Source organism: Flavobacterium sp. 40-81, from assembly GCF_001898245.1.
Classification (GTDB): domain Bacteria; phylum Bacteroidota; class Bacteroidia; order Flavobacteriales; family Flavobacteriaceae; genus Flavobacterium; species Flavobacterium inviolabile.
On the sequence record NZ_MKTM01000041.1, the window covers coordinates 57,672 to 173,014 of the forward strand.

111 protein-coding genes (1 of these 111 only partly in view) are annotated in these 115,343 nt (G+C 39.9%); 53 read left to right on the forward strand and 58 right to left on the reverse strand.

The window, feature by feature from the left end:
* The 4 genes from BGO42_RS15915 to BGO42_RS15930 form a co-directional block, all read left to right on the forward strand.
* Window positions 1-578, forward strand: the 3' portion of a protein-coding gene (locus BGO42_RS15915) for an anti-sigma factor (RefSeq protein ID WP_273243601.1). Its footprint begins 211 nt before the window's first position; the window shows 578 of its 789 coding nt (coding positions 212-789); its start codon lies beyond the left edge, outside the window; it ends in the stop codon at window positions 576-578.
* Complete coding sequence (locus tag BGO42_RS15920) at window positions 579-1,280, forward strand: SIR2 family NAD-dependent protein deacylase (protein ID WP_177735478.1); 702 nt, start codon at window positions 579-581, stop codon at window positions 1,278-1,280. It begins immediately after the preceding gene.
* A 67-nt stretch (window positions 1,281-1,347) separates the two neighbouring features.
* Entirely contained in the window at window positions 1,348-2,691 is a 1,344-nt protein-coding gene (purB, locus tag BGO42_RS15925) for an adenylosuccinate lyase (protein ID WP_177735480.1), read from the forward strand.
* A 189-nt stretch (window positions 2,692-2,880) separates the two neighbouring features.
* Complete coding sequence (locus BGO42_RS15930) at window positions 2,881-5,121, forward strand: cation:proton antiporter domain-containing protein (protein WP_273243604.1); 2,241 nt, start codon at window positions 2,881-2,883, stop codon at window positions 5,119-5,121.
* Between the two features lie 58 nt (window positions 5,122-5,179).
* On the opposite strand, the gene guaB is transcribed toward BGO42_RS15930, so the two are convergent.
* The 3 genes from guaB to BGO42_RS15945 form a co-directional block, all read right to left on the reverse strand.
* Entirely contained in the window at window positions 5,180-6,652 is a 1,473-nt protein-coding gene (gene guaB, locus BGO42_RS15935; protein ID WP_273243606.1) for an IMP dehydrogenase, read from the reverse strand.
* A 122-nt stretch (window positions 6,653-6,774) separates the two neighbouring features.
* On the reverse strand, window positions 6,775-7,638 hold the full coding sequence (locus tag BGO42_RS15940) for a hydroxymethylglutaryl-CoA lyase (protein ID WP_177735486.1): 864 nt from the start codon (window positions 7,636-7,638) through the stop codon (window positions 6,775-6,777).
* Window positions 7,639-7,826: 188 nt separating this feature from the next.
* Window positions 7,827-8,846, reverse strand: coding sequence for a quinone-dependent dihydroorotate dehydrogenase (locus tag BGO42_RS15945; protein WP_273243608.1), 1,020 nt, complete (start codon window positions 8,844-8,846; stop codon window positions 7,827-7,829).
* A gap of 131 nt (window positions 8,847-8,977) precedes the next feature.
* Here BGO42_RS15945 and BGO42_RS15950 point away from each other — a divergent pair, with 131 nt between their 5' ends.
* The 7 genes from BGO42_RS15950 (at window position 8,978) to BGO42_RS15985 (ending at window position 16,719) form a co-directional block, all read left to right on the forward strand.
* A complete protein-coding gene (locus BGO42_RS15950) occupies window positions 8,978-9,793 on the forward strand; it encodes a 2,3,4,5-tetrahydropyridine-2,6-dicarboxylate N-succinyltransferase (protein WP_273243610.1) in 816 nt (271 codons plus the stop codon).
* Window positions 9,794-9,797: 4 nt separating this feature from the next.
* Window positions 9,798-11,693 (forward strand): glycosyltransferase, encoded by a 1,896-nt coding sequence (locus BGO42_RS17940; protein WP_337955174.1) that lies wholly within the window; start codon window positions 9,798-9,800, stop codon window positions 11,691-11,693.
* 59 nt (window positions 11,694-11,752) lie between these two features.
* Entirely contained in the window at window positions 11,753-12,640 is an 888-nt protein-coding gene (locus BGO42_RS15965) for a glycosyltransferase family protein (RefSeq protein ID WP_177735493.1), read from the forward strand.
* Between the two features lie 11 nt (window positions 12,641-12,651).
* Window positions 12,652-13,425 carry a glycosyltransferase family 2 protein gene (locus BGO42_RS15970; RefSeq protein WP_273243613.1) on the forward strand — a complete coding sequence of 258 codons (774 nt, stop codon included), beginning with the start codon at window positions 12,652-12,654 and terminating at the stop codon, window positions 13,423-13,425.
* A gap of 62 nt (window positions 13,426-13,487) precedes the next feature.
* On the forward strand, window positions 13,488-14,480 hold the full coding sequence (locus BGO42_RS15975) for a WaaS/CpsH family glycosyltransferase (RefSeq protein ID WP_177735497.1): 993 nt from the start codon (window positions 13,488-13,490) through the stop codon (window positions 14,478-14,480).
* Window positions 14,481-14,489: 9 nt separating this feature from the next.
* Window positions 14,490-15,677 (forward strand): glycosyltransferase family 4 protein, encoded by a 1,188-nt coding sequence (locus BGO42_RS15980; RefSeq protein ID WP_273243615.1) that lies wholly within the window; start codon window positions 14,490-14,492, stop codon window positions 15,675-15,677.
* A 31-nt stretch (window positions 15,678-15,708) separates the two neighbouring features.
* On the forward strand, window positions 15,709-16,719 hold the full coding sequence (locus BGO42_RS15985) for a glycosyltransferase family 2 protein (protein WP_273243617.1): 1,011 nt from the start codon (window positions 15,709-15,711) through the stop codon (window positions 16,717-16,719).
* A gap of 3 nt (window positions 16,720-16,722) precedes the next feature.
* Here BGO42_RS15985 and BGO42_RS15990 read toward each other — a convergent pair whose 3' ends face one another.
* From BGO42_RS15990 to pseB, 7 genes are read right to left on the reverse strand one after another with little or no spacing between them, the layout of a single operon-like run.
* Window positions 16,723-18,204 carry a capsular polysaccharide export protein, LipB/KpsS family gene (locus tag BGO42_RS15990; protein WP_273243618.1) on the reverse strand — a complete coding sequence of 494 codons (1,482 nt, stop codon included), beginning with the start codon at window positions 18,202-18,204 and terminating at the stop codon, window positions 16,723-16,725.
* A gap of 24 nt (window positions 18,205-18,228) precedes the next feature.
* On the reverse strand, window positions 18,229-19,287 hold the full coding sequence (pseI, locus tag BGO42_RS15995) for a pseudaminic acid synthase (RefSeq protein WP_177735505.1): 1,059 nt from the start codon (window positions 19,285-19,287) through the stop codon (window positions 18,229-18,231).
* A 2-nt stretch (window positions 19,288-19,289) separates the two neighbouring features.
* On the reverse strand, window positions 19,290-20,723 hold the full coding sequence (gene pseG, locus BGO42_RS16000; protein WP_273243621.1) for a UDP-2,4-diacetamido-2,4,6-trideoxy-beta-L-altropyranose hydrolase: 1,434 nt from the start codon (window positions 20,721-20,723) through the stop codon (window positions 19,290-19,292).
* Between the two features lie 2 nt (window positions 20,724-20,725).
* Window positions 20,726-22,816, reverse strand: a complete 2,091-nt coding sequence (locus BGO42_RS16005) for a glutamate-1-semialdehyde 2,1-aminomutase (RefSeq protein ID WP_273243622.1) — start codon at window positions 22,814-22,816, stop codon at window positions 20,726-20,728.
* The gene (locus BGO42_RS16010; RefSeq protein ID WP_273243624.1) at window positions 22,813-23,661 is read right to left on the reverse strand and encodes an aldo/keto reductase; all 849 of its coding nucleotides are present in this window, start codon (window positions 23,659-23,661) and stop codon (window positions 22,813-22,815) included. The genes BGO42_RS16005 and BGO42_RS16010 overlap by 4 nt, the downstream gene beginning before the upstream one ends.
* A 2-nt stretch (window positions 23,662-23,663) precedes the next feature.
* Window positions 23,664-24,854: a UDP-4-amino-4,6-dideoxy-N-acetyl-beta-L-altrosamine transaminase gene (gene pseC / locus BGO42_RS16015; protein WP_177735513.1), complete on the reverse strand. Its 1,191-nt coding sequence runs from the start codon at window positions 24,852-24,854 to the stop codon at window positions 23,664-23,666.
* A gap of 2 nt (window positions 24,855-24,856) precedes the next feature.
* Window positions 24,857-25,867, reverse strand: a complete 1,011-nt coding sequence (gene pseB / locus BGO42_RS16020; RefSeq protein WP_177735523.1) for a UDP-N-acetylglucosamine 4,6-dehydratase (inverting) — start codon at window positions 25,865-25,867, stop codon at window positions 24,857-24,859.
* Window positions 25,868-26,451: 584 nt separating this feature from the next.
* Here pseB and BGO42_RS16025 point away from each other — a divergent pair.
* From BGO42_RS16025 to BGO42_RS16035, 3 genes are all read left to right on the forward strand, one after another.
* Window positions 26,452-27,012 carry an L-threonylcarbamoyladenylate synthase gene (locus BGO42_RS16025; RefSeq protein ID WP_177736438.1) on the forward strand — a complete coding sequence of 187 codons (561 nt, stop codon included), beginning with the start codon at window positions 26,452-26,454 and terminating at the stop codon, window positions 27,010-27,012.
* Between the two features lie 37 nt (window positions 27,013-27,049).
* Entirely contained in the window at window positions 27,050-28,483 is a 1,434-nt protein-coding gene (locus tag BGO42_RS16030; protein WP_273243628.1) for a CCA tRNA nucleotidyltransferase, read from the forward strand.
* A gap of 81 nt (window positions 28,484-28,564) precedes the next feature.
* Entirely contained in the window at window positions 28,565-29,581 is a 1,017-nt protein-coding gene (locus BGO42_RS16035) for a COX15/CtaA family protein (protein ID WP_273243630.1), read from the forward strand.
* Between the two features lie 5 nt (window positions 29,582-29,586).
* On the opposite strand, the gene BGO42_RS16040 is transcribed toward BGO42_RS16035, so the two are convergent.
* The 7 genes from BGO42_RS16040 to BGO42_RS16070 all read right to left on the reverse strand — a co-directional run bounded on the left by BGO42_RS16040 (window position 29,587) and on the right by BGO42_RS16070 (window position 35,775).
* Window positions 29,587-30,342 (reverse strand): LytR/AlgR family response regulator transcription factor, encoded by a 756-nt coding sequence (locus BGO42_RS16040; RefSeq protein ID WP_177735529.1) that lies wholly within the window; start codon window positions 30,340-30,342, stop codon window positions 29,587-29,589.
* A gap of 44 nt (window positions 30,343-30,386) precedes the next feature.
* Window positions 30,387-30,722 (reverse strand): 2TM domain-containing protein, encoded by a 336-nt coding sequence (locus BGO42_RS16045; protein ID WP_273243632.1) that lies wholly within the window; start codon window positions 30,720-30,722, stop codon window positions 30,387-30,389.
* A gap of 12 nt (window positions 30,723-30,734) precedes the next feature.
* Complete coding sequence (locus BGO42_RS16050) at window positions 30,735-31,040, reverse strand: 2TM domain-containing protein (protein WP_273243634.1); 306 nt, start codon at window positions 31,038-31,040, stop codon at window positions 30,735-30,737.
* A 27-nt stretch (window positions 31,041-31,067) separates the two neighbouring features.
* Window positions 31,068-32,408 carry a 2TM domain-containing protein gene (locus BGO42_RS16055; protein WP_273243636.1) on the reverse strand — a complete coding sequence of 447 codons (1,341 nt, stop codon included), beginning with the start codon at window positions 32,406-32,408 and terminating at the stop codon, window positions 31,068-31,070.
* A 3-nt stretch (window positions 32,409-32,411) separates the two neighbouring features.
* A complete protein-coding gene (locus BGO42_RS16060; protein ID WP_273243638.1) occupies window positions 32,412-32,858 on the reverse strand; it encodes a GNAT family N-acetyltransferase in 447 nt (148 codons plus the stop codon).
* 1 nt (window position 32,859) lies between these two features.
* Window positions 32,860-33,489 carry a tetratricopeptide repeat protein gene (locus tag BGO42_RS16065; RefSeq protein WP_273243640.1) on the reverse strand — a complete coding sequence of 210 codons (630 nt, stop codon included), beginning with the start codon at window positions 33,487-33,489 and terminating at the stop codon, window positions 32,860-32,862.
* A gap of 135 nt (window positions 33,490-33,624) precedes the next feature.
* Window positions 33,625-35,775 carry a TonB-dependent receptor gene (locus tag BGO42_RS16070; protein ID WP_273243642.1) on the reverse strand — a complete coding sequence of 717 codons (2,151 nt, stop codon included), beginning with the start codon at window positions 35,773-35,775 and terminating at the stop codon, window positions 33,625-33,627.
* Between the two features lie 166 nt (window positions 35,776-35,941).
* On the opposite strand from BGO42_RS16070, the gene BGO42_RS16075 reads away from it, so the two are divergent.
* The 14 genes from BGO42_RS16075 (at window position 35,942) to BGO42_RS16140 (ending at window position 49,724) form a co-directional block, all read left to right on the forward strand.
* Entirely contained in the window at window positions 35,942-36,286 is a 345-nt protein-coding gene (locus BGO42_RS16075) for an MmcQ/YjbR family DNA-binding protein (protein WP_273243644.1), read from the forward strand.
* A gap of 17 nt (window positions 36,287-36,303) precedes the next feature.
* Window positions 36,304-36,675: a VOC family protein gene (locus BGO42_RS16080; protein WP_273243646.1), complete on the forward strand. Its 372-nt coding sequence runs from the start codon at window positions 36,304-36,306 to the stop codon at window positions 36,673-36,675.
* 87 nt (window positions 36,676-36,762) lie between these two features.
* Window positions 36,763-38,025 carry a chloride channel protein gene (locus tag BGO42_RS16085; protein WP_317168397.1) on the forward strand — a complete coding sequence of 421 codons (1,263 nt, stop codon included), beginning with the start codon at window positions 36,763-36,765 and terminating at the stop codon, window positions 38,023-38,025.
* A 1-nt stretch (window position 38,026) separates the two neighbouring features.
* Window positions 38,027-38,626 carry an HPP family protein gene (locus BGO42_RS16090; RefSeq protein WP_177735550.1) on the forward strand — a complete coding sequence of 200 codons (600 nt, stop codon included), beginning with the start codon at window positions 38,027-38,029 and terminating at the stop codon, window positions 38,624-38,626.
* A gap of 317 nt (window positions 38,627-38,943) precedes the next feature.
* A complete protein-coding gene (locus tag BGO42_RS16095) occupies window positions 38,944-39,255 on the forward strand; it encodes a hypothetical protein (protein WP_177735552.1) in 312 nt (103 codons plus the stop codon).
* 51 nt (window positions 39,256-39,306) lie between these two features.
* On the forward strand, window positions 39,307-39,696 hold the full coding sequence (gene gloA2 / locus BGO42_RS16100; protein WP_177735554.1) for an SMU1112c/YaeR family gloxylase I-like metalloprotein: 390 nt from the start codon (window positions 39,307-39,309) through the stop codon (window positions 39,694-39,696).
* A 76-nt stretch (window positions 39,697-39,772) separates the two neighbouring features.
* A complete protein-coding gene (locus BGO42_RS16105; protein WP_273243650.1) occupies window positions 39,773-41,002 on the forward strand; it encodes a T9SS type A sorting domain-containing protein in 1,230 nt (409 codons plus the stop codon).
* Between the two features lie 153 nt (window positions 41,003-41,155).
* The gene (locus BGO42_RS16110; protein WP_177735558.1) at window positions 41,156-41,701 is read left to right on the forward strand and encodes an IS1096 element passenger TnpR family protein; all 546 of its coding nucleotides are present in this window, start codon (window positions 41,156-41,158) and stop codon (window positions 41,699-41,701) included.
* Between the two features lie 214 nt (window positions 41,702-41,915).
* Window positions 41,916-42,974, forward strand: a complete 1,059-nt coding sequence (locus BGO42_RS16115; protein WP_177735560.1) for a nucleoid-associated protein — start codon at window positions 41,916-41,918, stop codon at window positions 42,972-42,974.
* Between the two features lie 108 nt (window positions 42,975-43,082).
* Entirely contained in the window at window positions 43,083-44,939 is a 1,857-nt protein-coding gene (locus BGO42_RS16120; protein WP_273243653.1) for a BamA/TamA family outer membrane protein, read from the forward strand.
* A gap of 71 nt (window positions 44,940-45,010) precedes the next feature.
* Window positions 45,011-45,907 carry an ABC transporter ATP-binding protein gene (locus tag BGO42_RS16125; RefSeq protein WP_273243655.1) on the forward strand — a complete coding sequence of 299 codons (897 nt, stop codon included), beginning with the start codon at window positions 45,011-45,013 and terminating at the stop codon, window positions 45,905-45,907.
* 23 nt (window positions 45,908-45,930) lie between these two features.
* A complete protein-coding gene (locus tag BGO42_RS16130) occupies window positions 45,931-46,770 on the forward strand; it encodes an ABC transporter permease (RefSeq protein WP_177735566.1) in 840 nt (279 codons plus the stop codon).
* Window positions 46,771-46,786: 16 nt separating this feature from the next.
* Complete coding sequence (locus BGO42_RS16135; RefSeq protein WP_273243657.1) at window positions 46,787-49,111, forward strand: T9SS type B sorting domain-containing protein; 2,325 nt, start codon at window positions 46,787-46,789, stop codon at window positions 49,109-49,111.
* A 61-nt stretch (window positions 49,112-49,172) separates the two neighbouring features.
* On the forward strand, window positions 49,173-49,724 hold the full coding sequence (locus BGO42_RS16140) for a GNAT family N-acetyltransferase (RefSeq protein ID WP_273243659.1): 552 nt from the start codon (window positions 49,173-49,175) through the stop codon (window positions 49,722-49,724).
* A 54-nt stretch (window positions 49,725-49,778) separates the two neighbouring features.
* Here BGO42_RS16140 and BGO42_RS16145 read toward each other — a convergent pair whose 3' ends face one another.
* Window positions 49,779-51,299 (reverse strand): S8 family peptidase, encoded by a 1,521-nt coding sequence (locus BGO42_RS16145; RefSeq protein ID WP_177735572.1) that lies wholly within the window; start codon window positions 51,297-51,299, stop codon window positions 49,779-49,781.
* Window positions 51,300-51,478: 179 nt separating this feature from the next.
* Here BGO42_RS16145 and BGO42_RS16150 point away from each other — a divergent pair, with 179 nt between their 5' ends.
* The gene (locus BGO42_RS16150; RefSeq protein WP_273243661.1) at window positions 51,479-51,637 is read left to right on the forward strand and encodes a hypothetical protein; all 159 of its coding nucleotides are present in this window, start codon (window positions 51,479-51,481) and stop codon (window positions 51,635-51,637) included.
* Window positions 51,638-51,655: 18 nt separating this feature from the next.
* Window positions 51,656-51,961, forward strand: a complete 306-nt coding sequence (locus BGO42_RS16155) for a phosphoglycerate mutase family protein (protein WP_273244129.1) — start codon at window positions 51,656-51,658, stop codon at window positions 51,959-51,961.
* 63 nt (window positions 51,962-52,024) lie between these two features.
* Here BGO42_RS16155 and BGO42_RS16160 read toward each other — a convergent pair whose 3' ends face one another.
* Window positions 52,025-52,714, reverse strand: a complete 690-nt coding sequence (locus BGO42_RS16160) for an OmpW/AlkL family protein (RefSeq protein ID WP_273243663.1) — start codon at window positions 52,712-52,714, stop codon at window positions 52,025-52,027.
* A 150-nt stretch (window positions 52,715-52,864) separates the two neighbouring features.
* Between BGO42_RS16160 and smpB the strand changes: the two genes are divergently transcribed.
* Both smpB and BGO42_RS16170 read left to right on the forward strand, forming a co-directional pair.
* Entirely contained in the window at window positions 52,865-53,317 is a 453-nt protein-coding gene (gene smpB / locus BGO42_RS16165) for an SsrA-binding protein SmpB (RefSeq protein ID WP_177735578.1), read from the forward strand.
* Between the two features lie 67 nt (window positions 53,318-53,384).
* Entirely contained in the window at window positions 53,385-54,437 is a 1,053-nt protein-coding gene (locus tag BGO42_RS16170; RefSeq protein ID WP_273243666.1) for a Fic family protein, read from the forward strand.
* Window positions 54,438-54,471: 34 nt separating this feature from the next.
* Here BGO42_RS16170 and BGO42_RS16175 read toward each other — a convergent pair whose 3' ends face one another.
* The gene (locus tag BGO42_RS16175; RefSeq protein WP_177735582.1) at window positions 54,472-55,113 is read right to left on the reverse strand and encodes a protein-L-isoaspartate(D-aspartate) O-methyltransferase; all 642 of its coding nucleotides are present in this window, start codon (window positions 55,111-55,113) and stop codon (window positions 54,472-54,474) included.
* Between the two features lie 168 nt (window positions 55,114-55,281).
* Here BGO42_RS16175 and BGO42_RS16180 point away from each other — a divergent pair, with 168 nt between their 5' ends.
* From BGO42_RS16180 to BGO42_RS16220, 9 genes are all read left to right on the forward strand, one after another.
* On the forward strand, window positions 55,282-56,247 hold the full coding sequence (locus BGO42_RS16180; protein ID WP_177735584.1) for a Gfo/Idh/MocA family protein: 966 nt from the start codon (window positions 55,282-55,284) through the stop codon (window positions 56,245-56,247).
* An 11-nt stretch (window positions 56,248-56,258) separates the two neighbouring features.
* Window positions 56,259-56,771 (forward strand): mechanosensitive ion channel family protein, encoded by a 513-nt coding sequence (locus BGO42_RS16185; RefSeq protein ID WP_177735586.1) that lies wholly within the window; start codon window positions 56,259-56,261, stop codon window positions 56,769-56,771.
* A 1-nt stretch (window position 56,772) separates the two neighbouring features.
* Window positions 56,773-57,660, forward strand: a complete 888-nt coding sequence (locus BGO42_RS16190) for a 3-hydroxyacyl-CoA dehydrogenase family protein (RefSeq protein ID WP_273243670.1) — start codon at window positions 56,773-56,775, stop codon at window positions 57,658-57,660.
* Window positions 57,661-57,731: 71 nt separating this feature from the next.
* Window positions 57,732-58,952: a DUF1015 domain-containing protein gene (locus BGO42_RS16195; RefSeq protein ID WP_273243672.1), complete on the forward strand. Its 1,221-nt coding sequence runs from the start codon at window positions 57,732-57,734 to the stop codon at window positions 58,950-58,952.
* Window positions 58,953-58,983: 31 nt separating this feature from the next.
* Window positions 58,984-59,643 carry a YggS family pyridoxal phosphate-dependent enzyme gene (locus tag BGO42_RS16200; protein ID WP_273243674.1) on the forward strand — a complete coding sequence of 220 codons (660 nt, stop codon included), beginning with the start codon at window positions 58,984-58,986 and terminating at the stop codon, window positions 59,641-59,643.
* Window positions 59,644-59,672: 29 nt separating this feature from the next.
* Window positions 59,673-61,034, forward strand: a complete 1,362-nt coding sequence (locus BGO42_RS16205) for an exonuclease domain-containing protein (protein WP_273243676.1) — start codon at window positions 59,673-59,675, stop codon at window positions 61,032-61,034.
* Between the two features lie 13 nt (window positions 61,035-61,047).
* Window positions 61,048-61,887 carry an ion transporter gene (locus BGO42_RS16210; protein ID WP_177735596.1) on the forward strand — a complete coding sequence of 280 codons (840 nt, stop codon included), beginning with the start codon at window positions 61,048-61,050 and terminating at the stop codon, window positions 61,885-61,887.
* A complete protein-coding gene (gene miaA / locus BGO42_RS16215) occupies window positions 61,880-62,809 on the forward strand; it encodes a tRNA (adenosine(37)-N6)-dimethylallyltransferase MiaA (RefSeq protein WP_273243679.1) in 930 nt (309 codons plus the stop codon). Before BGO42_RS16210 ends, miaA begins: the two co-directional genes overlap by 8 nt.
* A 2-nt stretch (window positions 62,810-62,811) precedes the next feature.
* Window positions 62,812-63,558 carry an acyl-[acyl-carrier-protein] thioesterase gene (locus tag BGO42_RS16220; protein WP_177735600.1) on the forward strand — a complete coding sequence of 249 codons (747 nt, stop codon included), beginning with the start codon at window positions 62,812-62,814 and terminating at the stop codon, window positions 63,556-63,558.
* A gap of 53 nt (window positions 63,559-63,611) precedes the next feature.
* On the opposite strand, the gene BGO42_RS16225 is transcribed toward BGO42_RS16220, so the two are convergent.
* The 14 genes from BGO42_RS16225 to BGO42_RS16290 all read right to left on the reverse strand — a co-directional run bounded on the left by BGO42_RS16225 (window position 63,612) and on the right by BGO42_RS16290 (window position 76,117).
* Window positions 63,612-64,328 carry a response regulator transcription factor gene (locus tag BGO42_RS16225; RefSeq protein ID WP_177735602.1) on the reverse strand — a complete coding sequence of 239 codons (717 nt, stop codon included), beginning with the start codon at window positions 64,326-64,328 and terminating at the stop codon, window positions 63,612-63,614.
* 4 nt (window positions 64,329-64,332) lie between these two features.
* Window positions 64,333-65,916, reverse strand: a complete 1,584-nt coding sequence (locus BGO42_RS16230) for a sensor histidine kinase (RefSeq protein ID WP_177735604.1) — start codon at window positions 65,914-65,916, stop codon at window positions 64,333-64,335.
* A 71-nt stretch (window positions 65,917-65,987) separates the two neighbouring features.
* On the reverse strand, window positions 65,988-66,572 hold the full coding sequence (coaE, locus tag BGO42_RS16235; protein ID WP_273243683.1) for a dephospho-CoA kinase: 585 nt from the start codon (window positions 66,570-66,572) through the stop codon (window positions 65,988-65,990).
* A 3-nt stretch (window positions 66,573-66,575) separates the two neighbouring features.
* Window positions 66,576-67,574 (reverse strand): glycosyltransferase family 2 protein, encoded by a 999-nt coding sequence (locus BGO42_RS16240; RefSeq protein WP_177735608.1) that lies wholly within the window; start codon window positions 67,572-67,574, stop codon window positions 66,576-66,578.
* Between the two features lie 131 nt (window positions 67,575-67,705).
* A complete protein-coding gene (locus BGO42_RS16245) occupies window positions 67,706-68,533 on the reverse strand; it encodes an enoyl-ACP reductase FabI (RefSeq protein WP_177735610.1) in 828 nt (275 codons plus the stop codon).
* 10 nt (window positions 68,534-68,543) lie between these two features.
* Window positions 68,544-69,068, reverse strand: coding sequence for a tetratricopeptide repeat protein (locus BGO42_RS16250; protein WP_177735613.1), 525 nt, complete (start codon window positions 69,066-69,068; stop codon window positions 68,544-68,546).
* 11 nt (window positions 69,069-69,079) lie between these two features.
* Window positions 69,080-70,735 (reverse strand): DNA repair protein RecN, encoded by a 1,656-nt coding sequence (gene recN / locus BGO42_RS16255; RefSeq protein WP_273243687.1) that lies wholly within the window; start codon window positions 70,733-70,735, stop codon window positions 69,080-69,082.
* Between the two features lie 31 nt (window positions 70,736-70,766).
* Window positions 70,767-71,654 carry a type IX secretion system protein PorD gene (gene porD, locus BGO42_RS16260; protein WP_177735617.1) on the reverse strand — a complete coding sequence of 296 codons (888 nt, stop codon included), beginning with the start codon at window positions 71,652-71,654 and terminating at the stop codon, window positions 70,767-70,769.
* Window positions 71,647-72,858, reverse strand: a complete 1,212-nt coding sequence (gene coaBC, locus BGO42_RS16265; RefSeq protein ID WP_273243689.1) for a bifunctional phosphopantothenoylcysteine decarboxylase/phosphopantothenate--cysteine ligase CoaBC — start codon at window positions 72,856-72,858, stop codon at window positions 71,647-71,649. Before coaBC ends, porD begins: the two co-directional genes overlap by 8 nt.
* An 8-nt stretch (window positions 72,859-72,866) precedes the next feature.
* Window positions 72,867-73,184 (reverse strand): DNA-directed RNA polymerase subunit omega, encoded by a 318-nt coding sequence (locus BGO42_RS16270; protein WP_177735621.1) that lies wholly within the window; start codon window positions 73,182-73,184, stop codon window positions 72,867-72,869.
* Between the two features lie 7 nt (window positions 73,185-73,191).
* Entirely contained in the window at window positions 73,192-74,001 is an 810-nt protein-coding gene (locus BGO42_RS16275) for an outer membrane protein assembly factor BamD (RefSeq protein ID WP_177735623.1), read from the reverse strand.
* Window positions 74,002-74,167: 166 nt separating this feature from the next.
* A complete protein-coding gene (locus BGO42_RS16280) occupies window positions 74,168-74,680 on the reverse strand; it encodes a ferritin (RefSeq protein WP_177735625.1) in 513 nt (170 codons plus the stop codon).
* Between the two features lie 25 nt (window positions 74,681-74,705).
* Complete coding sequence (gene dapA, locus BGO42_RS16285) at window positions 74,706-75,587, reverse strand: 4-hydroxy-tetrahydrodipicolinate synthase (RefSeq protein ID WP_177735627.1); 882 nt, start codon at window positions 75,585-75,587, stop codon at window positions 74,706-74,708.
* An 11-nt stretch (window positions 75,588-75,598) separates the two neighbouring features.
* Window positions 75,599-76,117 (reverse strand): DUF6913 domain-containing protein, encoded by a 519-nt coding sequence (locus BGO42_RS16290; protein ID WP_273243693.1) that lies wholly within the window; start codon window positions 76,115-76,117, stop codon window positions 75,599-75,601.
* Window positions 76,118-76,165: 48 nt separating this feature from the next.
* Between BGO42_RS16290 and BGO42_RS16295 the strand changes: the two genes are divergently transcribed.
* Both BGO42_RS16295 and BGO42_RS16300 read left to right on the forward strand, forming a co-directional pair.
* The gene (locus tag BGO42_RS16295; protein ID WP_273243695.1) at window positions 76,166-76,948 is read left to right on the forward strand and encodes a 5'-nucleotidase C-terminal domain-containing protein; all 783 of its coding nucleotides are present in this window, start codon (window positions 76,166-76,168) and stop codon (window positions 76,946-76,948) included.
* A gap of 12 nt (window positions 76,949-76,960) precedes the next feature.
* Complete coding sequence (locus BGO42_RS16300; RefSeq protein ID WP_273243697.1) at window positions 76,961-77,878, forward strand: metallophosphoesterase; 918 nt, start codon at window positions 76,961-76,963, stop codon at window positions 77,876-77,878.
* Here BGO42_RS16300 and BGO42_RS16305 read toward each other — a convergent pair.
* The 6 genes from BGO42_RS16305 to rpsF form a co-directional block, all read right to left on the reverse strand.
* Window positions 77,868-78,503 carry a lysoplasmalogenase family protein gene (locus BGO42_RS16305; RefSeq protein ID WP_177735635.1) on the reverse strand — a complete coding sequence of 212 codons (636 nt, stop codon included), beginning with the start codon at window positions 78,501-78,503 and terminating at the stop codon, window positions 77,868-77,870. The genes BGO42_RS16300 and BGO42_RS16305 overlap by 11 nt on opposite strands.
* A 224-nt stretch (window positions 78,504-78,727) precedes the next feature.
* The gene (ligA, locus tag BGO42_RS16310) at window positions 78,728-80,728 is read right to left on the reverse strand and encodes an NAD-dependent DNA ligase LigA (protein ID WP_273243699.1); all 2,001 of its coding nucleotides are present in this window, start codon (window positions 80,726-80,728) and stop codon (window positions 78,728-78,730) included.
* An 83-nt stretch (window positions 80,729-80,811) separates the two neighbouring features.
* The gene (locus BGO42_RS16315) at window positions 80,812-81,285 is read right to left on the reverse strand and encodes a DUF6495 family protein (protein WP_177735638.1); all 474 of its coding nucleotides are present in this window, start codon (window positions 81,283-81,285) and stop codon (window positions 80,812-80,814) included.
* 114 nt (window positions 81,286-81,399) lie between these two features.
* Window positions 81,400-81,843, reverse strand: a complete 444-nt coding sequence (gene rplI / locus BGO42_RS16320) for a 50S ribosomal protein L9 (RefSeq protein ID WP_177735640.1) — start codon at window positions 81,841-81,843, stop codon at window positions 81,400-81,402.
* A gap of 15 nt (window positions 81,844-81,858) precedes the next feature.
* On the reverse strand, window positions 81,859-82,155 hold the full coding sequence (gene rpsR / locus BGO42_RS16325) for a 30S ribosomal protein S18 (protein WP_035132889.1): 297 nt from the start codon (window positions 82,153-82,155) through the stop codon (window positions 81,859-81,861).
* Window positions 82,156-82,159: 4 nt separating this feature from the next.
* Window positions 82,160-82,501, reverse strand: a complete 342-nt coding sequence (gene rpsF / locus BGO42_RS16330; protein WP_177735642.1) for a 30S ribosomal protein S6 — start codon at window positions 82,499-82,501, stop codon at window positions 82,160-82,162.
* A 176-nt stretch (window positions 82,502-82,677) separates the two neighbouring features.
* Here rpsF and BGO42_RS16335 point away from each other — a divergent pair, with 176 nt between their 5' ends.
* Window positions 82,678-83,373, forward strand: coding sequence for a LytR/AlgR family response regulator transcription factor (locus tag BGO42_RS16335; RefSeq protein WP_177735645.1), 696 nt, complete (start codon window positions 82,678-82,680; stop codon window positions 83,371-83,373).
* Here the strand turns inward: BGO42_RS16335 and priA are convergent.
* From priA to nadC, 4 genes are all read right to left on the reverse strand, one after another.
* Entirely contained in the window at window positions 83,370-85,820 is a 2,451-nt protein-coding gene (gene priA, locus BGO42_RS16340) for a replication restart helicase PriA (protein ID WP_273243705.1), read from the reverse strand. The genes BGO42_RS16335 and priA overlap by 4 nt on opposite strands.
* Window positions 85,821-85,909: 89 nt before the next feature.
* A complete protein-coding gene (locus BGO42_RS16345) occupies window positions 85,910-86,341 on the reverse strand; it encodes a DUF2147 domain-containing protein (RefSeq protein ID WP_177735649.1) in 432 nt (143 codons plus the stop codon).
* 22 nt (window positions 86,342-86,363) lie between these two features.
* Entirely contained in the window at window positions 86,364-87,287 is a 924-nt protein-coding gene (locus tag BGO42_RS16350) for a YihY/virulence factor BrkB family protein (RefSeq protein ID WP_177735651.1), read from the reverse strand.
* Window positions 87,288-87,337: 50 nt separating this feature from the next.
* On the reverse strand, window positions 87,338-88,195 hold the full coding sequence (gene nadC / locus BGO42_RS16355) for a carboxylating nicotinate-nucleotide diphosphorylase (RefSeq protein WP_273243707.1): 858 nt from the start codon (window positions 88,193-88,195) through the stop codon (window positions 87,338-87,340).
* Between the two features lie 88 nt (window positions 88,196-88,283).
* On the opposite strand from nadC, the gene BGO42_RS16360 reads away from it, so the two are divergent.
* The 3 genes from BGO42_RS16360 (at window position 88,284) to BGO42_RS16370 (ending at window position 90,089) form a co-directional block, all read left to right on the forward strand.
* The gene (locus tag BGO42_RS16360) at window positions 88,284-88,577 is read left to right on the forward strand and encodes a DUF3861 domain-containing protein (RefSeq protein ID WP_273243709.1); all 294 of its coding nucleotides are present in this window, start codon (window positions 88,284-88,286) and stop codon (window positions 88,575-88,577) included.
* A 374-nt stretch (window positions 88,578-88,951) separates the two neighbouring features.
* Entirely contained in the window at window positions 88,952-89,620 is a 669-nt protein-coding gene (locus BGO42_RS16365) for an ATP-binding cassette domain-containing protein (RefSeq protein WP_273243711.1), read from the forward strand.
* Between the two features lie 19 nt (window positions 89,621-89,639).
* Entirely contained in the window at window positions 89,640-90,089 is a 450-nt protein-coding gene (locus tag BGO42_RS16370) for a GNAT family N-acetyltransferase (RefSeq protein ID WP_273243713.1), read from the forward strand.
* A 53-nt stretch (window positions 90,090-90,142) separates the two neighbouring features.
* Here BGO42_RS16370 and BGO42_RS16375 read toward each other — a convergent pair whose 3' ends face one another.
* From BGO42_RS16375 to BGO42_RS16390, 4 genes are all read right to left on the reverse strand, one after another.
* On the reverse strand, window positions 90,143-90,784 hold the full coding sequence (locus BGO42_RS16375) for a porin family protein (protein ID WP_273243715.1): 642 nt from the start codon (window positions 90,782-90,784) through the stop codon (window positions 90,143-90,145).
* A 78-nt stretch (window positions 90,785-90,862) separates the two neighbouring features.
* Complete coding sequence (locus BGO42_RS16380; protein ID WP_273243717.1) at window positions 90,863-91,987, reverse strand: cysteine desulfurase family protein; 1,125 nt, start codon at window positions 91,985-91,987, stop codon at window positions 90,863-90,865.
* 2 nt (window positions 91,988-91,989) lie between these two features.
* Window positions 91,990-92,892, reverse strand: a complete 903-nt coding sequence (locus BGO42_RS16385; RefSeq protein WP_273243718.1) for an EamA family transporter — start codon at window positions 92,890-92,892, stop codon at window positions 91,990-91,992.
* Between the two features lie 75 nt (window positions 92,893-92,967).
* Window positions 92,968-94,728: an MFS transporter gene (locus BGO42_RS16390; protein ID WP_273243720.1), complete on the reverse strand. Its 1,761-nt coding sequence runs from the start codon at window positions 94,726-94,728 to the stop codon at window positions 92,968-92,970.
* 123 nt (window positions 94,729-94,851) lie between these two features.
* Here BGO42_RS16390 and BGO42_RS16395 point away from each other — a divergent pair, with 123 nt between their 5' ends.
* Complete coding sequence (locus BGO42_RS16395; RefSeq protein WP_273243721.1) at window positions 94,852-95,811, forward strand: hypothetical protein; 960 nt, start codon at window positions 94,852-94,854, stop codon at window positions 95,809-95,811.
* Window positions 95,812-95,871: 60 nt separating this feature from the next.
* Here BGO42_RS16395 and BGO42_RS16400 read toward each other — a convergent pair whose 3' ends face one another.
* The 5 genes from BGO42_RS16400 to BGO42_RS16420 all read right to left on the reverse strand — a co-directional run bounded on the left by BGO42_RS16400 (window position 95,872) and on the right by BGO42_RS16420 (window position 99,780).
* Window positions 95,872-96,426, reverse strand: a complete 555-nt coding sequence (locus BGO42_RS16400; protein ID WP_273243722.1) for a DUF8465 domain-containing protein — start codon at window positions 96,424-96,426, stop codon at window positions 95,872-95,874.
* On the reverse strand, window positions 96,419-96,601 hold the full coding sequence (locus BGO42_RS16405; protein ID WP_177735673.1) for a hypothetical protein: 183 nt from the start codon (window positions 96,599-96,601) through the stop codon (window positions 96,419-96,421). Before BGO42_RS16405 ends, BGO42_RS16400 begins: the two co-directional genes overlap by 8 nt.
* Window positions 96,602-96,790: 189 nt before the next feature.
* Window positions 96,791-98,035 carry an ornithine--oxo-acid transaminase gene (gene rocD / locus BGO42_RS16410; RefSeq protein ID WP_273243724.1) on the reverse strand — a complete coding sequence of 415 codons (1,245 nt, stop codon included), beginning with the start codon at window positions 98,033-98,035 and terminating at the stop codon, window positions 96,791-96,793.
* A 219-nt stretch (window positions 98,036-98,254) separates the two neighbouring features.
* Entirely contained in the window at window positions 98,255-98,752 is a 498-nt protein-coding gene (locus tag BGO42_RS16415; protein ID WP_273243726.1) for a DinB family protein, read from the reverse strand.
* An 80-nt stretch (window positions 98,753-98,832) separates the two neighbouring features.
* Complete coding sequence (locus BGO42_RS16420; protein WP_273243728.1) at window positions 98,833-99,780, reverse strand: helix-turn-helix transcriptional regulator; 948 nt, start codon at window positions 99,778-99,780, stop codon at window positions 98,833-98,835.
* Window positions 99,781-100,008: 228 nt separating this feature from the next.
* Here BGO42_RS16420 and BGO42_RS16425 point away from each other — a divergent pair, with 228 nt between their 5' ends.
* Entirely contained in the window at window positions 100,009-101,463 is a 1,455-nt protein-coding gene (locus tag BGO42_RS16425) for an alkaline phosphatase PhoX (protein ID WP_273243730.1), read from the forward strand.
* Between the two features lie 73 nt (window positions 101,464-101,536).
* Window positions 101,537-103,321, forward strand: a complete 1,785-nt coding sequence (locus BGO42_RS16430) for a cytochrome c peroxidase (protein WP_273243732.1) — start codon at window positions 101,537-101,539, stop codon at window positions 103,319-103,321.
* Here the strand turns inward: BGO42_RS16430 and BGO42_RS16435 are convergent.
* On the reverse strand, window positions 103,318-103,869 hold the full coding sequence (locus tag BGO42_RS16435; RefSeq protein WP_273243734.1) for a DUF1697 domain-containing protein: 552 nt from the start codon (window positions 103,867-103,869) through the stop codon (window positions 103,318-103,320). The two genes, BGO42_RS16430 and BGO42_RS16435, sit on opposite strands and share 4 nt — an antisense overlap.
* Entirely contained in the window at window positions 103,862-104,872 is a 1,011-nt protein-coding gene (locus BGO42_RS16440) for a sensor histidine kinase (RefSeq protein ID WP_273243736.1), read from the reverse strand. Before BGO42_RS16440 ends, BGO42_RS16435 begins: the two co-directional genes overlap by 8 nt.
* Window positions 104,873-105,054: 182 nt before the next feature.
* Here BGO42_RS16440 and rlmD point away from each other — a divergent pair, with 182 nt between their 5' ends.
* From rlmD to BGO42_RS16455, 3 genes are read left to right on the forward strand one after another with little or no spacing between them, the layout of a single operon-like run.
* Entirely contained in the window at window positions 105,055-106,467 is a 1,413-nt protein-coding gene (gene rlmD / locus BGO42_RS16445) for a 23S rRNA (uracil(1939)-C(5))-methyltransferase RlmD (protein ID WP_273243738.1), read from the forward strand.
* Window positions 106,468-106,477: 10 nt separating this feature from the next.
* Complete coding sequence (locus BGO42_RS16450; RefSeq protein WP_273243740.1) at window positions 106,478-107,008, forward strand: DUF6452 family protein; 531 nt, start codon at window positions 106,478-106,480, stop codon at window positions 107,006-107,008.
* Window positions 106,980-107,693: a DUF6048 family protein gene (locus BGO42_RS16455; RefSeq protein WP_273243742.1), complete on the forward strand. Its 714-nt coding sequence runs from the start codon at window positions 106,980-106,982 to the stop codon at window positions 107,691-107,693. The genes BGO42_RS16450 and BGO42_RS16455 overlap by 29 nt, the downstream gene beginning before the upstream one ends.
* 114 nt (window positions 107,694-107,807) lie before the next feature.
* Here BGO42_RS16455 and BGO42_RS16460 read toward each other — a convergent pair whose 3' ends face one another.
* Genes BGO42_RS16460 through BGO42_RS16470 form a run of 3 tightly spaced genes read right to left on the reverse strand, consistent with a single transcriptional unit; the run spans window position 107,808 to window position 115,312 of the window.
* Window positions 107,808-108,359, reverse strand: a complete 552-nt coding sequence (locus BGO42_RS16460) for a hypothetical protein (protein ID WP_246297007.1) — start codon at window positions 108,357-108,359, stop codon at window positions 107,808-107,810.
* Entirely contained in the window at window positions 108,353-114,865 is a 6,513-nt protein-coding gene (locus BGO42_RS16465) for a polymorphic toxin type 23 domain-containing protein (RefSeq protein ID WP_273243744.1), read from the reverse strand. The genes BGO42_RS16460 and BGO42_RS16465 overlap by 7 nt, the downstream gene beginning before the upstream one ends.
* A 3-nt stretch (window positions 114,866-114,868) precedes the next feature.
* Window positions 114,869-115,312 (reverse strand): T9SS type A sorting domain-containing protein, encoded by a 444-nt coding sequence (locus BGO42_RS16470; protein WP_273243745.1) that lies wholly within the window; start codon window positions 115,310-115,312, stop codon window positions 114,869-114,871.
* Window positions 115,313-115,343 lie beyond the last annotated feature (31 nt).

The window sequence follows — 115,343 nt, forward strand, 5'->3', positions numbered from 1 at the left end:
AGCTTTTAGAAAGAGAAGCCGCTGTTGTGACCATGAAACCAAAATCGGCCTGGACACAATATCTGGGCTGGGCTGCTTCCATCGTATTACTGTTAGGAGCCGGATTTTTATACTTTGAAATGAATCAAAGGGATATTTTACTGAAAGACAGCAAAAAGGAGAATCAGTCGTTACAGAAATCAGTCGTTACCCTGGAAGAAAAGAATAAAGCTACCGAAACCGTTTTAAACCTTATCCGGGACGATAAAAACACCGTAGTGGCACTTGCCGGTCAAACAGTAGCACCGGAAGCCAAAGCAAAAGTGTACTGGAACAAAGAAAATCAGGCCGTATATGTAGACGCTGCCGGTTTACCGGAACCGCCTAAAGGAATGGTTTACCAGGTTTGGGCATTAAAACTGAATCCTTTAACACCAACCAGCATCGGATTATTAGAGCAAACCGGAATTGTAGGGAACTCAAAAATATACAAAGTTGACAATGCAGCCGAAGCCGAAGCTTTTGGTATCACGTTAGAACCAGCCGGCGGTAGTGCTTCGCCAACATTAGAACAATTGTACACCTTAGGAAAAGTATAAATGAAAAAGAAACTGGTGGTTCTTTCCGGTGCCGGAATCAGCGCAGAAAGCGGAATTAAAACCTTTCGCGATGCCGACGGTCTATGGGAAGGACACGACATCATGGAAGTGGCGTCCCCTATTGGCTGGGCAAAAAACAAAACACTTGTTTTAGATTTCTACAACAAACGCAGGGCACAGCTTTTAGCGGTGCAGCCCAATACAGCCCACCAGATTCTTGCGGCATTAGAACAGGAATTTGAAGTACACATTATTACTCAAAACGTAGACGACCTTCACGAACGTGCCGGCAGTACAAACGTATTGCATCTTCATGGCGAACTGTTCAAAGTGAGCAGTACCCGGAATCCCGATTACATCCTGGACTGGAAAACCGATTTGAATATCGGTGATACCGATCCGGAAGGCAATCAGCTGCGACCGCATATCGTGTGGTTCGGAGAAGAAGTACCGGCCATCGAAACCGCCGTTCCAATCGTTGAACAGGCCGATTACTTACTGGTTATCGGGACTTCATTACAGGTTTATCCAGCCGCAGGGCTGATGCATTACACCCGGAATACCACTCCCGTTTATTATATCGACCCGAAACCGGCTTCGATCGGCAGCCTCAGTAATCCGCTGAAAGTAATTCCGCTATCCGGTTCCGAAGGGATGAAAGTGCTTCAGGACGAGCTTTTAAGTGCACTCAAAAAGATTTAAAAATGTTTTTCCAGAAGTTTTTGTAAAAGCTTATCTTTGCGGTTATTAGAAAATAACACAACAACAAATGCATTTAACCGAACTTAGTGCTATATCGCCAATAGATGGACGTTATAGAAACAAAACCGTTTCCTTATCTCATTATTTTTCTGAAGAAGCTTTAATCAAATACCGCGTATTGGTAGAAGTGGAATATTTTATTGCACTTTGTGAGTTGCCTTTACCGCAGCTGGCTAACGTGGATAAAAACCTGTTTGGCGACCTGCGTAAAATCTATGAGGATTTTTCTACTGAAGAGGCACTTTGGATTAAAGAAACCGAAAAAACCACCAATCACGATGTAAAAGCTGTAGAATACTTTATAAAAGCAGCTTTTGACAAACTGGGATTGCAGCAATACAAAGAATTCATCCACTTCGGACTGACTTCACAGGATATCAACAACACCGCTATTCCTTTATCGACTAAAGAAGCGTTCGAAAAGGTATATGTACCGTCACTGATTAGTGTTGTTTCCCGATTAAAAGAATTAAGCATCGAGTGGAAAGACGTTCCAATGCTGGCACGTACACACGGGCAACCGGCTTCTCCAACCCGTTTGGGCAAAGAAATCGGTGTTTTTGTAGAGCGTCTGGAAGAGCAGATGCGTTTGTTGTTCAACGTTCCTTTTGCGGCTAAATTTGGAGGCGCAACCGGAAACTATAATGCACATGTTGTGGCTTACCCGGCTATCGACTGGCGAAAATTCGGGAATAATTTTGTAGAAGAAGCCCTGGGATTACACCATTCCTTCCCTACTACCCAGATTGAGCATTACGACCACTTTGCAGCATTCTTTGACGCTTTAAAACGTATCAATACAATCCTTATTGATCTGGACAGAGATATCTGGACTTATGTTTCAATGGATTATTTCAAACAAAAAATCAAAGCCGGAGAAATTGGTTCTTCTGCTATGCCACATAAAGTAAACCCGATTGATTTTGAAAACTCGGAAGGAAATTTAGGAATTGCCAATGCTATTTTCGAGCACCTTTCTGCAAAACTTCCGTTATCAAGATTACAGCGTGATTTAACCGACAGTACCGTTTTGAGAAATGTTGGTGTACCGATCGGACATACCATCATCGGATTTGAAGCAACCTTAAAAGGATTGAACAAATTGCTTTTAAATGCAGATAAATTCGAAGAAGATTTGGAGAAAAACTGGGCTGTTGTTGCCGAAGCAATACAGACAATCTTAAGACGTGAAGCCTATCCGAATCCTTATGAAGCTTTAAAAGATTTAACGCGAACCAATACCGTGATCAACAAAGAAGCGATTCATAATTTCATCGGTACGCTGAATGTTTCTGATACTATTAAAGCAGAGCTTTTAAAAATCACACCAAGCAATTACCTGGGAATTTAATCCCGGATCCGGTAACTTTTAAAAAGTACTCCAAAATCCCGTCAGTGGAAAATTATTTTCTGCTGACGGGATTTCTGCTTTTATATTATAAATTTATCTTAAAATGACAGTATATTAACTCTGGTTACTTTCATAAATACGCATTATTTTATAACTTACACAAATCGTAAAATCCCTATAAAAAAGCCTATGCTAACAGCCGAAACAGTAACTAATGCCTCACACCATTTATATCCTTTAATCAGTGATTTGGGATTAATCTTAATGACAGCCGGAGTATCGGTTTTATTATTTAAAAAGATCAGACAGCCCCTTGTTTTAGGATATTTAGTTGCAGGTTTTTTAGCCGGAAATAACTTTGACTTCTTCCCTTCCATAACCGACATCAAAAGCGTTGAAGTCTGGGCAGAAATCGGGGTAATCTTCCTGCTGTTCAGTCTTGGTCTTGAATTTAGCTTTAAAAAACTGATGAAAGTGGGCGGCACCGCCTCGATAACCGCCATAGTCCAGATCATCTCGATGATTTTTGTGGGTTACCTGTCCGGACAATGGATGGGATGGTCCCAAATGGACAGTATCTTTTTGGGAGCCATATTATCCATGTCATCCACCACCATTATCCTCAGGGCTTTTGACGAACTGAATGTCAAAGGAAAAAAATATGCCGGAATTGTATTTGGTGCTTTAATTGTAGAAGACATCGTTGCCATCTTGCTGATGGTTCTATTATCGACCATTGCGGTAAGCCAGCAATTTTCCGGAGGAGAGTTGTTTGAGTCCGTTTTAAAGCTCTTATTCTTCTTAATCTTATGGTTTGTAGGCGGAATCTTCTTTATTCCTACTTTATTAAAAAAAGCAAAGAATTTACTAAACGAAGAAACCCTGTTAATCATCTCGTTAGCCTTGTGTTTAATGATGGTTATTTTAGCAACAAATGCCGGATTTTCTCCTGCTTTGGGTGCTTTTATCATGGGTTCCATCATTGCCGAAACCACTCAGGCCGAAAGAATCGAACACCTTATCAAACCGGTAAAAGACCTGTTTGGTGCCGTGTTCTTCGTATCGGTAGGAATGTTAATCAATCCGGATACACTTGTGGAATATGCCTTACCGGTATTCCTGATAACCTTAATTACAATTTTCGGAAAAACCATCAGTACCGCTGCCGGAGCCTTAATTTCCGGGCAACCGTTAAAACAATCAGTACAGGCCGGTATGAGCTTGGCGCAAATCGGGGAGTTCTCCTTTATTATCGCTACACTGGGTATGACCTTAAAAGTAACCAGCGATTTCCTTTATCCTATAGTGGTAGCGGTTTCTGCCGTAACCACATTTACCACCCCATTCATGATTAAAATGTCGCTTCCCGTTTATGAAAAACTGGAAAAGATACTGCCTCAAAAGTGGGTTACAGCCATTGATACGTACAGTACAAACTCCCAGTCGATTAAAGCGACCAGCAACTGGCAGATTGTATTAAAAGCAAAACTGACACAGATTGTTATCAACTCGGTAATCATTATTGCGATTATACTCTTATCGGACAGGTATATTTCACCGCTGGTAGCCGATTCCAAATTTGGTAATGCCGTTGCCGCGCTGATTACCTTAGTGATCATAGCCCCTTTCCTATGGGCGCTTTCACTGAGAAGAGTTGCCGAAAAAGCAATGGACGAACTGCGAAAAGAACGCAAATACCGTGGCCCGCTAATCATGCTGATCTTAACCCGTATGGGACTTGCTTTGTTCTTTATCGGTTTTTTACTAAACAACTTCTTCTCACCCATAGTAGCCTTTTTAGCCTTAATTATCGCAACGGCATCGTATTTTATTTTCCCTAAAAAGCTGCATGCCCAATATGAAAAAATAGAAAATCACTTCCTTAAGAATTTCAACGACCGGGAAATTGCCAGAGCGCAAAAAACAAGAGACGATTTAACTCCCTGGGACGGTCACATGGCAAATTTTGAAATTGCCAAAGAATCCAACCTTGCCGGTAAGAAATTACAGGACTTGAAAGTACGTGAAAAATTAGGCGTTAATATCGCCTTTATTAAGCGTGGGGAAATCATGATCAATATACCAACCCGGACGGAACGTTTATTCCCCGGAGATGAGATCTGTGTGATCGGAACGGACGATCAGGTGCAGAACTTTAAAGCCTATCTGGACCAGAACGAAATTGAAGTACCGGAAACGGTAGCCGATGCCCAAATTGTTTTACAGCAATATGAGCTTAATAACGAAGATTTTATCGGGAAAAGCATCCGCGAATCGCAATTGCGGGAAAAAACCGGCGGTCTGGTTGTGGGTATCGAACGCAACGGCGAACGTATCTTAAATCCGGAATCGCATTTAGTGCTGGAAAAGAATGATATTTTATGGTTAGTGGGCGATAAAAAACTATTATCCTCTTTCTTTAAAAACTAATACCAAAAAAAAAGACCGTTTCAAAATTGAAACGGTCTTTTTTTATGTCCTGTAAATATTATCTGGAATAGTTAGGAGCTTCTTTTGTAATGGTTACATTATGCGGATGGCTTTCCCCGATTCCGCTGGCTGTAATTCTCACAAATCTTCCGGTTTCCTGCAGCGTTGCAATGTCTTTAGCACCACAGTATCCCATACCGGCACGAAGTCCACCTACAAACTGAAGCATGCTTTCGTTCAACTCTCCTTTGTATGGTACACGTCCAACGATTCCTTCCGGTACTAATTTCTTAACATCGTCTTCCACATCCTGGAAATAACGGTCTTTAGAACCTTCCTTCATCGCTTCAACCGATCCCATTCCTCTATATGACTTGAATTTTCTTCCTTCAAAAATAATGGTTTCACCCGGTGATTCTTTTGTTCCTGCTAAAAGCGATCCCAGCATTACACAGTCGGCACCGGCAGCAATTGCTTTAGGAATATCACCTGTATAACGGATACCGCCATCGGCAATAACCGGAACACCGGTTCCTTTTAAAGCAGCAGCCACTTCTAAAACCGCCGAAAACTGAGGGAATCCAACACCTGCAACCACACGGGTAGTACAGATAGAACCCGGTCCGATACCTACTTTTACAGCATCGGCACCATTTTGGGCTAAATATGAAGCCGCTTCCGGTGTTGCAATATTACCTACAACAACATCCAGTTCCGGGAATTTTTGTTTTACTAATTTTAAAACATCAACCACTCCTTTTGTATGCCCGTGTGCTGTATCGATAATCACCGCATCCACACCGGCATTAACCAAAGCCGTAGCTCTGTCCACCGCATCTGCCGTAACACCTAAAGCAGCCGCAACTCTTAATCGCCCGAACTTGTCTTTATTTGCATTAGGTTTTTGCGTTAATTTTGTAATATCTCTGAAAGTAATTAAACCGACTAATTTATTGTCTTTGTTAACTACCGGTAGTTTTTCGATTTTATTGGCCTGTAAAATTTCTTCTGCAGTTGCTAACGTTGTTCCTTCACCAGCCGTTACCAGATTCTGAGAAGTCATTACCTCAATAATGGAACGGGCATTGTCTTTTTCAAAACGCAAATCACGATTGGTAACAATTCCTTTTAAAATCTGATTGTCATCTACAACCGGAATTCCGCCGATACTGAATTCACGCATTGCCAGTTTAGCATCACCTACAGTCGCATTAAGTGGTAAAGTAACCGGATCGATAATCATTCCTGATTCGGCACGTTTTACTTTACGAACTTCACCAGCCTGCTGCTCAATGGTCATATTTTTATGCAAAACACCAATACCGCCTTCCTGTGCCATAGCAATAGCCATTGCACTTTCGGTAACCGTATCCATCGCTGCGGAAACAACAGGAACGTTTAAAGTGATGTTTTTTGAAAATCTCGTTTTGATACTTACTTCTCTGGGAAGTATTTCTGAATAATTTGGAACTAGTAGAACATCATCGTAGGTTAGACCTTCCCCGATAATTTTAGCTGTGTGTGCTTTCATTTGCAATTTGTAGTTGAATTGCATGCAAATATAACACATTTATCCTTTTTGATAAAATGGTTTTAACGAAATATTAAAAAAACAAGCTGTTTTTCTAAAAAAAATGTATACGCTTAAAAGAATTAATGATAAACGGTGAAAATTTTCAAAGCTTCATTATAAGCACTCTCAAAACTCATCGGACTTAGTCCTGTATCTGCTTTTTGAGAAGTGAAATAGGAAAGCATCTTTTCTGTAGGCATGTTTCCGGTTAAATCGTCTTTTGCCATCGGGCAGCCGCCGAATCCCTGGATGGCACCATCAAATCTTCTGCAGCCGGCTTTGTAAGCCGCATCTACTTTTTCAAACCATTTATCGGGAGTGGTATGCAGGTGTGCACCAAATTCGATATGCGGGTATTTTGGGATCAGGTTGGAAAACAAATAAGAAATCACATCCGGTGTGGAAGAACCTACCGTATCCGAAAGCGAAAGGATTTTCACGCCCATATCCGATAATTTTTCCGTCCATTCTCCAACGATTTCCACATTCCACGGATCACCGTAAGGATTGCCGAATCCCATTGATAAATAGGCCACTACTTCTTTATTGGTAGCTTTGGCAATATCCAGAATCTCCTGCAGGGTCACTAACGATTCTGCTATGGTTTTATGGGTATTCCGCATCTGGAAGTTTTCCGATATGGAAAAAGGGAATCCCAGATATTTGATTTCCGGAAATTGGGAGGCATTTACCGCTCCCTGTGTATTTGCTATTATGGCCAGTAATTTACTTTTTGTCTGCGACAAGTCCAGTTTTGCTAAAACTTCGGCAGTATCCTGCATTTGCGGAATTGCCTTAGCCGAAACAAAACTTCCAAAATCGATGGTATCAAAACCCACACGCAACAGGGATTGTATGTACTGTACCTTCTTTTCTGTAGGAATAAACTCTTTAATGCCCTGCATGGCATCTCGCGGACATTCTATGATTTTAACGTGTTCCATAATGTTTCAAAGATAGTGGAAAGTTGACAATTTTCAAATAAGACCATGCTTCCGGAATGGTTTGCGGCTGCTTTTGTTAAGCATCCGCACCCAAAACAATCACGTTCAGCCGGTTAGCCGCTTTGAATTTTTACAGCACCACAAAGTTTAACATATCAAGGTTTGCCCTTAAATATTTCAATCCAGGATTATTGCTGATTTAGTATTTTTTTGTTTATCGCTTTTATCAGCGCCGGGCCTTCATAGATAAATCCGGTATACAATTGCACCAGACTGGCTCCTGCATTCAGTTTTTCCAGGGCATCTTCGGCAGAATGGATTCCTCCTACTCCGATAATCGGGAAGGCTTTTCCGCTTTTTTCCGAAAGAAAACGAATCACTTCGGTCGCTCGTTGCGTTAACGGCTTACCGGAAAGTCCGCCGGTTTCGGTTTTGTTTTCAGAAACCAGGCCGTCACGCGATATGGTCGTATTGGTCGCGATAACGCCGGCAATCTGTGTTACCTTAACAATATCAATAATATCCAGTAACTGATCGTTTGTTAAATCCGGTGCTATTTTCAGCAAAACAGGCTTCGGTTTTGCTTTCGTCAGGTTTTTGTTTTGCAGTGTCTGCAACAAATTGGTCAGCGGTTCTTTATCCTGCAGCGCTCTCAGATTGGGTGTATTGGGAGAACTCACATTAACCACAAAGTAATCAACATAATCGAATAAGGCATCAAAGCAGATTTCATAATCGCTTGTCGCTTCTTCATTAGGCGTGATTTTATTTTTTCCGATGTTTCCGCCTATCAGTACCCCGTTGTTTTTTTTCAGTCTTTCAACCGCTTCCAGAACACCGCCGTTATTAAATCCCATTCTGTTAATCAGCGCACTGTCGCCCTGCAAACGGAACAATCGTTTTTTCGGATTTCCGTCCTGTGCTTTAGGTGTTAACGTACCGATTTCGATAAAACCGAATCCTAAACCGGAAAGTTCTTTATACAACCGGGCATCTTTATCAAATCCTGCTGCCAGCCCTACCGGGTTTTTGAATTTTAAGCCGAATACTTCCCGTTCAAGCCGCGGGTCATTTACCCCGTAAAGGGATTTCATTATGAACGGAAAGCCAGGGATTTTATTAGCAAAACGTATTGCCGAAAAGGTAAAATGATGGATCTTTTCCGGATCGAAACAGAAAAGAACAGGTCTGATAATTGATTTGTACATAAGTGTTGTGTTGTTGTGCAAAAATAGAAAATATTTGCGATGCACAAGAAATTAAACGACGGCTTCAAAAACTATGGCTTTCTATTTTATTTTAAAAAGAATGGGACTATATTTGCTAAAAATCGAATTTTATGAATGCCTTACAGTCTATAATTGAGCAAGCATGGGAAAACCGTGCGTTATTACAGGAAGAAAAAACCACCAACGCTATCCGGGAAGTTATCGAATTACTGGATTCCGGAAAACTACGAGTTGCCGAGCCTGTAACGGAGGGATGGCAGGTAAACGAGTGGGTAAAAAAAGCTGTAGTAATGTACTTCCCGATCCAGAAAATGGAGACTTTGGAGGCAGGAATATTTGAATATCACGACAAAATGCCTTTAAAAAGAGGGTATGCCGAAAAAGGAATCCGTGTGGTTCCGAATGCCGTAGCCAGACACGGTGCCTATATTTCCAGTGGTGTTATTTTAATGCCGAGTTATGTTAATATTGGTGCTTATGTAGATGAAGGAACGATGGTAGATACCTGGGCAACCGTTGGAAGCTGTGCCCAAATCGGGAAACACGTCCACCTGAGCGGCGGTGTTGGTATTGGCGGTGTATTAGAACCGTTACAGGCAGCTCCGGTAATCATTGAAGACGGTGCTTTTATCGGCTCCAGATGTATTGTTGTAGAAGGCGTTCGCGTGGAAAAAGAAGCGGTATTAGGCGCTAACGTATGCCTGACAGCATCTACCAAAATTATCGATGTTACCGGTGAAACACCCGTAGAAATGAAAGGTGTGGTTCCGGCGCGTTCGGTTGTGATTCCGGGTAGTTATACCAAAAAATTTGCAGCCGGCGAATACCAGGTTCCCTGCGCTTTAATCATCGGAACAAGAAAACCTTCAACAGATTTAAAAACATCATTGAACAACGCCCTTAGAGAGTACGACGTTGCTATATAATGAAATGAATGTTAACCCAAAAATATCGGCGTTAGCCATAATTTTAAATGAAGAAGACAATATTCGGGATTACCTCCACAATATGTCTTTTGCAGATGAAATAATTGTAGTTGACTCCTACAGCAGCGATAAAACCTTAAGCATAATTGCCGAAGATTTTCCGCATGTTAAGGTCGTACAGCGCGAATTCGATGATTTTTCAAGTCAGCGTAATTTTGCTATTGGCTTAGCTTCAAACGACTGGATTACCTTTTTTGATGCCGATGAACGCGTTACCGAAAACGGAATCCGGGAAATTAAAGCTATCGTTGCTTCCGGTACGGAAGAAGTTGCCTTTTGGGTAAAAAGAACGTTTTATTATTCTGAAAAGCCCATGTTTTACGGCGGTCAGAATCAGGATAAAGCCATTCGTTTATTTAAAAAATCAAAGTGTAAATATTCCGATAAATTAGTGCACGAGCAACTGATTTCAAACGGAAAAACCGGTATTTTAAAAGAGATCATCCATCATTATTCTTTTAAAAATAAAGAAAACTTTTTAGGAAAGCGGCTGCAATACTCCAGGCTGAGAGCGCAGGAGCTTTTCCTGAGAGATAAAAAACCGAATGCTTTCCATTTTTATATCAAACCGGCTTTTCGTTTTTTTAAACATTATATAATCGAGTTTGGTTTTTTAAATGGAGCCCAGGGAATATCTTTGGCAAAAATAATGTCACAGCACGTTTATATGCGCTATGTTTATTTACAGCAACTGCACGAAAAACTGTCGGCTCGGTCCGGCGGAAAGCTTGCTATCGGATATGAAGCCAAACGTGTTTTTCACAACCGGACAGGTTTAGGCAACTACAGCCGGGATTTGGTGCGTATTCTGAGTCATTTTTACCCGGAAAACAGCTATTTCCTTTACAACCCGAAACCCGCCGGAAAAAAGCTTTTCACTACAGAAGCCGAGAATATTTCCGAAAAATTGCCGACAGGCTGGTTCAACCGCAAATTTTATAATATCTGGCGGCAGTTTACCATTGTTTCCGATCTGAAAAAAGACGGGATCAGAATATTTCACGGACTGTCCGGTGAATTACCATCCGGCCTCAAAAAAGCGGGTATTAAAAGTACGGTAACCATTCATGATTTAATTTTCATGCGTTATCCGGAGTTTTACTCCTACTTTGACCGGAAAATACATTTTTATAAGTTCAAAAAGGCGGCTAAAAATGCCGACAGGGTAATTGCCATCAGTGAGCAGACAAAGGAGGATATTATCCGTTTCCTGTCTGTCCCGGCGTCCAAAATAGACGTTATCTATCAGGGCTGCCAGGATGTCTTTAAAGAAAGCTTTACCGAAACGGAAAAACAGGCAGTAGCGGAGAAATTCCATTTACCCAAACAGTTTGTGCTGAATGTCGGTACGGTGGAAGCCCGGAAAAATGTCCTTATCGCTGTAAAAGCCATTAAAAATATCGATACGCATCTGGTTATTATCGGCGGCGAAACGGCCTATACCAAAGAAGTCAAAAAATATATCGAAACACATCAGCTCCAGGAAAAAGTTATTTTCCTGAAAGGGTTAAGCAGCAAAGAATTAGCCATTACTTACCAGCTGGCTACCATTTTTATTTACCCGTCCCTATTTGAAGGCTTCGGAATCCCGATTGTAGAGGCTTTATATTCCAGAACACCTGTTATTACTACTAATTCCGGTGTTTTCCCGGAAGCAGGTGGCCCTGACAGTATTTATGCTGATCCGACAAATAGTGCCGAAATAGCCTCAAAAATAGAATTACTTTTAAATGATGCCGAATTAAGAAAAGAGATAACGGAAAAAGGTTATATGTTTGTACAGAAATTTAACGATTCCGTGATTGCTGATAAAATAATAACGTTGTATAATTCTCTTTAAAAAAAAATCAATAGTTTCGTTTTACAGAACGAATCATAAACAGAAAAAAATCCCCCCACATGAAAGTCGCCGGTTTTACTTTTATCCGCAATGCGGTCCAAAACGATTACTCCATTGTAGAGGCCATCACGTCTATATTGCCAATTTGTGATGAATTCGTTGTAGCACATGGAAATTCCACTGATACTACACTAGATCTGATTAAAAGTATCAACTCCCCTAAAATCAGAATCATCCAGACTGTTTGGGATGATACGGTTCGTGAAGGCGGAAAAACGTTTGCTCTGGAAACCGATAAGGCTTTTCACGCAATTAGTCCGGATATGGACTGGGCATTTTATATTCAGGGTGACGAATGTGTACATGAAAAATACCTGGATACCATTAAAAAAGAGATGGAGATCTGCCTGAATGACGATCAGGTGCAAGGATTATTATTCAATTACACCCATTTTTACGGTTCTTACGATTATTATGCCCACTCCAGAAGATGGTACCGCAGAGAGATCAGGGTGATCCGGAATTTACCCGGAATGCAGTCTTATAAAGACGCACAGGGATTCCGCTATAAAGGAGAAAAATTAAAAGTAAAGCATATTGACGCATCCATTTATCACTATGGCTGGGTAAAACCGCCAAGCGGCCTGAAAACCAAAGTAAAAAATACCGGTCGTTTTTATAACAGCGATGATGAATGGATTGACAAAACCTATAATGAAAATTATCAATTTGACTATGGAAATGCCGAAAGGTTATTAAACTTTAAAGGCACCCATCCAAAAGTTTTTCAGGACAGGGTTTCCCGCAGCAACTGGAAATTTTCATTTGATCCGACAAAATTAAGCAGCAATTTAAACTTCAGAAGAAAATTTTTAGCTAAAATTGAAGATTTAACCGGTATGCGTTTGTTTGAATACAAAAACTATATCATCGTAAAAAGAAGTTAAATAACATTGTAATGTCACAAAACAATAACGTCAAGATCAGTGGTTTGATAATCACCTTCAACGAAGAGAAAAACATTCGGGAAGTTATCGAATGTCTGGATTTCGTAGAGGAAATTATTGTACTGGATTCTTTCAGCAGTGACCGTACTGTTGAAATTGCTGCCTCTTATCCAAAAGTAAAAGTCATTCAGAACAAATTTTTAGACTATACTTCGCAGCGGAATCTGGCTCTTAAAAATGCTTCCAACAACTGGGTCTTATTTTTAGATGCCGATGAAAGAATTACTCCGGAATTAAAAGAAGAAATCCTGAATGAGGTAAACAAACCGGAAACCAGGGATGCTTATTTTTTCCTGAGAAAATTCTATTTTAACCAAAAACCGATACATTTTTCCGGTACTCAAACCGATAAAAATTACAGACTCTTTAAAAAGGAAAAAGCCCATTATATCCCTGAAAGGCTGGTACATGAAACCTTAAAAGTGGACGGAACAGTAGGCATATTGAAAAACAAACTACTGCATTATTCCTACGACAACTATGAGGTTTATAAAAAGAAAATGATTAATTACGGTGTATTAAAAGGGAAAGAGCTTTTCCTGAAAGGAAAAAAATACAGCATTTTCACGCATTACCTGAAAACCGTTTTTAAATTCATAAGAGCATATCTGCTCCGTCTGGGAATTTTAGACGGGAAAAGCGGGTTTATTCTTTCCTATTTACAGGCTTTAAGTGTACACCACACCTATAAATCGTTAAAAATAACCCAAAAACAAAATATATAACTGATTCTCACGATATAAGTCATAGATAATAAAACTTTTATTTTTTTAATTAACATACCCTGATGAACAAAAAAATTTGTTTGATAAGCTTCGATAACTGGCAGTATGACAAATACATTATCAAGTCATTACAGCATAAAAATATTGATGCCTATCATATCAATCTAGGAAGTTATAAACATGCCAATTTATTATCTAGGGTCATTAACTCATTCTCTAAAATATTCCTGAGAATAAACTTAAAGACAAAGAAAAAACAGGAACATATCCTTGCCGAACTTCAGAAAAACGGCATGCATGATATTATCCTGGTTATCAATCCCGATGTTATTGAACTGGCTTATCACCAACAAATTAAACAGCATACCAAAAAATATATCGCTTATTTATACGACAGCCTGCACCGGTGTCCTGTAGATCATTTGCTGAAAGCCGATTTATTTGATGAGATTTATTCTTTTGATGAAGAAGATGCGAAAGCCAACAACTTCACCAAAATGAATAACTACATCTATTTTGACAAGCAGGAAATTCCTGCCGAAAAACCAAAATACAAAGCGATAACCGTTTCTTCTTTCGATAAACGCTTCCCGGTATACAATGCTATTGCGAACCAGCTGGAAAAAATGCAGTATCCGTTCAATTTCATTTTTGTGAGCCATAATATGCGGTTTAAAAAGCTGAAATTCAATTCTAAAGCAGCAGCAGATCTGAAAACCAACAAGCTTTTAAAATTCCAGTCTAAAAAAATCAGACTGAAACAGCTGTTAAAACTATATGCCGAAGCCGAAGTTATTTTTGACATTGTCCAAAACAGGCAAACCGGACTGAGTTTCAGGGTTTTTGAAGCCATGGGAATGCAGAAAAAACTGATTACGGATAATAAATCCATCACCAAATATCCGTTTTACAATCCGCAGAACATCCTGATTGTGGACAGAGATAATCCGGTTATTGAAAAAGATTTTTTAGAAACGCCCTATCAGCCTATACCCGATGAGATCTACAATCAATACACTATAGATACCTGGGTTAATAAAATTTTTAAACTGTAATTCAACTATATGAACATCCTGATCCTCACAAGAGAATACAAGCACCCTTTATTGCCACCCTGCGGCGGAACCGGTAATTTCAATGCATTACTGGCCAAAGAACTGGTTAAAAGAGGGCACAAGGTTCAGGTATTCGGTGTGTTGAAGACCAATATCGATTTTGAAGACGAAGGGGTTCAGGTACATTATATCAAAAGCCTGTTTAAAAGGAATGTTTTTTTAAATTTCCTGAGATCCATTACCCAGAAAATTCCTTTTCTGATGCCGTATCACTTTCAGTTACATGAAAGAGAGAAAAAGGACATCAGCAAAAAGCTCTATTCTTTTATAAAGAAACAGCAGCTCTCCGTTGATATCATTGAAAATCATGACTTTGAAGGACTTTCGTTATTTCTGGACAGCTCCATTCCCTATGTTGTAAGATGCCACGGTTCTTTTTCGGTACTGGAAAAATATTTCCATTACAAGGTGGAAGCCGGGCGGAAACATTGCGAAAGAGAGGCCTTTAAAAAGGCTAAAAACGTAATTGCCGTTTCAAAATTCTCGGAGCAGGTCAACCGGGAACTATTTGGTGTTCCGGATTTCAAACTGATTTACAACGGGATCAATGTTCAGGAATTTCAACGGGATACGACTGTAAATACAATCCCCTATTCCCTGTTTTATATGGGAAACTGTTCGGTCGAAAAAGGAGCCGATACGGCTTTTAAAGTGTTTCAGATTCTGGCAAAGCAGTTTCCGGAAGCCACTTTACATTATGTTGGCAGAGCGACACCTTATCAGGAAGAACTGCAGCAGGATATTAAAGCGGCCGCTTTAACCGAAAAAGTTATTTTCCACGGCTATCAGCCCAAAGAAAGCATTATCAGACTGCTCAGCAGTGCCAACGTGATTATCTGTCCTTCCAAAGGGGAGAATTTCAGTCTGGCATTACTGGAAGCTCTGGCGCTGTCCAAACCGGTCGTTACTTCGGGTATCGATTCTTTTAAAGAAGTAATTGTTTCGGGGAATAACGGTTTTATCTGTGAAACCGAAAACGATTATGTAACACATATCAGCGATTTGTTCAAAAATCCGGCGCTGGCTGGCGAAATAGCAGAAAATGCCCGAAAAACAGTAGTGGAAAACTTCAGTATCGAAAAGATGATGACCGAAACGGAAGACTACTATACAGCTGTAATTCAAAAACATTCTTAACTTTCCAAAACGAACCTTTCTTTTACCTACCATGACAAAGCCAACACTATCCGTAATTATGCCGGTTTTCAATGCCGAAAAATACCTGCAGGAAGCCATTGACAGTATCCTGAATCAGACATTTTCCGATTTTGAACTCCTGATCCTGAACGATAAATCGACCGACAACAGTAAAGCGATTATTGAAAAGAATGCGGCCAAAGACCCGCGTATTGTTTTTATTGATAAGGTTGTAAATGTTGGCCCTGCCAATTTAAGAAATGAAGGTTTTGAAACGGCACAAGGTACATTTGTTGCGTTAATGGATGCCGACGATATTTCCAAACCGGATCGTTTTGCCAAACAGATAGACGCTTTAACCCAAAATCCTGAAATTGGGGTTTGCGCAACTTTTTATACGCTTTTCAGAGAAAACGGAAAACGCCAGTTAATCAGTGTGCCAACGCAGCATGCCGACATTAAAAGGGCTTTCCTTTTCTACAATCCTATTGGAAATCCAACAATTATGCTTCGAAAAGAGGCGTTAAAAGATTTCCGTTTTGACAATGATTTCGTTCCTATCGAAGACTATGAGCTTTGGAACCGACTGCTTGATGAAACCACATACATAAACCTGCCGGAATCTCTGTTGGATTACCGCTGGCATGACACGAATATCAGTCAGACCAAAATTGACAATGTTAATCGTGCCTTACAGAAAATCCGCCTGGCACAGCTGGAAAAGAATTTTGGCATTGCCGCTACCCATCCCAACATTAACGGTTTTTTGAATGCCCTTGATTTTAAAAGAGGTTTAGCGCCTGAAGCGATCATCGGTACCATTGAAGCTGCCAAAGCCTTGTTTGCCATTAACAACAGGGAGCATCTTTACAACGAAAAAGCATTTGAGAAGCAGATTACCCAAATTGTAGTGCGAACTATCCGGAAATCTAAAGAATACAACAAATCGTTCCTGAACTATCTGAAAACCGACGGTAAGGTTTTCTATCAGAAAGTAAAATGGATCGACAGAATAGTGATTATGTTGAAATCGTTACGTTAGCTTTTATTGTCCGGAGAATTTTTTGACATAATATCTTGCTTTTCTCCAGATTCGGCTTGCCCGTATCCGTTTTCCTCTGTAAGTACCTCCCGCAATATTAATCGGCTCATAGTATTTATAATCGAATCCAAAGCTCTCATTCCAATAACCATATTTTAAAGTCGCTTCTTTATCAATCATCGGAAAAACAAAATTATCATCGTTGATAGCGGAAATTACTTCTTCATGGTTTTTAGGAATAAAAACACAATTTAGCTTTTCATAGGCTGCATGCCCTAATAATATCACATTTTTACCGGCAAATGCAGCTTCTGCTCCTACAGTAGAACCAAATACGATTATGATATCACTTTTATTAATCAGTGCATAAGTATCAATACTGTCTTCTGCTTTTATAATTTCTATTGAAGGGTATTTTTTCTCAATCTCGTTTTCTATAAATCGATTTTGACTATTATCCAGGCCTTTTAAATTAGGATGTACACGCAAATATAACTTTACCTTATCATTGTCCTTCAGGCTTTCACATATCCTTTTTATACCTTCATTATCATTGGGGTAAAAATAGGGTCCGAAACCTTCAAGGCCTTCATATTCATCTAATGACGAGTTAAAAATCGTTACAATTTTCCTGTCGGTATTAATACTCGCGGGCAGATTCCCTTCCTGTTGTTCCTTTGTAAAGGAATACCAGGCATCTTCTACTCTTTTTATTCTATTCAAATAGAACATTTTACCAATTTCGACTTTATCATCGATGGCGTTCTCCCACAAGTATTCCATTTCCTCAGAAACGGTTTGTATGGAATGCGGTATGGAATTGACTCTAAATAGAAATCTATTTATTTTCCCTCCTCTTTCATGAGTTGCATAGTCCAGTTTTCTTTCCTGGCATACTCTCAGAAGCGGCCTGTTTTCTATAAATCTTCCATTAAAGAAGATGACCAGATCCGGTTTAATCTTATCAATAACTAATTGAAATGTTTCATATAAATAGGCTCCGGTTAAAAGGCCTCTAAAAATAAAATCCTTATGTTCTTTTATATCCGGTTCATGGTTTCTTGTATATGAAACCAAAGACGAAGCAGTAGCCATTCCGGAATCGTATGTTTTGAATGTGAATTTTTTTAATGACTGAATATCTTCAAAAGTATCAGGTGCATGGAATTGTTTCGTTTTAAACGCTTCCATATTTAAAAAATCTTTATAGTGAAGAACATGTAGATTTTCTCCTTTCTGATTTATCTTCTGTATAAATTTAGAGCTGTTTAAAACTCTGGAATAGCAAACTTTACAATCAACACCAATATGTTTGGGGTTTTCAAAACATACTTTAAAATCGCTTTTACAGATAAGCCAATATATCGTATTTCCTTGTTCTAAAAGCCGTTCTACGATTTCCATCTCCGTTTCTAAATGCGGCGTAGGATGATAGGTAGTCTGTACAAGGATTGTTTTATTGAAAATAGAATCTATATTGGTCATTCGAAAAGATATTGAAATGTAATTTTATTTATTGTCTGCAAAATTTAATTGCATAGGTGTTCCTTTAGCTAAATCAACCAAAGCTTTTGTTCCGATTAATTCATTATAATATTTTGGATGTACTCCAAAACCCGGACGAACGGAACGCAGGTTTTTAGCCGTAAAAACGTCTCCGGCTTTTATATCTTCTGCAATATATAAAGAACGGCTGAACTCTCTTCCTTTAACTTGTTTTTCGGTTAATTCATAATCTACCGTACCGGAAGCTTTTTCAGCTTCCCTAACCGCTTTTACCATTGCGGTAAACTCTTCTTCATTCATTGAGAACGAAGCATCCGGTCCTCCGATGGCACGATCAATTATAAAGTGTTTCTCTATGATTTTTGCGCCAAAAACCGTTGCTACAATAGGAACCGTACTTCCCATGGTGTGATCCGAAAGACCGCTGATCACGCCGTATCTTTCGCTTAAATCCTTAACCATACACATGTTTGCCTCTTCTATTGGAGCTGGATAACTGGAAGTACATTTCAATAAGGCAACCTGTGTATTTCCTTTTCTTTTACAGGCATCCAAAGCTAACTCAATGTCTTCCTGTACAGCAATTCCCGTTGAAATTATAACGGGTTTTCCCTTTGATGCTACATACTCAATTAATGGAATGTCTGTAATTTCAAAAGAAGCAATTTTATAAGCCGGTGTATTCAGTTCTTCCAGTAAATCTACCGAACTGAAATCGAAAGGAGATGAAAAACAAATCAAGCCTTCTTTTTTAGCTGCTTCAAATATTTCCTTATGCCATTCCCAGGGTGTGTAAGCTTCCTTGTATAGATCATAAAGGTATTTTCCATCCCAGATAGTTCCTTGTTTTAAACGAAAATCATCCGTTTTAACATCTAAAGTTATTGTATCGGCTGTATAAGTCTGTAATTTGATGGCATCCGCACCCGCTCTTTTGGCTGCTTTTACTGTTGCCAATGCGTTATCCAGGCTGCCATTATGGTTTGCAGACAACTCTGCAATAATAAAAACCGGGCTTTTTTCATCAATGTGAAAAGTGTCTATATGGAATGACTTTGTCATGATTATTCAATTGAAATTTCAAATTTACTATTTTCTTTGTCTTCAGTTTCTAAAAAACCTAATGCCCTGAAGGCTTTTAAAGACGGAATATTATCCTTGATAACAAAACCAATAATTGTATTACCCGATAATCCTGTTTCTGAAACAAGCTGTTTCAGATAATCTACTCCTTTTTTAAGGATTTCTTTACCCAATCCATATCCGTGATAATCCGTTCCCAATAAATAGCTTATAACAAAATTTCCCGCTACACGATCAAACCGTATCGATCCTACGGGTTTATTTGCTATTTCTGCTATCAGATATATACATTCCGGATTATTAACCTTCGATTGGAACCACGCGACATGTTCTTCCCGCAAAATTTCATTTTTATTAAATGAAAACCGACGTATTTCCGGATCTTTTGCCCATAAAAAAGTAGTTTCAGCGTCTTCAATCGTTGCCAGGCGCAAATTCATTCCCTTATGCATCTTTATCCTTTTAAAGATCTTTAAAAGCCTTTCACCAGATAATCCATCTATAACATTTTTATTCAAAGGTACCCTGTTTACTGCCTTTTGAACAGCTTCGTTTAATTCCTTTGGTTCAAAATCATGGGCATCATAAAAACAATTTTCATTTTTATATGCACTATAGATAAATTTCTGATTTTCAACATAAGTCCCGGAAATCACATTGCAGCCTACCGAAAGCACTTCATTTAAAATTCCACTTGAAGGTACAACTGCCAAATCTGATGCCACCATAAGCTCCATTATCTTTCTCTCATCAATACCGTGAAAATGTTCAATTCTTTTATCAGAATCAATAACGGTTTTCAGCTTGTTTATCTGTTCAAATGCAACTCCGGTAACAACAATAATCCGTTTAAAAACAGGAAATGCCGTTATTGTAGCGACTGTCTTTTCCGTAAGATTTTTAAAGTCTGAACCTCCGAAACAGATAAAAACGGTTTCCAGGTTTGCAACCGCTTTCTTATTTCTTGCCTGCTCTAAAAACAACGGTCTTAATAGGGCATATTCCGGTCCTAATGCAAATTGAGTCGTTACAAGTGCATTATAGTTACCCGGGTTAACATTAGGCGCATGATTAATGATAAGGTCTGCAACATACTCTTTATCAAACAGATCATCAATGCAAACTAATGTTGCCGCTGTATTTTTTATACTTTCCTGATATGCTAAATCAAAATGATAACCATCCAGAACAACAATGTCATTCTTTGTTGGTAAACTCAAAAAAACGGCTTCATTTTCAATTTCCAGCAATTGAAAACGCGCCTCTTCCAGATCCTTTTTTATTTTATCCGGAATACATCTACACACAAAAGTGATTGAAAAATCGGATTGAAGCATTTGTGCCAATGCAAAACACCGTATTAAGTGCCCCAATCCTATTTGCGAATTTCCATCAACTCTTATATAGATATTCATATTTATAATGTTTTTCTGAAAACAGCTTTTGCAGGATTACCAATCAAAAATTGTTCGTATCCTTCTTTTAATGCCTGTTTGTATATTTCCAATGATTCTCCAAAGGCTTTAGCAAAGTAATACACATCGTCTTCTGTATGAGAAAAGCAGGGTACGAATGCCCCCTGGAACAATACTCCTCTTTTTATCATTTCCTGCATAAAAAGTGTTCTATATCCCTGGCTGAATACTTTGTTATTATCTTTAAAAACAAAAAATGGCATCCAATCTGCTGCTACAACTTCTACATAATCCGTTAATTCATTTTCGATCACCAATTGTTTGCATAAATCGGATAGTTTCTTTCCAATTTGATGGTTGTGTGCAATTACATCTTTTTCCCGGTATTCTTTTATTGTGGCTATTGCAGCGGCCAAACCATGTGTTTCGCCACCATGCGTAGTCGATATTAAAAATACTTTTTCTTCTCCTTCGCGTGTAATGCCTCCTAATTCCATAACCTCTTTGGTTCCGGTCAAGGCACAAAATGAAAATCCATTTGCGATCCCTTTCCCCCAGGTAGCCATATCGGGTACAAGGTTGAATTTTGTAATTGTTCCCGGAAAATCGGTTTTAAAACCGGTTACCATCTCATCGGCAATAAATAATGCTCCATTGGCATGACAAAGTTCAATGGCTTCTTTTAAAAAGGTTTCTACTTTAAAATCCGGATTATTCAAATGTGGATAGTTTCCTTTTTCCGGTTCGGTAATAACACAGGCAATTTGATTCGGGTATTGCTCAAACAGCCTTTTTAAGGATTCTATATTAAACGATTCAAACGTTACAGACAGTTTAGAAATATCTTCCGGTATTCCTTTGTTGCAAGCTGTAGAACCAATAAACCAATCATCATAACTATAAAACGGGTGATCACCGGGAAACGCTATTAGGTTCCGTCCTGTTTTTGCTCTTGCAAGTTTAACTGCTGCAGTCGTAACAATAGATCCGTTTTTTGAAAACTTAATCATGTCATGCCCGGGAACCAATTCTAAAAAGGTTTCGGCCATTTCTTTTTCTAAAGCAGAAGGACGTTGAAAATTGACTCCGTTTTCCAATTCTTCCTTAACGGCATCAAGTACCGGGCTATAGGCATGACCTAAGCTAACACTGGTTAATCCCATTGAGCAATCTAAAAACTCATTTCCGTCTACATCCCATATATGCGAGCCTTTGCCTCTTGCAATGGCTGCTGGCGATAAAATCGGGAACTGATCGTCTCCTTTCGAATAAGTATGACTTCCTCCGGGAATCAGCTTGTGAATTGCTTTTCTATATTCATCTGAAGCTTTGAAATTTGTAATATTTCTTAGCGCTATTTCGTTAAATTTACTTTTCATATAACCTTCGTTTCTAAAAATAGAATGATTAATATTCTGAATTGTTTTATGTTGTACTAAATAATCCGCATAGGTCTGCCATGGCAAATCGGATCCTAAAGTTTCTATTAAATGTCTGACCACCTCAAAATCGGATGGCTCATCAACAGTGATTCGCAATGAAGCATACGCTTTATCGATATTTTCATTGGCAATTTTAGTTTGTGTATTTCTTCTGATGTATGGCGTTACATGTTCTCTGTCTGCAATAGCAGTAGCTAACTCCCAGGCTTCTTCCAGTGCTTTAAAACTAAAAACCTCAACGTCCAGTCCGTCCGGATAAGCTTCCTGAGATTGATTTGAATGATAATCCAGTTTGTTTTCCAAACAAAACCGGATGGTTTCATCTATTAGAACCGGATCAATCAACGGACAATCGGAAGTGATCCGAACGACATAATCAGGTTTTTCATCTTTTACAGCGCTATAAAACCTGTCCAGAACATCGTTTAAACTTCCTTTATAGCTTTCAATATTCAGATTTGCCGCAATATTACAAATCGCATCTGATCCCTCTTCATTTGTTGTCGCGACCAACCATTTGTTGACCAATACTGATTTTCCAGCACGTGTTAAATGATAGGCTAATAAGGGTATATCGTTTATGGTCAGTAATACTTTTCCAGGCAAACGCGAAGAGCCGATTCTTGCTTGTGTTACTCCGATTATTTTCACCAGTTAACAGGATTTAGTAATGTTTTATTTTTAATCGCAATCGTTTCTATCCTTGCAAACAGGTCGTTTTCCGGACGCCAATCTGAAACTGCCCGGATATTTTCTTTTAATTGAGCAGTGGTATCAACGCCAATAACAACCTGGTCTATAAACGGGTTTGCAACAGCATAATTCAAAGCTACATCGCTAACGGTTACATTATTTTCTTTACAGATATTATGTAATTCCAGTAATGCCGGTTTTAAATCGCTCAGTTTTTCCGGCAATCCTTCCGGATCCATAAAGTATAATCCCTGTAAAAAAACGGAACGAACATGAATTTCTGTCCCAAATCCTTTTAATACCTGAAATTTATTCGCAAACTTTCTATCCAGAATGCTATACGGCAGCTGTACGATATCCGGAATACAATTTAGTGCTATAAGGCGCTCCAACTGCTCCGGACTGTAAAGTGAAAATCCTATTTTATTAATTTTCTTTTCCGCTTTTGCCTTTAATAACGTTTCCCATAAAAAAGGATTTTCGATTAATGTATCAGCGTTATGAGCCAGATAACCATAAACGGCTGAACAGTTTAACTTATCTAAAGACAGCGAAAGAACATTCTGCAATTCATCATTTGTTTTTACAGCCGGGAATTTTGTGATGATATTAAACCTGTTTTCTGAAAATAGCCCAAGACGTTCCTCTGCATTACCATAAGCATGCGCAGTATCCAAATAGTTGATATCATGTTCCTTTGCTATTGCAAGAATACTTTTCAGTTCTTCATCTGCCGGTACACCATGTGTATTTGCAATACCATAATTGATACCGAATTGAACCGTTCCGAGTGTTATTTTCAAAATTATTTTGTAAAATATGTTGCTATTTTATCAATCACAAAAGATTGCTCCTCATCTGTTAATGTGGGATACATCGGCAGACTTATACACTGCTTATAATACTGTTCTGCCAAAGGCATGTCCTGCTCTTTCCATCCCAAAGCTCTGTAATATGGCATTAAATGGCATGGTATATAATGAATCTGAGCAAAAATATTATGCGTTCTTAAGTAATTATACAAACCTAAACGATCTTCAACTTCAATAACATACAAATGATAGGCATGTCCGTCTATAGTATCTGATTGTCCTTTAATATAACTTTTACCCTCAAAAGCTTCTTTATATCTTTTTGCAATCGCTCTTCTTCTTTCAAGTCCCTCGTCTGCTCTGGACAACTGACTGATTCCTAAAGCCGCCTGAAAATCTGTAAAACGATAATTATATCCCAGATGCTGCATTTCCATATACCAGCCCGGATAACTCTCCCCTTCCGGAACTGGCTGACCGGCTGCAAACGCTACTGAATTCTCAAAGCTCGCCGCCTCTCTTGTGATACCGTGTGTACGAAGCGCTACTATTTTTTTATACAGCTTTTCATCATTTGTTGTAATCATCCCGCCTTCTCCTGTAGCAATATGTTTTACCGGATGAAACGAAAAAATGGCTAAATCGGCATAATTTCCGTTTCCACAATTTTGTTTTGTACCCTTGCTGTCAATAAAATACCCACCGGGAGCATGGCATGCATCTTCAATAATCCACAAACCATATTCATCGGCTAATTTTCTAAAAGCTTCCAGATTAACGGCTCTTCCGGCAAAATCTACCGGAATAATTCCCTGATAAGTTCCTTTAGGAGACGCTTGCAGCAATTTTTCAACTTTCTCAATATCCAGCAAATAGCTTTCTTCGTCTATATCGGAAAAAACCACTTCACCACCGCAATATCTCACACAATTTGCGGAAGCAGCAAAAGTAATTGGTGCTGTTATTACCTTTTGTCCCTGCGCTACATTAAGTGCTAATGCCGATAAATGTAATGCGGCTGTTCCATTTGAAACAGCAACAGCATATTGACAACCAATGTATGCTGCAAAAGCTTTCTCAAATTCTAATATTTTAGGTCCCTGTGTAAGGAAATCTCCTTTTAAAGCCTCACTTACAACCTTAATATCTTCTTCTGTTATATTTTGTTTTCCGTATGGTATCATCGTTATACTTTAAAATCAGGGTATAAGTGTTCTTTTATCAATTCTCTCAGACTCTCTACTGTTTCCCATTCTTCATTATCACCCGAGGTATAATTAAATCCTAAAGGAACCTGCTTTGCATTAAACGCTGTTTTATACTCATCCAGATCCCAATTGGTTACCTGAGGAAGGATCACATAGTATTTCCCCAAATCATAAGTGGTAAAAGAATCGGAAGCGGTAATCATTTCTTCGTGAATTTTTTCACCCGGACGTATTCCGCAAATCTTATGTTCACATTCCGGACCGATTGCCTGTGCAACATCTAAAATTCTGTATGACGGTATTTTAGGCACAAATAATTCTCCGCCCCAGGCTGTATCTAAAGCGTGAAGAACCATTGCAACTCCATCCTGAAGCGAAATATTAAAACGGGTCATATTGACATCCGTGATAGGCAAAATTCCTTCTTTTCTTTTATTCATAAAAAATGGAATCACAGACCCGTTAGATCCCATTACATTACCATATCGCACAACAGAGAATTTAATATCCTGCTGTCCTTTTATATTATTAGCCGCTATAAAAAGTTTATCGGAAGTAAGTTTCGTTGCTCCATATAAATTAATTGGCGCGCAGGCTTTATCTGTAGATAGGGCAACTACTTTAGTTACATTAGACGACAAACATGCTTTTATTACATTTTCGGCTCCGCCAATATTTGTTTTGACACATTCATCCGGATTATATTCTGCGATGTGCACATGCTTCATTGCTGCTGCATGAATTACATAATCAATCCCGTTAAAAGCTCTCTTCAATCGTTCTAAATCTCTAACATCACCAATGAAGTATCTGATTGCAGGATATTCTGATTCCGGAAATTCTTGTGCCATCTGAAATTGTTTTTGCTCGTCTCTTGAGTAAATAACAAGTCTCTTAACATCTGGCCATTTTTGTAAGATTGTTTTCGTAAGCTCCTTCCCTAAAGATCCTGTACCTCCGGTGATTAATATTGATTTATTATTCAGCATTTGTTTTTCTTTTTATGAATGCAAATATAATAATTAAACGATAGTTAAAATACCGTTTTTATCTCACAACTTTTAAGCCCTTAATAAACATTTTTAAAAGTATCGCTTTCTGTTTTTTTCATTGCCTATATGTATGTTATTCTCATTTTTAAAAAAAATGAGCAATGCAATCCGTCAGGTATTTAAAACCCTCCCAAACAGTTGATTCAAATCGTCTCTTAACAAAAAACAGCTTATGCATTACGCCCGCTGCCTGTTAATCCTTTTTTATCCCGGTTATCAGACAACTGCAATAATACCGTCGCTAACAATATTTTCTTTAATAATAGCCGGTTTAAAAAAAATCAGATCAAATAACCTATAGTATTTACGTAATGCATGGAATAATGTTATATATAATTTTTAATTTTGCGACCGGAATAGAAAACATTCCGACACATACCTTACAATGAATATTGGGCTGTAATTGCATCAACAATTTTTCCTTTGATCTTGATATGCCAATCGGGCTGTCTTTTCATCGAAATGCCTTTTATGATAATGAGTAAAAAAACAGAGTAGTCAAAATAAAATCAGTGTACATGATGCAGGAAGAAATACATAAAGCATACGAAATCATCAAAAACGGGGGCATCATCTTATACCCTACCGATACCGTTTGGGGTATTGGCTGCGATGCGACCAATCCCGAAGCCGTAAAAAAAATATACGAACTGAAACAACGGGAAGAAAGCAAAAGCATGATCGTTTTGATGAATGGCGATAAAATGATGTACAATGTATTTAAGGATATTCCTGAAGTGGCCTGGCAAATTCTGGATTTATCGGAAAAACCGACTACGCTGATACTTGACAATCCGAGAAATGTAGCCAAAAACATTATCGCTCCCGACAATACGTTAGGCGTTCGCATCGTGAAAGAGCCGTTTTGTTTTAAACTGATTGAACGCATGAAAGTGCCGTTGGTTTCCACGTCGGCTAATATCAGCGGAGAACCCACTCCAAAATCATTTAAAGAAATAAGCCCGGCAATTTTGCAAGGCGTTGACTATGTTGTAAATTTGCAGCACGATAAAGTTGCAGGAAAACCCTCCACTATTATCAAACTGTCGTCAGACAGTCAGGTAAAAATCATACGAAAATAATACAGGCCACCTACCTGCGAATGGTAGATTCAAATTAATGAAAAAGCAAGATTCCTATAAAGAGGCATTACAATCCAAGATATTTGAAATTATTTCAGATGCTGCAAAAGAACTGAATGTTGAATCTTATGTTATCGGAGGTTTTGTCAGAGACCTTATACTTGAGCGTAATCACAAAAAAGACATTGATATTGTTGCAGTAGGTAGCGGAATCGAATTAGCCTTAAAGGTATCCGAACGTATTCCGCACAACCCGAAAGTCCAGGTTTTTAAAAACTATGGTACCGCGATGCTGCGTTATGAGGACATGGACATCGAATTTGTGGGTGCCCGTAAAGAATCTTATCATTTTGAAAGCCGGAACCCGGTAGTCGAAAACGGAACGTTGGAAGACGACCAGAACCGTCGGGACTTTACCATAAATGCTTTGGCACTTTCGTTGAATCAAGCCAATTTCGGAGCCTTAGTCGATCCGTTTAACGGATTATCCGATCTGGAAAACAAATGCATTAAAACCCCTTTAAATCCCGATATCACCTATTCTGACGATCCTTTACGCATGATGCGTGCGATCCGTTTTGCCGCACAGCTCAACTTCACGATCGAAAAAGAATCGCTGGAGGCTATCGAACGGAATAAAGACCGTATCAATATTATCTCCGGAGAACGTATCGTCGATGAGCTGAATAAGATCCTGCTTGCCGACAAACCGTCAACAGGCTTCTTATTGCTGTACCAAACCGGTCTTCTGGATATTATTCTGCCGGAACTGACCGCGCTGAACCAGGTAGAGGAAATTGAAGGACACACGCATAAAAACAATTTTTACCATACGCTGGAGGTTGTCGACAATATCTGCCCGAATACAGATGATGTATGGTTGCGCTGGTCGGCATTACTGCACGACATCGGGAAAGCCCCTACCAAGCGTTTTAATAAAAAACAGGGATGGACCTTTCACGGACATGAATTTTTGGGTGGAAAAATGGTCAAAAAAATATTTGAACGCCTGCACATGCCGTTAAACCACAAAATGAAATTTGTGCAAAAAATGGTCATGATGAGTTCCCGTCCCATCGTATTGGCTCAGGATCTGGTTACCGATTCGGCTGTTCGCCGCCTGGTTTTTGATGCCGGCGAAGATGTTGAAAACCTGATGACCTTGTGTGAAGCCGATATTACCACCAAAAACCCGAATAAGTTTAAGAAATACCATCATAATTTTAAAATTGTCCGCCAGAAGATCGTTGAAGTGGAAGAACGCGACCACGTCCGTAATTTCCAGCCGCCAATTACCGGAGAAGAGATCATGGAAATTTTCAACCTGAAACCTTCCCGTGAAATCGGTCTTTTAAAAGAAGCCATTAAGGAAGCCATACTGGAAGGAGAAATCCCTAATGAATACCAGCCGGCTTATGACTTTATGATGCAAAAAGCGGAAAAACTGGGACTGAAAAAAGTAACTGAATAATGTTTACGGAATGTTTCGGCATACTGTAACGAAATAATACAAAGACAATACGGTTGTCTTTAAAATTTGAATTCCAATATCATGAAAAAACATTTTACTTCCATCGCAAAAACGGCTCTTATTTTAGTTTATCTTGTAATTGTTGCCGGTGCACTGGTGCGTATGACCGGTTCCGGAATGGGTTGCCCCGACTGGCCGAAATGTTTTGGATATTATATTCCTCCAACGGATGTTAAAGAACTGACGTGGAGTGAAAACAGGGAATTTAAAAAAGGACAGGTAATCATTAAAGACCAAAGTCTTTTGGTTGCCAAAGATAATTTTACCACCGGAAGCACATTTGAAGCTTCCCATTGGGAAAAATACACCAAACACGATTATGCGATTTTTAATCCGACGCATACCTGGACAGAATATATTAACCGTTTAACCGGTGCTTTGGCAGGATTGGCCTGTTTTGTTATGGCTATTGCTTCTTTCTCGCTCTGGAAACAAAGTAAAAAGATCACACTGCTGTCCTGGCTGGTAGTCTTTATGATGGGATTCCAGGCGTGGCTGGGTGCTACCGTGGTCTATTCGGTACTGAATCCGGTAAAAATTACCGTTCACATGGTAATGGCTTTGGTTATTGTTGCCGTGATACTCTATATCATCCGACTGGCAAAACCGGTTAGTTCCGATAAAATATTCAATCCGATGTTCCGTACCGTATTGTGGGTTTCTTTAGGACTTACGCTGGTACAGGTGGTTTTGGGCACACAGGTGCGCCAGTTTGTAGACGAACAGGTAAAATCCGGAATTGGCAACGAAACCCTGTGGCTGAGCAACCCGGAAATCAGCTTCTATTTCCACCGGACATTCTCTTTCCTTGTTTTGTTTGCCAACCTGTTTTTATATTTAAGAAACAAACGTCTTAAATTAGGTTTTGACAAAATTAACTGGGTAATGCTGCTTTTACTGGCAGAAATAGCTTCCGGAATTGCCATGTACTACCTTCATTTCCCGTTTGGCAGCCAAACCATACACTTAGTACTGGCTTCCATCCTGTTCGGAATACAGTTTTATATGATTTTAGAAGCCCGAAAAAATAGGCTGTAGTAATCCTAACCGATCCAGTCTTTAAAATCACTGACTCTTTCCCGGCTTACAATAACTTCCTCTTCTTTAAATGTGGGTAAGATCACTTTTAAACGGGAATTGCTGTACAGGATGATTTCTTTTACCGCTTTCATCGGGATGATAAATTTACGGCTCACCCGGTAGAAATCCTTCGGGTCGAGTTCCGTTTCCAGCTGTTCTAATGTAATATCCAGCAAATAGTTACGGTTGTCAAGCGTGTGCAGATAGGTACCTTTATTCTCGCTGAAAAAGCATTCTACCTCATCAATGGGAATTACTTTTAGCTGCTGCCCGATTTTAACGGTAAACCGTTTTTTATACTGTTTATCAACAGGGTTAACCAGCATTCGTTTAATGGTTTCAAAATCGAGTGACAAATCCTGGGGTTTTGGCTGTCTTTCTTTAAATTTCCGGAGTGCTGTTTCCAGATCGTCTTCATCGATTGGTTTCAGCAGGTAATCAATACTGTTTAGTTTAAATGCTTTTAAAGCATACTCATCATAGGCCGTTGTAAAAATCACGGCACTTTTAATTTCAATCTGTTCAAAAATCTCAAATGATAAACCGTCGGAAAGCTGGATGTCCAAAAAGATCAGCTCCGGATGCGGGTTGTTGTGAAACCATTCCAATGCTTCTTCTACAGAGTGGAGCATGGTTCCTACCTTTAATCCCAGTTTTTCAACTTTTCGCTGCAGCAGTCGGGCAGCCGGTTTTTCGTCTTCAATGATAATGATATTCATTTTGTGTGCTTATAATGCTAAATTAAACAAGATTCCTTTCAGGATTATTCCCAGCGTTCTCTTTTTTCCTTTTCCATAAACGCTTTGATCTTGCGTTCTTCCCAGTTACGGCCAAAGAAAAAATCATAGCCAAAAACCCTTAACCCGTGTGCCAGAAGACCAATTCCCCAGCAAAATGCGGTAAAAAAGTTTTTAAACTGAAAATAGCTTTCGCCTTCTTTAAGATCCTGGATATTCAGAAAAACAATAAAGAGGTTAACAATAATATAAACGATTAAGTGTGAGTAAAATCCTTTGATTCTTTTTACTCTTCTCGCAGCATCCGCATAACGGTCGTCTGCGCTATAATCCTTATCCCAGGAGTCAAATCTTTTTCGCATTGGTCTTGATTTTTATTTCCAGTTTTTTTTACGTGCTTCTTCTTTTTCAATAAATTCCTGCATTTTGCGCTCCTCCCAGTCCTTACCTAAAAACGGCATATAATTAAAAACTTTCATACCGTGAATGGCTACGCCAACACCCCAGCCCAGCATCGGGTAAAAAAACCACAAATGTTCCGGTGAGGTTAACAGGTTCATTGCCATTAAAGCAAGGTTCACAGCTATATAAGCCGTCAGGTTCCCGTAAAATCCTTTTATTTCTTCTACTCTTTTTTTCGCTAACCGGTAGCGTTCTTCTTCATTATAATTACGTTCCATAACATTATTTTTTAGTTGCCTTTCGCTTTACTTCCAGTTTTTTCTGCTGTCGTTATCCTGCTTGTCCATTAATTCCCTGATTTTGCGTTCTTCCCAGCTGGCTCCATATCCGAAAACACTGAAACCGTGAATGAACAATCCCATTCCCCAGCCCAGCATCGGGAACCAGAACCACTGGAATTGTGAAGAAAAGGTCAGGTTAATAAAAACCAGTGTAGGAATCACCAGGCAGTAGGAAATCATATTCCCGTAAAACCCTTTGATGGCTTCCACTTTCTTTTTGGCTCTGTAATAAGCCGAATCATCGTGATGTTGATAGGTTTCCATAATTCCAACTTGTTTTGTTAACATTGGTAACCGCACAATAAAATCTTTATCGGTCTGCTCAATTTTCACTTTTCTGTCGGTAAGTATCGCATAACGGTTGATGATATTCTGCAATCCCACACCCTGCCTGTCCTTTAAAACTTCTTTTTTCTGAAAGTCATTCTGTACAACCAGGCAGTTGTCCTGTTCGTAAATGCGGATGTGAAGCGGCTTTTTCTCACTCACCACATTATGTTTGATCGTGTTTTCCAGTAATAACTGTAACGAAAGCGGAACCACTTTGCCGTCCGGATTTTCCAGCTGCTCCGGATGCTCATAAAAGAGGCTGTTTTCAAAACGCATTTTCAGAAGATTCATATAGGTTTTCGCAAAAGCCAGTTCTTCATCTATACTAACAAGCTCTTTGTCCCGCTGTTCCAGCACATACCGGTATATTTTCGATAAAGAGGCCGTAAACCGCTGGGCATTATCCGGATTTTCCTCTATCAGCGAACTCAGTACATTCAGGCTGTTAAACAAAAAATGCGGATCAATCTGATTTTTTAAGCTTTCAAATTTTGCCGAAGCCGTTCCGGCTATTATTTTTTGCTGCTTGACCCTGTTTTCCTGGTAAGAACGGTAAAAATAAATGGCATGTATGATGATCGTTACAATAAATGTAATCACAATTGCCACCAGGTAATTCCCTGCTTTTTCCCTTTCCAGAAACGCGTCCAGCGTGAGCTTGTTTAAAACAACTTCCTCAAAGATCCTTAGCAGGAAAATAGTTCCCAACGAAACGGCAAAAGAGCCAAAGAAACCTATAAAAATCCTTTTCGGCGAGAACCGGTCTTTTACAAAAATCCGGTCTAAGCCAATAAACACTGCCATATTTGCCATATATAAAGCAACAGAATACAACACTGTACATTCAAAAACAAGCAGCAGCTTATCATCAAAGGCTATTTTTACGCCTATAATCAATTGGATGAAAAACATCACCAGAAAGATGATCACTCCTATTATCAGTGAACGAAAAAAATGTTTCAGATATTTATTCATGCTTTAGCTTTCTTGCTTTGATTGATAATTCTCAAAGGTCATTTCAAATTTCACTTCACCGTTTGTATAGATTCCAACCGCATTCCATCCTTGTTTTGTATAGAACACTTCGGCTCTGGTGTTTGGCGCCGTGCCCAGATAAACCGTTTTCCGGGTCTGCTCAAAGTACCAGGCTAACATTAACCGGTGCAATTCTTTCCCGATTCCTTTTTCGGCATAATCAGGATGAACAAACAGTGCCCAGATATTATTTTCCTGTAAATCCACTATCGAGAAGCCAACAATTTTTTCCTCTGCGATACAAACCCAGCCTTTGCCTTTTTCGGTGATATAAAAAAGGACGTCTTTATCCGGAACAATATTGGGATTGCTCAGCCGGTTCTCTTTTACGGCATTCCGGACGATCTGAATTTGTGCGATATCATCGCTGTGGGCTTCTCGGTATAGCATCTTATTTCGGGCAGTTTTTTAATACTTCCTGCGCTCTTTCCAATCCCCAGTTTGGGTGAAAAGGCGATTCTGGTTTAAAAGTAGCAAAAAGTTCTATTGCTTTTTCAATCTGTGCACACATTGGCTTGGTATCTTTTCCAAAATATTTAGCCCCACCAATTTCAAATTCCGCTTTTGAGAAAACCACCCGTGGATTATTTGGCGCGATAGCCAGTGCCTTATAATATTGTTCCATCGTTTTACCGGACAGAGTCATCCCGTTTACCTGAGGGTCATAAACAATCCAGGCGGTATAAATCAACGCTTGTGTAACCATCAATTCCGGGTTATTCGGACTTAAAGCTGTAGCCTCGTTCTGGGCTTTTTGGGCTTTCTCCAAAAGAGCCGGAAGATTTCCCCTGTTTTTTTCAATGGCTGCAAAAGCTTCTGTAGTGTTTATCAGCGCGATATAATAGTCCGGCAGCCAGTTGTCTTTTTCTACCAGGGCAATTCTTTCAAACATAGCCGATGCTTCTGCCGGTTTTCCTTCTCCCCAAAGCCCTAACGCTTTGCCCATTCCTTTTTCATACTGCGTCTGAGCAAATGTCATACTACAAACGAATAATGCTAATGCGGTGATAATTTTTGTCATTTTTAGATTTTTTTAGTTATTGGTTACTATTTAGATTGATGATTAAAACTTCTTTATTTACAGTTCAAAAGTAGCCCTGTTTTAACACCCGGAAAACTTATCGTTACCCAACTGTTGTTTTTCGGGGATGAATTGTTACAGGTTATCCAATTGGTTTGATTTCTTGTCCTGGCTGATCGTCCAGAAGAAGCCCACAAAGAAAAAACGGTCTGCCGGCTGCGTAATCGCCTGACGCTGGAACTGCCCGCTCATATCCGGTGAATTGGCATATTGGTAACCAAAAACATTGTCATTCCCCAATACGTTGGAAACAGAAAAGAACAAAATCTTTTGCTGTGACAACAAATAGGCCCAGCTCACACTCAGGCTATTATAGCTTTTGGTTTTGCCATTCATAAAAAGTGTTTCATTAGGATTATTGTATGGTCTTCCGGTTGCAAAACTGTTGGTTACACTCAGCTGGGAACGCAAATCGTCAATCCAGTATTTCCCAACCACCGAAAGTGTATGCTTTGCCACAAAACCCGGTGTAACCGAAGCGGTATAGTTTTTATAATCCCTTTTGCTATCAATATAGGAATAGGAAACCCAGTAATCCAGGCTTTTAATCGATTTACTGTCTCTCCAGAAAATATCCAGTCCTTTGGCAAAACCGCTACCGTTGTTATTGTAAACACTGTTGTATTGCGGTAAGTCGGTATTGTATTTTACCAGATTTTCGTAATCTTTATAAAAAAGCTCCGCTCTTAGGGTTTGCCCGTTCGCCGCATAGTTATAATTCAGCAGATAATGTGCTGTTTTTTCCGGTTCGAAACCCGACGTATATTTCAGATAATCCTGTTTTGGCAGCTGATGAAAATCTCCGTAAGCAACAGAAAGCTGTCCGTTTTTACTGGTCTTGTAAGCAAATGAGATCCGGGGATCGATCGTGCTTTTTTCCAATAAATCACTGTACATCCCGCGTACCCCAACTTTAGCGACAAAGTCTTTAGACAATACAATATCCGATTCGGCATACAAGGCACCAATACTACTGGTGTAGCCGCTTTGAAAGGCATTCACATCCTGGAAAAAATGCTCTTTAAAATCGGTCAGGAAATAATCCCCGCCAAAAGTGAAACGCACTTTATTTGAAAACTTCTTGGACAATTTTAATTTCAGGTGCGCTGCATTTTCCCTGTTTTTTAGAAAATCGGCATTCAGATCCGTTTTATTCTGACTGTATCCTAATCCCACTCCGGTCTGGATGGTCCAGTTTGCTCCAAAATTGCCTTTATAGGACGAGTTCAGGTAAAAATTACTGTTCTTCATGTCTACCCGAACCGGATCGGCATAGTTCACATCTTTTTGGTTCAGGTCAAAACTTGCATGGTCAAAAGCCGCATAAAACTTAAACAGCCCGTTTTCAAAATGACGGCGGTACACCATTTCTCCCGACATGGACTGGTACGGCTTGTTCCAGTCTACATTTTGTTTGATCAGCTTCTGATACGGTTCCAGGTTAATATAGTTCACGTTAAAACTCAGCGAGCTTTTTTCCCATTTTTGGGTATTTCCCACGCCCAGACCAACGGTCATAAAAGCAACATCTGTTTTTTCCTGATCGGGATCGTTAATGGTACTCAAAAGCAATACACTCGATAAGGCATCGCCATATTCGGCAGAATAACCACCGGTAGAAAAAGAGATTCCGCTAAATAAAAAAGGTGAAAAACGCCCTCTGGTAGGCAAGTTGTTTGCCGATGCGCCATAAGGCTGTGCCACACGAATACCGTCAATATAGGTTTGCGTTTCATCCGATTCTCCGCCTCTCACGAATAAACGTCCGCTTTCGCCAACAATCTGTGCACCCGGTAAGGTTTGCAGCGCTCCGATGATGTTCCCGGCAGAACCCGCTGTGGTAACGATATCCAACGGTTTTAGCACTGCTGCCTTTGCATTGCTGCCCGCCTGGAAAGTTCCTGCCGAAATAACCACAGCATCCAGCGCATTCACGCTTTCTTTCAGCTTAAACGATCTTGGCTGGTAGCTTTCCACTACAATCGCTTCTTTTGTGGTTTCAAAAGTCAGAAAACTAATTAAAAGTGTCTGGTTTCCTTTCGCATCCGTTTCAAAGGTAAAAGCGCCGCTAGCATCAGAGGAAGCCCCGTCATAGGTTCCTTCAATAAACACGTTCGCCCCTTCAAGCGGTTTCCCTTTCTGATCGACCACCTTACCGGAAATTTTGGTTTGTGACTGGATAGCCAGACAACTTAAAAAGCAAAAAATAGTAATTATTGTTTTCATTATTTCTGTATTTTGATAGGACAAATTTGCAGCACCTGACTGCCGTATCATAAAAAAGAATACTGAATTGTAAAATATAGCGGACGAACTGTAAATTAAAATAAGACATACTGCTTTTAAAACTGCAAAATGACGTAACTTAGCCTGAACACCTAAAAAAAACAGTATGGATATTACTGAATTACAAATACTTTGCACTTCTTTTCCGGGTGTCACAGAAGACATCAAATGGGGAGATGATTTGTGTTTTCATATCGGAAACAAAATGTTTTGTGTAATTGCCCTCAATACGGTTCCGGTTACCGCATCGTTTAAAGTAACAGCCGAAGAATTTTCAGAACTCATTCATAGAAAAGGAATCAAGCCGGCGCCTTATGTCGCCCGTTACAAATGGGTTTTGGTTGAAGATATTGCGCTGTTATCGTCAAAAGAATGGCAGCATTATATACAGCAGTCGTATCACTTGGTCAAAGACAAATTACCGGCGAAAGTCAAAAAGGAATTGCAATAACTCAAAATCAGGTCATCATGAAAATCCCAGATCAGTATCTTCCGGTTATGCCCTATATCATTATTGAAGAAGCCGAAGCTTTTTTAAGCTTTACCAAAAAAGTACTGGATGCACAGGAACAGCTTATCATTCCCGGTGAAGGCAGCAGAACCATCATGCATGGCGAAATCAGGATTTTTGACGCCGTGATTATGTTTACCCAGAAACCCGACGGTTTTGATGTGCGGCCCTGCGGAATGTTTATCTATATTGACAATGTGGACCTTGTTTATAAAAAGGCTATCGAAAACAAAGCCGTTTCCTTAATGCCGCCTGTACAGCAGGATTATGGTTATACTGCTGGTTTTGAAGATCCTTTCGGCAACCAGTGGTGGATTGTAAATGCCTAATTTTAACTTTTTCAATACTATTTTTAGTATCGCAATAACTACTTTTGTAAATCTAAATCAGTTTGCGAACTTCTCCCAATGAAAAAAATGTCCTTAATCAAGAAGAATCATCGCTGGATTATTCTTCAGAAATTGATTATCACCTCAGCCATAATAGGCTTTTTAAGTGCCTTATTAGGGAACACTTTAAAAAAAATAACGGAACATTATGAAGAAATTTTCTTCGCTCTGGCAAAAAACAACTGGATGTTGTACCTGCTGTTTCCGATCCTGAGTTTTTCAATCATTTATTTTTTAAGGCAAACGTTATTCAAGAAAAAGGAGAACAAGGGTATCAAGGAGATTTATGAAAGTACCGATTCCAAAACCAAAAACCTCCCGGCCTATAAAGTTTCCTCTCATTTCCTTAACGGATTAATTACCGTTATTTTTGGCGGTTCTACCGGGATTGAGGTTTCTACCGTTGTCGCTTCAGCAGCAATCGGTTCGGTGGTACAGCAAAAGGAAAATGTTTTCAAACGTTATAAAACACAGCTCATCTGCGCCGGAATTGCCTCCGGAATCACCGCTTTATTCGGCAGTCCGATAGCCGGGCTGATTTTTGCCTATGAAGTGATTTCCGGAAAGTTTTCCAGATCTTTTTTACTGACCAACGGAATTGCCGTAGCTGTTGCTTTCACCTTCACTCATTTTGTAGACAGCCAGCCCATGTTTAACATCGCGGTTTTACCCTGGCACCTGCACGCTTTGCCATACATGATTTTGTTAGGCATAATAGCCGGCGTGAATGCGGTGTATTTAAACCGCTGCGTTTTACTTTTCAAACAAAAATTTGCGACAATAGACAAACAGCATTTAAGAATTTTAATCGGTGCCGGTTTCGTCAGCTTGGCATTATTGCTGTTACCGCAGTTATACGGAGAAGGATATCATGCTGTAAAGCAACTGATACACTATTCCAGTAATCTGAAATTAACACTATCCTTTGCCCTGACCTTAATTATGGTAATCCTGATCAAACCGATTGTCACTTCGCTTACTCTGGTTTCCGGTGGTGACGGCGGTGTGTTTGCGCCAAGTCTTTTTATCGGCGCCTTTTTAGGATTGCTGACCGCTTCCGTTCTGAATACTTTTTTTAATGCCGGTGTATTGCCTATCAATTTTATGGTAATCGGAATGGCGGCCATGTTGAGCGCCAGTATCCATGCACCGTTTACCGCCTTATTTTTAGTTTGTGAAGCCATAAACGATTATACGTTGTTTGTACCGATCCTGATCGTGTGCTTAATTTCAAAATATACAGCCAAACTGATTTACCCATATACTGTTTACAGTTATTCGCGAGTATAATATGCCTACAAAAAAAATAAAACGGAATTACCGCAAAGCCAAATATGTCCTTTACAAAGAGACTTTAGTCGATTTCAAGGAGCACTTTTGGGCATTTACCGGTTCATTCGTCGGATTGGGAATTATCAGCTACCTGCAATACGGTTTGTACTCCGTTCAGGATTATGTTTTCCTGATCGGTTCATTCGGTGCCTCCTGTGTACTGGTTTATGGCGTGATTCAAAGTCCGCTGGCACAACCGCGTAATCTGGTGGGTGGTCATCTTATTTCTGCCATAATTGGCGTGACCATTCAAAAACTGATCCCCGATGTGATCTGGATTGCTGCCCCGCTGGCCGTTTCCCTGTCCATTGTTTTTATGCAGATTACCAAAACACTTCATCCGCCCGGCGGTGCCACTGCCCTGATTGCGGTTACCGGATCGGCAGATATTAAAGCCCTGGGATACTGGTATGTTATTTCTCCGGTGTTAAGCGGTGCCCTGATCCTTCTGGCGGTAGCGCTGTTGTTCAATAATATGACGTCCAACAGGCAGTATCCGTCGCATCAAAAGTTTACCCATTTTAGAAAAAGGATAAAAGAGCGTTTAAAAAACAACTAGCAATATGCCGCACGTTTTAGCCACTTTAAAAAAGGTTCTTTTTGAGGACATCCGGAAGCCAGCCTGCCGGAAATGATTTACCTGCGCTAAATAGTATCGCTCCATAATTCTGAAAAAACGAGAATAAATAACAAAAAGATATCAATATTTTAATTACTGCTAAAATATTATAATTATTACATTAAATTTCTTAGTATTGCAAATACAAATATTAACTACCTAAAATTATGAAATACTTTAAATCTTTATTAGTTATCGTTGCTTTATTTGCGATAAATTCAATTTCAGCACAATCAATTTCTGATAAATGGCCTCAAATGAGAGATTATCAGGATTTATTGACTAAAACTTACCGTGATGCTTTAAAAGGTGACCTGAAGCCTATTAAAGGAAATGCCGAAACACTGGTTCAGTTTTCAGAAGCACTTAACGAATACAAATTCCCGGATCATATTGCCAGAACAGAAGAATTAGCTAATAAAATCATTGCTTTAAAAAATGATACCAAAGCGCTTAATGATATCATCAACAGCAAAGGTACAAACGATGCGATCATGAAAGCTTTCAATAAACTGAATGCGACGAACAAAGCGTTAAACGCTCCAAGTAGCAAACCAGCAAAAAAATAATAAAAAAAGCCTAGTTAACTAGGCTTTTTTTATGCTTCTAAATGACATCCCATGCTTAGCCTCAACAAAGTGCATCACATTGCCCTGATTTGTTCCGATTATAAAAGATCCAAACATTTCTACACCGAAATCCTGGGTTTAACCGTCCTGCAGGAAGTTTACAGAGCCGAACGGCAATCGTATAAACTGGATTTAGCCATCAACGGTAATTACTGCCTGGAACTCTTCTCTTTCCCGGATCCGCCGCTACGTCCTTCCCGGCCGGAAGCTGCCGGACTGCGCCATCTTGCTTTTGAAGTAAATGACATTCACGATACCCACGAATACTTAACACAAAAAGAAATCGATTGTGAAGCGATCAGAGTCGATGAATATACCGGAAAACGCTTTTTCTTTATTGCCGATCCTGATTTACTGCCGGTTGAGTTTTACGAAAAATAAATAAAAATCCGTTTTTACCGAATTTTACATACAAAAACCTTATAATTGTAAACCAAAATTCAATAAAAACGCATTAATGAAACTAAAAATACATTTCCCGGCTGTACTGTTATTGCTGTTCTATACGGCTGTTCATGCCCAGAATGAATCCCGAAACATCCTGTTTGTCGGTAATAGCATTACTTACTTTAACGATATGCCGGTATTGTTTAAAGATATCGCTAACAATAAAGGAAAAAATGTAACCACACAAATGCATGCCGTTGGCGGTGCCGGATTTGCAGATCATGCTGCCAATGCTGCCGTGTACAATCTTTTCCGGGAAAAAGTATGGCATGCGGTAGTGCTGCAACCGGGTTCCGGCGAATCGGCCGGTGCCACTGCATCTGTAAACCAGACCATCCAAAGAGGCCGGATGCTGATCGATTCCATAAAAAAATACAGTCCCTGTGCCAAAGTACTGTTATATGAAATCCCGTATGGCGTTCCTTCCGCTAACAACTACGCAACCTATTTTACCATTCAGACCCGCATCAAAGATTCGCTTACCAAAATGGCCGATAACCTGCACGTTCCGTTTGTTCCGGCTGGAGAAAGTGCCCGGATGCATTATACCGCCCAGCAGGATCTGCTTTTGCACGGAACGTACAATGATATCCACCCGAATCTGAACGGCTCTTATCTTGTTGCAGCAACCATGTTTGCCGCCATTTTCCAGGAACCGGTAACCGGAACCATTGCCTTTGGTAATGTAACCCCTAATACTGCTACCTATTTTCACAATATTGCCGATCAGGTTGTGTTACCGAATAAACCGCAATGGCGCATCAATACGTTCGACCTTCACGCTAATTTTGAATACCAGCACAATAACAATACGGTACATTTCACCAATACTGCCGCAAACTTTACAGCACTCGAATGGGATTTCGGAGACGGAACAACCTCATCCGAAAACAATCCGGTGCACCTTTTTACAAGCAGCGGACAGAAAACCGTCACCTTAAAAGCGTTTCGTAACGGTTGTGTGGAAATCATCGAAAAACAAATCGACCTGGGAACCTTAACCTCTGCTGCATTTACCACAGCCGGGCTTATGCTCTATCCCAATCCTGCCGGAACGGTACTGAACATTACCAATAACGAACCGGCTTCCGGCATTCGTATTGTGAATACTGTCGGACAGGAAATGTACCGCAATGCCCAACAGCAGCACAACTGGAAAATTGACGTTTCCGGATATGCCACCGGAATTTATTTTATAATTACCGATAATCAGGCTGTGTATAAATTTATTAAGTCGTAAACCCTTTCTTTTCCTTTTGTACCGGCTCATCCCCTTTAGCCAATAAAGCACTGTAAACAAGAAACTTATAAAACTTAACTAAAAAATTATCAACACTAATTGGATTAAAAAGGATTAAACGTAACTTTGGCTTTTTAAAAAACAAAAAAGGTTATGGTTTATAAATTCAGAGTAATACTCGATGCTGAGGAAGATATATTCAGAGATATTGCGATCCTTGAAGATAATTCTTTAGAGGATTTACACAACGCTATTGTTAATGCCTTTGGCTTTGACGGAATGGAAATTGCTTCTTTTTACACCTGTGATGACGAATGGACACAGGAAGATGAAATTCCATTATTTGATACCGGAGATGTTCCCGGTGAACAAAAAACCATGGCTGATTACCCGCTTTCTTCTATTTTAGATGAAAACAGTACTAAAATCATTTACGTTTACGATTTCCTTAATATGTGGACATTCTTTGTGGAACTGGCTGCTGTTGAAGACGAAGAAAACGGTGTGACGTATCCTGATTTATTATTCGCTCACGGAGAACTTCCAACAGATGCTCCTACAAAAGATTTTAATTCGCCAATTGTATCCAACGATGATATGTATGGAGAATTTGAAGATGATTTTGACGACGAAGATTTCGACATGTTCGACGGAGACGACAGTTTCAACGATATGGGGTTTGAAGAAAACTGGAACTAATTTCACTGCGGCCTGTAAGCTTGTTTCCAAACGATAACCGGTCGCTTTCCGAAATTCGAATGCCGTTATGGCGGCATATATTATTATAACAAATCTCAATTCAGCAAAATACACAGCGTAAGCGGCATGCTATTTTCATGCTTCGATGAGTACGGAAATAACAACCGTTATTTTCTGACCTGATTCCGTTTGCCCTGTACCAAATTTAACAACAATGATAAACTTATTCAACACCCACATCGACAATCTTTCTATTCACAGAGTAGGAAATAAAAGCCGTAACGAAGCCATCTTTTTATCCGAAACACCTTATGGTATTGATGACGAGATCATGCCTTTACTAAAGGAATATTTCTTTAAACCATTCCGGGAAAAAGAAGAAAATTATTTTCAGTTTGCCCATGATGTTGATTTGGATTATAATGAAATGTTCAATTTTTCCAACGAGATTTTCACTAATCCGGGAAGCATACACGACGTTTCTAAAAAAATAACAAGACACTTATTTGAACAGTCCAACCACCCGCACATTAAAAACGGTGAGGTATATGTAACGTATTTAACCAATGTATCCATCGATAACAATGTGGTGGATGCTATCGGTATTTTCAAAAGTGAGTTAAAAGCCGATTTCCTTCAGTTTGAAGAAAGAGAATCTACTCTGGAGATGATACTGCAACAAGGTATCAACCTGAACAAACTGGATAAAGGCTGTATCATTTTCAACTACAAAAAAGAAGAAGGATACAAAATCCTGACCATAGACAGCAACCGTTATGATGCGCGTTACTGGCTGGAGCATTTCCTTTCTGTAGATGCGTTTCAGGATGAAAACTTCAAGACTAAAAAATACCTGAAATTCTGCCAGGATTTTGCGAAAGAAGTAGTACTTCCGGCAGAAGACAAAAAAGAAGAGGTAATGTTCATGAACCGTTCGGTAAACTACTTCGCTAAAAATGACGAGTTTGAAGAAACCAACTTTTTAAATGAAGTAATTGACAATCCCGATTTGATTTCGGAGTTCAAAAACTACAAAGTAGACAAAGGGGAAAAATACAGTATTGAAGACCTGACCAATTTCCCGATTGCGAATGCAGCGGTTTCCGATGCCCGTAAAAAAATGAAAAACACTATCCAGCTGGATACCAACATTCAAATCAAACTGGATTTCATTAATCCGGAAAGTGCTGAAAAATTTGTAGAAAAAGGCTGGGACGAAGAAAAACAGATGTATTACTACCTTGTTTACTTCAATAAAGAACAAAAAAGCTAAAAATAAAGAGGTCGGATTCGGCCTCTTTTTTATTTCCCGCATAACAACATTCATTTTTTTTCGTTCATAAATTTATTTTTATATCTTTAAATATAGGTTTTTCTGCAAATGTTAAAAAAAACACTCCCTATCCTATTCCTCTTTTTTGTGCTGCTGCCACAAGGTTATGCTCAGGACACAAAAACCAAAGTAGACTCTTCCAAGGCTATTTACCAGGATATTGAGAAGTTTTCCAAAAAGAAAAAATTTACCCGTTTTATACACCGGCTGATCTTCCGGCCAACCCGAAGCGTTACCACGCCCAGAAAAGAAATCAAAGCCGCACCGCCGGCTAAACCGATGTCTTACCTGCCGTTTGAAGGAAAAGTTATCCGCAAGATCAGGATTGAAACACTGGATCCTTTCGGCTATTCAGTTACCAATGAGGATGAAACGCCCAATAAATGGATTGAACGTTTTGGTAACAGGATTCACATTAAAACCAAAAACTGGACGGTTCGCAACCTGTTGCTTTTTAAAAAATATGAAACTGTCGATTCCCTTAAAATGCGGGAATCGGAACGTTTGGTTCGTCGTCAGCGGTACGTGAGAAGCGTTACGATCAAACCGGTTGCCACCAACAGCCCCGATTCTATTGACGTGGTTGTACGCGTACTCGATTCCTGGAGTTTTATCCCTACCGGAGCCTTTACCGGTTCCCAGAGCAATCTGGAAATAACCGAGCGAAACTTTTTAGGCCTCGGACATGAATTTGAGAACAACTTCAAGCAGCGTTTTTCCGATAATAAAAGTGCTTACAGTGCGAAATATACGATTCCCAATATCCGGAATACCTATATCAATACGGTATTGCGCTATGAATACGGACTGGAGGACGACTACATCAAGGGGTTTGCCGTAGAACGTAGTTTTTTCTCCCCGTTAACGCGCTGGGCAGGCGGTTACAGCTTCGAACAGAACTTCCACAAGGAAGAGTTCAAAGACGGTACTTTTGATGAAAACGGTACGGCAAATACCATTTTTCAAAACTTTAAAACCGAATCCCAAAATTTCTGGGGCGGACATGCTTTCCGGATCTTTAAAGGACGATCGGAAGACAACCGCATTACCAACCTGGTCACGACCGCCCGTTTTTACAATTCAAAATTTATTGAGAAACCCGATGTAAAATACGATTCCATCAACTATTTTGCCAATACCAAATTGTACCTTACCAGTATCGGTATCACAACCCGAAGCTTCGTACAGGAACGCTATCTGTTTAACTATGGTATTATTGAAGACGTTCCGGTTGGAAGAGTCTATTCGATCACGACCGGTATACATCAGAAAAACGGCCTTAAAAGATTGTACCTGGGATCGCGGGTATCCTTTGGCGACTACCATGATTTCGGCTTTTTAGGCACCACTGTGGAATGGGGCGGGTATTTTAACGGTTCACTGACCCAGCAGAGTGTTTTTCGTTTTGAAGTCAACTATTTCACAAAACTCATCGAATACGGCAGCTGGAAATTCCGGCAGTTCATCAAACCCGAATTTATCATCGGCAGCCACCGTTTGCAAACGGACCGCGATTTGCTGACGCTTTCCGGAAACAACGGTATTCAGGGATTTGACAGTGTTGATTTTTACGGAAACCGGAAAATCCAGATGACCTTCCAAACCCAGTCCTATATGCCGGGCAGCTGGTACGGCTTCCGTTTCAGCCCTTTTGCGAACTTCTCATTCGGAATGCTGGGGGATCAGGACCACCTTTTTTCCAACCGTTTGTACTCCAAATTCGGACTGGGCGTTTTGATCAGTAACGACTACCTTGTTTTTAACAGCTTTCAGCTGTCGTTTGCCTTTTACCCAAGTATTCCGGGTGCCGGCGACAATATTTTCAAAACCAATTCTTTTAAGAATAATGATTTTGGACTGCAGAATTTCCAGATCGGAAATCCTTCAGTAATTCCTTACCAATAATATCTTACTTTTTTAAGTAACAAATTGCAAAGTGCCTCGTCTTATCTCTAATCAATCAAAAAAGCACCATTTTGGAAACAATACTTACCATTGAAAATTTAGACAAACGCTACGGCAGTGTACATGCTGTTAAAAACGTTTCTTTCGAAATTAAAAAGGGAAATGTTTACGGCATTTTAGGACCTAACGGCAGCGGAAAATCCACAACCCTGGGAATCATCCTGAATGTTGTCAACAAAACCTCCGGCAGCTACAAATGGTTTGACGGAAAATTAGATACGCACCACGCATTAAAAAAAGTAGGCGCTATAATCGAACGTCCGAACTTCTATCCGTACCTGACCGCTGAAGAAAACCTGAAACTGGTTTGCAAGATAAAAGACATTCATTATGACAAAGTAAAAGAAAAACTGGAAGTCGTGGGACTACTGGAGCGAAAAGACAGCAAATTCAGAACGTTCTCTCTGGGTATGAAACAGCGGCTTGCCATTGCTTCGGCCTTATTGAACGATCCGGAAATCCTGATCCTGGACGAACCAACAAACGGATTGGATCCGCAGGGAATCCGCCAGATCAGGGATATTATCAAATTTATTGCTGCTAACGGCACCACCATTCTCTTAGCCTCTCACCTTTTGGACGAAGTGGAAAAAGTATGTTCGCATGTAGTGGTTCTTCGCAAAGGGGAAATACTATATACCGGAACGGTTGACGGAATTATTTCCAATGAAGGCTTTTTCGAATTACAGTCTGAAAACAACAGCGCATTAAAACTTGTTTTAGAAAAAATTGATGCCGTTGAAAAAATTGATGAAGAAGACGGAAAACTTTTTGTTTACCTGAAAGCTCCGCTGGAAGCTTCGGCACTTAACCAGCATTTATTTCAAAACAACATTGTACTGAACCACCTGGTTAAACGCAAACACAGTCTTGAAGAACAGTTTTTACAACTAACCAACAACCGTTAATCATCAATCAACAAATCAACATTATGAAACGTCTTTTAGATATCGAACTTCAAAAACTATGGAAAAATAAAGCCAGCAGGGTTTTAATATTGTGCTACTTTATTCTGCTTTCCTTTATAGCCCTGATTGCTACGATAAAATTTGAATTTGGGAATTTCAAATTGCATATTGCCGAACAGGGTATTTTTAATTTCCCTTATATCTGGCACTTCAACACCTGGATTGCCTCCATTTTAAAGCTGTTTTTAGCTATTGTAATCGTTTCCATGATGGCAAACGAATACAGCTACGGTACGTTAAAACAAAACCTCATCGATGGTTTAAGCAAAAAAGAATTCATCAAATCCAAATTCCTGACCGTACTGCTTTTTGCTTTCGGCTCGACTGTTTTTGTGTTTGTACTGTCGCTTATTTTGGGATACAGCTATTCTTCCTACAATGAGTTTAGCATTGTTTTTTCAGACATGGAATATCTTTTTGCCTACTTCATCCGGCTGACCGCTTTCTTTTCTTTCTGTTTATTCTTAGGAATACTGGTAAAACGTTCCGCTTTTGCCTTGGGTTTCCTGCTGGTTTGGAGCATCATCGAATCCATAGCGATCGGGTTAATGCGATGGCAAATCTTTAAGGGTACCGATATTTACGAAAAAGTAAGCCGTTTTTTCCCGTTGGAATCCATGAGCAACCTGATCAAAGAACCGTTTACCAGGCTTTCCGTAATCAACCAGTTAGGAGCAACAATAAGCGGGGCAAATCTTGAAAAAGACTATAGCGTGCAAATCGGCGACATTATCATTGTGATTACCTGGACCGTTATTTTTATGTTAATGTCCTATAAAATTCTGAAAAAACGAGATTTATAGTATCTTTGCGGTTACTATGCATGTATATATAAACCGCTACTTAACAGCACTTTTACTGTTGTTTTCAACAACAATTTTTGCTCAATATATTCAGGTAACTGAAAATTACACAGACGACCAGTTAGTCCGGGACAAGCTTTTTAACAGTTCTTGTGCCCAGGTATCCAATATTTCCATAAACGGTTACACGTTTAATGACGGAAAAAAAAGTTACGGCTATTTCCAGGGAGTCAATGGTTTCCCGTTCAATGACGGTATTATCATTACTACCGGAAAAGCAGTTTCGGCTGTTGGCCCTAATGCTTCTATTCTGAGCGAAGGGCCTTCCGGTTGGGCAGGTGATCAGGATCTGGAGCAGGCTATTGGCGAAAACAACACGATTAATGCTACGGTATTGGAGTTTGATTTTATTCCGATTTCCAATAAAATGAGTTTCGACTATGTTTTTGCATCCGAACAGTATTTAACCAGCCCGAGTCCGAATCAATGTAATTATTCCGATGGTTTTGCTTTCCTGTTAAAAGAAACCGGAGCCCAGCAATACCAGAACTTAGCAGTTGTACCGGGTACGAGTATTCCGGTAAAAGTAACCACCGTTCGCGGTCCCGGAACCATTTGCCCGGAAGCCAATGCCCAGTATTTTGGCGGCTTCAACCAGGTGCAGAGTCCTACTAACTACAACGGCCAGACAGCAACCCTAAGAGCGGAAGCAACCGTAATTCCCGGAAACACCTATCACATCAAGCTTGTAATAGCCGATCAGGGAAATCAATACTATGACTCGGCTATCTTCCTGAAAGGCGGTAGTTTTAATATTGAAACCGATTTGGGTCCGGATCGCTTAATCGCAACCGGAAATCCGGTTTGTCACGGCGAAAATGTCACTATAGATGCAACCCAAACCGGAGTAAACGCTTACCAGTGGTATACCGTTCAGAATAATGTTGCAACCATCATTCCCGGAGCAACCAACCCTACTTATACCGTAACGCAGCCGGGAACATACCGCGTGGAAACTGCCATTACAACAGCAGGTGGCAACTGTACTTCCAGCAGCCAGATTGTCATTGAATATACCGACCCGTTAACCCCGAATAATGCCACTTTAATACAATGTGACGATGCTACCCAGAACGGTATCACAAAATTCAATTTAACGCTTGCCGATAACGATATTAAAAGCACTATTGCTGCGGGAACAACCACATCCATAAATTATTACCCTACGCTTCAGGATGCCCAGAATTTAACCGGGTTAATTGCTAATCCTACGGCATATCAGAACACTACAGCCAACACCGACACGGTTACAGCACGAATTATCAGCCAGTATAACTGTGTGGCTTATGCCACTGTAACGCTACAGGTAGCGAACAATACAATTGCAACCTTACCGCCACAAAAACAATGTGATAACGATGGTACCCTGGATGGTAGAACCGCTTTCGACCTGAATGCCATAACGCCATTATTTACAGGATTACCGGCTGGTGCCAATGTTCAGTATTTTGCAACCATAGACAATGCCTTGTCTGTTACCAGCCCGTTAAGCTCCCCATACATCAATACCACTCCGAATCAGCAGGTTATTTATGCCCGGGTGGTTAACGGTTCCGACTGTTACGGTATTTCACCGGTAACCTTAGTTGTAAACAGTTTTAACGGTGCCAATATTCAGAATGAAACCAAAACCATCTGTCCGGGCGGTACCGTAATACTAAGCGCTCCGGCAGGATTTACATACGAATGGAATACAAATCCGGTAAAAACTACCCAGACAATCACGGTAGACCAGGCAGGAAGTTATGCCGTTAAAATCACCAATGCCGACGGTTGCAGTGTTACCAAGACCTTTACCGTGGCGGCCTCTGCTCCGGCAACGATACTTTCAATAACGGTAAATGACTTTAATTTCAACCAGAATTCGGCAACAGTTAACTACCAGGGACCGGGTTCTTATGAATTTTCATTAGATAATGCTACTTTCCAGAGTTCGCCTACATTTACCAATCTTGAACCCGGAGAATATATCGTATATATAAAAGACGCCAAAGGATGTGCTACCGTAAGCAAAACATTCTTTGTTTTAGACTATCCCCGTTTCTTCACACCCAATGGTGATGGTTATAACGACGTATGGCGAATTCCGTACCTGAGCCGGTATCCGAATGCCAAAGTGGCTATTTTTGACCGCTACGGCAAGCTGTTGTATTTCTTTAAAGGCGGCGGCGGCTGGAATGGAGTGTATAACGGACAGGATCTTCCTTCGACCGATTACTGGTTTACAATTACATTCGATACCGGAAGGGTTGTTAAAGGACATTTTTCGATGTTACGCTAAAAAAATTGTCCAAACGAGCCTGTTTTTTACTAATTTTAGTTCCAATTTAAATTCGTTTAATATGCTCGATTTGAACTTTTCCCCTTTCCCGATACTGGAAACGGAACGATTACGATTGCGACAAATCACAGAACAAGATGGCCAGGAGATGTTCCTGCTTCGTTCCAACCCGGAAACCATGCAATATATCCCCCGGGAATTGCCTAAAAATATTGATGATGCCATTGCGCATATTCAATATATGGAAGAACTGCGGCTAACCAACGAATGTTTGAACTGGGCCATTACGCTAAAAGGCGAGGATAAAGTTATCGGCCTGATCGGATACTTCCGCCCGCAGCCGGAAAATTACAGAGCAGAAATAGGTTATATGCTTTCACCGGATCATCAGCGAAAAGGGATCATTCAGGAAGCCTTGACAAAAGCAATTACCTATGGCTTTGACGACTTGAAACTGCATTCCATTATTGCCATTACCGATACGGAAAACGATGCCTCCTGGAAACTGCTTGAAAAGAACAACTTTATAAGAGAAGGTCATTTCAGGGAAGACACTTATTGGAACGGACGTTTTTCAGACAGTTATATTTATGCATTACGCAATAAATCATAAACAAAAAACCATCATAAGTATATGATGGTTTTTTTATGGATATTGTTTCTTTTGTTATTGTACCGCTAACTGTGCATTGATATTACCATAGCCGAAATTAGCATTTTTAGTTGGATAGAAACTGGAAGACTGTTTCATTTTATTCAGTACCTGATCTCTTGTCCAGCCCGGGTTTTTAGCCCAGACCAAAGCCGCAATACCCGCTGTAGTTGCTGTTGCTACCGAAGAACCGCCCACATAATTGGCCTGGTTGTTATAATAGCTCAATACCGGAACATTGTTGTTTGTTCCTGTTCGTTCCATTACAATGGTAAAATCGATTTTACCACCTTTATGACACACATCACACTCCTGAACCGTTTGCCCTTCTTTCACTCCCGTTACCGCAACTGCTTCATTCATGGAAGCCGGGAAAATAACGCCTGCAAAATTGGTAAAACTCGTGGAAGTTCCTCCGGCACAGAAAATAAGTTTGCCTTTGCCATAGGCATATTTCACACCGTCTTCAATTTTTCCAATGGAAATAATATGCCCCATAGACATGGAAATGATTTTCACATTACTGTTATTGCCTAACGCTGTAAAGGCTAATTTCACGCCTTCCTGCTCATGATAACCGTCCAGGACCACATTCGATGCCGCGCGGTACACGATCAGGCTGGAATTATAGGCTACACCCACCGGTAAACCGCTGTTGTTTCTGGGTGCTGTGGCAACAGAGGCCATACTGGTTCCGTGACCACACTGATCGTCCGGACCGTCAAATCCGGTAGACCATGGCCAAACTGAATCCACATAAACGCCAAAACGCTGTACTGTTCTTCCGGAAGAATAGCCGGTATTAAAGCTGCTGCCCATTAAAGTCTGCTGTGGCGACAATCCGGTATCCACCACACCAATGGTAACACCGCTTCCGGTACTGTAACTCCAGGCACCCGGAATATTGTGTTTGTAAAAATTCCACGGCACTCTTGCATTGGGAGCAATCGTAGTATAATCGGCTGTAGCGATCGTAGCCGAAGCAAATCCGCATCCGGAACTGGAACTCACTTCCGCGCCATAAACCGGACGTTCCTGTGCCGCATCAAAATAACGGTAATTCGCCGGTTCGATATAGCGTATATTCGCTTCTTTTAATAAAGCCTCCAGTGTTTCTCTTTTTTTGATAACCACATCAATCTGGTTCAGATCGGCATCTTCTTTAATAATTGTTTCCCGCTCCGAACGTTTTTCAGAGTCCAGAATAATATTTTTTAAACGTGTTTTGATCTCTTTTCCTTTTTTGGAGGTCTGTCCGACGAAATCATCGGCATTTTCGCCAAAACCAATGGTAACCATATTATCACCTCTGATTATAGCACTCCACAATAACTGATAGCCGCCATCTTTCCAGTGGAAGCTTCCTTTGGTACTGCTGATGGCATCAATCCGGGAATTGATCACTGCCCTTGACAGCGTGTCTTTTTGAAAGGTTAGCAAACTTTCGTCCTGTGCTGTAGAACTGGTTTCGTCTCTGGAACAGGCGGTAAAAATGATCATGCCTAATAAAGCTAACTTAAAATAGTTTTTTTTCATTATTCATTAGATTTAAGGGTTACATTCTCTAAAAATAACAATAATTTTAACACAAACATTATTGAAATGTAACAATTTTTACCAAAAAAGTATTTTAATCCAATAAAAGCTCGCGCTTTGTGAGGTTTCAACAGGCGGCACTCCTAAAATAATGCTACCTTTAACCAAAATTCGAAACCATGAAAAAATTATTCCTTTTTCTTGTATTATGCATCGTTCAGACCGGTTTTTCGCAGGATAATCCCACGACCTACTTTTTGATCCGGCATGCCGAAAAGGTCGATAATTCCAAAGATCCGGATTTATCGGAAGCCGGCAGGGAAAGAGCATTGGCCTAGCGTGCTATTTTTTCGAACATTCCGTTTAACGCCGTGTACAGTTCTGATTTTAAACGAACCAGACAGACGGCCGCACCAACGGCCGAAAAGAACAAAACAGCGATTCAGATATACAACCACAAGAACGTGGACATTGAAAAGTTTAAACAGGAAACAAAAGGTAAAACCGTTTTGGTTGTCGGCCACAGCAATTCCATACCCAATTTTGTAAACCTGCTGATCGGGGAGCAAAAATATACGGAAATTGACGAAACCATTTTTGGCAACCTCTATATGGTAACCCTGTTAAACGGTAAAGTAACACATTCCCTTCTGAAATTATAAAAAAAAGAAGACTGCCGTATGGCAGTCTTCTTGATCAAAAAACCAACTATTATATCCCGGATATTAGAACTTCATTCCAACCCCTAATCCCAATATCCAAGGATTAATTTTTACATCTGCCGGAATACTCAGCCCTGGTGCCAGGTTTGAAGCATCAACCGTTACGTCCGTTTTCAGGAACAAACGTTTTACATCGGCATTTATGAAGAAAGTATCATTCAGCATCAAGTCAAAACCAGCCTGAACCGCATACCCTAATGCATTATCATATTTTACATCTTTTACAGTATTTCCTTCTTTTACATCATAGAAGAACGTATAGTTCAATCCTGCTCCTACATAAGGTTTGAATACTTTTTCGCCCAATGGGAAAAAGTGATACTGAACAGTCAAAGTAGGTGGCAGTAAACGAACAGAACCCAAATCGACATCTGCTTTAGTCGGACCGCCAACAGCTGAAATATCCGAACCTACCGTATGTACGTCGTGTTTTGTAGTTCCTAAAATCAATTCTACAGCAATATTTTTAGTAAAGAAATATGAGAAATCCAGTTCCGGAACGATCGTATTGGAAAGCGAAACATCCCCTCCGATAATACCAATATCTGCACTTTCATTTGGCACTACTCCGATACCTCTAAGTCTAACCTGCCATTTTTTAAAATCTTGCTGTGTGTTTTCTTTTTCCTGTGCCTGCATAAAGTTTACACCAAGAAAAGTAAAGATAATTGCTAAAAAAGTTATTTTTTTCATTTCAGTGATTGTTTAATATTTACAAGACAAAATTAGCCCCATTGAATCCAATAAAAACTGACAAAAATCATAGTATAAAAATTATTTTCGAATGGAATTAAAACTTTAAAATTTTCCTGATTCGCTTTTTGTTCTTACATTTGCCATCCTATGCTAAAAACAGTCAACATACTTAATAAAAGAGCGAAATTCGACTACGAAATACTCGAAAAGTATACCGCCGGTATTGTATTAACCGGGACTGAGATCAAGTCTATTCGTTTGGGAAAAGCTTCTATTGCCGAAAGTTTCTGTGAATTTCACGGTCATGAACTTTTTGTGATCAATTCCCATATTGAAGAATACCTTTATGGCACGCACTACAACCACAAAGCAAAAAGCGAGCGCAAACTGTTATTAAACCGGAAAGAACTGAAAAGTCTTTTAAAAAGTATGCAGAATAAAGGGCTTACCATTATTCCGCTGCGTCTTTTTACCAACGAAAAAGGACTGGCCAAATTAGACATTGCCCTTTGCCGCGGTAAGAAAAACTTTGACAAGCGCGAAACGATAAAAGACCGCGACAACAAGCGTGACTTAGACCGTATTAAAAAAGTACACTAAATTTTACCGGAAAAGCTATTTCTAAATTGATATTTTATGACTAAAATTGTCATGAAATTCAACAACCATGAAAACACTTCTCAAAAACGCACGGGAACAAAAAGGCCTCAAAACACGGGAAGTGGCACAATTGCTTCATATTGACCAGGCTTTGATTAGTAAATTCGAAAACGGCCTGCGCAAACCAACACGGGAACAGCTCTCCAAACTGGCTGCCTTACTGGAAATCGATTTTGAAACCCTGCTGGTAGCATGGCTGAAAGAAAAGATCCTCTACGAGATCGGACAGGACGAATATGCCCTGAAAGCCATTCAGCTTGCCGAAGAAGAGATCAAATTCAATGCTTTCCAAAAAGCCTACCCCATTTCGGCACGGCTTCAGCTTTTACTGAATGAAATTGACAATCTGAAAGAAAAAGCAGACCGGTTCCGGCAATTTGAAACGGAAAAAGTTACCCGCATACTGGAACTGGAATACACCTTTGAAAGCAATCAGCTGGAAGGCAACACCCTTTCGCTGGACGAAACAAGTGCAGTTCTTTTCCAGGGCCTCACCATAGCCGGAAAAAGCATGCGTGAACACCTGGAAACCATCAACCATCAGGAAGCCATCCGCCATTTAAAACAGCTTGTTGAACGAAACGGCGCCCTGTCTGAAAAAGATCTTTTCTCGCTCCACAATATGATTATCAGGGGTATTCATCCGGAAGCATCCGGAAAATACCGTACCGAAGTGCTGAACACGCCGGAAAGCGCCTATATTCCTCCGGCACCGGCATTGATTCAGAAACAAATCGCCGATAGTTTTATGTGGTATGAAACCAATAAAAACAAACTGCATCCGGTGGTATTAGCCGCCAAAATGCTGGAGCAGCTGCTTTCCATCCAGCCATTCCTTAACGGAAACGGAAAAGTAGCCCGTTTGTTCATGAACTTCATTTTACTGCAAAACGGTTTTGTAGTTGCCAATATTAAAGGCAATCCGGAATACCGTATGCTGTTTGCTAAAATATGCGAAACGGCAGCGCTTACCAAAGACAAAGAACCTTTACTGGTGTTTATTGCCCTGGCCGAAAAAGAAAGCCTGGAACGCTACCTGAACGTACTGGTACAAAATTAAAACGCCCGATACTTAATCGGGCGTTTTCTATATTTTAGTTTTTATCTTCCAGTAAAGGCACGAAACGGAAATCGCCGAATTCGTGTTTTTCAAACTGTGTTTCATTTTTGCGGATCAGCAGCGTCATGACCTGAACGTCTTCGCCCAAAGGAATTACCAGCCTTCCGCCTATTTTTAACTGTGCCATTAAAGGCTGCGGAATAAACGGCGCTCCGGCAGTTACGATAATACTGTCAAAAGGTGCAAAATTAGGCAGTCCTTTATAGCCGTCGCCAAACGACAAATGTTTCGGACGCATTCCCAGTTTCGGCAGCAATAACGAAGTGGTTTTAAACAGTTCGTTCTGACGCTCCACGCTGAACACTTTGGCACCCATCGTACACAAAACAGCCGTCTGATAGCCGGAACCGGTACCGATCTCCAATACCTTATCGTCTTTTTTCACCTGTAATAATTCCGACTGAAAAGCTACCGTATAGGGCTGCGAAATCGTCTGCCCGGCACCAATCGGGAAAGCTTTGTCCTGATAGGCAAAATCTTCAAAACTGGAGTTTAAAAATAAGTGTCTCGGAATTTTCTTGATGGCATCCAATACGTTTCTGTCCGTGATACCTTTCTGTTGTAAAACGGTTACTAACTGATTACGAAGTCCTTGATGTTTGGCAGTATCTTTCAATTTTATGGCAATTAATTATCGGTAAAAATAGCAAACAAATTTACAATTTGAAATCCATCATCTGAAATTATTAACAGCCTATTTCGCTTTAAAAAATCATCCAACTTTTGAATTTGAAATATAAGATTTTAAATCTAAATGGTTTATTTTTGTTGAAAATAGATAATCATGCTAAAAGTTGGCGTATTGGGTGCCGGTCACCTTGGAAAAATACATTTGCGATTACTCAATCAATCTGAAAAATACGAATTAATAGGATTCTATGACCCGAATGCCGAGAATGCTGAAAAAGTGGCTCAGGAATTTGGTTATACAAAATTCGACTCTATAACTGCTTTAATCAACGCTGTCGATGTAGTCGATATCGTTACGCCTACCCTTTCCCACTTTGAATGTGCCAAAGAAGCCATTGAAAACGGGAAGCATGTTTTCCTGGAAAAACCCATTGCAAACACCGTGGAAGAAGCCAATGAAATCATTGTACTGGCAAACAAATACCAGGTAAAAGGTCAGGTAGGTCATGTGGAACGCTTTAATCCGGCTTTTAAAGCGGTTAAAGATAAAATCGAAAATCCGATGTTTATCGAAACCCACCGTTTAGCCGAATTTAACCCGCGCGGTACGGATGTTCCGGTGGTGCTGGATTTAATGATCCACGATATCGATGCTATTTTAAGCGTCGTGAAATCGAAGGTAAAAAACATCAGTGCGAGCGGTGTATCGGTAATTAGTGATTCTCCGGATATTGCCAATGCCCGTATTGAATTTGAAAACGGCTGTGTGGCCAATGTCACTTCCAGTCGTATCTCGATGAAAAACATGCGTAAAGCCCGTTTTTTCCAGAAAGATGCCTATATCTCTGTGGATTACCTGGACAAAGTATGTGAAGTGGTAAAAATGAAAGATGCACCGGAAATTCCGGGTGATTTCGATATGATTTTACAAAATGCAGAAGGAGTTAAAAAACAAATCTATTACGACAATCCGTCTGTAGTACAAAACAATGCTATTTTAGACGAATTGGAAACATTTGCCGATGCCATCAACAACAATACAACACCAATTGTAACGTTGGAAGACGGAACGGAAGCTTTGCGTGTAGCCCACCAGATTATCAACTGTTTTGGTAACTAAGCTAGCAGGACATGATCGATACAGTATTATCCGATACGGAAACCCTGATTCGGTTCGCTATAATTTGCGGAGCGACCCTGCTTTTTTCGTATTTTTTCAATTTGTATCTGAAAAGACTCATCCTTAAAAAATCCGGCATTATCGATAATGATCCTACCAATTATGTTTTTTTCAAACATTTTGCAACGGCGGTCATCTATCTTTTCGGTTTCGGATGGGCTTTACTAACACTGCCAATTGCCAAAACATACGGTCATTCATTACTTGCCGGAGCAGGTGTAACCACCCTGATTGCCGGTTTTGCCTCACAGCAGGCTCTGAGTAATATTGTAGGCGGAATTTTCATACTGATTTTCAAACCGTTCCGGGTAAACGATTATATTGAATTTCAGGGAAAATCCGGACGGGTTATGGAAGTCAACCTTCACGATACCATTATTCAGGATGATGCCGGCAATACAATAGTAATCCCGAACACATTACTATCCAACGGAATAATAACAAACATTAAAAAACAACCATAAAATGAAAAACATAGCTGTAATCGGAGCCGGAACAATGGGTAACGGAATTGCGCATACTTTTGCACAAAGCGGTTTTAAAGTATTATTAATTGATATTTCTGAAAAATCTTTAGAAAAAGGAATGGCAACAATCGTTGGGAATTTAGACCGAATGATTGCAAAAGGAACCATTACCGAAGCCGATAAAAAAGCAACAATTGAAAACATCATTACCTATACCGACATTGCAGACGGAGTGGTAAATGCTGATTTAGTGGTAGAAGCGGCTACAGAAAATGTAACTTTAAAGCTAAACATCTTCAAACAACTGAGTGAAGTTTGCGGTGAAAACACCATTTTAGCGTCCAATACTTCTTCTATTTCCATTACACAAATCGCTTCTGTGGTTAAAAATCCGGAGCGTGTAATCGGTATGCACTTTATGAACCCGGTGCCTATCATGAAACTGGTAGAAATCATCCGTGGTTACAACACTACAGACGAAGTGACCAAAACCATTATGGATTTATCGGTAGCTTTAGGAAAAACACCGGTTGAAGTAAACGATTATCCGGGATTTGTAGCCAACAGAATTTTAATGCCGATGATTAACGAATCCATCGAAACCTTATACAACGGTGTGGCCGGCGTACAGGAAATCGACACCGTTATGAAATTGGGAATGGCACACCCTATGGGACCATTACAATTAGCAGATTTTATCGGTCTGGATGTTTGTCTTTCAATCTTAAACGTAATGTACGACGGATTCAAAAATCCTAAATATGCCCCATGTCCTTTATTGGTAAACATGGTAATGGCAGGAAAATTAGGTGTGAAATCCGGAGAAGGATTCTATGACTATTCGGAAAGCAAAAAAGCAGAGAAAGTAGCGAAAATGTTCGCATAATCACAACGATACACTATTGACAATTGGTATCCGGCAGGTTATCAATTGTCAATTTTTAATTTAAACACAAAATGGCGATAATAAAACCTTTTAAAGCAGTTCATCCCACAGCAGACAAAGTAAGCCTGGTTACTTCCCGCTCCTACGACGATTATGGGGCTGCGGAACTGGCGGCTTACCTGGAATTCAATCCGTTTTCTTTTTTGCATATCCTGAATCCGGCTTATGTGAACCAGCAAAAGATCGGATTTGACAAACGCTTTAAAATGGTCGCCCATAAATATGCCGATTTTAAAAAAGAAGGCATTTTGGTTCAGGAAGAAACAGCTGTATTGTATGTTTACCGGATTGAAACCAAAAACCACATTTTTACCGGAATCCTGGCCGGAACCTCGGTAGAAGATTACCAGCAAAATCATATCCGCAAACACGAAGACACGCTGCAATACCGCGTGGATCTGTTTAAGGATTACCTGCATCAGACCGGATTCAATACCGAACCCGTTTTGATGACCTATCAGGACAATTCCGTTTTAAACGAATGGATAACGTCCAAAACCGCAGAACGTCCTTTACTGGAGTTCTCAACAACCAACAAGGAAAAACACACCCTTTGGAAAATTGCAGATGAAAAGGAGATTCAATGGCTGCAGGAGCAATTCGCGACGGTTGGCGATTTTTATATCGCAGACGGCCACCACCGCTCTGCCTCTGCCGAGTTATTATACGAACAGGACAAAGATTCTGGCAATGAAAACCTGAATTACTTTATGAGTTATTTAATTGCCGACAGTAATGTAAAAATATACGAATACAACCGCCTGATCCGCGATTTGAACGGTTATACCAAAGAGGATTTTATTAAAAAATTAGCCGACAATTTTGTCATCAAAAGCAAGAAACAGGAATTATGGAAACCCAAGCACAAATTTGAGTTTGGTATGTATCTTGATGGGGAGTTTTATACCCTGAAACTAAAGGAAGAAAACTTTACCTTTGATAATGCTCTTGCCGGACTGGATGCCCAGATTTTATATACAACGGTTTTACAGCCGATTTTAGGGATTGACGATTTGCGTACCGACGACCGTATTGCCTACATTGCCGGAAGTAAATCAATCACCAACATTAAAGAAATGGTAGACAGCGGCGAATTTGAAATTGGTTTTATGCTGTTTCCTACCAATATTTCGGAAATCAAGGATCTGGCCGATGCCAATCTGATCATGCCGCCAAAAAGCACCTATATTGAACCCAAGTTCAGGAGCGGACTGGTTGTTTATGAGATATAACGATTCTTTGTAAATTATAATGTTACAGCAAATGACAATAAAAGAAAACCTACTCGCTATAAAAAATTCGCTTCCGGAACCGGTTACCCTGGTAGCGGTTTCGAAAACCAAACCGGTATCGGATCTGATGGAAGCCTATGAAGCCGGGCAGCGCATTTTCGGGGAAAACAAGATCCAGGAAATGACGGAAAAATGGGAACAGCTGCCAAAAGATATTCAATGGCACATGATTGGTCACGTACAGTCCAACAAAGTCAAGTATATGGCTTCTTATGTGACCCTTGTTCACGGAGTAGACAGCTTGAAATTATTACAGGAAATCAACAAACAGGCCAAGAAACACGACCGTGTTATCGACTGCCTGCTGCAAATATATATCGCTGAGGAAGAAAGCAAATTCGGACTGGATGTAAACGAGTTAAACGAGTTGCTGCAGTCGGAAACATTTAAGGAATTACAGCACATTCGCGTGATCGGATTAATGGGAATGGCCACTTTTACCGACAGCGAAGCACAAATAAAAAAGGAGTTTCAAAATTTAAAAGCTATTTTTGACAGCACAAAAAGAATTACCGCTGCCAATTTTGATCTATCGGTATTGTCCATGGGAATGTCCGGCGACTATAAAATCGCCATTGCCTGCGGAAGCACCATGGTTCGGATAGGAAGCAGTATCTTTGGAACGCGATAATAGAAAACGTTATAAACTAAGAACAGAATTTGTACGCTATATTAGACATAGAGACAACCGGAGGGCAATTTAACGAAGAAGGAATAACGGAAATTGCCATCTATAAATTTGATGGACATGAAGTTGTCGATCAGTTTATCAGCCTTATTAATCCCGAAATACCAATTCAGCCGTTTGTTGTAAAACTTACCGGGATCAATAATGCTATGCTGCGTTCTGCTCCTAAATTTTATGAAGTTGCAAAGCGGATCATTGAAATCACTCAGGATTGCATCATCGTAGCCCATAATGCTTCTTTTGATTACCGCATCCTGCGTACGGAATTCAGACGCCTGGGATATGATTTCAACAGCAATACCATCTGTACCGTTGAATTATCTAAAAAATTAATTCCGGACCAGCCTTCCTATAGTTTAGGAAAACTGGTGCGAAGCCTTGGTATTCCTATTGCCGACAGGCACCGAGCCACCGGAGATGCGATGGCAACCGTTAAGCTTTTTAAAATGCTTTTGGCAAAAGATGTCAAAAAGGAAATTATTACAAGCTTTGTCAAAAAAGAAATAAAAACCGGAATTTCTCCGAAATTACTGGACATCGTGGAAGCGATTCCCGCCAAAACCGGTATCTATTATATTCACCGCGAAGACGGAACCATTATTTATATCGGCAAAAGCAAAAACATCAAAAAACGCGTTAACCAGCACTTTACAGGAACCTCGCGAAAAGCAAAACGAATACAGCAGGAAGTTTTTGCGGTTACTTTTGAAGAAACCGGAAACGAACTGGTTGCGCTGCTAAAAGAAAGCGAGGAAATAAAAGTAAACAAGCCTGTTTACAACAGATCACAGCGAAAAACAATTTTTCCCTGGGCTTTATATGCCGAAAAAAATGAGGAAGGTTATCTGGCCTTACGCCTCGCCAAAGCCGACGGGCGCAAAAAAGAAGTCACTTCTTTTGCTACGCTGGTTGAAGGCAAGAATTTTTTGCATAAAATAACTGCCGAATACCAGTTATGCCAGAAAATAAACGGTTTATACGACACTAAAAAAGGCTGCTTTCAGTACGATATCAAGCAATGCCACGGTGCCTGCATTGGCAAAGAAGCTGCTGCCGATTACAATGTCAGGGTTCAGGATTTCCTGAACAACCACCAGTTCCAGAATCAGAATATGGTTATTGTAGACCGGGGAAGAAGCATTGATGAAAGAAGTGCTATTTTAGTTGAAAACGGGATCTACAAAGGCTATTGCTTTTACGATCTTAACTACCAGATTAACAATATTGACATCCTTAAAAAGATCATTATCCCGATGCAGCACAACAGGGATACCCGGAATATCATTCAGAATTACCTGCGCAAAAAGAAAGTTAGCAAAGTAGTCACCTTTTAAATCCAGTGCGAGTATGAGGGTATTAAAAACCAAATACGACATTTTCAGGCAGAAAACGTATATTGTTATTTACGGTTCCAACACTTTTGGCGGACGTCTTTTTGACTTAGCACTTTTGGGTGTGATTTTGTTGAGCGTCCTTTTGGTCATGCTTGAATCGGTACAGAAACTGGATGCCAAATACCATACTTTTCTCGTGGTTTCGGAATGGATTATTACTGTTTTTTTCAGTATTGAATATGCCCTCCGGATCATTTGCAACAAGCGTCCCTTAAAATATATTTTCAGTTTTTACGGCCTGGTCGACCTGATTTCCATTTTACCGATGTATTTATCCTTTTTTATTCCGGGATCCAAAATACTATCGGTGGTAAGGGCTTTGCGTTTACTGCGTTTGTTTGGTATTTTAAACCTGGTGCATTTTACCGGACAGGAATCCCAGCTTAAACTGGCCATAAAAGCCAGCCGTACCAAAATTATTGTTTTTATCTATTTTATCCTGGTGGTTTCCATTCTTTTAGGTGCCATCATGTATGTTATTGAAAGTCCGGAAAGCGGTTTTACCAGCATTCCGGTGAGCATTTACTGGTGTGTGGTTACGCTCACGACCGTTGGTTACGGCGATATTGCCCCGGTAACAACCTTAGGGCAGATTATTGCCGCCTTTATCATGATCATGGGTTACGGCATTATTGCGGTTCCTACCGGAATAGTAACGGCCGAGTTTGCCAATGCCAAAAGAAATGCCACCGACACGGAAGGTAAAAAAGTATGTCCTTCCTGTACGACTATAATTTATAATCAAGACTCCCGCTATTGTCATCACTGCGGGGAAAAATTAAGTAATGACTAACTATTTAATCACCATAATCGGTCCGACCGCTATCGGTAAAACCGCTTTGAGCATTACACTCGCAAAGCATTTTAACTGTGAGATCCTTTCCTGCGACAGCCGTCAGTTTTTTAAAGAAATGACCATCGGGACGGCCGTGCCTTCTGCTGAAGAATTAGCGGCAGCACCGCATCATTTTATCCAGAACAAATCGGTATTTGACGACTATACGGTGGGCGATTTCGAAAGGGAAGCCGTTACTTTACTCGATACACTATTCCTGAAGAACAACATCCAGATTATGGTTGGCGGTTCCGGATTATACGTTAATGCCGTTTTAAAAGGCTTTGATGATTTTCCGGACATAGCTCCTTCCGTTCGGGAGAACATCCGGGAAAACTTCGAAAACCACGGCATAACATACCTGCAAAACGAGTTACAGCAACGCGACCCGGACTATTATACCAAAATCCTTCAGGAAAATCCGCAAACCCTGCAAAATCCCCAGCGCATGATGCGTTTTGTGGAAGTTTGCATTGGCAGCGGCAAGACCTATTCTTCTTTCCTGAATCAGAAAAAAAACAGCCGCAATTTCACGCCTATAGTGATTGGCCTGGAAGCCGACAGGGAGCTCATGTATGACCGCATTAACCAAAGAGTTGACCTCATGCTGCAGGCCGGGCTTTTAAAAGAAGCCAAATCGCTTTATGCAAATAAAGCGTTAAACGCTTTACAAACGGTGGGTTATCGCGAATTATTTAGTTACTTTGACGGCGATTTCACATTCGATTTTGCTGTTGAAGAAATAAAAAAGAATACACGCCGTTTCGCAAAACGTCAGATGACCTGGTTCAAACGGACGGAAAATGCAAAATGGTTTGATTTTAAAGCTTCGCCCGAAAACATTATCGATTATGTGAAGCAGCAAATTCAAAATTCATAATCATGCCAATAGCACCCGATTTTACTTCCGTTTATGAACACGAATGGGAGATCAACTTTACCCAATGTACTCCATACGGGCTTCTGAAATATGTAGACCTTTGTAACATACTGCAGCTAACCGCCGCCGAGCATTCCATTCATGGCGGATTGAGTTTTAACGACATGCAGGAACACGATCAGGCCTGGGTTTTAAGCCGGATCCGCGTGGAAATAACCGATACTTTACCCAAATGGATGGACAAGGTAATCGTAAAAACATGGATTGAAGATTTACAGGGCTCCCGCTCTATCCGTAATATTGAAATGTACCTGAATGGTAAAAAAATAGCCGGTGCCACCACCTATTGGGCTGTTTTTAATACCAAACTGAGAAAAGCGGAAGCGCTGGCTTTACCGCACGAGCATTTTGAAAAATATCCCGACCGCCACGCTACCGAACACAGCTTTTCACGGATTAACGTGACCCGGGAAGCCGAAAAAGTGACCAACCGGACCATTGTACTCTCCGATCTGGATATCGTTAATCACGTAAACAATGTGAAATACCTGGAATGGTGCCTTGACACCCTGGATGCCAGACAGGTCTTGAAACAGGGCCTCAAAAGTTTTGAAATGAATTTTCTGAGAGAGCTCAATTTAAACGATCAGGTAACGATTCACCGGGATCAGGAAGCAGATCAGACATATTTTTCGGTTACCAAAGACAATAAAGTAAGTTTTGCTTTATTGCTGGACTGGAAAGCATAAAAATATAAAAAGCTCCTTTACAGGAGCTTTTTTGTTTCAGAGTAGATAGGGTGTTATTCTGCAACTTTATTTTTGATTACCAAACGGAAACCTTCACCGTGGATGTTCAGAATCTCAACATCTTCGTCCTGTTTCAGGTATTTACGCAATTTGGCGATATAAACGTCCATACTTCTTGAGGTAAAGTAATTGTCGTCTCTCCAGATTTTTGTTAGTGCTAACTCTCTTGGCATTAAGTCATTTTCATGCAAAGCAAGCATTTTAAGCAATTCATTCTCTTTTGGAGATAATTTGATCGGCTCCTCATTCTGGAAAGATAAGAAACGTAATTTTGAGTTCAAATGGAATTTACCGATGATAAATTCAAACTTCGTATTATCTGTTTTAACTTCCGATGCTTTACGCTGGATAATTGCTTTGATTTTCATCAGCAATACTTCCGAATCAAAAGGTTTGTTCAAATAATCATCTGCTCCTACTTTGTATCCTTTTAACACATCCTCTTTCATGGATTTTGCCGTTAAAAAGATAATAGGCACTTCTTTATTTTTTTCGCGGATTTCTCTCGCTAGTGTATAACCATCTTTGTAAGGCATCATCACATCAAGAATGCATAAATCGAAATTATCTTTCTTGAATTTTTCGAAACCTTCCATACCATTTTTGGCTAAAGTAACTTCAAAATCGTTTATTAAAAGGTAATCTTTGAGCACTGCTCCAAAATTGGGGTCATCTTCTACTAAAAGAATTTTTTTGTTAGTCGTATCCATATCATTAATTTATTAGTGGCATTTTAATTATAAAGGTACTTCCTTTACCTTTTTCGCTTTCTACAAATATCTGACCGTTATGGTCTTCAATAATCCTTTTCACATAGGCTAATCCCAGCCCGTGTCCTTTCACATTATGTAAATCGCCTGTGTGCTCGCGGTAGAATTTTTCAAAAATTCTCTTTTGAGCGACTTTACTCATCCCGGCGCCGTTGTCTTTTATTTTAATCAACACAAAATCTTTTACGTTTTCTGTTGTAACATCGATTATCGGTGCCTCAGGCGAATATTTAATCGCATTGTCCAGTATGTTAACCATTACATTCGTAAAGTGAACATCGTTCAGCAGTATTGTTGTCCGTTTTGCATTCAGGTGTTCTTTAATAACACCGCCACGGTCTTCAACAATCAGGTTAACATGCTCGATAGCATCTTCAATTATAGTATGAACGTCTGTTGGCTCTTTACTGATCTCCAACTCTCTTTTTTCTAATTTCGAAATACGCAGTACGTTTTCAACCTGGGCATGCATTCTTTTATTCTCATCCCTGATCATTTGCAGGTATCGCTGTACTTTTTCTTTGTCGTCTATGATTTTTGGGTTTTTAATCGCATCCAAAGCAAGGTTAATCGTTGCAATGGGTGTTTTAAACTCATGGGTCATGTTGTTGATAAAATCGGTTTTAATTTCCGAAATCTGCTTTTGTTTGATCAACTGGTTCAGGGCACTAAAATAGGCCACGATGATAACCAGTGTAAAAATGATGGACAGTGAGGTAATTCCGACCAGTGACGAGAAAAGAAACTTGTTCTTTTGAGGAAAGCTCAGCAAAAGCTGATATTTGCTCTGTCCTTCGTTATCCGGGAAAACCGGAATACTGTAGGTTGAATTTTTATCGTAATTAAAATTCTCCGATTTCACTTTTGTAGCCAGCATATTGCTGTAAATCCCGAACTCAAAAGGCGTGTTCACCCCATATTGATTCAATTCATTGCGAAGCATCAGCTGCAGTTTATCTTTCGATACCCGCTCCTGAATGGGTTTCAGTCCGACGATATCCTTGAAATAGATCTCAAACTGTGCTTTGTCCAGAATGTCCAGATTCCCTTCTTTTTCAATCGTAACATCCGGCATCGGTGCTTTTTGAAAAGAAGAATTATCCACTACATTTCCATTGTAAATTTCTGTCTTTCGTTTCGCTACAAAACTTTTCAGCGAAACGGAATCCGATTTTTTATCAAAGAACGAACGATTTAAATTATAATCTTCTAAAACGATAGTATTCGAATAAATGATCTGTTCATTTGTTTTCGGGTCGCGTTTTACATAGAAATACTCTAACAAATCGCTTTGTCTCGGTACCTTACCGATACTATCCTTTAATTTATTGAACTTTTCATAGAACTCAAAATACTCCTGTTGCTGTAGTTTGTTAGCTACGCTACCGATAACTTGTTGTACGTGATACTTAAACTGTTCTTCATTATTTTTATAAGAAGTATTTATCCAGAATAATTGTACTAATATGATTCCTACCAGCGATAGGCTCATCAATATTATCAATAAGAGGAATCTCGTTTTATTCATCAAAACAAAATTAACATTTTAACATTTATTGCTTAAAAACATTAACCAAAGATTAACATCTTGACCTGTTTTTAAATTTTATTCAATTCTTTAAGAATTTTATCGACATCTTTCTTAGCAGTGGCCAAATCGGTGTTTACAACTATATAATCGCTCAAAACGGCTTTATCTTCGTCTTTCCACTGGTTTTTCATCCGGTCCAGCACCTGTTCTTTTGTCACGCCGTCCCTGCTCATAACACGCTCAATTCTAACCACTTCCGGAGCGGTAACCAGTATAATTTTATCGCATTTTTTATAGCCGCCACTTTCAAAAAGAATCGCAACTTCTTTAACAATATAACGGTGTTTTTCGTTGTTTTTTAACCAAATACCAAAATTTTCATTAACCGCAGGATGAATAATTTCATTCAGTTTTTTTAATAAATTGGGCGCAGAAAAAACCAGATCCGCAATTTTTTTGCGATTTAATTTTCCATTCTCAATAACATTCACTTCAAAAATTTCCTGAACTTTATGTATAATTTCGGGCAATTCCATAATTTTCCTTGCCTCATCATCAGCGATATATACCGGAATTCCCTGAGCAGCGATATAAGCCGCTATGGTCGATTTACCACTTCCGATACCTCCTGTAAGTCCAATTATCTTTGTCATCGTTTACTTTTTAAAGAATAATTCAGGAAATGCTTTTTCCGGTTGCTGTTTTAGCAAAATAACTTTAAAAAATGACTTAAAATAGCCCATTCCGTACCCATAAAACTGGATAAAAAAGGCAATAACGGACAAAAATCCTATTTTTAAACTGGCATTTTCAATGATTCCTGACAAAAACAGTATGGCAATATAAAGCACATAAAACTGAAACAATACCGGTATTCCAAACGCATATAATCCCAAAGCAACCAAAAAGCCCAGGCAAAACAAAGACGGAAACCAAAAGGTTATTTTCCGGTACTTCGGATACCAGGAATCCAGTATGGGCCTTGCTTTTCCAAATTTATTGACCTGTTTATAGAACTTTGACCAGTCGATTCTTCTTTTATGATATACATACGAATCTTTAAACAGTTTGGTTTGAAAACCCATTTCCCATAAGCGTATGGACAAATCCGGGTCTTCTCCGGGATGAATGTTCCCAAAACCGCCGGAAGCTTCAAATGCTTTTTTAGAAAGCCCCATATTAAAGCTGCGCGGCTGAAATTTGCCTATTTTTTCAGATCCGCCGCGAACGCCTCCCGTAGTAAGGAAAGAGGTCATTGTAAAATTAATTGCTTTCTGAATATCGGAAAAAGAGTCCAGCGCATTGTCCGGACCTCCGAAACAGTCCACATAGTTTCGTTCCAGATTCTCAGCAACTGAAGTTACGTAATTTTCCGGCAAAATGCAATCGGAATCCAAAATAATAAAATACTGTCCGATAGCTTTCCGCATTCCGTAGTTCCTGGAATCACCGGGACCGGAATTCGGCTTGTTATAATAGGAGAGAAACAGTTTCCCTTTATAGGCATTCACAATGTGCTCGCAGGGTATTGTAGAACCGTCTTCTACAACCACAACTTCAAAATCTTCGCGATAGTTTTGTTCTGTTAAGCTTTTAAGCAGCTCTTCAATTTCATCAGGCCTGTTGTAAACAGGAATTATAAATGAAAAATACATGGGTTCCTTTTTTTAACAAAGATAAACTTTATAAAAATAAAAAAACCACCTCAAATAAGGTGGTTTTCCCGAAACAGAAGATTCTGTCTTTATGATATTATTCAGCGGCTTAAAAAGCCGTTAAAGAAGTTTTACTGCTCTTTTTCCAATCCTTCTTCAAAAGCTTCCATTACTCCCTGACTTACTCCCATGTTAGAGAAACCTCCGTCATGTAATAGGTTTTGTAATGTTACTTTGCGGGTTAAATCGGAGAACATCATTACCGTATAGTTTGCACAGTCTAAAGCGGTAGCGTTTCCAAGCGGAGACATTTTATCGGCAAAAGCGATAAAACCGCCAAAACCTTTTACGCCTTGTCCGGCAGTTGTAGGTGTCGGAGACTGGGAAATCGTGTTTACCCTTACTTTTTTATCTTTTCCGAAGAAGTATCCGAAACTACGGGCAATCGACTCTAAATATGCTTTATTATCGGCCATATCGTTATAATCCGGAAATACACGTTGTGCTGCCATATACGTCAGCGCTACGATACTTCCCCATTCGCTCATGGCATCTTTTTTATACAACACCTGCATTACTTTATGAAAAGAAACCGCAGACACGTCCCATCCTTTATGGGTATAGTCATAATTCTGGTTTGTATAGTGATTTCCTTTTCTAACATTCACCGACATTCCGATTGAATGCAAAACAAAATCAATTTTACCGCCAAGGATTTCCACCGCTTTATCTACTAAATTCTCTAAATCTTCAATAGAAGTAGCATCGGCAGGAATGATCTGAGAACCTGTTTTTTCAGCCAGTTGGTTAATGGTACCCATACGCATAGCGATCGGAGCATTTGATAAAACAAAAGTTCCGCCTTCTTCATGTACACGTTCCGCTGTTTTCCAAGCAATTGAATTTTCATCTAAAGCTCCAAAAATGATTCCTCTTTTTCCTTTTAATAAATTATACATAGCTATGTTTTTAAATAAATTTCAATTTTAATTTTTCAAAAATAGTCATTTTATCTTTCACCCTATTCATATTCATCTTCATATTCTCTATAAATTGCGCTCCAAAGCCGTAGGACATGGCTTTTTTATAAAACTCATAGGATCTGATAAAATTAAATTCCATTTCGTAAATCCTTCCCAATTCGCTGTAATAAGAAGCCCCGTCTGCATTTTCCAGATGCTTCAGCGTTTCGTCAATATGCTCTTTTGCTTCCTCCAGCCTGCGCAGGTCTACCAAAAGATAAGCATAGTTCAGATAGGACGCCGGGTATTTAGGGTCAAACCGCATCGCCAGCTTATAATGATAAATTCCTTTTTCATAATTGCTCAGCTTGGTATAATAGATCCACCCTAAGTGGTTGTGTGCTTTTCCAAAATCCGGATATTGCGTCAGAATTTCTTCAAGAATTTCTTTTGCCTCCGAAACATTCCCGTCAGATATCAAAGCATCAGCCCTGATAAACTGGTTTTCATAATAACTGATATTCTCTTCCAAAACAATTCTTTTTATTCAATTAATAATGATTTTGCATGGTTAAGAGCCGAATCGGATATATCTTTTCCAGACAGCATTTCTGCGATCTCTACAATTCGCTCTTCATTCCCTAACAATTTTAATTCCGAAACAGTGTTTTCACCCTGAGTGGATTTAAACACTTTATAGTGCTGGTTTCCTTTCGCGGCAATCTGCGGTAAATGGGTAATGGCAAAAACCTGCATCTGCTTGCTCATTTTCTTCATGATATCGCCCATTTTATGAGCAATTTCACCCGAAACTCCGGTGTCGATCTCATCAAAGATAATCGTTGGCAGTTTGGTATAATTTGCCAGAATGGCTTTTACAGCAAGCATAATACGGGACATTTCCCCTCCGGAAGCTACTTTTTTCAGCAAACCGAAGCTGGTTCCCTTATTGGCCGAAAACAGTAATTGTACTTCGTCTTTCCCGGACAGCAAATAGGTGTCCGTTTGTTTTATTTCAAATTCAAAACGGGCATTCGGCATTCCCAATTCTGATAATATTGCGATAATTTTTTCAATCAGTACCGGAGCAGCCTGCTTTCTGCTTTCTGAGATCGCAGCAGCTTTGGCATCTAAAACCACGATGGTTGCTTCCAGTTCTTTTTCGAGCGAATGAATCAATGCTTCCAGATCGTCTGCAAAAACAGCTTTATTGTCCAGGTCATTCTGAATGACCAGCAATTCTTCCACCGTACCCACCTGGTGCTTCTTTTGAAGCGAATAGATCAGCTGTAGTTTCTGATTTACCAGTTCCAGCTGTTCCGGATCACTCATCAGGGTTTCGGCATGTTTGCGTATTTCATCCGATACGTCATCAAATTCAATCAGCACACTGGATACGCGGTCAAACAATTCCTGGTATTCTGCCGATAATCCGGCGATTTTTTGAAGGGACGCCTTAATCTCTTTCAGATTTTGCGTAACCCCAATTTGTTCCTCATCGGCTACAGCCAATGATTTATCCAGCGATTCTTTGATGAACTCAACATTATTGAGTTTTTCAAATACCGCTTCATATTCCTGCTGTTCGCCTTCTTTTAAATTGGCTGCCAAAAGTTCCTCCAGTAAAAAACTATTGTAATCCTGTTCTTTTACCAGGGCTTCTTTTTCTGACTGCAGTTTCTTCAGTTTTGATTTTACGGCTTTATATGTAGACAGGCTGCTTTTGTATTCCTGCAACAGCGGCTGTTGTCCTGCAATAGCATCCAGAATTTGTATCTGGTATTCTTCATTGGACAATTCCTGCGTTTGATGCTGCGAATGGATATCCAGCAAAAAATCGCCCAGCTGCTGCAATTCCTGCAGGTTTACCGGACTGTCATTTACAAAAGCTCGTGATTTTCCGGAAGGAAGGATTTCCCTGCGGATAATGGTCGTATCTTCATAGTCCAGATCGTTTTCCTCAAAAAACGGCTGGAGCGCATAGGCTTTGATTTCAAAATGCGCTTCGATAATGCATTTTTGTTCTTTGTCTTTTAGCGACGTTAAATCGGCACGTCTGCCCAGCACCAAACCCAATGCTCCCAACAATATTGATTTTCCGGCTCCGGTTTCTCCTGTAATGATTGAAAACTCATTGGAAAAACGGATATCTAATTGTTCAATCAGAGCAAAATTTTTAATCGATAAAGATGCTAACATAATTTGTGCGTAGATTTATTAAAACACAAATTTAGTATTTTATATTACTCCATTTAGAAGAATTTAACGGAGATATTCTATTTAATCTGTCTACTAACGGAACGATGTCCACATTCGGTCCACCGGAGTAAACACTAACGATTTCATCTACTTTGGCATCAAAGAAAACACGGGTCAGAAAAGCATTCGGACGCACATCGTGTACCTTGGAAAGCGTTTCTATAGAAGACGCAATCTTTTCTTTGGCTGTTTTTAAGTTTTCCGCCATTCGATCCATTCCCTGGAAATGGTACTGATACATCGCTTCACGAAACGGTGTATAGGTATTGGAAAGCATATCGTTAATGAGGTAATAACGGTTATTTCTTTTTTCCGATTGTATCCAGCCGTCAAAACCGCTTGACTGTGCTACATTCGCAATAGCCGAAGCGACTTCAAGGTATTTTGTTCCTCCTAAATTCTGGTAGGTATCCCCATCCAGACCGATAATGATGTTCGCATAAAAAGCTAAAACGGAAATCAGGTTCGAATCAAAACTATTGGGATTGAAATACATGTTTTCAAATTCCACATAACGGAATTTAAAGTCCTTATCATTGAAGTTTAAAACCGGTGAGGAATAGGTTGAATTGTATATCGGGCGCGAAGACTGCACCTGAACGGTTGCATCAAAATTGTTGGATTCAAACGAGTTAACCGTTATAAAGACCACACAATTGATTTTTTCATTGTTTTTAAACGTCTTGGTCGTCCATTTGGTATTGTTCATAAATTCCGTAACGGACTTTTCCAGTGTTTTAAAGATCTGCGGATTAACGTTCGTAATCTGGCTGTAATTTACATTTACGCTACAATTAAGTTCCTGAGCAAAGCTGTTTATTGATAAAAAAGTAAGTAAAAGTAAAATCCAATTACGCATGATAATGAGCTATTATTTTGTTGACAATATCCTGAGCGACGGCTTCTTTCGATTTGAGTTCCATCGGCTCCACTAAAAAGTTCTTATCAATAAATGTAACCTTATTGGTGGGCTTTCCAAAACCGGCACCGGAATCATTTAATGAGTTTAAAACTATCAAATCTAAGTTTTTTTTCTGAATTTTTTGCTTTGCATGCTCAATTTCATTCTCCGTTTCCAGTGCAAATCCAATTAAAAACTGTCTGGTCTTGATTTCTCCTAAAGAAGCCAGTATATCTTTTGTTTTTTCCAGTTCAATAGAGAACGCAGCTTCATTCTTTTTTATTTTCTGGCTGGCTACATTTTTCGGACGGTAATCGGCTACGGCTGCTGCCGAAACGGCCACATCTACCGCATTAAAATACCGGTGACAGGCATCATACATTTCCTGAGCCGATGTTACTCTTTCCAGTTGCACCAGAGGATGTTTCAGGTCCAGATGCGTCGGACCGGATACCAATATTACTTCCGCGCCCAGATTGGCAGCGGCTTTGGCAATATCATAGCCCATTTTGCCGGAAGAGTGATTCCCGATAAAACGTACCGGATCGATCGCTTCATAAGTGGGTCCTGCCGTAACCAGAACTTTTTTTCCCCGCAAGGGCAGTTTGCTTTCCAGATCCCGTTCTAAAAATGCCACGATATTTTCAGGTTCCGCCATTCTTCCTTCGCCGGAAAGTCCGCTCGCCAATTCGCCGTTTTCCGCCGGAATGATCGTATCGCCAAACTCTTTTAAAACATGAAAGTTTGCCAGTGTGGAAGCGTGTTTGTACATATCCAGATCCATTGCCGGAGCAAAGTAAACAGGACATTTCGCAGAAAGATAGGTTGCTAAAAGTAAATTATCGCTGTTGCCGCTCACCATTTTAGAAAGGGTGTTGGCTGTAGCCGGTGCAATAATCATTAAATCGGCCCAAAGGGCTAAATCGACATGATTATTCCAAAGGGCATTCTCATCTTCTTCATTAAAAAAAGAGGAATAGACCGGATTTTTAGAGAGTGTTGATAATGTTAAGGGCGTAACAAAATCTTTAGAAGCAGGTGTCATGATTACCTGAACCTGAGCACCTGCTTTTATAAGAAGTCTAACTAATGTGGCCGTTTTATACGCGGCAATTCCACCAGAAACACCCAGTATTATTTTTTTACCGCTTAAAACAGACATTGTTTGTATTATTTATTTGAATCTCTATAATAGATTTTTCCTTCTAACCACTCTTGTACTGCTAAAGCATGTGGTTTAGGTAGTTTTTCGTAGAATTTAGAAACTTCGATTTGTTCTTTATTCTCAAAAATTTCCTCAAGACTATCATTGTAAGTCGCGAACTCATCAAGCTTGTCAATCAATTCCTTTTTAATTTCAGAGTTGATTTGATTTGCTCTTTTTGCCATAATAGTTATTGCTTCATACACGTTTCCTGTCGGCTCTTCTATCGTACTCTTATTGTAGGTAATCGTGTTTACTGGAGCAGTAGTCTTCTTTAAATCCATGACGTTCTTATTGTTTAGAAAATTGTTGTAATTCTTTATCTATGTTTGCTAACATTTCGTCAGCTTTTGCTTTGTATTTTGTATCGCCTTTAAAACGGATCAAAGCAGTGTAAGCCACTTTAGCATTGTTTAAACGCTCTTCCATTTTAGGTTTAATACTATTGATTCCCAGTTTATAGCTGGCATCAAACTTGTAAAACAAAGCATCTTCTTTATATATTGTTCCGGGATGGTCTGTAATAAAGTTGTCCAATGCTTTGATAGCGGCATTGTAATCTCTGGTCCACTCCCCGATAGTATTGTATTGTTTCGCGATTTCGAAAGCTTTTTTCTCTAATTTCTCCCGTAATTCCGTAACCATTTTATTCGCTTCGGCAAAGTTTGGAGAATCCGGATAGGTATTGATATAATCCTGTAATTTATCAATTCCTTTTTGTGTATCGGTCTGGTCTATCGAATAGATTGGTGAAAGCTGGTAAAAGCTTTTTGCGCCCAAAAAGGCTGCTTCTTCTCTTTTTTCACTTTTCGGATATCCGGCAACAAACGATTCGAACTGGTATCCTGACAAATAGTATTGTTTTGTCTTATAATAAGACTGAGCAAACATATAAAATAATTTTTCTGCCTGAGGTTTCCCTCTGTTTGGCGCTGCTATCTGTTCAAACAATCGGATAGCTTTGGAATATTTCCCTGCTTCATACATTTTGGTAGCCACTTCGTATTTCATTGCCAAATCTTCCGATTTGAGTGCTTTTTGATACTGACTACAAGACGTTAACAGAACAGCAAAAAGAAAAATATATAGAAATTTACTCATTTTATTTTCAGTTTTTATGCTTCTAAAACAGCCAAAAGTCTTGTTTTAAAAGCAAATGCAAATTTAGTTATTAATTAGAGATTACAAAATCTTTTTTTTCATGGTAAAAAAACAAAAAAGATGCCTGTAAAACCGACATCTTTTCTTTAACTCTTATTCTGCAAATTTATTGCACTTTTGCAGCCTGATTTCCGTTGAAATTCTTCATATCATTATCAAACAGGTACAATCCTCCTTTATCGTCACCGATCAGATTGATTTTATCCAGGATTGTTCTTGCTGTTGCTTCTTCTTCTATCTGCTCCGACACATACCATTGTAAGAAATTGTGTGTCGCATAATCTTTCTCGCCTAAGGAAACATGAACCAGATTATTAATACTCTCCGACACCATTACTTCGTGTTCAAACAATTGCGTAAACAACGCTTTGAATGAAGAATAATCTAAAGACGGCTCAATAACCGATGGAATCTGTGCCTGCCCTCCTCTTTGGTTGACATATTTTACCAGTTTAAGCATGTGCATTCTTTCTTCATCCGACTGCGCATACATAAATGTTGCAATCCCCTCAAAACCCTGAACTTCAGCCCAAGATGCCATTGCCAAATATATTTGAGAAGAATCCGCCTCAACTTTAATTTGATTATTAACAGCTGCTTCAATAGTTTTTGATAACATAAAATTCTTTTTTTTTAGTGAAAGGCTAATTTACTATTTTCTTTACAAAATCGTTAATACGTTTTGCTAAATCTTCGTTAACATTTACCAGCGGCAAACGTACCGTATCTTCTGATAATCCCAGGGCTTTGAATATCGCTTTTATACCCGCCGGGTTACCCTGTTCAAAAATCATATCAATACTATCCGCTAACAGGTAATGCAGCTGGTACGCTTCATCTACTTTTCGCTGTAATCCCAAACGGACCATTTCGGAAAATTCTTTTGGAAATCCTTCCCCGATTACCGATATCACTCCGGCTCCACCGGCTAAAACCATTGGTAACGTCACCATATCATCCCCGGAAATAACCAGGAAATCCTTTGGTTTTTGCTGAATCAGTTTCATTGCCTGAACAATATCTCCTGCCGCTTCTTTTATACCGACAATATTTTTAAAATCGTTTGCCAAACGGATTACCGTAGCCGGCAATACATTGCTTGCTGTTCTTCCGGGCACATTATATAACAATACCGGAACCGGAGAAGCCTCCGCCACGGCTTTAAAATGCTGGTAAATTCCTTCCTGAGTTGGCTTATTGTAGTATGGAGAAACCGAAAGAATTGCCTGAAATGCCGAAAAATCTCTGGTTTTCAATTCTTCAACAACTTTCATTGTATTGTTCCCTCCAACACCTAAAACCAACGGAAGTCTGCCATTGTTAGCAGCCACAATTGTCTGAATCACTAATTCTTTCTCTTCCTGGTTTAATGTTGCCGACTCTGCCGTTGTTCCCAAAACCACTAAATACTCAACACCTCCGTCTATAACATAATTTACAATTCTTGTTAAAGCTTCCGTATCTACCGAAAAGTCTTTTTTAAATGGTGTAACAAGCGCAACACCGGTACCGATTAATGATTGCATGATTATTTAGATTATATTTTATTTAAAATTTTCAAATATTTAAAAAGCTCGGAAACAAATTCCTGGTATTTTTCCGCAACGGTTGTAATCATAAAGTTATTCAAACGTTTGTCGATCGTTGAAAAACCTACTTTGAATTTTGCTTTAGACTGCAATGTCAGCAGCAGTAAAGGTGCTTTTTCCACATCATAGTAGCTGATCAGCATGTCAAACGGTTTGTTTACAAAACCGGCAACCTCCGGTTTTAGAAATTCCCCGTTCATCGCAATGTTCTTTCTGCTGAAATAAGGATACTCGAAGGTTTCTTTCTTCTTGATTCTGTCTTTATAAATCAGGATCTCTATATTTTTTCCGGGAATTCCATTGGCAACAAGCTCCTGAATCAGATCGTTCTGAGCCACAAAATAGCTTTCATCTATCAACAGACCAACCGTTTGTATTGCCCCTTCCGTAACGGTAAGTTTATAATTGGGTAATCTTTTTTTAATGATTTTTTTTAATGAAAAATCCTTTATTGTTTTTAAAAACATAGTAATTTTACTTGAAATACAAAGTTAATTAAATAAGGCTTATAACAAATGACAAAATTAAGAAAGTATAACCATTTTTTAACGCCATTTATTGTTCTTACAGGTATTTTTTTATTGGCTTCCTGCGCCGGTCAAAAATACCAGAACACAAAAATTGAAGGCAAACAAATTGGTATCACAAATGCGTACAGGGATGTTCAATCCATAGAAGATTATATAGCGCCTTACCGCACCCATATTGACAAAGATTTAGACAATGTTCTGGCTTACTGCCCGGAAACATTAGACAAAAGCAAAGGCACCTGGCAAACGACAATCGGAAATCTTTTAGCCGATGTTACCATCGAAATGGCCAACCCGATTTTCCAGTCCCGTGAAAAGAAAAATATTGACATCTGTCTTTTAAATCATGGCGGAATCCGCGCCGTACTTCCCAAAGGAAATGTGACCACAAGAACCGCTTTTGAGATCATGCCTTTTGAAAACAGCCTGATTATAATTGAATTAAAAGGCGCTCAGATCCGGGAAATGGCCGCTTACATCATGAAAGAGAAGAAACCGCATCCGCTTTCCGGTTTAAAAATCGTTGCCGACAAAAACAATCTAAGCGTTAAGTCGTTAAGTGTAAACGGAAAACCTGTTGAAGACAACCAGAGTTATTATGTAGCCACTTCCGATTATTTATCAAATGGAGGCGACAGCATGAATTTCTTCAAAAAAGCCGTTAAAGCTTATGACATGGACTACAAGCTACGAAACCTGTTAATTGACTACTTCAAAAAAGTAGATACCATCCCGGTAATCACGTCAGAAAGAATAATCCTGGAATAAAGATAAAAGAAAATGAAAAGAAGAGATTTTTTAAAAGGAACAGCAGCCAGTTCGGCATTAGTTACTCTGGGAGGTTTATCATTAAGCAGCTTTACAACTGCTCCCGATATTAAAAAAATAACCATCCTTCACACGAACGATGTTCACAGTCATATCGATCCGTTTCCGGCAAGCGATCCGCGAAACCCGAATATGGGTGGTGTCGCCAGACGCGCTACGCTGATCCAGGAAATCAGAAAAGAGAATCCTAATGTATTATTACTGGATGCCGGAGATATTTTCCAGGGCACGCCTTATTTTAACTATTACGGCGGCGAACTGGAGTTCAAACTGATGAGCATGCTGGATTATGATCTGGCAACACTTGGAAACCACGATTTCGACAACGGCATCGATGGTTTTTATACCCAATTGCCGCATGCCAAATTTGATTTCGTTTCCGCTAATTACGATTTTAAGAACACTATTCTGGACGGCATCGTAAAACCGTATAAGATTTTCATTAAAGACGGTATCAAAATAGGTGTTTTTGGTCTTGGCGTGGAATTACAGGGATTAGTCGACAAAAAACTATACAAGGAAACCGTTTATAACGATCCGGTTGAAACGGCAAAAGAAATGACCCGTATCCTGAAACACGAAAAGAAATGCGACCTGGTGATCTGTCTTTCCCACATCGGGTTTAAATACAAAGACGAACCGGACAGGGTCTGTGATGTCCTTTTAGCAAGAAGGACTAAAGATATCGATTTGATCATTGGCGGCCACACGCATACTTTCCTGGACAAACCGGTCATTGAAACCAATGCCGACGGAAAACAGGTACTGGTTAACCAGGTAGGCTGCTACGGTATTAATCTGGGAAGAATCGATTTTTATTTTGATGCCGATAAATCAAAATCACATTCCGGAAGAAGCATCACGGTATAGCTTTTTTCCGCTCGTCCATCAATAATACCGACTTATAAAGCAGGAATTGCGCGACAACAAACATCGCCATCGCTATTGGTTTAAACACCACTAAAGTCAGATAATACAAATTAATCGTTACGATAAACTGTATAAAAGTAAACAATAAGGTACTTATCAATAAGAGGGTATTTACCTTATTGTTATCCAGTATATAATTCGCCAGGGTAAATCCGCCCAGAAAAATCATAAAAATCCCGTTAACCCAAAAAAGATAAATTCCGTTTTCTATTTCGGCATTGACAAGGTTCGTGACCGTAATATAAATAAAGAAAAAAGGAATACAGCCTACCAGAAAGGGAAAAACCTTAGGAAACACGATTTGTTCCACTAAAATATACACCACCATAATCCGGTAAAGCAAGAAAAACAGGGAGCCAAAAAAGACGGTTTCCTTAGTGGCTGCCACAAAAGCAATATTGGCAACCCAGTTAAACAAAAGCGCCAGAATAAAACCGTAATTCCGGTTATTGGATGCCGAGTTGATATAGTACAGATAAAACAACAGCGGCATTAAAAACGGCTTTGTTATATAGGTCAAGAGTGTATCCTGCTGGTATTCGCTCAAAATCACCAGCAAACTCATAAAAAAGTAAAATATTACTAAAAACCTGCTTGTATAATCTTTCGCTTTTTGCTCCATAACTCAGCACTATAAACTGTAAAAACCCAAAAAAGAAGCATTCAAATTAAAGATACAACAAACTGCTCCAAAAAATACAGAAATCCCGAAAAAAGCATATTCTGTCGTTTTAAAGCAAAAAACCGGACTTTTCAAACCCGAACAGTCCAAAAATCCTTTACAAAAGACTAACCGTTGAGCATCGCAATAAAGTCGTCCTCACTGATAATCTTTATATTCAACTGGCTGGCTTTTTCCAGTTTTGCCGGCCCCATATTTTCACCCGCAATAACATAATCGGTTTTTTTAGAGATCGAACTGCCCACTTTTCCGCCGTTGTCTTCAATCGCTTTTTTCAGATCATCTCTGGAAAATTTTTCAAAAACACCCGAAACCACAAATGTTTTTCCGGCCAGCAGATCCGAAACGGTCGTATCGTGATGCGCACCTATTTCCAGCTGCACCCCAAATCCCCGTAATCGCTCAATAGTGATGCTGTTTTCCGTGTTTTCAAAGAATTCCACAACACTTTGTGCTATTTTCTCCCCGATTTCATCCACCAGCACCAAATCCATCAGCGTAGCCTTAGCTATCGCATCTATCGATTTATAGTGTTTTGCCAGTTTTTTGGCAACCGTTTCGCCAACATAACGAATCCCCAAAGCAAACAGCACTCGTTCAAAGGAAACTTCTTTTGATTTTTCGATACCGTTAATCAGGTTGTCTGCCGATTTTTCTGCCATACGCTCCAAAGGAATGATCTGTTCCTTTTTCAGTTCGTACAAATCCGCATAGTTTTTCACCAGGCCGTTATTAAACAGCAAGGCAACTGTTTCTCCTCCCAAACCTTCAATATCCATGGCTTTTCGGGAAATATAATGCTGGATACGCCCAATAATCTGCGGCGGGCAGCCGTAGAAATTCGGACAATAATGCTGCGCTTCTCCTTCTTTCCGTACTAATTCCGTTTCACATTCGGGACAGCTATGAATATAAATTGTCGGTTCTGAATCCTGCGGACGTTTGTCCAGATCAACCGCTATGATTTTAGGGATTATTTCGCCTCCTTTTTCCACAAAAACTTCATCACCCACCCGGATATCGAGTTTCTGGATCTGGTCGGCATTGTGCAAGGATGCTCTTTTCACTATGGTTCCTGCCAGTTGTACCGGTTCGAGGTTTGCCACCGGAGTAATGGCTCCGGTTCTTCCCACCTGGTAGGCAATAGACAGCAATCGTGTTGCAACCTGTTCGGCTTTAAATTTATAGGCAATTGCCCAGCGCGGCGATTTGGCCGTATAGCCCAGCTCATCCTGATACTGCAGGCTGTTTATTTTTACTACCACACCGTCCGTTTCATACGGCAGGTCATGTCTGTGGATGTCCCAATAATCAATAAACGCAAAAACGTCGTCCATACTTTTAGCCAGCTGCGCCTGTTTCGGGACTTTAAACCCCCATTGACGGGCTTTTTCCAGTCCTTCAAACTGGGAAGCAAACGGCAGGTTGGAACCAATTAGTGAGTACAGCAAGCAGTCCAGCGGTCGTTTTGCCACTTCCGAGCTGTCCTGTAGTTTTAAACTGCCTGAAGCCGTGTTTCTGGGATTTGAATAGGGCGATTCGCCTATTTCGATCAGTTCCTGGTTCATTTTTTCAAATCCGGCAAAAGGCAGGATAATTTCCCCCCTGATATCGAATTTCGGAGGAAAGTCTCCTTTTAGCTGAATCGGAACCGCTTTTATGGTTTTAACGTTGTTCGTCACATCATCACCCTGGAATCCGTCACCGCGGGTTACCGCGCGTTTCAGCTTTCCGTTTTCGTAGGTAATACTAATTGAAGCACCGTCGTATTTTAGCTCGCAGGTGTACTCCAAAGGTACGTCACCCAATATTTTCTGGGCTCTTTTTTCCCAATCCAGTAAGTCTTCTTTGGAATACGAGTTATCCAGCGAATACATACGGGATTCGTGCAATACGGTTTCGAAATTTTTGGTAATCGCCCCGCCCACACGCTGTGTCGGAGAATTTTCATCGGAATATTCCGGATGTTTTGCTTCAAGCTCCTGGAGTTCCTTTAGTTTTACATCAAACTCGTAGTCAGAGATTGTAGGGTTATCCAAAACATAATAGTTATAATTGTGTTTATTTAACTCCTCTCTGAGAGCCTGAATAGTTTGTAAAACGTCCATAAAGTAAAAAAATTGGGAAAATTAATTTCAAGGAACTAATTTAACCAATTTCTTATAATTTTTCCGGGGAAACACAGAAATTTCTACTGCTCCAGAATATTTTCCATTTGCTTGTACAATTCGCCATCACTCAGAATGGTTCCCTGCTGAATCAGGTTAAAAATTTCATCATTCCGTTCACCGGCAAATACTTTTTGTCCCCGCTGGATCTCCACATTATCGGTAAACAAATTATCGCTCAGCCATTCCAGTCCGTCTTTTGACAAAAAGTCGGCTTCTGCTACCAAAGAATGGATTACAATTGTCTGCATGTGGATTTCACTGCAATGAAACAGGAAAATATGATTTTTGGAATAATGTTCCAGGTATTTTGCATTCGTCAGTACGCCTTCCCAGATCAAATCGGAGAAGACATCAATTTCCTGTTCTGCCACTTCCGGATTGGTTTCCTTTATCTTGTCCCATTCGGCTTTATCTACCGATTGAGTTGCTAAAAAGTTCGTAAATTCCGGGTGTAATTCCTCCAGCTGTTCTTTTGTTAGTCTGGTATACTTCATTTTTTTGTATTTAATTCTCAGGCGCAGCGCTAATGGGAGCAGCCATTTGTGTCAATATAAAGATATAAAAAAAGCCCTCCCGACAGGGAAGGCTTTTAGGATATTTTAAGAAATTTATGCTTGTTCAGCAACGATTTCATACGGTAAATCAACGATTACATCACGGTGTAAACGCACTGAAGCAGTGTATTTACCAGTACGTTTAACGATACCAGATGTGATGAATTTTTTATCGATAGCGTGACCGTTATTCTCTAAAATCTGAGCGATATCAGCATTAGTAACTGAACCGAATAATTTCTCACCTCCTGCTTTAGCAGTGATTTTGATCTCTAAAGCTTTGATCGCTTCTGCTAAGTTTTTAGCATCTGCAACAACTTTTGCTTCTTTGTGAGCTTTTTGTTTTAAGTTTTCAGCTAATACTTTTTTAGCTGAAGGTGTAGCTAAAATAGCAGCACCCTGAGGAATTAAAAAGTTACGACCGTAACCTGGCTTAACAGATACCACATCGTCTTTAAAACCTAAATTCTGTACGTCTTGTTTTAATATAAGTTCCATAATCTCGCCTCTTTTTTATTTTAATAAATCAGCCACATATGGCATTAATGCTAAATGACGTGCTCTTTTCACAGCTACAGATACTTTTCTTTGGTATTTCAAAGAAGTTCCTGTTAAACGACGAGGAAGGATTTTTCCTTGCTCATTAACGAATTTTAATAAAAAGTCCGGATCTTTATAATCGATATATTTGATTCCAGATTTTTTGAAACGACAATACTTTTTAGTTTTGTTAGTTTCTATATTTAAAGGCGTTAGATATCTGATATCTCCGTCTTTTTTTCCTTTTGCAGATTGCTCAATACTTGACATATAATTAAGCTTTTGTAGATTTTAATTTCGCTCTTCTTCTTTCAGCCCATGATACTGCATGCTTATCTAAACTTACAGTTAAAAAACGCATGATTCTCTCGTCACGACGGAATTCAGTTTCAAAACCAGCTAAGATCTCTCCAGCAGCTTTAAACTCAAATAAGTGATAAAAACCACTTTTCTTGTGTTGGATTTCGTAAGCTAGTTTTTTTAAGCCCCAATCCTCTTTCGCTACCATCTCTGCTCCTTTAGAAGTAAGAAAATCTTCAAATTTGCTTACTGTTTCCTTTACCTGTTGTTCAGATAAAACGGGATTCAAGATGAAAACAGTTTCATAATGATTCATAATAAAAAAATTTATTTGTTATAAAATTGGGTGCAAAAATAGTGATTTATATTTAATCTACAACGTCATTTCCCTTTTTTTACACCTACTACACATTTTATCCCAACTCTGCTTTGTCATTCCGAACAATTTTGCTATTTTTATTACTAAAATAACCCTTTCATTTTTTTTAGAATATGAAGATAAACTGTATAGTAGTTGACGATAGTAGTATTCAGCGATTAACCATAACCAAATTAGTAAACGAAAATCCAAATTTAACTCTTGTAGGTGAATTCTCAAATGCCATTGAGGCAAAGAATTGCATCACCAACAAAAATGTAGATTTGGTTTTTCTGGACATTGAAATGCCCATAATCAGCGGATTCGATTTATTAGATGGTTTAAAAGCAAAACCGCAGGTGATTTTTATTACCTCCAAAACGGAATATGCGGTCAAAGCTTTTGATTATGCTGCTACCGACTATTTACACAAACCCATTACCAGAGAACGATTTAATGTTGCTGTCAAAAAGGCGATGAACTTTGTATTGCTCGGAAAAGAAAACTCGGAGGAAGAAAGTCCTTACATCTTTATTAAAAGTAATCTCAAAAAATTAAAAATCTACATCTCCAGAATCAAATGGATTGAAGCTTACGGCGATTATGTTAAAGTGATCACCGATGAAGACAATCACCTTGTCCTGTCCACAATGAAAGCCTTTGAAAAAGAACTGCCGAAAGATAAATTCATCCGGGTTCACAAATCATTTATTGTAAACATTGACAAGATTGACAAATTCAACAGTAAGTTTGCCGAGATTGGCACAAACAAGATCCCGTTAAGCCGAAACAAAAAAGAAGACCTGGTTAAAGCGATCGAAAATACTTAGTAATTATCGACATTAACCGTAACTTTTATCGCCCGGTACTGGGCAACCGCTTCAAAACTATTCAATATTTTTTGGATAGTTTTTTTTGTGTTTCCCAAATGGTTCTTCTGAGGAATCTTGATCAGTATGGTACGGATATATTCATTCCGGATTCTGCTGATAGCCGGTTCTTCAGGACCCAGTATCGGAATTTGCAGTGATTGGGTCAGTACGTTATACATCCACATCGAACCTTCTTTAAGCCGGTCATAATCCCGGTGTTTTAAAGTAAGCTTTATCAGTCTGTAAAAAGGCGGGTATTTAAAGTTATGCCTTTCATAGATCTGCTCTTTATACATGCTGCCATAATCGTGTTCGGTAACCTGCCGTATAATATTATGGTAGGGATTATAGGTCTGAATCATCACCTTTCCTTTTTTCTCACTCCTGCCCGCCCTGCCGGCAACCTGTGTCATCATCTGAAAAGCTCTTTCGTGTGACCGGAAATCAGGCTGGTTGAGCATATTGTCTGCATTCATAATACCCACCAGCGTTACATTATCAAAATGCAGTCCTTTTGCCAGCATTTGTGTTCCCACCAGAATATCGGTTTCTCTTTCCTTAAAAGCATCGATGATTTTTTCATATCCGAATTTTCCGCGTGTGGTATCCTGATCCATTCTGCCGATGGTCTTGTCCGGAAAAAGTTCTTTCAACTCCATTTCTATCTGCTCGGTTCCGAAACCTTTGGTCGACAGATCGACCGACTGGCAAGCATGGCAATGGGTTGGATTCGCAATGGTGTATCCGCAATAATGACACCGCAGCTGGTTTTTATACTTATAATAGGTAAGACTCACATCGCAACTCGGACATTGCGGCACGTGTCCGCAGGTAAGGCATTCCACAAAAGGAGAATAGCCGCGCCTGTTCTGGAACAGGATAACCTGCTCGCCTAACGCCAGCACTTCTGCCATTGCTTCAATGAGCGTATCGCTAAAATGCCCTTTCATTCTTTTCCGCTTGTATTTGTCTTTGATGTCGACTAAATAAATTTCCGGCAAAAAGACTTTTCCATAGCGCTCGGTAAGATTGACCAAACCGTATTTATTGGATTGTACATTATTATAGGTTTCAAGACTTGGCGTTGCCGAACCCAGAAGCACTTTTGCCCCGTGAGCGGAAGCCAGCACAATTGCCGCATCCCTCGCATGGTATCGCGGTGCCGGATCGAATTGCTTATATGTTTGTTCGTGTTCTTCGTCAATAACAATAAGCCCCAGGTTTGAAAACGGCAGAAACAAAGCCGATCGTGCCCCGATGACAATTTTTGCTTTTTCGGAACCCAGCAGCACCTGCTGCCACACTTCGATGCGTTCGTTATTGGTATATTTGGAATGGTAAACCGCTACCTGATTTCCAAAGTAAGCCGTAAGCCGGCTGACCAACTGAACCGTCAGGGCAATTTCCGGAAGCAGGTACAACACCTGTTTTTCCTGATGCAGGTAAGCTTCGATCAGTTTTATATAAACTTCCGTTTTTCCCGAAGCGGTAACACCATGCAGCAAGGTAACCGCATTTTGCTGAAAACTTTCCTGAATAGCATCCAAAGCATTTTGCTGCGGAAGGCTCAGTTCAAAACCGGCATTTTCCGATTTTTCAAAATGCACCCGGTCTTCCGACAGGTAATATTCTTCAAAAATATTTTTATCAACGAGTGATTTTACGACTGTTGCCGTACTTCCTGCCACTTCTGTCAGTTTTTTGACCGATATCGGTTTTTTATCCGTGACCTGCAACTGAAAATACTGCAGCACCAATTCCCGTTGTTTAGGTGCTCTGGACAACAGCTCCAACAGTTCTGCAAGTTGTTCCTGCTGTAAAAATTCGGAATGCAGACGGATATAACGGGTTAATTTCGGTTTGTATTTTTCGGTTACTTCCTCCTGTAAGATCAAAACGTTTTTCGTCAGCATCCTGTTCAGTACCGGAAAGACATTTTTCTTTCCCAGGATTGCAACGATATCTTCAACTTTTAAAGACGATTGCTGCTGTAATGCCTGGTAAATCAGAAATTCTTCATCGTCCAGTCCTTTTTCATCAACAGCCAAATCCGTTTTGGAAGAAATGATCGTTTCGCTTTCCAGCAAAAATCCGGAAGGTAGTGCCATTTTAAAAACATCGCCGATGGCACACATATAATAGGACGCAACCCACATCCAATGTTCAATCTGCTTTTCGTTTACCAGCGGTGCTTCATCCAGAATCTGGTGAATTTCTTTTGCCTTGTACAGCAACGGTTCATTCTGATGCAGGTCGATCACCAAAGCCGTGTACACTTTGTTTTTTCCAAAAGGTACCGCCACGCGCATGCCCTTTTTGATATACTGAAATTCTGCTTCAGAAACCAAATAGGTAAATGTTTTGTTTAAGGCTAATGGTAAAACGACTTCTACGAAATGCAACATGGGATAATTTTGATATACAAAGATAATGGCTATACATAAAAAAAACACTCCCGAAAGAAGTGTTTTTCACCTTATAGTACAGGTATATTTTATTTAACCCTTGACCAGGTTTGTGTTCTGCCTATTAATGATATTCCAACATATCCTCTCACATCCAGCTTATCGCTCCCGTCCAGTTTCACAGTACATTTGTACAGCTTCCCTTTGTTAGGATCCAGGATCTTACCGTCGGTATATTCGTTACCGGATTTTTTAAGTCCTTTTATGATTGTCAGTCCTAAAATTGGTTTGTCTTTATCTTCACCAGAACAATCTTTACATTTGGCATTCTTTTTAGCCGGATTTAAAATCTCCACTACTTTACCATAAATCTTTCCTCCGGATTCGGTGATTTCCACAATTGATTTCGCTTCTCCGGTTTCATCATCAACCGTTTTCCATTTTCCTACCACACTTTGCGCCTGTGCTGAAAAAAGACCCAAAAATGCCACAAACAATACCGTCAAAAATTGTTTTCTCATAATTTGCTGTTTTTACGTTTTGTTAAATATATAAATTTTTTCTTTTTAATTTATTAATAGTTGCGTTTAATTCGAATCCTAATAATAAAATCATACAGTTAATCCATATATAGAACATCAATACAAGAAGTGTACCAATTGATCCGTACAACTCATTATAACGGGCAAACCGAACTACATAAATACCAAACACATAGGAAGAGATAATTACTAAAACGGTTGTAAAGATAGCCCCTGCATTAAAAAAAGGGATCTGCTTGGTTTCCCTTGTCCCGAATTTAAAAAGAAAGGAAGCCGAAACAAAAAGCATGATCAGGATAAAAGCATACCGGGCCAGCTGTATAAAGAACACATCGTCCAGCAGCAACCGGTTAGATAGTTTCTGGATAATTACTTCCGAAACCACTATCGCCGATACCGTGATTAGCAACAGCATGGAGAAAATGATAGACAAGCCTATTGCTACTGCATACTGCCTGAAATATCCTCTTGTAATTGTAATATGGTAAGACGATTCAAAGCCGCCCAAAACCGCATTTAATCCGTTTGACATTAAAAATATCGACAAAAAGAAACCCGACGAAAGCAAGCTCTTGTAACTGTTATTCATAATATCCTTTAAAATAGCTTCTATCGCACCATAGGTATTGGGCGGAACGCTATCGGATACAAACTTTAGAAAATCTTCCTGAAAACCTTCCAGCGGGATATATGGAATCAGGTTTAATATAAACAGTGCGAAAGGAAACAGTGCCATAAAGAAGCTAAAAGCAATTGCCCCGGCTCTATAGGAAAAAGCTCCTTTTGCAATACCGATTCCATACAATTCCAGCAAATCGTATAAAGACAAACCTCCAAGTCCCGGAACTTTTATTGTTTTAATAAAAGCCATAAGCTTGTTCAGTACCGGTATTTTTTCAATCTGATCTTCGATTTCTTTTGACACCTTTGTTAATTGGGATTAGGTTTGTGGATTATTTGGATGAAATATACAAATTAAATCGCTTTAAGACTCAAATCAAGATTGTAAATTGAGTGGGTCAGGGCGCCGGAAGAAACATAATTAACACCGCACTCGGCATAACGGCGCACCGTTTCTTCATTAATACCGCCTGATGATTCCGTAAGGCATTTCCCTCCTATCATTTCAACCGCTTTCCGGGTATCGTCATAATTAAAATTATCCAGCAGTATCCGGTAAACCCCTTCATTCTGCAAAATTTCCTGAACTTCATCCAGGTTTCTGGCTTCTACTATAATTTTAAGATCCAGATTTTTCTCTTTTAAATAGGCATTTGTTTTTTCGATGGCTTTTGTTATCCCACCGGCAAAATCATTGTGATTATCTTTTAGCATGATCATATCATACAAGGCAAAGCGATGGTTTTCGCCTCCGGCAATTTTTACCGCCCATTTTTCAATAGCCCTGATTCCGGGTGTTGTTTTCCGGGTGTCCAGTATTTTGGTATTGGTTCCTTCCAGCAAATCCACAAATACTTTTGTTTTGGTCGCTATGGCACTCATACGCTGCATGGCATTCAACACCAGTCTTTCGGCTTTTAAGATCGATTGCGAACTTCCGGAAACGTGAAAAGCGACATCACCATATTTTACCGGTGTTCCGTCTTTTATAAAAACGTCCACCTGAAGTCCGGGATCAACATACTGAAATACCATTTGGGCAAATGCCACTCCTGCCAGAATCCCTTCGTCCTTTACCAGCAGTTTTGCTTTGCCTTGTGCCGTTGCCGGAATACAGGCTAAAGAACTGTGATCGCCGTCACCAACGTCTTCACGGATGGCATTGGCAATTATTAAATCTAATTCGTGCTGAAATTGTGCTTCTGAAATCATGTGTCTACTATTGAAATGCTAAAATAAGGATTCATTTGAAGATTTGAAAATTTATAAGTACTTTAAGCCTTTATTAACGCTGACTCAAATGGAAAAGAAAACCAATACCTATCGCTTAAAACTGGAGTATCTTTCTGATATAAAAGGAGAAAATCCGGAAAAAGAACCGCTTGAATTTACCTTTCACAATCACGATGATATTTTCAGCATCGTTGAAATACTGACCAAAAAAGCCCTTTTTGAAAATCCGGGCGACACCGCAGAATTTGCACTGGGTTTAAAGTTGTTTACCGAAGTGATGCTCCGCAATCGCAAACAGCCTCTATTTGAAGAGTTAAGTCCTGCTATTGCTGCTTTTATGAAAAAACTAAAAGCTTCCTGATTTTTTAAATTTTAATGGTAAAAATCTGTCATCGCCGCTAAAATTATGCAAAGAATTGCCTAACTTTATAGGAGCAACCGGTTCATATTTCAGACTTATGTGGCACAGCAAAAATTTAAGGCTCTACTTTGAATTTTACAAAAGTACACTGGCTATTAATCTCTTTATTTCGCTGATATGGATATTCAATAGCTTAGGGACTTTCTTTGTGTCCTTTTGCACCTTCGGACTGCTGGCTGCCTTTATCTTTAAGGAGTATTACCGCAAAAACGATTACTTTTTTTATTACAATACCCATATCAGCCGGAACAGTCTTTTTCTCTTTTGCTTTATCACCAACCTGTTTGTCTGCCTAATTTTTAAAATACTGAGCTATGAAATATTGCCTTGAAGCAGATAGTATTATAAAATCCTATGATGACAAACCTATTCTTTCGGACATTTACCTGAAATGTGAAACAAACGACATCATTGGTATTCTCGGCAGAAACGGCACGGGCAAATCCACTTTATTGCAAATTCTTTTCGGCACCCTGGAAGCCGAAAACAAGTTTATCCGGATTAACAACCAGGTTTATAACGAGCCTTATAAAGAAAACGACCTCGTTGCTTTTTTACCGCAAAATCATTTTATCCCCAATTATTTCAGCGTAGCCAAAGCGATACGCCTGTTTGTTCCCGCTGAAAAACAAAAAGATTTCTATGACGATTCGCTGATTAACACGATTAAAAACCAGCAGATCCGGGAACTTTCGGCAGGAGAATTGCGCTATCTTGACGTACGGCTGGTTTTATTCAGCAAGGCGAAATTTGTTTTGCTGGACGAACCTTATTCCAGCATATCCCCGATGCTGATTGAAGACATCAACAACCTGATCCTTACTGAGTCAAAAGAGAAAGGCATCATCATAACCGACCATCATTATGAAAGTCTTTTAAAAATTGCCACAAAACTATACCTGTTAAAAGACCGGCAAACCTATCTTATACAGCACAAACAACAGCTTGTTGCCATGGGCTATTTAAACCGCAACATGCTCTGAACTGAACAATCATTTTTCTATGAACATTATCACAACAACCAAAGGCGACTTCACGATTTCAACCGACAAATCAAAACTTGATCTGGAGGTTATTCATGATTATTTAGCCAACCAATCCTACTGGAGTAAAAACATTCCCAAAGAACGCATCCGGAAATCCATTGCCAATGCTTTATGTTTCGGCATTTATTATAAAGACAAACAAATCGGTTATGCCAAAGTGGTTTCCGATTTTTCAACCATGGCCTATCTGGGCGATGTTTTTGTACTGGAAGACTATCGCGGACAAGGGCTTTCCAAATGGCTGATGGAAACCATCATGTCCCATCCGGAATTAACCGGCCTGCGCCGTTGGATATTACTCACTTCCGATGCTCATGAATTGTATAAAAAATTCGGTTGGCAACCTATAGCCAGCCCGGAAAAATGGATGGAGATTCACCGTCCGGATATTTTCCGGGAATCCTAAAAACAAAAAGGCAGTATTTTTCAATACTGCCTTCTTTATTATGTTTGTCGTTATTATTTTAAAATCACGTTTATACCCACATTCAGCGCTCCTCTTGAGTTCGTTACTTTAGAGAATTTATTCGTTTTATAGATTTCAGTCAAACCGGCCTGCTCATCATATTCAACAAATATTTTCAGCTTATCGGTAACCGGGATCTTAACCCCTATACCGACATTCGCACCAAAGTCGGTTGTTTTAAAGAAATCTTTTACATCGTTTTTAAACCTTGTGTCTTTTGCGTTAACTAAAAAACCCACATAAGGTCCAAAATGCAGATACCAGTTTCTTTTCTTTCCAAAATGCCAGTTTGCCGTTACCGGAATGGTCAAATAGTCCAGATTAAAGTGGGTATTGTATATTACCGTTGCATGAACCGGATCGAAGGCATCATTCCCAAACAGCAGATAACCGTCATTCCATCCTTTTCTGTCATAGATCAATTTGGCTTTAACACTCCATCTATCCGAAAAGTAGTAATCTGCAGCTATACCGGCATTCCAGTTAAAACGGGCATCCGAAGTACCGTCTTTCCCTCCGATATAGGCATAATTCGCGCCGATATTTGCGCCAAATTCAACATCTCCTTTGCTCTGAGCGCCTGCATTAAAAGCAAGACCGAAAACAGCAATTGCTGCAAATAATACTTTTTTCATTTTATTTTTTCAAAATTTCGGCAAAAATACTATTTAAAGCATACTTTGCAAAAAATTCACAAAATAGTATTACAAAAATCAGACAGCTTTTAAGGCTTCCACAAACAGGTCGATATCCTCTTTAGTATTGTCATGACCTAAGGAAATGCGAAGGCTCGGTTTTTTAATGGCTTCATCAGAAAGAATCTCCGCCAGTACATGAGAAGGTTTGATACTTCCGGATTGGCATGCGCTTCCTCTGGAAACAGCAATTCCTTTCATATCGAGATTAAACAGTATCATCGCTGTTTTATCGTCCGAAAACGGCAGCAGCACATTCACAATATTATAAAATCCTTTTTCGCTTCCGTTTATTCCGGTTTCCGGAAAGGCTTCCTTTAACGCCGCTATCAGATAGTTTTTCAAATCAGTGATATGCTGTTGTTCTGCTTCAAGGTTTGCATACGAAAGCTCCAGGGCTTTTGCCATTCCGGCAATCTGATGAACAGCTTCCGTTCCGGCACGCAGTCCTTTTTCCTGTTCCCCGCCAAAAAACAAAGGCTGAATTCCGGTATTTTTCCGGATAAAAGCAAAACCAGCTCCTTTTGGTCCGTGGAATTTATGAGCGCTGCCAACAATAAAATCAACCGGCAGTGTTTGCAGATCGAGCGTTGTTTTCCCTACCGACTGTACGGTATCGGAATGAAAATAGGCTCCGTATTGTTTACAGATGCGTCCTGTCCGCTCCAGGTCAAGTACCGTTCCTATTTCGTTATTTACATGCATCAGGCTAACCAGTGTTTTTTTATCCTGCGCGAGTAAATCGCTCAGATGGGTATAATCGATCTCACCATTCGGCAAAATACTGACATAATCCACCGCAACAGCATATTCTTTTTGAACAGCTGCCACGGCATACAAAACTGCATGGTGTTCTATTTTAGAGGTGATAATCCGTGTTACTCCCAAATACCTTACTGCCGAACGGATAATCCAGTTATCGGCTTCCGTTCCGCAGGACGTAAAAATAATTTCCTGCGCATTGGCATTTAGCTGTTTTGCAATGGATTTCCGGGCTGTTTCCAGCAATACCTTGGCACTACGTCCAAAACTATGTGTCGAGGACGGATTCCCGTAATCTTCCGCTAAAACTTTTATCATTTCCTGAACCACTTCCGGTCTGACCGCCGTAGTAGCCGCATTATCCAGATAAACTTTTTTCATAACTAAATTTCTAAATGTTTTTTATTGCGCTTAAAAAGCAGTTTTTCATTAAAAACCACGATGGAAACCAAAATTAAGAAATAGGCGGTCAGCTGTAAAAGACTCACCTGTTCTTTAAAATAGAAAATCGCGAGCAGGAAATTGATGATCGGGTTGATATAGATCATGATTCCTACCGTTGCGGAACTTACTCCTTTGAGCGCATACAAATTTAAGAACAATGGTATAATGGTAAACAGCACTACGATAATGAGCAGGCAAATGTAAAACAAGCCTTCCGTTGGCAGTGCACCGCTGTATTTCGGGTAAAACGGCAGCATGATGCTTCCCGCTACCAGCAGCTGAATGTTCAGCAACAGAAATTTGTCTATTTCGCTGTTTTTTCGCTGGCTCACCAGATACAGGGCATAAGTAGTCGCCACGATCAGGCTGAAAAAGATATCCATAAAATGATTATAGGACAACAACACACAGCTGAAAACACTGATTCCTACCGCCGCCCACTGCCACTTACTCAATTTTTCTTTCAGTATAAAATAGGCAAAAACGGTGGTTAGGATCGGGCATACCATATAGGCAAACGAGGCCGCCTTTACACTAACGTGGTTCATCACAAAAATAAAAAAGAACCAGTTCGCCATAAGCAATATCGATCCGCCGAACGTCAGAAACAATATCTGGCGTTTGTGGTTGGGCAGCATATTTTTAAAGTCCGACCAATTCTGCTTTACAACATTACCGCGAAACACCACATTAACGACCGTCATTAAAATTACTCCGAGGAAAACACGGTAAAATAATATATCAAGCGACGGGTAATGATGAATGGGTTTTAATCCTAAACTGAAGAATCCCCAGATCAAAAAGGCTACAAAAGCAGCCAGGTAGTATTTTGTTGTTTTCATCAGAAAATAAAATTCGGAGCAAAGGTACTAATTTCCCCTGCTCCGAATTTTATTTTATCTTTTTCTTAATCTTTATTAATGGGCACCTTCAATTTCTATGGAATCCACGTCGATCTTTTGTTTCGCCAAAATGGATTTTACAATGATGGCGAAGAATGTCAGGTAGGCAAAGCAGATTACCGGGATAATATAGGAATTGTGAATCCCGATAATATCGGCCAGTTTTCCCTGGATCGGCGGAATGATCCCTCCTCCTAAAATCATCATGATTAAAAAGGCAGAACCCTGTGCGGTATATTTTCCTAATCCCATAATGGAAAGGCTGAAAATGGCCGGCCACATGATACTGCAGGCCAATCCTCCTGCCAGGAAAGCATAAATGGCAATCGTACCTTCCGTAAGCAATCCGGTTAGCATCGCTACTAATCCGATACAGCCGAAAATCATTAAGGTTCTTGCCGGTTTGTCTTTACTCAAAAAGAAAGCGGCAATCTGTACGAATACGCAAACCACATAATAATACAACGGCGACATATCTTTTTCTGCCAGCGTATTCACGCCGATAATAATGGAAAATGCAAGCAACGGCACAACAATGAGCGCCAGATTCTTTTTATTTTTACTCAGGTTAAAAACGCTGATGGCGCCTGCCCAGCGGCCAATCATTAGGCTTCCCCAATACATGGAAATATAAGGGGCAATTTCGGAAGACTGATGTTTCCCGAATTCCGGCAGTTTTAACAATTCTCCCAGGTTACTCCCGATAGCCACTTCGACACCCACATAGGTAAAGATGGCCAGCATTCCTAAAACCAGCTGCGGGTACTGCATCGCGCCCCAGCCTTCACTGCTTTTTTTGGCATTTCTTTTGGCCAGCAGCAATCCGCCTACAATCACAACCAGTGCTCCGGAAAGCCAGTACATTCTGGTTTTCTCCAAAGCCGATTTTAATTCATGGGCTTCCGTTTCTATGTTTTTAATAACACTTTCTGCCAGAGCAGCATTATCATCAATCGAAATATTTGATTTTACGTTTTTAATTTCTTTTTCCAACGATTCAATTTTCAAAGCATCGTCACTTTTGTAGCTATTGAAAACCGGGATAAACATCACCGCCAGAAGCACCGTCATGACAACCAGTGTACGGATCGCTTTGTTGGCTTTTTCCATCGGTTCGTCAGATATACCAGCCGGAACCTTTTTGGAAAAATAGAACAATGCCGCAGCCGCTAAAAATAAAAGCCCTACACAGATGTAAAGCACGATTACCTTGTCCAGTTCCAGATGTTTGATCTGATCGTCTGTAATTGACGCTGTAGTGCCAAATAAAGCCAGTCCTACAACTATGGGACCGATAGTTGTTCCAAAGGAGTTAATCCCTCCACCTAAGTTCACCCTGCTTGCCCCTGTTTTCGGGTTGCCCAGTGAAATGGCAAAAGGGTTGGCTGCCGTTTGCTGCAATGAAAAGCCCAGCGCAACGATAAACAAGCCCACCAGCATTCCCAGATAGACATTACACTGTACCGCTATTATCATGGCACCCGCTCCCAAAGCAGAGAACAATAATCCGTAGACAATACTCTTTTTATAACCCCAGTTCCCAACGATATCCTTTCCTTTTGAAGCACCAAAAATAAATAAGAGCAAAGCGCCCAGGTAATACGCCGTATAAAATGCAAAATCAATTAGCTGGGATTGGAACTGATCTAATGAAAAATAATTTTTACAAAAGGGAATAAAAATGCTGTTTCCAGCCGCTATAAAACCCCAGAAAAAAAATACCGTAATAAGGGTATAAAGAGCCGGATAATTGGTCTTAGTTGGTGATACTTCCATATATACAGGAACTTGGTTGGTTAGTTATTAGGATTTCAAATATAACAATTAAGTTGAATTTGATTCAATCCGCTTAGTAGTAAATGTAAAAAAAGTTACTTTTGTTACAAATTCTATGATAAAATGAAAAAAATATTTGGAGCATTTGTATGCCTGTTTTTATTGAACGGATGTGACGATGGCGATATCGTTGTTGAAACTTTTGATTTTGGTAGCAGCAGCATCCAGAAATGCAGCAACAGTACGGACACCCAGACCATTCTTACCAGGACCAACAAAAACCAGCTAATGCTGATCAATGTGGCGGCTTCTAATTTCAAGAACCAGGAAACTGTGGCCGGCACCCCGATAACCATTACCACAACCGGATCGGAAATCATATACCGTTCCTACAGTGACGATGTTACTTCTGCAGCGGTTTGTTCGACCATTCCTCCGGTAAGTCCGGTAGTAGCGGAAGAATACCGGGTGCTTCCCGGCGGTACAATCGAGATCGTAACAACCATGCTTCCGAATGTAAATGCGTCATCATTGGCAACAAGCGTTAGCTATAACCACCAGATAAAATTCAAGAACGTACAGTTTTCAAACGGAGCTTCCACGATCTCTTTCCAGGAATATCTTTTCGGTACCTATACCCCGACCACTAATACGCTTTCGTTCTCTTTCACCGATCCGACCATCAAGAACTGTACGGATAATAAGATCTTTCTGCAAAGCAGCAACCAGGCCTTATTATTGGATTTACCGGCAGCTTCCTATCCGAGTGAAGCAGGAACACAAACCATTACTTTAGACGGAACCAACAGGGCAATATACCGACTTTATACAGGAGGTGCTGCTGCCGATTATACTACCGATTTAATCTGCTCCGGTACTCCGGCAACTCCTATCGTGCTGAGTGAAGAATGGATCGCTAATGAAGGTACCGTTACCATAGTGACCACTGCTATTTTTGGAGTGGACAACACGACAATAATCGGTTACAAACACAATATCAAATTCACCAATATCCGATACAAAAAAGGAAGTCAGTCGTTCCTGCATCCGGAATATACCTTTGGTGACTACAGGACAAACTAAGACAAAAGTATTCTAATTATACTAAAAAGCCCAAACATGATGTTTGGGCTTTTTTATTGCTTAACGGTTTGCGTTTTGCTTGAAATAAACTTCCGTTGCACCTAATCCGTACTTCTGATAATCGGCATCCTGAAACACGATATTGTCGTATCGTCCCAAAAGAAAATCCAGTTCTGCTTTCAGGATCCCTTCGCCCACACCATGAATAAAAACGATCCGCGGTATCCTGTTTCGCATCGCAAATTCAATTTGTCTTTTTGCCGTTTCCGTCTGTAATGTCAGAATATCATAGTTCGACATTCCTCTTTTTGACGGCACCAGTTTTTCGATATGCAAATCGATTTCCAGTACAAAATCATCCTTCTTAGAACGCTTTTCCTTAACAAAAGAACGCTTTTTAGGCAGCTCTTTCTCCTTCAAAACGGCATCTAAAGTCTGACCTGAATTAAACACCTCTAATTTACTGGAATTATTTATTTTAACCAATTCGTTGACAAAATATGTCATCATGAATCCGTCGGTAGTTTCCACTATAATCTGCTCTTTTTGGAATCCTACAACTACTCCGCTTATGTTGTCGTCGAGCACGGCAACCTGGTCCCCTATGTTAAACATCCTCTTCTTCTCTTTCCTGATTTTCACTTGGCACTTTAGCCATCAGCCGCATCATCCCGTAAAAGAAAATAACCACGGCTATAACCTGAATCCAGACATTGGGATGTGGCTGCGTTTGTTCGTACAGTCCCCAGCCTCCCATTCCAAACATTACTATTATAAAAATTGTTTTCATCGCTATTAGTTTACTTTTTCAAAAATAGGAAACTTTACAAACACCGCATCTCTTTTCGGCCGAATATCTTCCGGCGCTCATTTTCCAAACAGCAGCACCTTCCTGTTCTTTTCAAAACAACACCAACAATATTCTATTCCATATTCCCGATACAGCCATAAAAAAAGGTCCGCTAAGCGGACCTTTATATTATTTTTCAAACTGTTTTAAAGTGTCTGTAATGATTCGGACACAGTCCAGCAGCTGCTCTTCATTCATGACCAAAGGCGGTGCAAAGCGAATGATATTTCCATGCGTTGGCTTAGCCAATAATCCGTTATCGCGTAATGCCAAACAGATGTTCCAGGCGGTATCACTTTCTTCCGTATCGTTAATTACAATAGCGTTCAACAGCCCTTTTCCTCTTACTAAAGTACAGATGCTGCTTGTGGCAATATAGTCATTCATTTTAGCGCGGAACAGGTCTCCAAGTACCGCTGCATTTTCGGCAAGCTGTTCTTCTTCCACTACCGTTAAAGCGGCAATAGCGACAGCGGCTGCAATCGGGTTTCCACCAAAAGTAGATCCGTGCTGTCCCGGTTTGATCACACTCATGATCGCATCATTTGCCAATACTGCCGATACCGGATAGGCACCTCCGGAAAGGGCTTTCCCTAAAATCAGCACATCCGGTTTTACATTTTCATGTTCAACAGCCAGCAGTTTACCTGTACGGGCAATTCCGGTCTGAACCTCATCGGCAATAAACAATACATTATGCGCTTCACACAATGCTTTTGCTTTTGCAAGGTAACCTTCGGACGGTACATATACTCCTGCTTCCCCCTGAATAGGTTCTACAAGGAAGCCAGCAACGTTTTTAGTCGATTTTAAAGCGTTTTCCAGCGCAGTGATGTCATCGTAAGCAATTTTAATAAATCCTTCCGTATACGGCCCGAAATTCTTTCTGGCGTTCTCGTCATTCGAAAAAGAGATAATCGTAGTGGTTCTTCCGTGAAAATTGTTCTCGCAAACAATTATCTGCGCCTCATTTTCGGCGATTCCTTTTTTCTCATAAGCCCATTTCCTCGTTAGCTTCAAAGCCGTTTCCACAGCTTCAGCCCCGGTATTCATAGGAAGCACTTTGTCGAAACCGAAATAACCGGTTACAAATTTCTCGTAAGCACCTAATTTATCATTATAAAATGCTCTTGACGTTAACGCCAGCGTTTGCGCCTGCTCTGTCATGGCACTGATAATTTTAGGATGGCAGTGTCCCTGATTAACCGCAGAATATGCCGATAAAAAATCGTAATATTTTTTACCTTCAACATCCCACACAAAAACACCTTCTCCTCTGTTTAACACTACCGGAAGCGGGTGGTAGTTGTGCGCTCCGTGTTTATCTTCCAAAGCAATCGCTTCGGTTGAACTCATTTTTTCTATAACTGACATTTTCAATTTAGTTTGTTTGCTATATCTTACATTCCTTCTTTTTCAGGAGAGAAATCATCCTATAGAGTTGTGCAATTTACTAATTCTATTTTAAAAAAGTAACACAAAACAGAATCTTTAATGTGTAATTATAACAATTCAATCGTTTATTTGTGTTTTTTATAACAAATAAAAATATTGCTAAAACAGCGTTTGAAATATCATAGAAATGCTGTCCGTTTACATCATCACCTCATCGGCACTTGGTCCGTAACTTCCCGGAATAGGAATATTCAGCAGGCGAAGGTAAACTCCCAGCTGGGCACGATGGTGTACAATCTGGCTGTAGCTCATCCGGATTACTTCATATTTGGAAGAAGTACTGTAAATCTGATCGCCGTTTCGCAGGGTCCATTCTTCCCAGAATTCTTCTTCATCTGTTGCTACCAGCGACTGCTCTCCTTCTTTTAAGGATTTTTCAAAAAACGCCAGTAGCTCTTCCGTATTTTTAACATCCCGGGATTCATACGGATTGTTCGCAAAATCAAGTTCGTTGGTGTTCAGCACCATGTTTACCCATGCCGGAAGTTCGGCTATATGAGCAGCCAGCACTTTCATTTTCATACTTTTCGGATGTGGCTGCCAGTCCAGTTTTTCTGTTGGCACACAGGATAACATTTTTCTGGTTGTTGCCGCTTCCTGCGCCATTTCGTCTTGTAATAACGTGATTAGTTTCATGATTGTTTTGCTTTTATTGTTTAACAATACAAAGGAACAACCGTGTTGTGACAACAGTGTGTCAGTAGATTTTTAAGAAATTATTTTTTTTGAAGAATTTTTTCGGCAAGCTCTATAATCCGTTCATTCAGCGATGCCGGTTCCATGATTTCGGCATAATCGGCAAACATAATATACCAGCGGGCAAAGCCTTCATACAGCGAATCGGTTAAAAAAGTCATCTCTATTTCATTTCCTTTTATGACCTCACTGACAAAACCGTAATAGTGTTTTCGTTCCTGCAGGTACATGGCAATGTTTTTATCGACTTTTATAATTACCCGCTCCCTTCTGAAATTGAGATCCTGTTTTTTCTGTTCCTGGTATTTTTGAAGCGAAGCGTGTTCCATACGGAATATTTCTTCTGTCAGGAAAATATCCACCATTCTGTCGGCTCTGAAATGGCGGTAGGCATTCCGGTAATGGCAATATCCCACCGTATACCAGTATTCATTTTCATAATAAATTCCGATGGGTTCCATCAGCCTTTCCGTATTTTCTTCGTTTCCGAAAGCCCGGTACGTCATTTTTACGATCCGCTTTTCCGATATGGCTTTCAGCAGCACATCCAGACTGTTGCCGGGTGCCGTATTATTCTTTTTCTTTTCCCGGACATGAATGTGACGCTCCAAACCTTCAACCAGTTCCTTTTCACTTCCTCTTAAAACAGATTTGATTTTATACATCGCCGACTGAAAATTGTTCTGAACCGCCGAATCGGAAAGTTTTTCCATTAGTTTCTCTGCCGTTATAAAAGCCATTGCTTCCTCCTGCGTGAACATGACCGGAGGCAAGCGGTAACCGTCCACAATGGAATAGCCCACACCGGCTTCCCCGTATAACGGTACTCCGGCTTCTTCCAGTGTCCGGATATCCCTGTACACCGTTCTTAAGCTAATATCAAATCTATCGGCAAGATCCTGAGCCTTTACAACTTTCCTGGATTGCAGCTGGATTAAAATCGCGGTAATACGGTCAAAACGGTTCATAACAACACTTTAGTTGTCAAAAATAAAACAAAGAAAGCCGACAGCAAATTTTTATTTTAAGAATCATCCGGCAGGTTCCTCCTGCACCACCGCTAACACTCCTTTCACAATTTATTAACAAAAATTTACTTCATAAAAAGCAATAGTAACATTTTGAGAATATTTCGATGTATTTATGCTAACACAGCATGTTTAAGTTTGCCGGGTCTAACACAAAAACAAAAACACATGAAAATTAACAAAAGTATCCTGAGCCTTGCCGTGCTTACAGCCATGCTGTCGTGCAACTCAGACGATGAAACGACAAACGATACGGGCAGCAACACTTCCCCTATTGAGTTAAAGAATTATTCCATTACTCCGGCGCTTATTAAAAACATGCCGGGCTTCCCTTCCTTACAGACATTTGCTCTTTTTTCAAGTGAAGATACATTTATCAACACTCCCGGTTATGTTTTCGGAGGTTCTGCAGACGGTTCCGGTTTATTTAAAAACAGCGACGGTACCTTTACATTCCTGGTAAATAACGAAGATAACTTTGCCGTTTCCAAAATCACGTTCGACAATCATTTCAAACCGGTAGCCGGAGAGTATGTATTGAATTCCAACGGTGCCGGAAACAGATTGTGTTCTGCGTCACTGGCAACTCCTGAAATCCACGGATTCGGACCTTTATTCTTAACAGCCGGAGAAAGCGGCGCCGAATCGCAAATCATCGGGATCACTCCTTTTGACACAAAGGCAAACAACAGCACACCAAGACCTTTAGCTGCTTTGGGAAGATGGAGTTCCGAAAATGCCGTTCCGTTACCTAAAACTGCCTATTCCGGGCAAACCGTTATTTTAATCGGGGATGACGATTCCGGAACTTACGGCGGTCAGTTCGTGATGTACAAAAGTACTACCGGAGATCTAAACAACGGAAAAGTATATGTTATGAAAAGAACGGATGAGAATATGGTGGAAAGAAACATGACCGAAGGCAACTCTTATGCCGTACAGTTTGTTGAAGTTCCGAATGCCAAAACAAATACCGGCGACCAGAACAACATCCTTTCCCAAACACTGAAAGCCATTCCTTTCGGACGTGTGGAAGATATTGATTACAGAAAAGAAGCCGGAAAAGAGCGTGAAGTATATTTCAACGTTACCGGACAGGATAATTCCGGTGCAAATGCCGATTATTCAAGATCCAAATACGGTCGTGTTTACAAATTGGTTTTAGACCAGAACAACCCGTTAGCAGGTCAGCTGACTTTGGTTTTAGACGGTGACAACAGACAGGGAAAAGCGAAAAAATTCCAGAATGTGGATAACATCTGCGTTACTAAAAACTTTGTGTACCTACAGGAGGATTCAAACGGTTATGGCGATGAGACCCACGATGCCTACATTTATCAGTACAACATTGCTACCGGTGAGTTAAAAGAAGTATTCGAACTGGATCACAAACGCAACGACCCGACGAACAAATACCTTAGTGCCAGCTCGGCTTTGGGTTCATGGGAATACGGTGCTTTAGTTGATGTTTCCGATGTTATCGGGATTCCGGACACTTTTATGCTAAGCATCCAGACACACAGCTGGAAAAAAGATGCTTTTAAGGGTGTAGACGGCGGAACGGTTCGTCCGAATGAAAATCAGGGCAGTCAGGTAATCTTAATTAAAGGCCTACCAAGATAATCACTACAATTTTTATATAAAAAACATTAGGAATGCAGACCCGTTTTGCATTCCTAATTTCAATTATACCATTATGAGAAATTTGCTTATTCTTATTAATCTGCTCTTCCTTTTTACCGCCTGCAACAATTCGACGCCGAAACCGCTCACTGCCACCGAAAAAACACAGCATTTTTTAAAAACACAGTATGCTGTTTTTGCCACCGATGTAAAAGCACTTCAAAACCTGGCACTCAAAAACAGCAGCACTAACGCCTTAAAAAAGCAATTCAAAAAAGCCCGTCTGAGCTATAAAAACGTGGAAAGCCTGGTAACGTTCTATTATCCGGAAGCTTCCAAAACAATAAACGGGGCGGCGATTGACAAAAACGACGTACACGAAACCAGCAGAAAGGTAGAAGAAGCCACCGGTTTCCAGAAAGTAGAAGAAGAACTGTTTACAGACGCCATCAATAAACCGGAACTTCAGAAACAAATCGGGATCCTGAACGGAATTGTTCAGTCGCTTAAGGATGATTTTTCCAATTTAGAGCTAACCGACAGCAATGTTTTTGAAGCCCAGAAATTACAGCTGCTCCGCATGATGAGTCTGGGAATCACCGGATTCGATTCGCCGGTTGCCTTCCATTCGTTGCCGGAAACCAAAGCAACACTGCAAAGTATTCATGCCATAATGGCCTTGTACACCAACAGTCCGCAGCTGGACAGCATTATTGCAAAAAGCACAGCCTATATTGACCAAAACACAGATTTTAATCTTTTTGACAGGGCTACTTTTATTGTAACGTACTGTATTCCGGTTTCGAAAGAGATCCATACCATCCAGAAACAGCTGCAAATCAAGAACAATCCTACTCCAACGGCTCTCAATTTTAACAATCCTACCGTTTTTGATGAAGGCGCTTTTGACGTCAACTTCTTTGCCCCGGCATCCAACAAAAATCCTTCCGATGCCCAGAAAGATCTGGGAAAACAGTTGTTTTTTGATCCTATATTAAGTGGTAACAATAAAGTTTCCTGTGCCAGCTGCCATATTCCGGATCAGGCTTATGCCGATCATAAAACAAAAGCCGTGGAAAGCAATTCTCTCTCCCGGAACACGCCTACCTTATTACAATCGGCTTACCAGAATGTACTTTTCCTGGACGGCCGCGTTACCTATCTGGAAGATCAAGCAAGGAATGTGATCAACAACAAGGATGAAATGCATGGCAGTTTTGCCAATGCCCTGGCGAAAGTAAAGAACAGTACGGTTTACCAATCCGGTTTTAAAAAAGTATTTCCGGAAACTTCTGAAATCAGCGAGCAGAATCTCTTAAGATCGTTAGCGTCCTATGTTCGTTCCTTATCGAAACTGGATGCTAAATTTGACAACTACCTGAGAGGAAAAGCGACCTTAACCGCAAGCGAGAAAAACGGTTTTAATCTTTATATGGGAAAAGCAAAATGTGCTACCTGCCATTTCTTTCCTTTATTCAACGGAAGCGTTCCTCCTTTTTATAATGAAACAGAAAGTGAAGTTCTGGGTGTTCCGTCGAGAAACGTTACGGCAAACGCTGTAATCGATCCGGATATGGGAGAATTCCTGATCACGAAAGCACCGTTAAAAAAGTATGCTTTTAAAACGCCTACTGTACGGAATGCAGCGATCACATTTCCTTATATGCACAACGGGGTTTACAACACACTGGAAGAAGTAATTGATTTTTATAACCGGGGCGGTGGTGCCGGAATTGGCATTACTGTTGACAATCAGACCCTGCCACCGGATGAATTGCATTTAACGAAAGAAGAGATTAAAGACCTGACCGCTTTCCTGAAAACGTTAAACAATCCGCTAACAGCCCGGAAGCATTAACCTTTTCTGGCTTCAAAAAGTGCTACCAGTTTGGTAACGGTATTCCAGTTTCTTGAGGTTGCCGTTACTTTTAACCGGTTTTCAATCCAGTTATTGGTCATTTTGGAATTACCGGCATTATTGTGATAGCATAGATACAATGCACGGTCGCCCATTGTAAACGTATCGGGATGTACGAAAGAGGCATCCAGTTTTCCAACATTTTCTTGTTGCGGCACTTCCGATAAAAAGGCAACATACAGTTGTTTTAATCCGATAGCTGCATCGGCCAAAAACGGATTATTCGTAAAAACCTTTTTCAATCCGGCTTCCGATATAGCCACAACCGTAACCTGAAAACCGTATTTATCCAACAGCAGCGCTGCCACCTGTTGCTCTACCACATTCGGATCGGCTTCGGCAGTGGTTACAAAAACATTACCACTCTGTATATAGGTCTGTACATTCTGAAAACCATTATCCGTGAGGTGGTTTCGCAGCTCTTCCATTTTGATAAGCTTCTGCCCGGAAACATTGATCCCTCTGAGTAAAACTAAATGATTATACATGCTGGCTTCTTTTTTTGAGAATTAAGGTAAAACGGGAACCTTTATCGATTCCTAAGCTTTCGGCATAAATGGTACCGCCATTGCGTTCGATTATTTTTTTGCACAAATATAGTCCGATACCGGTGGATGATTCTTTTTGGGTCCCCACACGCGCCTGTTTGGTGAATTTATGAAACAATTCGTCTTTTTTAGCCGGTTCAAATCCCATTCCGTTGTCGACAATCACAAAAACGACACTGTCGTTTTCTTCCATGACCGTTAAATAGATCTCAGAATCCGGATAGGAAAATTTAATGGCATTATCCACCAGGTTTATCAACACCCGCTGCAGGTATTCTTCTTTTATCAGCAAAGCCACCGCATCCGTTTCATTATTAATGATCAGGTGGATTCTTTTGTTGTCCAGTTTCTGATTCAGTACTTTTCCAACAAGCTGTAAAATTTCATCCAGCTCATATTCGTGTAATTCCAGCGTGGATCTGGAAATCAGCTCTTCTTCTTTAAGTAATAGTATAAAGCTTTCCAGGAACTCAAACTGATGGGTGGTCGATTCCAGGATCAGTTCGGCATAGCCCCTGACTTTCTCCGAAGGTTCTTCTTCCAGTATAAACTTTGATAAAAACTGCGGTGTGGTGGCAAAATTCCTCAGATCGTGTGAAAGCAGGTAAATCAGATCCTTTTTTTCATTCAGCAAATCTTCATTTTCGTTAATCCGCATTTGCAGATTGCTTAGCAGCAGCCCTACTTCATCGGTATATTTTGTGGGCAATGACGGAATAACACCTTTTTCACTGTAGTCCAAAAGTGATTTCGAAGCGATTTCTATAGGGGTAACCAGTTTTTTCAGTATCCATAAGGTGGCTCCGGTTGCCAGTAAGGTTAATATTAGTGTAACGCTAAAAACGGTTATTACCGAGATGTCTTTAGGACCGAAAAGAATATAAACGACGATACCAATCAGCGGAATATGAATCCCGAGAAAGGCTATAAAAAGGAATTTCAAGGCATAGCTTTTCCTTAAAAAGGGTATCTTAGATAATCGCGTATACAATCTCATTTTATACCTTAATATATTAGGAGGTTTACCACTCAAATGTAAGTAATCTTATTCATACAAGATAATCCCTTTGATAAAAAAATATAGTTTTATACTTTTCAAAACACAACAATCCTTATTTTTGCCGTATGGGAAGAAAAAGAACAGACAAAATCGTTTTTGATACAGTAAAAGTCCTTGATGCAGGTGCAAAAGGCGTTTCGGTTGCGAAAGCTCCCGATGGAAAAGTAATTTTTATTCCAAATGTTGTTCCGGGTGACGTTGTTGATGTACAGACATTCAAAAAACGTAAATCCTATTATGAGGGAAAAGCCATAAACTTTCACGAATATTCCGAACACCGTGTGGAACCTGTTTGTGAGCATTTTGGTGCTTGCGGTGGTTGCAAATGGCAGAATATGAACTATGACCGCCAGTTGTTCTACAAAAATCAGGAAGTTTATAATAATTTGAAAAGAATCGGAAAAATTGAGTTACCCGATTTCGAGCCGATATTAGGTTCGGAAAAGCAGTTTTTCTACCGTAATAAAATGGAGTTCTCCTTTTCCAATTCCCGTTGGTTAACGGAAAAAGAGATTCAGAGTGAAGAAGACTACAGCAATCAGAATGCTTTGGGCTTCCATATTCCGAAAATGTGGGATAAAATCCTGGACATCAGCAAATGTCATTTACAGGAAGATCCTTCCAATGCCATCCGTAATGAAATCAGGCAATTTGCCAACGAGCACAACATGCCGTTTTTCAATCCCCGAAATCACGACGGGCTATTGCGTACGCTGATGATCCGTACCGCTTCGACGGGTGAGATCATGGTATTGGTACAGTTTTTTGAAGAAGACCAGGCACAGCGCGAGTTGTTGTTGAACTTCCTTGCCGAACGTTTTCCGGAAATTACTTCTTTACAGTATGTGATCAACAGTAAAGCCAACGACACTTTATACGACCAGCATATCATCCTTTATAAAGGAAGGGGTTATATCCTGGAAGAAATGGAAGGGTTAAAATTCAGCATCAATGCGAAGTCCTTTTACCAGACCAATTCCGATCAGGCATACGAGCTATACAAGATTACCCGTGAGTTTGCCGGACTAACCGGAAACGAACTGGTATATGATTTATATACCGGAACCGGAACCATTGCACAGTTTGTTTCCAGACAGGCCCGAAAAGTAATTGGTGTGGAAGCCGTTCCGGAAGCCATTGCCGATGCTAAGGAAAATGCCAAACGCAACGAAATTACGAACTGTGATTTCTTTGTGGGCGATATGAAAGTTGTTTTCAATGAAACCTTTATTGCTACACACGGAAAACCGGATGTGATTATCACCGATCCGCCTCGTGACGGTATGCATAAAGATGTGGTGGAGCAAATTTTAAAAATCGCGCCGGACAAAGTGGTTTACGTGAGCTGTAACTCGGCTACACAAGCCCGTGACCTGGCTTTAATGGATGAAATGTATACGGTTACCCGTGTTCGTCCGGTTGATATGTTCCCGCAAACGCACCATGTGGAAAATGTAGTACTTTTGGAAAAACGTTAATCAATTTTTGATGAAAAAAATTAAAACATTATTAGTTGCTTTTATCATCGCAAATGCTTTCTGGAGCTGCGAAAAGGATGATATCTGTGCCGATGGAACACCAACGACACCGAGCGTTGTAATTGAATTTTATGATAAAAACGATCCTACTGTTTTAAAAAGCGTTACCAACCTGAGAGTAATAGCCGATGGTATGACGGAACCGATAATCTTTAATGCTACCGGAAACGAAGATACAAAGTATCTGACTACTGCCAATAAGATCAAGATTCCGCTAAAGACAACCGAGGATATTACGTCCTATCATTTTACCCAGAATGCGGCCAATCCCGCTATAAGCAATGAAGACCACATGGTTTTTAATTATTCCAGAACCGACCAGTATGTATCGAGAGCCTGCGGATATAAAACCACGTTCAAGCTGGCACCCAATAATCCGGTAATTCCGGAAGGAGACACCGACAAATGGATCTCCAATATCGTAACTGTACAATCTAATATTGAAAACCCAAATGAGACACACCTTAAAATATATTTTTAGTATTCTTTTTGTGTGGACCTCACTGGCATCATTTGCACAGGATTCCATCCCTAAAAAAACGGAGCGTTACGGTATTCGTGTGGGAGCCGATTTAAACAGGCTGGCCCGCTCTTTTTACCAAAAAGACTACCGGGGTTTTGAGATTGTGGGCGATTACCGTTTGTCAAAAAAGATATTTCTTGCCGGCGAAATCGGAAATGAAGACCGTACAGAAGCCGAAAGTCAGTTGAATTATACCACTAAAGGCAGTTATTTTAAAGTTGGTTTCGATTTTAATGCCTATGAGAACTGGCTGGATATGGAAAACATGATCTATGCAGGGGTGCGTTATAGTGTGAGTACTTTTAGCCAGGAATTAAACACCTATGCTATTTATGACACCAATCCATATTTCGGACAGACCATAGTAACACCGGGGCAAAAGTTTGACGGTCTGACGGCACATTGGCTGGAAGTGGTTGCCGGTGTTAAAGCCGAAATCTTTGACAACCTGTTTTTAGGTTTCAGCGTCCGACTGAACTATTTAGCATCAAACAAAAAACCGGAAGGATTCGACAACCTTTATATTCCCGGATTTAACCGAACCTATGAAGGGAATTTCGGTGCCGGATTTAATTATACCGTTTCCTATTTTATACCGCTGTATAAAACGGCGAAGAAAACTGCGGAAACGAAAAAGAAATAATACAGCGTTTACAGTACAGATAATACTAAAAAGGGGAATGGTAATACATTCCCCTTTTTTTAGATCAAAATCTCCGAACAGTTACCTCATCTACCTGCTACACCAATAAATGGTTTACCAATCCGGCTTCCATTTTTCTAACAGGCTTTTGGGTACGGTTACTTTTTTATAAATTTTGCCCGAATAATTTTTATTCAGCATTTTCAGAGTATCATTTTGAATTGTTCCTTCGCTATCGCTAATATATAATGTACAATCCCCTATAGTGGCTATCCTGATTTTGAGAACCTTTCCATTCATATTATAATAGCCCATTTTTGCTTTTACCGGATTAAAAAAATCTCTTTGTAATGCTAATGTATCTGTCTTTGGAATAATAAACACTCCCAATTTACCATCCTGGTAAAATTTCAGATAGGAAACATAAGGGTAACTATTATTCACATCCTTTTCATAATATGTGTATTCTTTTGTCAGGCTGTTAATATTGAAACCGGCTTCTGCTTTATACAAAGCCATAGTATCAATTTTACTATAGTCGATGGTACTATTTTTCAATTTAGCAATTGCTTTCCTCGGCAGCCCATAATCCGACAATTTGCCATTATAGCAACAGCCTGAAACAGTCAACAGCAGTATAAAGGCCACCGACACTCTGGTTACCATGATGTAAATATATTTTGTGTTCTATACTGACCATAGCCTTTCCAGTCCCATGACTGGTTTTCAAACCCCATTTGTCTTTTATCAAAAATAGATTTCCCGTTAAACCATGGAATTCTAAGGTTATGTATTGCCTGATCCTGGATAGCATGACGAATGTGCTCACTATTCACTCCAACTCTATACCCTTTATAGCCTACAGTGAGCGCGCCAAGTCTGTATTTTGGTCCTTCTTCTTTTGCTAATCCATTAGGCATTCTTCTGCCAAAATCGTCTACACACAAAGGGTCTCTATGGGTCTTTACCGAGCCATCTTCTCCTTCATAATCCCGATATCCTGTCATTAAATTAAATCCGGCTGTAAAATCACCCAAGGATAAATTTAATGCTGCAGTCCTATAACTATCCCCTCCATCTCCTAAACCGCCTATTGAACCGTCATTTTCATACATTACTCTGAAATCGCCAAAATGAAGACCTACAACGCCGGTTCTTTGGGCAAAATCACCTTCCCATTTATTAAATCCTAAACTAAATCCGTTTTTCCCGTTATCATAACTGGCTAAAATTGATTTTCTGATTTCATATCCATTTTTCCCTAATCCGTTATAATTACTATTACTCATAATACCAATCCCTCCCGAAAGGCTAAAATCGCCATTACTGAAGGTTGCGCTTAAATTAACACCCACACCGGATGTATTTCCAAAAGCAATTGCCGGTGAAATGCTAAATGAGAAATTATTAATCTGAATACCTATAGGCGGATACAGCAAACTAATTGCCGAACTGGCAGCAGATGTGGCCAGGAAATCCCACATCGGGGCATTCAGGGAGCCGCTTCCGGCGGTAATCCCCGATGAGCTTCCGGCGGTATTATAGGCAACCCAGCCGACAGCTGCACTGATAAGTCCGGATTGTACAGAACTCCATCCCCATTGCCCGGTTTGAATACCACTTGAAACATAACCAACAACAAAACTCACCGCAGCCACTATTAAATCGTCCCATCCAAACCATTCTCCGTTATAATCGGCATATTTTAACGGATTGTTCCAGCAATAGGCATACCTGTTATAACTCTGCGTATTATTGGGATCCTGTACGTAGTTATCCGGCGACAGAAAACGATGCAATCTAGGATCATACAGCCTTGCGTTCATATTAATCAGCCCTACTCCTAACAAGTGTTCATGACCGATATATCCTCTGTCCAGCAGCAGTCCGTCGGATGTCGTTGGAACAGTCGTGGAACCTGCTATATTGTTATATTTTATCAAAGCACCCCAGGCATCAAAAAGTCGTTTTTCCAGAACCTGTCCGTTAGCATTTGTTATTGCTAAAATACTTCCCTGATAATCCCTGTGCAGGTAAAGGTAATTTTGAGTTGTTCCGTCACTTTTTAAAACTACCGGAGCCGTATAGGCATTACCGCCTATATAGGTTATAAACTCAACGGTATCAGTGAGCAGGTTTCGTTTTATCTCCATACTGCCGTCGGCAGAATAGAATTTCCTGTATTTCCTTGCTGTTTTATCAGCTTCTAAACCGCCATAATACATTGTACATCTGCCATCGAAGGCATTATACTGGTAATCTATATTTTCCTTTCCTTCTTCCGTTATCCAAACAGGGCTTTTAAAAGCATTATACCCGATATTCTGTTCCCTTCCATTATAATATGCCGTTGTTGCAGCATCTGCAAGTGTTACGGAACTGGCCTGATACGGACTTGAAACACCACTTGTGCTATTAATAACATTGTAATTATACGTTCCGATATTGTTCGCTGTTATCCTGCCACGATCGTCATAGCTCTGAGTTACATAAACCCCATTAGCGTCTTTATACTTGATTAACCGATCCTGTTGGTCGTAGGCATTTGAAAAATCTTCACTCCAGCCAAACATACTGTTCGTTCTGCTTAATAAATTACCCCGCTGCGGATCAAATGCTGTGGTAAGCGTCATGAACGGAACTGCCGAAGAATAACTTCCATTTGCTGTTCTGTAACTTGTTGATGCCGGTAGTCCATAGGTGTCATAACTATGTGTCTCCTGACCAACAAAGCTACCGTTATCATATCCGTACTGTGCTGTAAGCAATTGTCCTCTTTCGTTTACAGTATTGGCCTGCCATAAAACCTTCTGCGTTGCATCGTCTACAATCTGGTAATGATAGCCATTTTTATAGGTTTTCTTGATCCATTTATCCGAACGCTTTAAATCGGAAGTATTGATTGCGGTATATAATTCTTTTTCCGGACGGCCAAAAGCATCAAACTGGGTCGCTTGCTGGTAATAGGCCAGATAACCGCTTTCATCCTTAAAGTTCAGCCTTTTGTATTGGTCATAACCGTAAGAATAATTTATCACATACCCTTCAGAAAGATTTTCAAACTTCACTGCTGTCAGCAATTTTGTAGCAGGATCATACGTATTTGTGGTTTTGGAATTGGTATTATCCCCATTAATACCTACGATTGTTTTCCAGTTAACTTTTCCAACGGCATCAAGATCATAAGTTGTAATTCCTTTTGGTGTTTTCTCCGTCAGGGTTTCTCCAAAATCGTTATAGGTATATTCATACGTTCCCGCAGCCGGATCTGTTAAGGTCTTTTTTCTTCCCCAATTGTCCAATGTTATCGTTGTAATCACCCCTCCGTAATCTGACGTTTTTAAATTCCCGTTGGCAAAATAGGTGTAATTAATCGTTCCTCCCGGAGCATCAGTCATAGCAACCACACGTCCGATGGCATTTTTAACCGATGTTTTGGTTTTCACCCCATCATTAATTGTTGTGGTTAAACCGGCATAAGTCATCGTAATCGTTTTACCGGTATAGGCTATATTTTTACTTACTCTTCCATACATGTCATATTGCGTTTCGTTCCACTGCGTTGCTCCGGAATTACCGGTGGCAGGGTCTCCGAAATACAGTTCACTCACCTTGAAATTTCTATCGTAGATATCATATAAATAATCGATACAGGCCCAATTTCCGTTTATATTTTTCGCTCCCGATTTAATTTTCCTTCCCAAATCGTCATAAACTTCATTACTGGCACTGCCATCATCAGGTGTTTTGGTTTCAGTTATAAACGTTTTTTCCGCATTTTTAGAATAGGTATAATTCTTGGAAACACCTAAATAATCTGTGGTCTTTATTTTTTTAAGCCATTTGTCATAGAAAAATTTCGTTTGCAGTAAATATGGGTTCTTCTCCCAATTCAGGACACCATTACTTGTATTGAATTCAAATTCTGAAATCAGATTCTCCGTATCATAGCTTTTTATCAGGAAACGTCCCGACGGATCATAATCGTATTTTGTTTCCCTCGGAGTAAGGGATCCAGCCGTTACTTTTTTCTTTTTGATGTTTCCGAAAGAATCATATTCATTATCCTCAGTAACATGAGGCGTACTGTTTATTTTTTTCTTTACCTGTGTGAGCAGATTATTTGTATAGGTGTACAATTCTTCCGAACTGCTGGTGTCTTCATTCGGTAATCCCTGACCGGGATATATGGTTATCGCCTGAGTTTTGCTTATGGGTCTTCCGATAATATGAGGCGTTACGGAAGGAGCATTATAAGCTATTGAACCTACAGCTGTTTGCTCGTGTACATTTTCTTTGTATAGTTTTGTTACGGATGTTACAGGATTATTGTATGCATCATAAGTAGTTTCCGTTTCACTACGGGTATTATCTAATCCGTTAAAGTTCTGAGTAATGGTACTTTTTAATTTGTAAACTTTATTAAACTGTAATGGATCCTCAAATACGCCATTGACCATATTATATGTATTGCTGCTTTTTGAGATATAATTTGTTATGGGTGCTAAATCACCCGGAAGAACAATGCCCGGCAGGGAATAGTTTTCAATATTTGTTCCTCTTAAACCAATATCATTTTTAGAAACAGTCGAAATGATTTGCGTACCGTTATCATCAAACCAGTTTGTACGCATTACACTACGAAATCCAAGAAATCCAAGTCCCTCAAGATTTGTTACTGCTCCATAATATTTGAACAATTGCTTTTTATAAACCGATTTACTGACTTTTTCAAGTTGTGATACAATTTGAAAAGTCGGAGCCATAATAATATCGGTATTAGGATAATTTTCGGTATAACCGCTGGCTCTGTAAGGAATGTCATATCCGTTTTGAGATGTGGTTGCTCCTACCAAAGGACTATAACTAATAATCTCCTTAACGCCGTTTCCGGTAGTGATTGCTCTTAATAACCGCTCTTTACCAAAATCTTTCTGAGATTTAAAATAATGCAGCTTATTATAATTTGCAAAGGCTATTTCCAGTTTCTTATTGGGCTGATTTGATGTATAAAAAATCGGAAGAGCAAATTTGTTAATTCCTGGTGTATTTCCGGTATTTCCGGCATAATACTGCCCGTATACCTGACCAAAGACTCCATTTTTATTTATAAAAGGACGAACTCTTATATTTCCTAATCCGGAACTGCTTGTTGAATCGCCGCTACAAGTAACATAAAGTATATCTGTTTTCCCATCATTATTAATATCCGATGGAATATAATGGTAGATGTCTATTCCATAAGGAGTCCAATATTCTAATCCGGGATAACTTTGATTTTCCTCAATAAACGCTGTTCCGGTGGAAGTATATTTATACCAATATGAGGACGACGAAGCATTCCCGTTAGGAAGCATGAAATCCGTTTTTCCGTCTCCGTTATAGTCCCCGAATAAAACTATTTTTGTCGGATTTTTAATGACTGTACTCCATAACAATACAAGCTGATTATCACTATTCAGCGTATACACCTTGGCAGAATAATTAGCATTATTGCCATCTATAAACAATATATCTGTTTTTCCATCACCGTTAAAATCCCCGGTTTCAAGTTTATCTTCAGATGAAACATTGGCAATAACCCCTGCAAGGTTCATATAATTTGTCGTTTTCCTTCTGTCTAAATCAATAAAATAAGCATTTCTATTGGATGACGTTCCACTCCAGTCTACAGCAATAACATCTGTAAGTCCATCGCCGTTAAAATCGCCACTAAGGTACTTTCGCTTTAATAAATCCGGAAATTGAATTGCTTTTTGATATTGCAGGTAAACCCCATAAGGAGCAAGATAGTACGTATTTATATTCAGATTATTGATATAGGGTACCATCGGTGCGCTCTGAACTGCTGTCATACCCTGAAACGGAGCCAGCTTGTTGTTCCATGTTAACCATGTTGATGGAAAAATTTCTTCAAAAGATCCACAAGGCACCTCCCATCCCATGTTTAACGATCCGCCGGCTATTTCTGTAAAAAGCCAGAATTTTTTCTTGGCATTATCCCCGTTTGTCGGATATAATAAAAAATCCATATTGCCATCACCGTCAAAATCTCCGGAAACCGTTGCCGAATTATCCACTCTTATACTACCAACAGACAAACTTGTTGTCATAGCACTATATGCAATAGATTCAGGTGTATTATCATAACTAAAAACTGTAGGATTGTAACCTGCTGAATTATCTCCGCACTTTTCGGTAATGCTGATCAGTCTTTCATACCCCAATGAGGTAATATCATGAGCTAAATAATAGTTTCGGAATCCGATCCCGTTTCCAATAACTTTAATTTCTTTAAGTATTTTGTCATTCAGAATATTTTGCCCTCCAATATAAGCTTGTTCCGGTCGCTGCCGGTTTTGATATACAAACTGTATTTCGTTTATGGGAGCAATGGTACCCATAGTTCCATATTTTATACTGGCTATCCTTAAATTATTGTTTTCCAGCACATAACTATAACTAATGCGTACTCCCTGTGGATTTTCCCAATACTTCAAGGCCCAGGTGGTGGTGGACACATGAGTAGAAAAGCCACCATATATGGCAACAGACCCGTCAGGATATTCAACCTTAAACTCCGCCACACTTACCGGACTGTTTGTTATATTATAAGAAGTAACCTTAATATTGGAGAAATTTTCGGTTTCATATTTTACTCCCTGTCCGCCTCCGGGTTTATAATAATTTCCGCCATCTTTAGGGATTAATCTTTGTCCATCTAATGCAAACCGATCGCCGGTACCGCCATTAATCACACTAATATTATTGTCATGAAATTTATTAGAAGGAATTCTTGTAATACTGGAAATCCCTGTTATATTCCAGCCATAACCTGCAAGTCCATTTCCTTCCTGACTACTATAAGTTAAACTGATCTGGGGAACCACTCCGTTAATTCCCGGTGGAACTGCTATAGGTATATTATAGGTTGCCGCTCCTGTTAATGAAACCGACAATGCTCCTTCAGTAATTCCCACTTCTGCTGAGTTGCCAGTAGGTCCGGGAAAGCTTGGCGTTAGTGTTGTCGTTGCATCCATCTGCCCCTCTTCGATAGTAGTGGATTTTCTTTCAATAGGCCTGGTTCCGGCAACTTTTGTTCCGCCTAAATCCTGAGCATTAACAGCCAAACAACAAACAATACTTAATGTGGTAAATATAATTTTTCTCATTACTTATCTTTTCAAAATTTTCAAATCTTTCCTTTCGCCGTTATTATATAGTATTGCTACTATATACATTCCTCCCGGATAATCCGAAAATGGAATACGCTGCAAATTATCGGTCTTAAAATCAGTGAATTTTTGAAGTAATGCCCCGTTCATGTTGTAAACCGAAATATTTTCAACTTTTTTATCTTCTATTAAAATCCATTTTACATATAATTCCTCCTGAACCGGATTCGGATAGTAGAAAATTTTATCGGAGATATCGCTTTTAATTAAATCTGCAGCTGTCAGATCCGATTTATCAATTGCTTGTTTTCCTGTACTGCAATTAATACAAATGGCTCGTTTAATCTGATTACCGGCCGCATCGTAAGTAAAAAGTATTCTATCGTTCTGTGCGTTTAAGAGCACTCCGTTAAGAATTAATAAAAAAAGAAGAAGCTTTTTCATGCCAACTTGTTATTTGTTAATTTTAACGTAA

Bases quoted from the DNA above. Each gene is read 5' to 3' on its own strand.
- BGO42_RS16185 (WP_177735586.1), top strand. From the start codon at position 56,259: ATGATCGATACAGTATTATCCGATACGGAAACCCTGATTCGGTTCGCT.
- BGO42_RS16365 (WP_273243711.1), top strand. From the start codon at position 88,952: ATGAAATATTGCCTTGAAGCAGATAGTATTATAAAATCCTATGATGAC.
- BGO42_RS15975 (WP_177735497.1), top strand. From the start codon at position 13,488: ATGAACAAAAAAATTTGTTTGATAAGCTTCGATAACTGGCAGTATGAC.
- BGO42_RS16300 (WP_273243697.1), top strand. From the start codon at position 76,961: ATGAAAAGAAGAGATTTTTTAAAAGGAACAGCAGCCAGTTCGGCATTA.
- rlmD (WP_273243738.1), top strand. From the start codon at position 105,055: ATGGGAAGAAAAAGAACAGACAAAATCGTTTTTGATACAGTAAAAGTC.
- BGO42_RS16210 (WP_177735596.1), top strand. From the start codon at position 61,048: ATGAGGGTATTAAAAACCAAATACGACATTTTCAGGCAGAAAACGTAT.
- BGO42_RS16435 (WP_273243734.1), bottom strand. From the start codon at position 103,869: ATGTATAATCATTTAGTTTTACTCAGAGGGATCAATGTTTCCGGGCAG.
- priA (WP_273243705.1), bottom strand. From the start codon at position 85,820: ATGTTGCATTTCGTAGAAGTCGTTTTACCATTAGCCTTAAACAAAACA.
- BGO42_RS16275 (WP_177735623.1), bottom strand. From the start codon at position 74,001: ATGAGTAAATTTCTATATATTTTTCTTTTTGCTGTTCTGTTAACGTCT.
- BGO42_RS16400 (WP_273243722.1), bottom strand. From the start codon at position 96,426: ATGTTTAACATAGGGGACCAGGTTGCCGTGCTCGACGACAACATAAGC.
- BGO42_RS17940 (WP_337955174.1), top strand. From the start codon at position 9,798: ATGAATGTTAACCCAAAAATATCGGCGTTAGCCATAATTTTAAATGAA.
- rocD (WP_273243724.1), bottom strand. From the start codon at position 98,035: ATGTCAGTTATAGAAAAAATGAGTTCAACCGAAGCGATTGCTTTGGAA.
- BGO42_RS16315 (WP_177735638.1), bottom strand. From the start codon at position 81,285: ATGAAGTATACCAGACTAACAAAAGAACAGCTGGAGGAATTACACCCG.
- BGO42_RS16080 (WP_273243646.1), top strand. From the start codon at position 36,304: ATGAAAATCCCAGATCAGTATCTTCCGGTTATGCCCTATATCATTATT.
- BGO42_RS15940 (WP_177735486.1), bottom strand. From the start codon at position 7,638: ATGGAACACGTTAAAATCATAGAATGTCCGCGAGATGCCATGCAGGGC.
- BGO42_RS16075 (WP_273243644.1), top strand. From the start codon at position 35,942: ATGGATATTACTGAATTACAAATACTTTGCACTTCTTTTCCGGGTGTC.
- BGO42_RS16055 (WP_273243636.1), bottom strand. From the start codon at position 32,408: ATGAATAAATATCTGAAACATTTTTTTCGTTCACTGATAATAGGAGTG.
- smpB (WP_177735578.1), top strand. From the start codon at position 52,865: ATGCTAAAAACAGTCAACATACTTAATAAAAGAGCGAAATTCGACTAC.
- BGO42_RS16390 (WP_273243720.1), bottom strand. From the start codon at position 94,728: ATGGAAGTATCACCAACTAAGACCAATTATCCGGCTCTTTATACCCTT.
- BGO42_RS16280 (WP_177735625.1), bottom strand. From the start codon at position 74,680: ATGTTATCAAAAACTATTGAAGCAGCTGTTAATAATCAAATTAAAGTT.
- BGO42_RS16295 (WP_273243695.1), top strand. From the start codon at position 76,166: ATGACAAAATTAAGAAAGTATAACCATTTTTTAACGCCATTTATTGTT.
- BGO42_RS16050 (WP_273243634.1), bottom strand. From the start codon at position 31,040: ATGGAACGTAATTATAATGAAGAAGAACGCTACCGGTTAGCGAAAAAA.
- BGO42_RS16360 (WP_273243709.1), top strand. From the start codon at position 88,284: ATGGAAAAGAAAACCAATACCTATCGCTTAAAACTGGAGTATCTTTCT.
- BGO42_RS16140 (WP_273243659.1), top strand. From the start codon at position 49,173: ATGCTCGATTTGAACTTTTCCCCTTTCCCGATACTGGAAACGGAACGA.
- BGO42_RS15965 (WP_177735493.1), top strand. From the start codon at position 11,753: ATGAAAGTCGCCGGTTTTACTTTTATCCGCAATGCGGTCCAAAACGAT.
- BGO42_RS16135 (WP_273243657.1), top strand. From the start codon at position 46,787: ATGCATGTATATATAAACCGCTACTTAACAGCACTTTTACTGTTGTTT.
- rpsR (WP_035132889.1), bottom strand. From the start codon at position 82,155: ATGTCAAGTATTGAGCAATCTGCAAAAGGAAAAAAAGACGGAGATATC.
- porD (WP_177735617.1), bottom strand. From the start codon at position 71,654: ATGCGTAATTGGATTTTACTTTTACTTACTTTTTTATCAATAAACAGC.
- BGO42_RS16385 (WP_273243718.1), bottom strand. From the start codon at position 92,892: ATGAAAACAACAAAATACTACCTGGCTGCTTTTGTAGCCTTTTTGATC.
- BGO42_RS16455 (WP_273243742.1), top strand. From the start codon at position 106,980: ATGAGACACACCTTAAAATATATTTTTAGTATTCTTTTTGTGTGGACC.
- BGO42_RS16025 (WP_177736438.1), top strand. From the start codon at position 26,452: ATGCAGGAAGAAATACATAAAGCATACGAAATCATCAAAAACGGGGGC.
- ligA (WP_273243699.1), bottom strand. From the start codon at position 80,728: ATGGACGTTTTACAAACTATTCAGGCTCTCAGAGAGGAGTTAAATAAA.
- BGO42_RS16090 (WP_177735550.1), top strand. From the start codon at position 38,027: ATGCCTACAAAAAAAATAAAACGGAATTACCGCAAAGCCAAATATGTC.
- BGO42_RS16430 (WP_273243732.1), top strand. From the start codon at position 101,537: ATGAGAAATTTGCTTATTCTTATTAATCTGCTCTTCCTTTTTACCGCC.
- BGO42_RS15920 (WP_177735478.1), top strand. From the start codon at position 579: ATGAAAAAGAAACTGGTGGTTCTTTCCGGTGCCGGAATCAGCGCAGAA.
- BGO42_RS16420 (WP_273243728.1), bottom strand. From the start codon at position 99,780: ATGAACCGTTTTGACCGTATTACCGCGATTTTAATCCAGCTGCAATCC.
- coaE (WP_273243683.1), bottom strand. From the start codon at position 66,572: ATGACAAAGATAATTGGACTTACAGGAGGTATCGGAAGTGGTAAATCG.
- pseG (WP_273243621.1), bottom strand. From the start codon at position 20,723: ATGAATATCTATATAAGAGTTGATGGAAATTCGCAAATAGGATTGGGG.
- BGO42_RS16405 (WP_177735673.1), bottom strand. From the start codon at position 96,601: ATGAAAACAATTTTTATAATAGTAATGTTTGGAATGGGAGGCTGGGGA.
- BGO42_RS15985 (WP_273243617.1), top strand. From the start codon at position 15,709: ATGACAAAGCCAACACTATCCGTAATTATGCCGGTTTTCAATGCCGAA.
- BGO42_RS16150 (WP_273243661.1), top strand. From the start codon at position 51,479: ATGAAAAAATTATTCCTTTTTCTTGTATTATGCATCGTTCAGACCGGT.
- miaA (WP_273243679.1), top strand. From the start codon at position 61,880: ATGACTAACTATTTAATCACCATAATCGGTCCGACCGCTATCGGTAAA.
- BGO42_RS16200 (WP_273243674.1), top strand. From the start codon at position 58,984: ATGACAATAAAAGAAAACCTACTCGCTATAAAAAATTCGCTTCCGGAA.
- BGO42_RS16115 (WP_177735560.1), top strand. From the start codon at position 41,916: ATGATAAACTTATTCAACACCCACATCGACAATCTTTCTATTCACAGA.
- BGO42_RS16030 (WP_273243628.1), top strand. From the start codon at position 27,050: ATGAAAAAGCAAGATTCCTATAAAGAGGCATTACAATCCAAGATATTT.
- BGO42_RS16060 (WP_273243638.1), bottom strand. From the start codon at position 32,858: ATGCTATACCGAGAAGCCCACAGCGATGATATCGCACAAATTCAGATC.
- BGO42_RS16240 (WP_177735608.1), bottom strand. From the start codon at position 67,574: ATGTATTTTTCATTTATAATTCCTGTTTACAACAGGCCTGATGAAATT.
- BGO42_RS16120 (WP_273243653.1), top strand. From the start codon at position 43,083: ATGTTAAAAAAAACACTCCCTATCCTATTCCTCTTTTTTGTGCTGCTG.
- BGO42_RS16380 (WP_273243717.1), bottom strand. From the start codon at position 91,987: ATGAAAAAAGTTTATCTGGATAATGCGGCTACTACGGCGGTCAGACCG.
- BGO42_RS16425 (WP_273243730.1), top strand. From the start codon at position 100,009: ATGAAAATTAACAAAAGTATCCTGAGCCTTGCCGTGCTTACAGCCATG.
- guaB (WP_273243606.1), bottom strand. From the start codon at position 6,652: ATGAAAGCACACACAGCTAAAATTATCGGGGAAGGTCTAACCTACGAT.
- BGO42_RS16305 (WP_177735635.1), bottom strand. From the start codon at position 78,503: ATGAGTTTGCTGGTGATTTTGAGCGAATACCAGCAGGATACACTCTTG.
- BGO42_RS16035 (WP_273243630.1), top strand. From the start codon at position 28,565: ATGAAAAAACATTTTACTTCCATCGCAAAAACGGCTCTTATTTTAGTT.
- BGO42_RS16450 (WP_273243740.1), top strand. From the start codon at position 106,478: ATGAAAAAAATTAAAACATTATTAGTTGCTTTTATCATCGCAAATGCT.
- BGO42_RS15945 (WP_273243608.1), bottom strand. From the start codon at position 8,846: ATGTACAAATCAATTATCAGACCTGTTCTTTTCTGTTTCGATCCGGAA.
- BGO42_RS16190 (WP_273243670.1), top strand. From the start codon at position 56,773: ATGAAAAACATAGCTGTAATCGGAGCCGGAACAATGGGTAACGGAATT.
- BGO42_RS16345 (WP_177735649.1), bottom strand. From the start codon at position 86,341: ATGAGAAAACAATTTTTGACGGTATTGTTTGTGGCATTTTTGGGTCTT.
- BGO42_RS16085 (WP_317168397.1), top strand. From the start codon at position 36,763: ATGTCCTTAATCAAGAAGAATCATCGCTGGATTATTCTTCAGAAATTG.
- BGO42_RS16195 (WP_273243672.1), top strand. From the start codon at position 57,732: ATGGCGATAATAAAACCTTTTAAAGCAGTTCATCCCACAGCAGACAAA.
- BGO42_RS16225 (WP_177735602.1), bottom strand. From the start codon at position 64,328: ATGGATACGACTAACAAAAAAATTCTTTTAGTAGAAGATGACCCCAAT.
- BGO42_RS16180 (WP_177735584.1), top strand. From the start codon at position 55,282: ATGCTAAAAGTTGGCGTATTGGGTGCCGGTCACCTTGGAAAAATACAT.
- BGO42_RS16095 (WP_177735552.1), top strand. From the start codon at position 38,944: ATGAGAGATTATCAGGATTTATTGACTAAAACTTACCGTGATGCTTTA.
- BGO42_RS16395 (WP_273243721.1), top strand. From the start codon at position 94,852: ATGAAAAAAATATTTGGAGCATTTGTATGCCTGTTTTTATTGAACGGA.
- BGO42_RS16470 (WP_273243745.1), bottom strand. From the start codon at position 115,312: ATGAAAAAGCTTCTTCTTTTTTTATTAATTCTTAACGGAGTGCTCTTA.
- BGO42_RS16065 (WP_273243640.1), bottom strand. From the start codon at position 33,489: ATGACAAAAATTATCACCGCATTAGCATTATTCGTTTGTAGTATGACA.
- pseC (WP_177735513.1), bottom strand. From the start codon at position 24,854: ATGATACCATACGGAAAACAAAATATAACAGAAGAAGATATTAAGGTT.
- BGO42_RS16110 (WP_177735558.1), top strand. From the start codon at position 41,156: ATGGTTTATAAATTCAGAGTAATACTCGATGCTGAGGAAGATATATTC.
- rplI (WP_177735640.1), bottom strand. From the start codon at position 81,843: ATGGAACTTATATTAAAACAAGACGTACAGAATTTAGGTTTTAAAGAC.
- BGO42_RS15990 (WP_273243618.1), bottom strand. From the start codon at position 18,204: ATGACCAATATAGATTCTATTTTCAATAAAACAATCCTTGTACAGACT.
- pseB (WP_177735523.1), bottom strand. From the start codon at position 25,867: ATGCTGAATAATAAATCAATATTAATCACCGGAGGTACAGGATCTTTA.
- recN (WP_273243687.1), bottom strand. From the start codon at position 70,735: ATGTTAGCATCTTTATCGATTAAAAATTTTGCTCTGATTGAACAATTA.
- BGO42_RS16145 (WP_177735572.1), bottom strand. From the start codon at position 51,299: ATGAAAAAAAACTATTTTAAGTTAGCTTTATTAGGCATGATCATTTTT.
- BGO42_RS16070 (WP_273243642.1), bottom strand. From the start codon at position 35,775: ATGAAAACAATAATTACTATTTTTTGCTTTTTAAGTTGTCTGGCTATC.
- BGO42_RS16220 (WP_177735600.1), top strand. From the start codon at position 62,812: ATGCCAATAGCACCCGATTTTACTTCCGTTTATGAACACGAATGGGAG.
- coaBC (WP_273243689.1), bottom strand. From the start codon at position 72,858: ATGTCTGTTTTAAGCGGTAAAAAAATAATACTGGGTGTTTCTGGTGGA.
- BGO42_RS15970 (WP_273243613.1), top strand. From the start codon at position 12,652: ATGTCACAAAACAATAACGTCAAGATCAGTGGTTTGATAATCACCTTC.
- BGO42_RS16370 (WP_273243713.1), top strand. From the start codon at position 89,640: ATGAACATTATCACAACAACCAAAGGCGACTTCACGATTTCAACCGAC.
- purB (WP_177735480.1), top strand. From the start codon at position 1,348: ATGCATTTAACCGAACTTAGTGCTATATCGCCAATAGATGGACGTTAT.
- BGO42_RS16170 (WP_273243666.1), top strand. From the start codon at position 53,385: ATGAAAACACTTCTCAAAAACGCACGGGAACAAAAAGGCCTCAAAACA.
- BGO42_RS16160 (WP_273243663.1), bottom strand. From the start codon at position 52,714: ATGAAAAAAATAACTTTTTTAGCAATTATCTTTACTTTTCTTGGTGTA.
- BGO42_RS16290 (WP_273243693.1), bottom strand. From the start codon at position 76,117: ATGTTTTTAAAAACAATAAAGGATTTTTCATTAAAAAAAATCATTAAA.
- BGO42_RS16105 (WP_273243650.1), top strand. From the start codon at position 39,773: ATGAAACTAAAAATACATTTCCCGGCTGTACTGTTATTGCTGTTCTAT.
- pseI (WP_177735505.1), bottom strand. From the start codon at position 19,287: ATGACAAAGTCATTCCATATAGACACTTTTCACATTGATGAAAAAAGC.
- nadC (WP_273243707.1), bottom strand. From the start codon at position 88,195: ATGATTTCAGAAGCACAATTTCAGCACGAATTAGATTTAATAATTGCC.
- BGO42_RS16335 (WP_177735645.1), top strand. From the start codon at position 82,678: ATGAAGATAAACTGTATAGTAGTTGACGATAGTAGTATTCAGCGATTA.
- BGO42_RS15930 (WP_273243604.1), top strand. From the start codon at position 2,881: ATGCTAACAGCCGAAACAGTAACTAATGCCTCACACCATTTATATCCT.
- rpsF (WP_177735642.1), bottom strand. From the start codon at position 82,501: ATGAATCATTATGAAACTGTTTTCATCTTGAATCCCGTTTTATCTGAA.
- BGO42_RS15980 (WP_273243615.1), top strand. From the start codon at position 14,490: ATGAACATCCTGATCCTCACAAGAGAATACAAGCACCCTTTATTGCCA.
- BGO42_RS16375 (WP_273243715.1), bottom strand. From the start codon at position 90,784: ATGAAAAAAGTATTATTTGCAGCAATTGCTGTTTTCGGTCTTGCTTTT.
- BGO42_RS16415 (WP_273243726.1), bottom strand. From the start codon at position 98,752: ATGAAACTAATCACGTTATTACAAGACGAAATGGCGCAGGAAGCGGCA.
- BGO42_RS16040 (WP_177735529.1), bottom strand. From the start codon at position 30,342: ATGAATATCATTATCATTGAAGACGAAAAACCGGCTGCCCGACTGCTG.
- BGO42_RS16245 (WP_177735610.1), bottom strand. From the start codon at position 68,533: ATGTATAATTTATTAAAAGGAAAAAGAGGAATCATTTTTGGAGCTTTA.
- BGO42_RS16460 (WP_246297007.1), bottom strand. From the start codon at position 108,359: ATGGTAACCAGAGTGTCGGTGGCCTTTATACTGCTGTTGACTGTTTCA.
- dapA (WP_177735627.1), bottom strand. From the start codon at position 75,587: ATGCAATCATTAATCGGTACCGGTGTTGCGCTTGTTACACCATTTAAA.
- BGO42_RS16045 (WP_273243632.1), bottom strand. From the start codon at position 30,722: ATGCGAAAAAGATTTGACTCCTGGGATAAGGATTATAGCGCAGACGAC.
- BGO42_RS16465 (WP_273243744.1), bottom strand. From the start codon at position 114,865: ATGAGAAAAATTATATTTACCACATTAAGTATTGTTTGTTGTTTGGCT.
- BGO42_RS15950 (WP_273243610.1), top strand. From the start codon at position 8,978: ATGAATGCCTTACAGTCTATAATTGAGCAAGCATGGGAAAACCGTGCG.
- BGO42_RS16230 (WP_177735604.1), bottom strand. From the start codon at position 65,916: ATGAATAAAACGAGATTCCTCTTATTGATAATATTGATGAGCCTATCG.
- BGO42_RS16130 (WP_177735566.1), top strand. From the start codon at position 45,931: ATGAAACGTCTTTTAGATATCGAACTTCAAAAACTATGGAAAAATAAA.
- BGO42_RS16270 (WP_177735621.1), bottom strand. From the start codon at position 73,184: ATGGATTTAAAGAAGACTACTGCTCCAGTAAACACGATTACCTACAAT.
- gloA2 (WP_177735554.1), top strand. From the start codon at position 39,307: ATGCTTAGCCTCAACAAAGTGCATCACATTGCCCTGATTTGTTCCGAT.